The 115,343-nt window shown below is 73.7% G+C and carries 94 protein-coding genes (1 of these 94 running past the window's edge); 66 read left to right on the top strand and 28 right to left on the bottom strand.

The window, feature by feature from the left end; all coding sequences use genetic code 11:
• Positions 1-1,626, top strand: partial view of a diguanylate cyclase domain-containing protein gene (locus ACIQI7_RS31615; protein ID WP_401116727.1) — the 3' portion only. 159 nt of this gene lie to the left of the window's left edge; only the last 1,626 of its 1,785 coding nucleotides appear in the window; its start codon lies off the left edge, out of view; its stop codon occupies positions 1,624-1,626.
• A gap of 180 nt (positions 1,627-1,806) precedes the next feature.
• A complete protein-coding gene (locus ACIQI7_RS31610) occupies positions 1,807-2,814 on the top strand; it encodes a hypothetical protein (RefSeq protein ID WP_401116725.1) in 1,008 nt (335 codons plus the stop codon).
• A gap of 67 nt (positions 2,815-2,881) precedes the next feature.
• On the opposite strand, the gene nagA is transcribed toward ACIQI7_RS31610, so the two are convergent.
• Together nagA and ACIQI7_RS31600 are read right to left on the bottom strand one after the other, a co-directional pair.
• Entirely contained in the window at positions 2,882-4,063 is a 1,182-nt protein-coding gene (gene nagA / locus ACIQI7_RS31605) for an N-acetylglucosamine-6-phosphate deacetylase (protein WP_401116723.1), read from the bottom strand.
• The gene (locus tag ACIQI7_RS31600) at positions 4,060-5,007 is read right to left on the bottom strand and encodes an ROK family protein (protein ID WP_387760511.1); all 948 of its coding nucleotides are present in this window, start codon (positions 5,005-5,007) and stop codon (positions 4,060-4,062) included. Before ACIQI7_RS31600 ends, nagA begins: the two co-directional genes overlap by 4 nt.
• 304 nt (positions 5,008-5,311) lie before the next feature.
• On the opposite strand from ACIQI7_RS31600, the gene ACIQI7_RS31595 reads away from it, so the two are divergent.
• Entirely contained in the window at positions 5,312-6,592 is a 1,281-nt protein-coding gene (locus ACIQI7_RS31595; RefSeq protein ID WP_401116720.1) for an extracellular solute-binding protein, read from the top strand.
• A 50-nt stretch (positions 6,593-6,642) separates the two neighbouring features.
• Here ACIQI7_RS31595 and ACIQI7_RS31590 read toward each other — a convergent pair whose 3' ends face one another.
• On the bottom strand, positions 6,643-6,993 hold the full coding sequence (locus ACIQI7_RS31590; RefSeq protein WP_387760513.1) for a cupin domain-containing protein: 351 nt from the start codon (positions 6,991-6,993) through the stop codon (positions 6,643-6,645).
• A gap of 101 nt (positions 6,994-7,094) precedes the next feature.
• On the opposite strand from ACIQI7_RS31590, the gene ACIQI7_RS31585 reads away from it, so the two are divergent.
• The 6 genes from ACIQI7_RS31585 (at position 7,095) to recX (ending at position 12,055) form a co-directional block, all read left to right on the top strand.
• The gene (locus ACIQI7_RS31585; protein WP_401116717.1) at positions 7,095-7,322 is read left to right on the top strand and encodes a DUF3263 domain-containing protein; all 228 of its coding nucleotides are present in this window, start codon (positions 7,095-7,097) and stop codon (positions 7,320-7,322) included.
• Between the two features lie 356 nt (positions 7,323-7,678).
• Positions 7,679-8,263 carry a GNAT family N-acetyltransferase gene (locus tag ACIQI7_RS31580; protein WP_401116715.1) on the top strand — a complete coding sequence of 195 codons (585 nt, stop codon included), beginning with the start codon at positions 7,679-7,681 and terminating at the stop codon, positions 8,261-8,263.
• Positions 8,260-8,454 carry a DUF3046 domain-containing protein gene (locus ACIQI7_RS31575; protein ID WP_387759440.1) on the top strand — a complete coding sequence of 65 codons (195 nt, stop codon included), beginning with the start codon at positions 8,260-8,262 and terminating at the stop codon, positions 8,452-8,454. The genes ACIQI7_RS31580 and ACIQI7_RS31575 overlap by 4 nt, the downstream gene beginning before the upstream one ends.
• Positions 8,455-8,490: 36 nt before the next feature.
• Positions 8,491-9,720 carry an AI-2E family transporter gene (locus tag ACIQI7_RS31570; protein WP_401116713.1) on the top strand — a complete coding sequence of 410 codons (1,230 nt, stop codon included), beginning with the start codon at positions 8,491-8,493 and terminating at the stop codon, positions 9,718-9,720.
• Positions 9,721-9,918: 198 nt separating this feature from the next.
• Complete coding sequence (gene recA / locus ACIQI7_RS31565) at positions 9,919-11,043, top strand: recombinase RecA (protein ID WP_387759444.1); 1,125 nt, start codon at positions 9,919-9,921, stop codon at positions 11,041-11,043.
• A 322-nt stretch (positions 11,044-11,365) separates the two neighbouring features.
• The gene (recX, locus tag ACIQI7_RS31560; RefSeq protein WP_401116830.1) at positions 11,366-12,055 is read left to right on the top strand and encodes a recombination regulator RecX; all 690 of its coding nucleotides are present in this window, start codon (positions 11,366-11,368) and stop codon (positions 12,053-12,055) included.
• 57 nt (positions 12,056-12,112) lie between these two features.
• On the opposite strand, the gene ACIQI7_RS31555 is transcribed toward recX, so the two are convergent.
• From ACIQI7_RS31555 to ACIQI7_RS31535, 5 genes are all read right to left on the bottom strand, one after another.
• The gene (locus tag ACIQI7_RS31555; protein ID WP_401116710.1) at positions 12,113-13,840 is read right to left on the bottom strand and encodes an FAD-dependent monooxygenase; all 1,728 of its coding nucleotides are present in this window, start codon (positions 13,838-13,840) and stop codon (positions 12,113-12,115) included.
• A 122-nt stretch (positions 13,841-13,962) separates the two neighbouring features.
• On the bottom strand, positions 13,963-14,811 hold the full coding sequence (locus tag ACIQI7_RS31550; RefSeq protein ID WP_401116708.1) for an amino acid ABC transporter permease: 849 nt from the start codon (positions 14,809-14,811) through the stop codon (positions 13,963-13,965).
• Positions 14,808-15,458 (bottom strand): amino acid ABC transporter permease, encoded by a 651-nt coding sequence (locus ACIQI7_RS31545; protein WP_401116706.1) that lies wholly within the window; start codon positions 15,456-15,458, stop codon positions 14,808-14,810. Before ACIQI7_RS31545 ends, ACIQI7_RS31550 begins: the two co-directional genes overlap by 4 nt.
• Before the next feature lie 53 nt (positions 15,459-15,511).
• A complete protein-coding gene (locus ACIQI7_RS31540; RefSeq protein WP_401116704.1) occupies positions 15,512-16,417 on the bottom strand; it encodes a glutamate ABC transporter substrate-binding protein in 906 nt (301 codons plus the stop codon).
• Between the two features lie 115 nt (positions 16,418-16,532).
• Positions 16,533-17,306, bottom strand: coding sequence for an amino acid ABC transporter ATP-binding protein (locus ACIQI7_RS31535; RefSeq protein ID WP_401116702.1), 774 nt, complete (start codon positions 17,304-17,306; stop codon positions 16,533-16,535).
• A gap of 392 nt (positions 17,307-17,698) precedes the next feature.
• Between ACIQI7_RS31535 and ACIQI7_RS31530 the strand changes: the two genes are divergently transcribed.
• Together ACIQI7_RS31530 and ACIQI7_RS31525 are read left to right on the top strand one after the other, a co-directional pair.
• Positions 17,699-18,457, top strand: a complete 759-nt coding sequence (locus ACIQI7_RS31530) for a response regulator transcription factor (RefSeq protein WP_387759456.1) — start codon at positions 17,699-17,701, stop codon at positions 18,455-18,457.
• A 6-nt stretch (positions 18,458-18,463) separates the two neighbouring features.
• The gene (locus ACIQI7_RS31525) at positions 18,464-19,888 is read left to right on the top strand and encodes a sensor histidine kinase (RefSeq protein ID WP_401116699.1); all 1,425 of its coding nucleotides are present in this window, start codon (positions 18,464-18,466) and stop codon (positions 19,886-19,888) included.
• A gap of 82 nt (positions 19,889-19,970) precedes the next feature.
• Here the strand turns inward: ACIQI7_RS31525 and ACIQI7_RS31520 are convergent, their stop codons facing one another.
• Positions 19,971-20,990: a TAXI family TRAP transporter solute-binding subunit gene (locus ACIQI7_RS31520; RefSeq protein ID WP_401116697.1), complete on the bottom strand. Its 1,020-nt coding sequence runs from the start codon at positions 20,988-20,990 to the stop codon at positions 19,971-19,973.
• Positions 20,991-21,086: 96 nt separating this feature from the next.
• On the opposite strand from ACIQI7_RS31520, the gene miaB reads away from it, so the two are divergent.
• A complete protein-coding gene (miaB, locus tag ACIQI7_RS31515) occupies positions 21,087-22,589 on the top strand; it encodes a tRNA (N6-isopentenyl adenosine(37)-C2)-methylthiotransferase MiaB (protein ID WP_401116695.1) in 1,503 nt (500 codons plus the stop codon).
• 108 nt (positions 22,590-22,697) lie between these two features.
• Positions 22,698-23,396 (top strand): class III extradiol dioxygenase subunit B-like domain-containing protein, encoded by a 699-nt coding sequence (locus ACIQI7_RS31510; protein ID WP_401116693.1) that lies wholly within the window; start codon positions 22,698-22,700, stop codon positions 23,394-23,396.
• A gap of 4 nt (positions 23,397-23,400) precedes the next feature.
• Here ACIQI7_RS31510 and ACIQI7_RS31505 read toward each other — a convergent pair whose 3' ends face one another.
• On the bottom strand, positions 23,401-23,649 hold the full coding sequence (locus tag ACIQI7_RS31505) for an antitoxin (RefSeq protein ID WP_401116691.1): 249 nt from the start codon (positions 23,647-23,649) through the stop codon (positions 23,401-23,403).
• A gap of 193 nt (positions 23,650-23,842) precedes the next feature.
• On the opposite strand from ACIQI7_RS31505, the gene miaA reads away from it, so the two are divergent.
• The 5 genes from miaA (at position 23,843) to hflX (ending at position 30,730) form a co-directional block, all read left to right on the top strand.
• On the top strand, positions 23,843-24,802 hold the full coding sequence (gene miaA / locus ACIQI7_RS31500) for a tRNA (adenosine(37)-N6)-dimethylallyltransferase MiaA (RefSeq protein ID WP_401116689.1): 960 nt from the start codon (positions 23,843-23,845) through the stop codon (positions 24,800-24,802).
• Between the two features lie 228 nt (positions 24,803-25,030).
• Positions 25,031-25,543, top strand: coding sequence for a hypothetical protein (locus ACIQI7_RS31495; RefSeq protein ID WP_387759469.1), 513 nt, complete (start codon positions 25,031-25,033; stop codon positions 25,541-25,543).
• 127 nt (positions 25,544-25,670) lie between these two features.
• Positions 25,671-26,576 (top strand): diaminopimelate epimerase, encoded by a 906-nt coding sequence (gene dapF, locus ACIQI7_RS31490; protein ID WP_401116687.1) that lies wholly within the window; start codon positions 25,671-25,673, stop codon positions 26,574-26,576.
• A gap of 211 nt (positions 26,577-26,787) precedes the next feature.
• Positions 26,788-29,019, top strand: coding sequence for a RelA/SpoT family protein (locus ACIQI7_RS31485; protein ID WP_401116685.1), 2,232 nt, complete (start codon positions 26,788-26,790; stop codon positions 29,017-29,019).
• Positions 29,020-29,227: 208 nt separating this feature from the next.
• On the top strand, positions 29,228-30,730 hold the full coding sequence (hflX, locus tag ACIQI7_RS31480) for a GTPase HflX (protein WP_401116683.1): 1,503 nt from the start codon (positions 29,228-29,230) through the stop codon (positions 30,728-30,730).
• Positions 30,731-30,800: 70 nt separating this feature from the next.
• Here hflX and ACIQI7_RS31475 read toward each other — a convergent pair whose 3' ends face one another.
• Both ACIQI7_RS31475 and ACIQI7_RS31470 read right to left on the bottom strand, forming a co-directional pair.
• A complete protein-coding gene (locus tag ACIQI7_RS31475; protein ID WP_401116681.1) occupies positions 30,801-31,919 on the bottom strand; it encodes a trypsin-like serine peptidase in 1,119 nt (372 codons plus the stop codon).
• A gap of 93 nt (positions 31,920-32,012) precedes the next feature.
• Positions 32,013-33,227, bottom strand: a complete 1,215-nt coding sequence (locus tag ACIQI7_RS31470; protein ID WP_401116679.1) for a trypsin-like serine peptidase — start codon at positions 33,225-33,227, stop codon at positions 32,013-32,015.
• A 364-nt stretch (positions 33,228-33,591) separates the two neighbouring features.
• On the opposite strand from ACIQI7_RS31470, the gene ACIQI7_RS31465 reads away from it, so the two are divergent.
• From ACIQI7_RS31465 to ACIQI7_RS31445, 5 genes are read left to right on the top strand one after another with little or no spacing between them, the layout of a single operon-like run.
• Complete coding sequence (locus ACIQI7_RS31465; RefSeq protein ID WP_401116677.1) at positions 33,592-35,505, top strand: IucA/IucC family protein; 1,914 nt, start codon at positions 33,592-33,594, stop codon at positions 35,503-35,505.
• Positions 35,454-36,128 (top strand): GNAT family N-acetyltransferase, encoded by a 675-nt coding sequence (locus ACIQI7_RS31460; RefSeq protein WP_401116675.1) that lies wholly within the window; start codon positions 35,454-35,456, stop codon positions 36,126-36,128. Before ACIQI7_RS31465 ends, ACIQI7_RS31460 begins: the two co-directional genes overlap by 52 nt.
• Positions 36,129-36,139: 11 nt before the next feature.
• Positions 36,140-37,597: a lysine N(6)-hydroxylase/L-ornithine N(5)-oxygenase family protein gene (locus ACIQI7_RS31455; protein WP_401116673.1), complete on the top strand. Its 1,458-nt coding sequence runs from the start codon at positions 36,140-36,142 to the stop codon at positions 37,595-37,597.
• Positions 37,575-39,398, top strand: a complete 1,824-nt coding sequence (locus ACIQI7_RS31450) for an IucA/IucC family protein (protein ID WP_401116671.1) — start codon at positions 37,575-37,577, stop codon at positions 39,396-39,398. The genes ACIQI7_RS31455 and ACIQI7_RS31450 overlap by 23 nt, the downstream gene beginning before the upstream one ends.
• Positions 39,399-39,410: 12 nt before the next feature.
• Complete coding sequence (locus ACIQI7_RS31445) at positions 39,411-41,534, top strand: ATP-dependent DNA helicase (RefSeq protein ID WP_401116669.1); 2,124 nt, start codon at positions 39,411-39,413, stop codon at positions 41,532-41,534.
• A gap of 85 nt (positions 41,535-41,619) precedes the next feature.
• On the opposite strand, the gene lexA is transcribed toward ACIQI7_RS31445, so the two are convergent.
• Positions 41,620-42,501, bottom strand: a complete 882-nt coding sequence (gene lexA, locus ACIQI7_RS31440; RefSeq protein WP_387759486.1) for a transcriptional repressor LexA — start codon at positions 42,499-42,501, stop codon at positions 41,620-41,622.
• Between the two features lie 343 nt (positions 42,502-42,844).
• Here lexA and nrdR point away from each other — a divergent pair, with 343 nt between their 5' ends.
• The 15 genes from nrdR (at position 42,845) to ACIQI7_RS31365 (ending at position 60,342) form a co-directional block, all read left to right on the top strand.
• Positions 42,845-43,345 (top strand): transcriptional regulator NrdR, encoded by a 501-nt coding sequence (nrdR, locus tag ACIQI7_RS31435; RefSeq protein WP_387759488.1) that lies wholly within the window; start codon positions 42,845-42,847, stop codon positions 43,343-43,345.
• A 206-nt stretch (positions 43,346-43,551) separates the two neighbouring features.
• Positions 43,552-46,443, top strand: coding sequence for a vitamin B12-dependent ribonucleotide reductase (locus ACIQI7_RS31430; RefSeq protein WP_401116666.1), 2,892 nt, complete (start codon positions 43,552-43,554; stop codon positions 46,441-46,443).
• Between the two features lie 170 nt (positions 46,444-46,613).
• Positions 46,614-47,372, top strand: coding sequence for an SDR family oxidoreductase (locus tag ACIQI7_RS31425; protein ID WP_401116828.1), 759 nt, complete (start codon positions 46,614-46,616; stop codon positions 47,370-47,372).
• Positions 47,373-47,430: 58 nt separating this feature from the next.
• Positions 47,431-47,667: an RNA polymerase subunit sigma-70 gene (locus tag ACIQI7_RS31420; RefSeq protein ID WP_387759491.1), complete on the top strand. Its 237-nt coding sequence runs from the start codon at positions 47,431-47,433 to the stop codon at positions 47,665-47,667.
• Between the two features lie 2 nt (positions 47,668-47,669).
• The gene (locus ACIQI7_RS31415; protein WP_401116663.1) at positions 47,670-48,236 is read left to right on the top strand and encodes a Clp protease N-terminal domain-containing protein; all 567 of its coding nucleotides are present in this window, start codon (positions 47,670-47,672) and stop codon (positions 48,234-48,236) included.
• Between the two features lie 274 nt (positions 48,237-48,510).
• A complete protein-coding gene (locus tag ACIQI7_RS31410; RefSeq protein WP_401116661.1) occupies positions 48,511-50,310 on the top strand; it encodes a sensor histidine kinase in 1,800 nt (599 codons plus the stop codon).
• A complete protein-coding gene (locus ACIQI7_RS31405; protein WP_401116659.1) occupies positions 50,310-50,744 on the top strand; it encodes a roadblock/LC7 domain-containing protein in 435 nt (144 codons plus the stop codon). Before ACIQI7_RS31410 ends, ACIQI7_RS31405 begins: the two co-directional genes overlap by 1 nt.
• Positions 50,741-51,109: a DUF742 domain-containing protein gene (locus ACIQI7_RS31400; RefSeq protein ID WP_401116657.1), complete on the top strand. Its 369-nt coding sequence runs from the start codon at positions 50,741-50,743 to the stop codon at positions 51,107-51,109. The genes ACIQI7_RS31405 and ACIQI7_RS31400 overlap by 4 nt, the downstream gene beginning before the upstream one ends.
• Positions 51,090-51,827, top strand: coding sequence for a GTP-binding protein (locus tag ACIQI7_RS31395; RefSeq protein ID WP_401116655.1), 738 nt, complete (start codon positions 51,090-51,092; stop codon positions 51,825-51,827). The genes ACIQI7_RS31400 and ACIQI7_RS31395 overlap by 20 nt, the downstream gene beginning before the upstream one ends.
• The gene (locus ACIQI7_RS31390) at positions 51,824-53,068 is read left to right on the top strand and encodes a cytochrome P450 (protein ID WP_401116653.1); all 1,245 of its coding nucleotides are present in this window, start codon (positions 51,824-51,826) and stop codon (positions 53,066-53,068) included. The genes ACIQI7_RS31395 and ACIQI7_RS31390 overlap by 4 nt, the downstream gene beginning before the upstream one ends.
• A gap of 55 nt (positions 53,069-53,123) precedes the next feature.
• Complete coding sequence (locus ACIQI7_RS31385) at positions 53,124-54,338, top strand: cytochrome P450 (RefSeq protein ID WP_401116651.1); 1,215 nt, start codon at positions 53,124-53,126, stop codon at positions 54,336-54,338.
• A gap of 285 nt (positions 54,339-54,623) precedes the next feature.
• Positions 54,624-56,009 (top strand): ABC transporter substrate-binding protein, encoded by a 1,386-nt coding sequence (locus tag ACIQI7_RS31380; protein WP_387759507.1) that lies wholly within the window; start codon positions 54,624-54,626, stop codon positions 56,007-56,009.
• A gap of 219 nt (positions 56,010-56,228) precedes the next feature.
• A complete protein-coding gene (locus tag ACIQI7_RS31375) occupies positions 56,229-57,326 on the top strand; it encodes a carbohydrate ABC transporter permease (protein WP_401116648.1) in 1,098 nt (365 codons plus the stop codon).
• 95 nt (positions 57,327-57,421) lie between these two features.
• A complete protein-coding gene (locus tag ACIQI7_RS31370) occupies positions 57,422-58,324 on the top strand; it encodes a carbohydrate ABC transporter permease (protein WP_401116646.1) in 903 nt (300 codons plus the stop codon).
• A 266-nt stretch (positions 58,325-58,590) separates the two neighbouring features.
• On the top strand, positions 58,591-60,342 hold the full coding sequence (locus ACIQI7_RS31365; RefSeq protein WP_401116644.1) for a DUF4153 domain-containing protein: 1,752 nt from the start codon (positions 58,591-58,593) through the stop codon (positions 60,340-60,342).
• 174 nt (positions 60,343-60,516) lie between these two features.
• On the opposite strand, the gene ACIQI7_RS31360 is transcribed toward ACIQI7_RS31365, so the two are convergent.
• Positions 60,517-62,064 (bottom strand): MFS transporter, encoded by a 1,548-nt coding sequence (locus tag ACIQI7_RS31360; RefSeq protein ID WP_401116642.1) that lies wholly within the window; start codon positions 62,062-62,064, stop codon positions 60,517-60,519.
• Between the two features lie 432 nt (positions 62,065-62,496).
• Between ACIQI7_RS31360 and ACIQI7_RS31355 the strand changes: the two genes are divergently transcribed.
• The 3 genes from ACIQI7_RS31355 (at position 62,497) to ACIQI7_RS31345 (ending at position 64,706) form a co-directional block, all read left to right on the top strand.
• The gene (locus ACIQI7_RS31355; protein WP_401116640.1) at positions 62,497-63,048 is read left to right on the top strand and encodes a TetR/AcrR family transcriptional regulator; all 552 of its coding nucleotides are present in this window, start codon (positions 62,497-62,499) and stop codon (positions 63,046-63,048) included.
• 204 nt (positions 63,049-63,252) lie between these two features.
• Positions 63,253-63,951 (top strand): ribonuclease HII, encoded by a 699-nt coding sequence (locus ACIQI7_RS31350; protein ID WP_401116638.1) that lies wholly within the window; start codon positions 63,253-63,255, stop codon positions 63,949-63,951.
• A gap of 101 nt (positions 63,952-64,052) precedes the next feature.
• Positions 64,053-64,706 (top strand): hypothetical protein, encoded by a 654-nt coding sequence (locus ACIQI7_RS31345; RefSeq protein WP_401116636.1) that lies wholly within the window; start codon positions 64,053-64,055, stop codon positions 64,704-64,706.
• Positions 64,707-64,931: 225 nt separating this feature from the next.
• On the opposite strand, the gene ACIQI7_RS31340 is transcribed toward ACIQI7_RS31345, so the two are convergent.
• Positions 64,932-65,588 carry a hypothetical protein gene (locus ACIQI7_RS31340; protein WP_401116634.1) on the bottom strand — a complete coding sequence of 219 codons (657 nt, stop codon included), beginning with the start codon at positions 65,586-65,588 and terminating at the stop codon, positions 64,932-64,934.
• 426 nt (positions 65,589-66,014) lie between these two features.
• On the bottom strand, positions 66,015-68,213 hold the full coding sequence (locus tag ACIQI7_RS31335; RefSeq protein ID WP_401116632.1) for a RecQ family ATP-dependent DNA helicase: 2,199 nt from the start codon (positions 68,211-68,213) through the stop codon (positions 66,015-66,017).
• 229 nt (positions 68,214-68,442) lie between these two features.
• Here ACIQI7_RS31335 and ACIQI7_RS31330 point away from each other — a divergent pair, with 229 nt between their 5' ends.
• Positions 68,443-70,008 (top strand): DUF4192 family protein, encoded by a 1,566-nt coding sequence (locus ACIQI7_RS31330; RefSeq protein ID WP_401116630.1) that lies wholly within the window; start codon positions 68,443-68,445, stop codon positions 70,006-70,008.
• Positions 70,009-70,042: 34 nt separating this feature from the next.
• Here ACIQI7_RS31330 and ACIQI7_RS31325 read toward each other — a convergent pair whose 3' ends face one another.
• Positions 70,043-71,356, bottom strand: coding sequence for an alpha/beta fold hydrolase (locus ACIQI7_RS31325; RefSeq protein WP_401116628.1), 1,314 nt, complete (start codon positions 71,354-71,356; stop codon positions 70,043-70,045).
• A 758-nt stretch (positions 71,357-72,114) separates the two neighbouring features.
• Here ACIQI7_RS31325 and ACIQI7_RS31320 point away from each other — a divergent pair.
• From ACIQI7_RS31320 to ACIQI7_RS31285, 8 genes are all read left to right on the top strand, one after another.
• Positions 72,115-74,241: a glycogen debranching N-terminal domain-containing protein gene (locus ACIQI7_RS31320; RefSeq protein WP_401116826.1), complete on the top strand. Its 2,127-nt coding sequence runs from the start codon at positions 72,115-72,117 to the stop codon at positions 74,239-74,241.
• Positions 74,242-74,480: 239 nt separating this feature from the next.
• Positions 74,481-75,239, top strand: a complete 759-nt coding sequence (locus ACIQI7_RS31315; RefSeq protein ID WP_401116626.1) for an NUDIX domain-containing protein — start codon at positions 74,481-74,483, stop codon at positions 75,237-75,239.
• Between the two features lie 171 nt (positions 75,240-75,410).
• A complete protein-coding gene (locus ACIQI7_RS31310; RefSeq protein WP_401116624.1) occupies positions 75,411-75,689 on the top strand; it encodes a hypothetical protein in 279 nt (92 codons plus the stop codon).
• Between the two features lie 369 nt (positions 75,690-76,058).
• Positions 76,059-77,885, top strand: a complete 1,827-nt coding sequence (locus tag ACIQI7_RS31305) for an ATP-binding cassette domain-containing protein (protein ID WP_401116622.1) — start codon at positions 76,059-76,061, stop codon at positions 77,883-77,885.
• Between the two features lie 3 nt (positions 77,886-77,888).
• The gene (locus ACIQI7_RS31300) at positions 77,889-78,797 is read left to right on the top strand and encodes a hypothetical protein (protein WP_401116620.1); all 909 of its coding nucleotides are present in this window, start codon (positions 77,889-77,891) and stop codon (positions 78,795-78,797) included.
• 198 nt (positions 78,798-78,995) lie between these two features.
• A complete protein-coding gene (locus ACIQI7_RS31295) occupies positions 78,996-79,928 on the top strand; it encodes a FadR/GntR family transcriptional regulator (RefSeq protein WP_401116618.1) in 933 nt (310 codons plus the stop codon).
• A gap of 606 nt (positions 79,929-80,534) precedes the next feature.
• Entirely contained in the window at positions 80,535-82,187 is a 1,653-nt protein-coding gene (locus tag ACIQI7_RS31290; protein WP_401116616.1) for an RNA polymerase sigma factor, read from the top strand.
• Between the two features lie 356 nt (positions 82,188-82,543).
• A complete protein-coding gene (locus ACIQI7_RS31285) occupies positions 82,544-83,344 on the top strand; it encodes a S1 family peptidase (RefSeq protein WP_401116824.1) in 801 nt (266 codons plus the stop codon).
• 251 nt (positions 83,345-83,595) lie between these two features.
• On the opposite strand, the gene ACIQI7_RS31280 is transcribed toward ACIQI7_RS31285, so the two are convergent.
• The gene (locus ACIQI7_RS31280; protein WP_387759535.1) at positions 83,596-83,829 is read right to left on the bottom strand and encodes a hypothetical protein; all 234 of its coding nucleotides are present in this window, start codon (positions 83,827-83,829) and stop codon (positions 83,596-83,598) included.
• Positions 83,830-84,366: 537 nt separating this feature from the next.
• Here ACIQI7_RS31280 and ACIQI7_RS31275 point away from each other — a divergent pair.
• The 6 genes from ACIQI7_RS31275 to ACIQI7_RS31250 all read left to right on the top strand — a co-directional run bounded on the left by ACIQI7_RS31275 (position 84,367) and on the right by ACIQI7_RS31250 (position 91,736).
• Positions 84,367-86,478, top strand: a complete 2,112-nt coding sequence (locus ACIQI7_RS31275; protein ID WP_387759537.1) for a type IIA DNA topoisomerase subunit B — start codon at positions 84,367-84,369, stop codon at positions 86,476-86,478.
• 157 nt (positions 86,479-86,635) lie between these two features.
• Positions 86,636-87,121 (top strand): DUF1453 domain-containing protein, encoded by a 486-nt coding sequence (locus ACIQI7_RS31270; protein ID WP_401116612.1) that lies wholly within the window; start codon positions 86,636-86,638, stop codon positions 87,119-87,121.
• A 182-nt stretch (positions 87,122-87,303) separates the two neighbouring features.
• A complete protein-coding gene (locus tag ACIQI7_RS31265; RefSeq protein WP_401116822.1) occupies positions 87,304-88,437 on the top strand; it encodes a sensor histidine kinase in 1,134 nt (377 codons plus the stop codon).
• 142 nt (positions 88,438-88,579) lie between these two features.
• Complete coding sequence (locus ACIQI7_RS31260) at positions 88,580-89,206, top strand: response regulator (protein ID WP_401116820.1); 627 nt, start codon at positions 88,580-88,582, stop codon at positions 89,204-89,206.
• 326 nt (positions 89,207-89,532) lie between these two features.
• Positions 89,533-89,958, top strand: coding sequence for a DUF485 domain-containing protein (locus ACIQI7_RS31255; protein WP_401116609.1), 426 nt, complete (start codon positions 89,533-89,535; stop codon positions 89,956-89,958).
• Positions 89,955-91,736 carry a cation acetate symporter gene (locus ACIQI7_RS31250; RefSeq protein WP_401116606.1) on the top strand — a complete coding sequence of 594 codons (1,782 nt, stop codon included), beginning with the start codon at positions 89,955-89,957 and terminating at the stop codon, positions 91,734-91,736. The genes ACIQI7_RS31255 and ACIQI7_RS31250 overlap by 4 nt, the downstream gene beginning before the upstream one ends.
• A gap of 93 nt (positions 91,737-91,829) precedes the next feature.
• On the opposite strand, the gene ACIQI7_RS31245 is transcribed toward ACIQI7_RS31250, so the two are convergent.
• Entirely contained in the window at positions 91,830-92,516 is a 687-nt protein-coding gene (locus ACIQI7_RS31245) for a response regulator (RefSeq protein WP_401116603.1), read from the bottom strand.
• Positions 92,516-94,111 (bottom strand): ATP-binding protein, encoded by a 1,596-nt coding sequence (locus ACIQI7_RS31240; RefSeq protein ID WP_401116600.1) that lies wholly within the window; start codon positions 94,109-94,111, stop codon positions 92,516-92,518. The genes ACIQI7_RS31245 and ACIQI7_RS31240 overlap by 1 nt, the downstream gene beginning before the upstream one ends.
• A 314-nt stretch (positions 94,112-94,425) precedes the next feature.
• Between ACIQI7_RS31240 and ACIQI7_RS31235 the strand changes: the two genes are divergently transcribed.
• From ACIQI7_RS31235 to ACIQI7_RS31225, 3 genes are all read left to right on the top strand, one after another.
• A complete protein-coding gene (locus ACIQI7_RS31235; protein WP_359817474.1) occupies positions 94,426-95,235 on the top strand; it encodes an ABC transporter ATP-binding protein in 810 nt (269 codons plus the stop codon).
• A complete protein-coding gene (locus ACIQI7_RS31230; RefSeq protein WP_387759546.1) occupies positions 95,225-96,130 on the top strand; it encodes an ABC transporter permease in 906 nt (301 codons plus the stop codon). Before ACIQI7_RS31235 ends, ACIQI7_RS31230 begins: the two co-directional genes overlap by 11 nt.
• 121 nt (positions 96,131-96,251) lie before the next feature.
• Positions 96,252-97,328: an ABC transporter substrate-binding protein gene (locus ACIQI7_RS31225; protein ID WP_401116595.1), complete on the top strand. Its 1,077-nt coding sequence runs from the start codon at positions 96,252-96,254 to the stop codon at positions 97,326-97,328.
• Positions 97,329-97,393: 65 nt separating this feature from the next.
• Here the strand turns inward: ACIQI7_RS31225 and ACIQI7_RS31220 are convergent, their stop codons facing one another.
• From ACIQI7_RS31220 to ACIQI7_RS31195, 6 genes are all read right to left on the bottom strand, one after another.
• On the bottom strand, positions 97,394-98,296 hold the full coding sequence (locus ACIQI7_RS31220) for a sucrase ferredoxin (protein WP_401116592.1): 903 nt from the start codon (positions 98,294-98,296) through the stop codon (positions 97,394-97,396).
• Between the two features lie 38 nt (positions 98,297-98,334).
• A complete protein-coding gene (locus ACIQI7_RS31215; RefSeq protein ID WP_401116589.1) occupies positions 98,335-99,042 on the bottom strand; it encodes a hypothetical protein in 708 nt (235 codons plus the stop codon).
• A gap of 32 nt (positions 99,043-99,074) precedes the next feature.
• Positions 99,075-100,097 (bottom strand): hypothetical protein, encoded by a 1,023-nt coding sequence (locus tag ACIQI7_RS31210; protein ID WP_401116586.1) that lies wholly within the window; start codon positions 100,095-100,097, stop codon positions 99,075-99,077.
• Between the two features lie 12 nt (positions 100,098-100,109).
• On the bottom strand, positions 100,110-101,378 hold the full coding sequence (locus tag ACIQI7_RS31205) for a hypothetical protein (protein WP_401116583.1): 1,269 nt from the start codon (positions 101,376-101,378) through the stop codon (positions 100,110-100,112).
• Between the two features lie 33 nt (positions 101,379-101,411).
• Positions 101,412-101,705, bottom strand: a complete 294-nt coding sequence (locus ACIQI7_RS31200; protein WP_401116580.1) for a hypothetical protein — start codon at positions 101,703-101,705, stop codon at positions 101,412-101,414.
• A 187-nt stretch (positions 101,706-101,892) separates the two neighbouring features.
• Complete coding sequence (locus ACIQI7_RS31195) at positions 101,893-104,343, bottom strand: DNA topoisomerase (ATP-hydrolyzing) subunit A (protein WP_401116577.1); 2,451 nt, start codon at positions 104,341-104,343, stop codon at positions 101,893-101,895.
• A 307-nt stretch (positions 104,344-104,650) separates the two neighbouring features.
• Here ACIQI7_RS31195 and ACIQI7_RS31190 point away from each other — a divergent pair, with 307 nt between their 5' ends.
• The 3 genes from ACIQI7_RS31190 (at position 104,651) to ACIQI7_RS31180 (ending at position 108,894) form a co-directional block, all read left to right on the top strand.
• Positions 104,651-105,997: a M16 family metallopeptidase gene (locus ACIQI7_RS31190; RefSeq protein ID WP_401116574.1), complete on the top strand. Its 1,347-nt coding sequence runs from the start codon at positions 104,651-104,653 to the stop codon at positions 105,995-105,997.
• 20 nt (positions 105,998-106,017) lie between these two features.
• Positions 106,018-107,382 carry a M16 family metallopeptidase gene (locus tag ACIQI7_RS31185; RefSeq protein ID WP_401116818.1) on the top strand — a complete coding sequence of 455 codons (1,365 nt, stop codon included), beginning with the start codon at positions 106,018-106,020 and terminating at the stop codon, positions 107,380-107,382.
• Positions 107,383-107,700: 318 nt separating this feature from the next.
• Positions 107,701-108,894, top strand: coding sequence for an RtcB family protein (locus tag ACIQI7_RS31180; RefSeq protein WP_401116571.1), 1,194 nt, complete (start codon positions 107,701-107,703; stop codon positions 108,892-108,894).
• An 85-nt stretch (positions 108,895-108,979) separates the two neighbouring features.
• Here ACIQI7_RS31180 and ACIQI7_RS31175 read toward each other — a convergent pair whose 3' ends face one another.
• The gene (locus tag ACIQI7_RS31175) at positions 108,980-109,261 is read right to left on the bottom strand and encodes an HPr family phosphocarrier protein (RefSeq protein ID WP_359817494.1); all 282 of its coding nucleotides are present in this window, start codon (positions 109,259-109,261) and stop codon (positions 108,980-108,982) included.
• Positions 109,262-109,418: 157 nt separating this feature from the next.
• On the opposite strand from ACIQI7_RS31175, the gene ACIQI7_RS31170 reads away from it, so the two are divergent.
• The 4 genes from ACIQI7_RS31170 to ACIQI7_RS31155 all read left to right on the top strand — a co-directional run bounded on the left by ACIQI7_RS31170 (position 109,419) and on the right by ACIQI7_RS31155 (position 114,957).
• Positions 109,419-112,307: a GNAT family N-acetyltransferase gene (locus ACIQI7_RS31170; RefSeq protein ID WP_401116568.1), complete on the top strand. Its 2,889-nt coding sequence runs from the start codon at positions 109,419-109,421 to the stop codon at positions 112,305-112,307.
• 91 nt (positions 112,308-112,398) lie between these two features.
• Positions 112,399-112,998 carry a DUF5998 family protein gene (locus ACIQI7_RS31165; RefSeq protein ID WP_355254021.1) on the top strand — a complete coding sequence of 200 codons (600 nt, stop codon included), beginning with the start codon at positions 112,399-112,401 and terminating at the stop codon, positions 112,996-112,998.
• Positions 112,999-113,042: 44 nt separating this feature from the next.
• Positions 113,043-114,230 (top strand): alkaline phosphatase family protein, encoded by a 1,188-nt coding sequence (locus ACIQI7_RS31160; RefSeq protein WP_401116564.1) that lies wholly within the window; start codon positions 113,043-113,045, stop codon positions 114,228-114,230.
• A 70-nt stretch (positions 114,231-114,300) separates the two neighbouring features.
• Complete coding sequence (locus tag ACIQI7_RS31155) at positions 114,301-114,957, top strand: thymidine kinase (protein ID WP_387760802.1); 657 nt, start codon at positions 114,301-114,303, stop codon at positions 114,955-114,957.
• A 50-nt stretch (positions 114,958-115,007) separates the two neighbouring features.
• On the opposite strand, the gene ACIQI7_RS31150 is transcribed toward ACIQI7_RS31155, so the two are convergent.
• The coding region (locus ACIQI7_RS31150; RefSeq protein WP_401115667.1) for a transposase at positions 115,008-115,343 on the bottom strand (336 nt) is incomplete at its 5' end.

Below are 115,343 nucleotides of genomic sequence, written 5' to 3'. Positions count from 1 at the left end.
CTGGTCAGGCCGGACGGCGACCTCGTGGTGGCGGCCGTCTGGGAGCTGGAGGAGAGCCCGATGGGCGGCCCCTCCGTGCTGCTCGGCCAGGTCGGCTCCCGGGAGTCCTGGGACCGGCTGCTCGGCGTCAGCGACCACTGGGGCACCCTGCGCTTCCTGCCGTACGACCGCGGCTGGGCCGTCGCCAGCGACATCCCGCGCTGGATCGGGGACGGACCGCTGCCGGTGTACGCCAACGACTGGCACCCCGCCGACGGGCTGCTCGCCCCGATGTACAGCGCCGGCGGCGACCTCCTGGGCGTCCTCTCGGTGGACCGCCCGCGCAGCGGCAAGCGGCCCGGCGCCTGGACCCGCGAGGCGCTGGAGATGTTCTCGCTGCAGGCCTCCATCGCGATCGGCAACGCCCGGCTCCGGGCCGAGATGCAGCGCGCGCTGGCCCGGCTGGAGAAGGAGCAGCAGGCGCTGCGGGCCAGCGAGGAGAGCTTCCGCCAGGCCTTCGAGTACGCGCCCAGCGGGATGGCGATCACCGAGCTGCACGGCGTCGGGCGCGGCCAGCTGACCAGGGTCAACGACGCGCTCTGCCGGCTGCTCGGCCGGCCCCGGGCGGTGCTGCGCCAGCAGAGCTTCGCCGACCTCGTGCACCCGGAGGACCGGGCGCTGCTGGAGCGCACCAGCGCCGAGAGCGGCCGTGCGGAACTGCGGCTGTCCCGGCGGGACGGCGGCTACCAGTGGGTCTGCCTGCGCAACTCGATCGTCGCGGACGCGGCCGAGGGCCCGAGCTTCCTGCTCACCCACGTCGAGGACATCGAGGACCGCAAGCGGCACGAGTTCCAGCTCGCCCACCGGGCCAGCCACGACGCGCTCACCGGGCTGCCGAACGGCGCCGAGCTCAAGGCCCGGCTGGCCCGCCGGCTCTGCGCCCAGCCGCAGCCGGTCGGCGCCACCGCCGGCCAGGTCGAGCCGGCCCACCCGCAGCCGTACGGCTACCCGGCCGACTCCTACGGCGCCCACGCGGCGCCCGAGGGACTGGACGGCGCGGACCCGTACGCCGGGCCGGTGCACGGCTACGGCCTGCCCGAGGGCCTGCCGGGCGGGCTCGGCCCGGGCTACGGGGAGCACGTGCACGCGGTGGTCCCGGCCGAGTACGGGCCCGGCGGCGACGCCTGGTCGGCGCCGTTCCGCTCCGGCGGCGCGGCGGTGGACAAGGGGCTCGCGGTGCTCTTCTGCGACCTGGACGGCTTCAAGTCGATCAACGACCGGTTCGGCCACAACGCGGGCGACGCGGTGCTGGTCGAGGTCGCCCGGCGGCTGAGCCAGGCCGTCCGGGACGGCGACACGGTGGCCCGGCTCGGCGGTGACGAGTTCGTGGTGCTGGCCGACGGGATCGGCCGCGAGGAGGCCAAGGACCTCGCCCACCGGCTGCGCGGCGCGATCATCCCGCCGATGCGGATCGACGGACGGGCGATGCGGGTGGGGGTGAGCCTCGGCGTCGGCTGGGCCGGCTGCGGGATGAGCATCGAGGAGGTGCTGCAGACCGCGGACGAACGGATGTACGACGAGAAGCGCGCCCGGGGCGGGGCGGTGCGCGGGGCGCGCGGCGAGCGTTCGCACCGGCGCGCGGGCTGAGCGGCCCGGGGCGGACCGGCGCGGGCGGACGGCGGGGCGCCGGGGCGCGGGACGGCCCTGGTCGGCCCCGGTTACCCGCGAGTTGTCAAGGGTTCTTTTCCCGCTGTCAGGTACGGCAGGTAGGGTTCCCGGTACGACAGCGTCCATGATCCGCGCCGCCCGCAGCAGGTGGCGCACCGGATGGGGGAGCAGACCACCGTGACGACCGCCGGCAGCAACGGAGTGCCCGAGGGCCAGGGGGGCGGTGCCCCGCAGGACGACGACCCGTTCGGCTACCTCTACCGCCCGGCCGACGGCTCCACCGGGCAGCCGGCCGAGCCGCAGCAGGGGGTCCCCCGCACGCCGTACAGCCGCCCGATGGAGGTCGGGCGCGCCCAGTACGGCTATCCGCAGCGGGCACCGCAGCAGCCGTACGGCCAGCAGGGCATGCCGCCGCAGGGGTACCAGGGCGGCCAGCCGCAGGCCCCGTACGGCGGGCAGCCCGGCGTGCCGCCGCAGGCCGAGTACGGGGCCGCGCCCACCCAGCAGGCCCGCTACGCGGAGCGCTCCCGGCCGCAGCCGGGGGAGGAGCCCCGCAGCAGCGGCCGGAGCAAGGGCGCGGTGATCGGCGCGGTCGCCGTGGTCGCGGCGATAGCGATCGGCGCGGGCATAGCGCTCTCCACCGGGGACCCGGACGACAAGAACGCCAAGGGCGGCACCGCGACCACCGCCCCGCCGGCCCCCAACTCCCCGGTTCCGACGGCCTCGGCCGCGAGCACCGGCCCGTCGGCGACCGCCACCCCGATCTCCGGTCCGTCGACCGTGGACGCGGGCCAGCTCCAGGCGCAGAACGCGCCCTCCGGCAACAGCGTCAAGGGCGCCAAGTCGGCCGACGGCAGCTACCTGACGCTCCAGCCGGGCGGCTCGGTGACCTGGACCGGTGACGTCGCCGCCGCCGGGACGTACAAGCTGACCCTGCACTACAACTACTCGGGCGCCGAGTTCAAGGGCGCGGCCGTGGTGAACGGCAAGGACTGGCCGAGCGGGGTGACGTACAAGGTCTACGGGGCGCCGCCCAAGGACCAGACGGCCGCCTGGTTCTCGACCTGGATACTCCCGCAGTTCCAGGCCGGGTCGAACTCGGTGACCTTCACGGTGCCCTCCGGGCCGGTCCTGATCGACCAGGTCACCGTCGAGCCGAACAGCTGATCCGGCCCGCCCCCCGACGCACCACGGCCGCCCGTCCCCGCAGGGGGATGGCGGCCGTCGGCGTCGCTCAGGCGGACTTGACGGTGGGGAACCTCTCGCCGCCGAGGACCCAGCGGCCGCGGCGCATCACCGCGACCAGGTCGTAGCCGTCGGAGTCGACCACGACCAGGTCGGCGAGCTTGCCGGTCTCCAGCGAGCCGATCGAGTCGCTCAGGCCGAGCAGCCGGGCCGGGGTGGCGGACAGCGACTCGACGGTCTGGTTCAGGCTCAGCCCGTTGACGGTGACCGACCGCTTGAACGCCACGTCCAGGGTGAGGGTGGAGCCGGCGATCGCGCCGCCCTCGACCAGCCGGGCCACCCCGGACCTGACCTCGACCTGGAGCGGGCCGAGCGGGTAGAGGCCGTCGCCCATGCCGGCCGCGCCCATCGCGTCGGTGATCAGGGCGACCCGGTTCGCGCCGGCGGTGCCGTAGGCGAGGTCCAGCACCGAGGGGTGCAGGTGCACGCCGTCGTTGATCAGCTCGACGGTGACCCGCTCGTCCTCCAGCAGCGCCACGATCGGGCCGGGGGCGCGGTGGGCGATGCCGGGCATGGCGTTGAACAGGTGGGTGGCGACGGTGGCGCCGGCCTCGATCGCCTCCAGGGTGGTGGCGTAGTCGGAGTCGGTGTGGCCGACGGCGGCGATCACGCCGAGGTCGGCGAGCATCCGCACCGAGTCCAGGCCGCCGGGCAGCTCGGGGGCCAGGGTGACCATCCTGGCGTGGCCGCGGGCGGCGTCGACCAGCTTGCGCACCAGCGCCGGGTCGGGCTCGCGCAGCAGGTCGGGACGGTGGGCGCCGCAGCGGCCCGGCGAGATGAACGGGCCCTCGAAGTGGATGCCGGCCAGGACGCCGTCCTCGACGAGTTCGGAGAGGACGTGCGCCTGGCGGGCGACCTCGTCGATCTCGCCGGTGACGGTGGAGGCCACCGTGGTGGTGGTGCCGTGCTCCAGGTGGGTGCGGGCGGCCAGCAGCGCCTCCTCGGCGATGCCGGAGGCGTAGGAGGCGCCGCCGCCGCCGTGGACGTGCAGGTCGACGAAGCCGGGAACGACGGTGTACCCGGTCAGGTCGAGGTCGCCGGGCTCGGTGTCGCCGCCGAGACCGGCGATGCGCTCGCCCTCGACGGTCAGGCGGTCGCCCTCGACGACGCCGCCGGGCAGGACCAGTCGGGCACCGGCCAGGGCAGTACGGTCACGGTCCGCGGTGGTCACGCGGTCACCTCCATGGAGAGCAGATCCCAGGCGAGCAGGCCCGCGCCCAGGGACGCGGCGGTGTCTTTGAGCATGGCGGGTACGACCTTCGGGGGCATCTGGAAGGTCAGGCGCTCGGTGACCGCCGCGCGCAGCGGCGTGAAGAGCGTGTCGCCGGCCTCGGCCAGCCCGCCGCCGACGATCACCGTGGACGGGTCGAGCAGGCTCTGGGCCAGGACGATGCCGTCCGCCAGGGCGTCGACGGCCCGCTGCCAGACCGCGAGGGCGCGGTCGTCCCCGGCGTCCACCGCGGCGGCGCAGGATGCCGCGTCGGCGTCGGGGTCGCCACTGGCCTCGGCCCAGGCTCGGGAGACGGCGGAGGCGGAGGCCAGCGTCTCCAGGCAGCCGCGGGCGCCGCAGCCGCACCGTGGCCCGCCGGGGCGGACCACGACGTGGCCGATCTCCCCGCCGTAGCCGTGCGCGCCGGCCTCGATCCGGCCCTCGATGCCGATGGCGCCGGCGATGCCGGTGCCGAGGGCGACGAACAGGAAGCGGTCGACGCCGCGGCCGGCTCCGAGCCGGCCCTCGGCCAGGCCGCCGGAGCGCACGTCGTGGCCGAGGGCCACCGGCATCGCGCCGCCGTCCGGTGCGGCCAGGCGCTCGCCGAGGAGCTTGCGCAGCGGGAGGTCCCGCCAGCCGAGGTTGGCGGAGAAGACCGCGACGCCGTTCCTCTCGTCGATCGTTCCCGGGACGGCGACACCGGCCGCGAGCGGGGCGGCGCCGAAACGGCTGCGGCCCTCGCCCGCCAGGTCGGTGGCGAAGTCGAGGATGGCGGCGACGACGGCGTCCGTGCCGTGCTCCCGCCCGGTCGGTCGGCGTGCCTCGAACAGCACGGAGCCGTCCTGGGCGAGCAGCGCGGCCTTCATGCCGGTGCCGCCTACATCGAGTGCGATGACGTGCTTCACGGAGGACAGTTTCCCTTGGGCGGGTCGAAGAGGTCTAGTCCAGTTGTCGGATTGGTCTGGTCCATACTGGGTGAGCTTTGTCGCAGCTGCGCCGGTGTGCGGGCCTTTGCGCCGGGGTCCGTGAAGGGTGGGGACGGGGATTCTGTTGCGCATCGTGCAATGACTCCGGGCACTTCGATAACTCCTGGGGCGGCGCGGGCCGGTGGGTTGGACCGGTGGTCGGCGGGTTTGGCAGTGTTGCGCGTCCCCCTGCCGGAATCCCCCGTTCCGGTCGAAGTTCATCCCCCCGAAGGCGGTACCCGCGTTGAACAGGCGCGTCCACGTTCCCACCCGTGTGCTCGGCGGTGCGCTGGCCGGAGCACTGGTGCTCACCGCGGTCAGCGCCTGCGGCGGGCAGGACGGCGGACCGGTCACCCTCAGGCTGGTCGCGGCCGACTACGGGGAGAGCCCCGAGACCAACTCCAAGCGCTACTGGGACGCGCTCGCCAGGGACTTCGAGGCGGCCAACCCCGGGATCAAGGTCAGCGTCGAGGTGGACAGCTGGACCGAGATCGGCAAGAAGGTCGAGGACATGATCGCGGCCGGGAAGTCGCCGGACCTGCTCCAGACCGGCGGCTTCGCCGACCAGGTCGCGGCGGACCGGCTGTACCCGGCCTCCGACGTGCTCTCGGTGGACACCCAGGCCAGGTTCCTGGACACCTTCGCGCACGCCGGGCAGGTGCTCGGGACGCAGTACGGGATCCCGTTCGTGTCCTCGTCGCGGGTGCTCTTCTACAACAAGGCGGTGTTCCGGCAGGCCGGGATCGCCCAGCCGCCGGCCACCTGGAGCGAACTGCGGCAGGACGCGGAGAAGATCAAGGCCAAGGTGCCGGGGGTGACCCCGTACGGGCTGCCGCTGGGGCCGGAGGAGGCGCCGGCCGAGTCGATGCTCTGGACGCTGAGCGGCGGCGGCAGCATCTCCGACGACGTCGGCAACTACACCATCGACAGCCCCCAGAACCAGGCCACCTTCAACTGGCTGAAGAGCAACCTGGTGGGCACCGGGCTGACGTACCCGGAACCGGGCAAGATGAACCGCACCCCGGTGTTCCAGGACTTCGCCGCCGGGAAGGTCGCGATGCTGAACGGGCATCCGACGCTGCTGCGGATGGCGACCGCCGGGAAGATCGACTTCGGGACGGCGCCGATCCCGAAGAAGGACGGCGTCGGGCGGACCGGGAGCCTCGGGGTCGCCGACTGGATGATGGCGTTCAAGGCGAACGGGCACAAGAACGAGATCAAGAGGTTCCTGTCGTTCGTCTACGACAAGGACAACCAGCTGAAGTTCGACGAGCAGTACAACCTCCTGCCGGTCACCCAGGACGCGTTCGGGCAGATGTCGTCGGACCCCAAGCACGAGGACCTCAAGCAGTTCGCGGTCGGGCTGACCAACGCGAGCTTCTACCCGTTCGGGGACCCGGCCTGGGGCGAGGTCAGCAACCAGATCAAGGCCGGGATCGGGCAGGCGGTGACGGGGGACCCGAAGCAGGTGCTCGGCGGGCTGCAGGACGCGGCGGTGAAGGAGGCGGCGAAGGTCCGCAAGTAGGACCGGGGCCCGGACCGGGGCGGGGAGGGAGTCCGGTCCGGGCGGAGGGGTCAGGGGAGGGTGATGGCGTAGGCCTTGCGGAGGGTCTCGTGGACCGTCCAGGTGGTGCGGTCGCCCTCACGCAGGACCCCGCAGTCGCCGGGGCCGACCTCCAGGGTCGGGCCGCCCTCGATCGCGATGGTGGCCCGGCCGCTGAGCACCACGAACATCTCGTCGGCCTCGACGTCGGTGACCACGCCGGGGGTGATCTGCCACAGACCGCGCAGGTGGCGGCCGTCGGCCGACTCGGACAGCACCCTGCCGGAGACCTCGGGGGTGCCGGAGACGATCTGGGACGGGTCGAGCGGGTCGGGGTCGAGGTCGGCGGTGGGGATGTGCAGGGCGAAGCCGGGCGTGGTCATGGGGGTGACGGTAGCCCGGGACGGGGGACGGTGGGGCGAGCAGTGTGTGTCGGGGTCGCGCGGGAGAATGACACTCCGTAGTGGTGGACGGAGGGTTTCCGGTGGGCGAGCTGACCGAGCGGGACCGGGCGGTGCTGGCGCTGGAGGGGCGGCAGTGGCGGACGGCGGGGGCCAAGGAGCGGGCGATCCGGGAGGAGCTGGGGCTCTCCTCGACGCGGTACTACCAGGTGCTGAACGCTCTGCTGGACCGGGAGGAGGCGTTGGCGCAGGCGCCGGTGCTGGTGAATCGGTTGCGGCGGGTTCGGGAGGCGCGGCGGGAGGCGCGTTGAGTTCGGGTTGGGGTGCGGGCTTTCGGGAGGGTGGGGGGCCGGGGGCGGCTCCGGGGGTGGGTGCTGCGGGGGCTGGATGATTTTCAGACTGCCGGTTCTGCGGGTGGGGGGCTGGGGAGCGTTGGCAGTCTGAAAATCACCCGTCACGCCCCTCTCCGCACCCACCCCCTGCGCCGCCCCCTTCCGCAGCGCGTCCCTCTCGCTGGGGAGGGGGAGGGGTGCGTGGGTGGGGGAGGTGGGGGCTGTCCTGCTGGGGGTGCGGGGCGCGCGGGCTTTCGCCGTGCGCGCCCGCTGGGGGCTGGTGGGGTGGGGAAATGGGGGTGACGGGGTGGCGGCGGCGGGGTGAGGATCGTGGGATGAGTGATGGGGGCGTGTTCCTGGTGACCGGGCGGTTGGTGTTGCGGCGTTTCACGATGGGGGACGTGGAGCGGCTCGTGGAGTTGGACGGGGACCCGGAGGTGATGCGGTTCCTGACCGGGGGGAGGCCGAGTGCGCGGGAGTGGGTCGAGGGGGAGCTGTTGCCGCAGTACCTGGAGCACTACCGGCGGTACGGGGACCTGGGCTGGTGGGCGGCGGAGGAGCGGGTGGGCGGGGCGTTCCTGGGGTGGTTCGAGTTCCGGCCCACGCGGGAGGGGGAGCGTGGGGAGGTCGAGCTCGGGTACCGGTTGCGGCGGGCCGGGTGGGGGCGCGGGTACGCGACGGAGGGGGCGCGGGCGCTGGTGCGGCGGGGGTTCGTGGAGGCGGGGGTGGAGCGGGTGGTGGCGTACACGATGGCGGTGAACGCGGGCTCGCGGCGGGTGATGGAGAAGAGCGGGTTGTCGTACGTCCGGACGTTCCACGAGGACTACCCGGAGATGATCGCCGGGAGCGAGCACGGGGAGGTCGAGTACGCGGTGACGGCGGGGGAGTGGCGGGCCCGGTCCGGGATACTTGGGGCATGAGGCTGACGGAGTTCTGGCGACGGATGTACGCGCACTTCGGCGAGGCGTACGCGGAGTCGTTCGCGACCGACCACGTGATGAGCGAGCTGGGCGGGCGGACGGTGCGGCAGGCGCTGGAGTCGGGCTGGGAGGCCAAGGACGTCTGGCGCGTGGTCTGTGACACCCAGGGGATCTCCGGCGTGCTGCGCTGAGTGCCGGCTCGCGGGGGCATGGGACAGACTGTTCGGGTGACAAGTAGCGCAGAACAGAAGGATTCGGACGAGCGGGGTGCGGACGGTGCTCCGGCGGGCGGGGGGCTGTGGGGCGGCGGGATGCCGCGCTGGCTGCCGCGGGCGATGGTGCTGTTCCTGGTGCTGGTGGGGGCGTTCCAACTCGCCGACTGGGCGTTCCGGCAGCTGATCGACCTGTTCGTGATGCTGCTGGTGTCGTTCTTCCTGTCGTTGGCGCTGGAGCCGGCCGTGGACCGGATGGCGGCGCGGGGGGTGCGCCGGGGGGTCGGGACCTTCCTGGTGTTCGTGGCGGTCCTGGTCGCGCTGGTGGGCTTCCTCGCCGCGCTGGGCACGCTGCTGGTCGACCAGGTGGCGAAGATCGCCGGCGACCTGCCCCACCTGGTCGACAACCTGATCGGCTGGATCAACCGGACCTTCCACCAGGACCTGTCGCTGGGCGAGTTGCAGAATCGGTTGCTCAAGGATTCCGGCACCATCGAGAACTACGTCCAGCAGGCCGCCGACAACGTCTGGGGCGTCTCCTCCACCCTGATCGGCGGGCTCTTCCAGGCCTTCACGGTCGGGCTGTTCACCTTCTACTTCACCGCCGAGGGCCCACGGGTGCGCCGGACGGTCTGTTCGATGCTGCCGCCGGCCAAGCAGGGCGAGGTGCTGCGGGCCTGGGAGATCGCGATCGCCAAGACCGGCGGGTACCTCTACTCGCGGGCGCTGCTCGCGGTGGTGTCGTCCGTCGGGCACTGGGTGATGTTCCAGCTGCTGGGCCTGCCGTACGCGGCGGCGCTGGCGGTCTGGGTGGGCGTCATGTCGCAGTTCGTGCCGACCATCGGGACCTACCTGGCCGGGGCGCTGCCGGTGCTGGTGGCGCTGACGGTGCGGCCGGTGGACGCGCTCTGGGTGCTGGGCTTCGTGGTGGTGTACCAGCAGATCGAGAACTACCTGCTGCAGCCGCGGATCACCGCGCGGACCGTGGACGTGCACCCGGCGCTGGCCTTCGGCTCGGTGATCGCGGGCGCGGCGCTGCTCGGCGCGGTGGGCGCGGTGATCGCGATCCCGGCGGCGGCGACGCTCCAGGGCTTCGTGGGGACGTACGTGCGGCGGTACGAGGTGGCCACCGACCCGCGGATCGACCGGGGCGAGCAGCGGCGGGCCCGCCGGGAGCTGCGCCGGGAGGCGGCCCGGCGGCTGCGCCGGATGGTCGGCGGGGACGGGGGAAGGCGCGGGGAGTGACCCGGGGCGGCCGCCCCCGAGGGGAGTCCTCGGGGGCGGCACCGTGCGGACGTGCGACGCTTGAATCGAACAGATGTTCTTTGTACTCTCCGGCCAAGAGTTTTCCACAGGCTGAGCCCGGTCGGGCTCGTTTGTCAGTGGGACGCGCTAGCGTCGAGGACGATGAAGCGCACAGCACAGAACCCGAGGGAAAAAGCCATGGCAGGTACGGACCGCGAGAAGGCACTAGAGACCGCTCTCGCCCAGATCGAGCGGCAGTTCGGCAAGGGCTCGGTGATGCGCCTCGGCGAGAAGGCCAACGAGCCGGTCGAGGTGATCTCCACCGGGTCCACCGCCCTGGACGTCGCCCTCGGGGTCGGCGGCATCCCGCGCGGCCGGGTGATCGAGATCTACGGCCCCGAGTCCTCCGGCAAGACGACCCTGACCCTGCACCTGGCCGCCAACGCCCAGAAGGCCGGCGGCACGGTCGCGTTCGTCGACGCGGAGCACGCGCTCGACCCGGAGTACGCCAAGAAGCTCGGCGTGGACACCGACGCCCTGCTGGTCAGCCAGCCGGACACCGGTGAGCAGGCCCTGGAGATCACCGACATGCTGATCCGCTCCGGCGCGATCGACCTGGTGATCATCGACTCGGTCGCGGCGCTCGTCCCGCGCGCCGAGATCGAGGGCGAGATGGGCGACTCGCACGTCGGTCTGCAGGCCCGACTGATGAGCCAGGCGCTGCGCAAGATCGCCGGTGCGCTGAACCAGTCGAACACCACCGCGATCTTCATCAACCAGCTGCGCGAGAAGATCGGCGTGATGTTCGGTTCGCCGGAGACCACGACCGGTGGCCGGGCGCTGAAGTTCTACGCCTCGGTCCGGCTCGACATCCGCCGGATCGAGACCCTGAAGGACGGCACCGAGGCGGTCGGCAACCGCACCCGCGTCAAGGTGGTCAAGAACAAGGTCGCCGCGCCGTTCAAGCAGGCCGAGTTCGACATCCTCTACGGCGTGGGCATCAGCCGCGAGGGCGGCCTGATCGACATGGGCGTGGAGCACGGCTTCATCCGCAAGTCGGGCGCCTGGTACACCTACGAGGGCGACCAGCTGGGCCAGGGCAAGGAGAACGCCCGCAACTTCCTGCGGGACAACCCGCAGCTCGCCGACGAGATCGAGCGGAAGATCAAGGGCAAGCTGGGCATCGGCCCGAAGGTGGAGGAGCCGGCCGAGGGCGGCGCCGAGGCCGCGGTCGCCGCTACCGACGGTGCCGCCGCCAAGCCGATCACCGCGACCGCCACCAAGACGGCCGCGGCGAAGAAGACGGCGGCGGCCAAGGCCTGAGCCGTTGACGCAGCACGACACGGTGGGCGGCCCGGCGGGCCCGGAGGACGACGACTACGGGCCGCCGGACTGGTTCGCCGCGGTCGCGGAGGAGCCCGAACCGGAACCGGTGGCCGAGCGGTCCCGGGGAACGCGCTCCCGACGCGGCCGCCGGTCCACCACGCAATGGGCATCCGGCCCCGAGCCGGAGTTCGACCTGGCTCCGGCCCGGGCGGTGCGCGGCGCGGCGCCCGGGCCGGGGCCGGCGGAGGCCTCGATCGAGGAACTCGGTCTGGTCGCCGCCTCCGAACTGCCCACCGGCCGTCGCCGGCGCCGCTCGGCCGTGGCGGCCGAGGACTTCGAGGCCGCCGGGCCCGCTCCGGCAGCGACGGAGGCGGAGCGCGGCCGAGCCGGGGGCGGCGCGGCCGGTCACGGGAGTGGGGCCGCCTCGGAATCCCGTCGGGGCACGCGCCGGGGCCGTTCCGCCGGGCCGTCCGGGGAGGAGGGCTCCGCCCGTACCTCCCGGAGGCAGGCCGAGGAGTCGGTCGATCCGGAGACCCGCGCCCGGGACATCTGCCTGCGGCTGCTGACCGGTGCCGCCAAGTCCCGCAAGCAGCTCGCCGACGCCCTGCGCAAGCGGGAGATCCCGGACGAGGTCGCCGACGAGGTGCTCACCCGGCTCGAAGAGGTCGGGCTGATCGACGACGCGGCCTTCGCCGCGGCCTGGGTGGAGTCCCGGCACGCCGTCCGCGGCCTGTCCCGGCGGGCGCTGGCCCAGGAGCTGCGGACCAAGGGCATCGCCGCCGACCTGGTCGAGCAGGCCGTCGCCCGACTCGACCACGACGACGAGACGGACGCGGCCCGCGCACTGGTCGAGCGCAAGCTGCGGTCCACCCGGGGGCTGGACACCCAGGTGCGCACCCGGCGGCTGGTCGGGATGCTGGCCCGGCGCGGCTACTCCGAGGGGCTGGCGTTCCGGGTGGTGCGCAGCGCGCTGGAGGAGGAGCGGAGTGAACCGTCGGGTCGGGAGTAGTGGCCGTTCTGTAGGCGTCCTGGGCTGAGCCCCGCACCAGACCTTCTGGAACAAGCTTTAGGAGACGCCCTGGCTGGGGGTGTCCACCTGCTGGGGCGCGGGCTGCTCGGCCGGGTCGGGTGCCGGGGTGAGCGTGGCCGGGCCGCCGCGGGCGCGGTCGGCGAGGGCGAGCAGGTCCTCGGCGACGGCGCCCTGGGTGACGCCGACCAGGTGGCCGTCCGGGCGGATCAGCAGGACGGTGTGCGGCCCGGCGCCCGGGTAGTCCTCGGTGACCAGCACCTCGGCCGGGACGGGCAGTGCGGCGGCGACCTCGGCGAGGCGGGGCATCAGCCCGGCGCCGAGCCAGTGCTCGGAGGACCAGACGGCGGTGCCGGGGGCGACCAGCAGCAGCAGGAAGGCGGTGCCGAGCCGGGCGTGCAGGTGGTCGGGGGTGCCGTCGTCCGCGAGCACCGGGAGGTCCGGGACGAGCACGCCGGGGGCGGTGGCGGGCAGCAGTTCGCTGAGCGAGGTGGTGCCGCGCGCGCCGCGCTGCACCGGGACCCGGCCGGGCACGCCGGAGGGCGCCGCCGGGTAGGCGGGGGCGCCGCCGAACCGGCCGGTGCCGAGCTGGCCGTCGGCGAGCAGCGGGGCGTGCTTGCGGAAGCCGCCGACCAGCAGGGAGCGCCGGGTCTGCTGCCAGCCGCGCAGCGGGCGCAGCAGCGGCATGGACTGGTCGACCGCGCGCAGCCGGGCGCCGACCGCCCCGCGCCGCTCGGCCTCGTAGCCGTCCAGCAGCGAGCCGCCGGGCTGCGGTCCGCCGGAGTGGAGGTGCCAGGCGAGGGCCAGCCGCCAGGCGAGGTTGTCGGCGTCGCGCAGCCCGTCCGTGAGGTTCTGCATGCCGAGCGCGCCGTGTAGGTGGGCGGCGTCGCCGGCCAGGAAGCAGCGGCCGACCCGGAAGCGGGCGGCGAGCCGCTGCTGCGCAGTGTGGTCGGCGGCGGCCAGCAGTTCGAAGCGGGGCAGCTCGCCGCACCAGCCGGTGAGGGTGGCGGTGACCCGGGTGAGCAGGGTGTCGCCGGTGACGATGCCGGGCCAGGTGGCGTGCGGGTCGACGGTCTCGGTGGCGGCGGGCCGGCCGGGTGGCAGCCGCCAGTCGAGCCGCCAGACGCCGTCCGGCAGCGGACGGGCGGAGGCCTCGCGGTCGCCCCGCCACGGGGGCTCGCGGTGCAGCCGGGCGCCGTCGAAGGGCAGGTCGACCCGGACGGTGGCGATGGCGTTGCGGTCGACCGCCGGGCGGCCGGGGAAACGGATCTTCAGGAGCCTGCGGACCATGGATCTGGCGCCGTCGCAGCCGACCAGGTGGCTGCCGCGCCACCAGGTGGTGGAGCCGTCCTGGGTGCCGGTGGTGCGGACGCTGACGCCGTCCCGGTCCTGTTCGAGCTCGACGACCCGGCTGAGCGGGACGAGCCTGATCAGCGGGGTCCCGGTCAGGGCGTCCCGCAGCCCGCGCTGGAGGCGGTGCTGGGGCAGGTGGAAGGTGGGCGAGTCGGTGAGGTCGATCCGCAGCACCTCCTGGCGGCGGCGCCAGATGGCGAAGGAGTCCCACAGCGCGGAGTCCGAGACGGCCCGCGGGTAGCCGATCCGGGTCAGGAAGGCGGCGGTGTCGGCGCCGAGCACCAGACTGCGCGGGCCCTCGGGGCAGAGCCCGGAGCCCTCGTCCAGGACGATGGTGGGCACCTCGTGCCGGGCGAGGGTGAGGGCCAGGGCCAGACCGACCGGTCCGGCCCCGACCACGATCACCGGGTCCATGACGGAACCTCCGGACACGAACCGGCCGATCGGCCGGCGTCAGTTACCGCTGCCGCATATGCCGCGTGGATGCTCCCGGGAGGTGTCACGAAGAGCAATGCAACAGTTCGCCTGCGTGTCCGTCAAGCAGAAGCTGAAGTGCGCCGGTTCGCGCCGCGACGGCCGCGTGCTTCGATCCAGCGTGCGAGCGCGGTCAGCAGCAGGCACATCGCGATGTAGATCGGGCCGATCACCAGCACCACGGGGATGTAGGGGAAGCCCGCGGCGTTGAGCGGCTGGCTGGCGATCTTCTTTCCGACGAACAGCAGCTCGTGGTAGGTGATGATGAAGCCGAGCGAGGTGTCCTTGAGGGTGACGACCAGCTGGCCGATCATCGAGGGCAGCATCGAGCGGACGGCCTGCGGCACCAGGATCGACGTCATCACCTGGGTCTTGCGCATGCCGAGCCCGTAGGCCGCCTCGCCCTGGCCGCGCGGGACGGCGTTGACGCCGCTGCGGATGATCTCGGCCTGGACCGCCCCGTTGTAGAGGGTGAGGCCGAGCACCAGCGCCCACATCGGCTGCTGGGCGAAGAACGCGTAGTAGAGCCCGACGATCAGGATCAGCAGCGGCATCGCCCGGAAGAACTGGGTGAAGGCCGTGCAGGCCCAGCGGACCGGTCGGTGGTCGGAGAGCTGACCGGCCGCCAGAAGCGATCCCAGGGCGAGCGAGAACAGCGCGGCCAGGCCGAAGGCCTCCAGGGTGGAGACCAGGCCGTCCACGATCTGCTGCTGGACGAAGGTGTACTGGAAGGCGTCCCAGAGGCCGGCGTCGAACTGGCCGTTGTCGTTCAGCGCGCTGAAGACATACCAGAGGAGGCCGCCGATGGCGAGCACCGAGAGGACGCCGAACGCGCGGTACCGGGTGCGGGCCCGCGGGCCGGGGGTGTCGTAGAGGACGCTGGCCGACGCCTGGCGCTGGAAAATGCTCATCGGGCCACCGCCAGTCGGGATTCCAGGAAGCGGAAGAACGTGGCGACCGTCGCGCTGATCAGCAGGTAGGCGCAGGCCACCCAGAAGAAGATGGCGAAGATCGAGTAACCGCGCTCGGAGAAGGTCTGCTGGGCGCTGTACAGCTCGGAGACGCTGAACGCGCCGGCGATCGCGGAGTTCCTGGGCAGGGCGATGAACACGCTGCTCATCGGGCCCAGGACGGTCCGGGCGGCCTGCGGCAGGACGACCAGGGTGAGGGTCTGGCCGAACGTCATGCCGAGGCTGCGGGCGGCCTCCGCCTGGCCGAGCGGCACGGTGTTGATGCCGGAACGGATCACCTCGCAGACGAACGAGGCGGTGTACCCGCCGAGCGCCAGCACGGCGAACACCAGGTGGCTGAAGTGCACGCCCAGCGGCGGCAGGCCGAAGGTGACGGCGAAGAACAGCAGGGTCAGCGGGGTGTTGCGGAAGAGCGTCACCCAGGTGGTGCCGAAGGCGCGCAGGACCGGCACCGGGGAGACCCGGAAGGCCGCCAGCAGGGTGCCCAGCAGCAGGGCGAGCAGAGCGCTGAGCGCGCTCACTTCGATCGTCTGTAGGAAGCCGTCGCGGAACAACGCGAAGTTGTCCTCCTCGAACAGGAACCCCATCCGGCGGCCCTCCTCTCAGTTCATGGTCGGGAAACCGACGTACGGCGGGTGGATCAGTAGCGCTCGAGGGCCGGGACGTCCGGCGCGGGGGAGCCGGAGGCGCCCAGGGTCGCGTCGTAGGCCTTCTTCCAGTCGCCGTTGTCCTCGTGGGCCTTGAGGGCGTCGCTGATCGCGTCGCGCAGCGCCTTGTCGTCCTTGTTGAGGCCGACGCCGTAGTTCTCCTTGGTGAACGGCTTGCCGACCACCTTGAGCTTGGGGGCGTACTTGGAGGCGTAGCCCTTGAGGATGGCGTCGTCGGTGGTGACCGCGTCGACCTCGCCGGACATCAGCTTCTCGACGCAGGCCGAGTAGGTGTCGAACTGCGTGACCTTCGGGTTGTACTGCTGGATGTTCTTGATCGAGGTCGAGCCGGTGGCGGTGCAGACGTTCTTGCCGCTGGTGCTCTCCGCGCCGGTGATCGAGCTGTTGTCGGCCTTCACCAGCAGGTCCTGGCCGGCGATGTAGTACGGGCCGGCGAACGAGACGGACTTCTTGCGCTCGTCGTTGATGCTGTAGGTGCCGACGTAGAAGTCGATCTGGCCCTTGGCGATGGCCGGCTCGCGCTGCGAGGAGACCAGGGTCTGCCACTTGATCTGCTGCGGGGTGAAGCCGAGGTCGGCGGCGATCATCTTGGCGATCTCGATGTCGAAGCCGCTGCGGTCGCCGCTGGCGACGTCCTCCCAGCCCAGGTTCGGCTGGTCGGCCTTGGCGCCGATGATCAGCTGGCCGCGCTTCTTGGCCTCGGCGAGGACCGGGGAGTCGACCTTGACGTCGGTCTTGACCGTGTAGGTCGGCAGCGCGGGGGCGTTGGCGCCGCTGCTGGCGGCGGCGGAGCCGGGGGTGCCGTCCTTGCCGCAGGCGGCGGTGGCGGTGAGCGCGACGGCACAGAGCGCGACGGCGAGGGTGCGGGACGTCCTCATGAGGGTTCTCCTGGGGGTGGGCCGCGGTGTCAACCGGGCTCTGGAGTCTGGAAGGCGTGCACGGACGGGGCCGGCCGGCGCCGTTGCCGGCGGCGGCCCCGCTGGTCTCGAAGCGTCAGTGGTGGAGGATCTTCGAGAGGAAGTCCTTGGCGCGGTCGGAGCGCGGCGCGGTGAAGAAGGCGTCCGGGGTGTTCTGCTCGACGATCTTCCCGTCGGCCATGAACAGCACCCGGTTGGCGGCGGAGCGGGCGAAGCCCATCTCGTGGGTGACCACGACCATCGTCATGCCGTCCGCGGCCAGCTGGCGCATGACCTCCAGCACCTCGTTGACCATCTCCGGGTCCAGCGCCGAGGTGGGCTCGTCGAAGAGCATCACCTTGGGCTTCATCGCCAGCGCCCGGGCGATCGCCACGCGCTGCTGCTGGCCGCCGGAGAGCTGGGCCGGGAACTTGTCCGCCTGCGCGCCGACGCCGACCCGCTCCAGCAGCTCCCGGGCGGTCTTCTCGGCCTGCGGGCGGGGCACCTTGCGCACCTTCACCTGGCCGATGACCACGTTCTCCAGCACGGTCTTGTGCGCGAACAGGTTGAAGCTCTGGAACACCATGCCGACCTCGGCGCGCAGCCGGGCCAGCTCCTTGCCCTCGTCGGGCAGCGGCCGGCCGTCGATGGTGATCGTGCCGGAGTCGATCGCCTCCAGCCGGTTGATCGTCCGGCAGAGCGTCGACTTGCCCGACCCGGACGGGCCGATCAGCACGACCACCTCGCCCTGGGCGATCTGGAGGTCGATGTCCTGCAGCACGTGCAGCGCGCCGTAGTGCTTGTTGACGTTGCTCAGCACGACCAGTGGGGCGGCTGCGGGGGTGGAGTCCTCGACCGGGCTCTCGGTCATCGCGCCTGCTCCCTGCTGTCGTCGAATCAAGCCTGCCCGAGAAGTCTCAACTCCCTTGGGAGGCAATGGTGGTACGAATCCGGGAGCCGCGGCCGGCGGAGCCGCAGCCCCCGGTGGGCCGACCTTAGGAGCCGCGACCGCGCGCCGTCAGCCGATCTGAGCGGAACTTGAGGATCACGAAACGGCCACACGGTGCCTACGTGCTGTTCGCGAGGGCGCCGGCGGGGCATGTCACAGCGGGAATCCGCGCCGGTGCTCCCCGTCCCCCAGGAGCCCGGAGCGCGGTCGAGCCTGGCGCCGGGCCGTTCCCTGGCCCATACTGCGCAGGACCGGGACCTGACCGATCGGCCCGGTGATCACCGGTGATCAGGTGGGGGAAGGAGGAGAACAGGATGCGACTGCTACTCGTCGAGGACGACGAACGCGTGGCCGCCGCGCTGGTCGCGGTGCTGGGCCGGCACGGCTTCCAGGTCCGGCACGCCCGCAGCGGGCACGAGGCGCTGGACGCCCTGGTGCCGGACGGCAACGAGCCCTACCGCGTGGTGCTGCTCGACCTCGGGCTGCCCGACCGCGACGGCTTCGAGGTGTGCAGCCGGATCAGGGCCGGCAGCGGCGTTCCGGTGATCATGGTCACCGCCCGCGCCGACGTCCGCTCCCGGATCCACGGCCTCAACCTGGGCGCCGACGACTACGTCACCAAGCCGTACGACATGGGCGAACTGCTCGCCCGCATCCACGCCGTGGCCCGCCGCGGCGCCGCCCCCTCCGCGGTGGCGGTACCCGCGCCCGACACCGTCCCGCAGCAGCGCGGCCCGCTGGAGTCCCGCGGCATCCGGATCGACCGGGAGCGCCGCCGGGTCAGCGTGGACGGCCGCGACGTGCCGCTCACCCGCAAGGAGTTCGACCTGCTCGCGCTGCTCGCCCAGAGCCCGGGCGTGGTCTACCGGCGCGAGCAGATCTTCAGCGAGGTCTGGCGCAGCGGCTGGGAGGGCAACGGGCGCACCCTGGAGGTGCACATCGGCTCGCTGCGCAACAAGCTGGCGCTGCCCGGCCTGGTCGAGGCCGTGCGCGGGGTCGGCTACCGGCTGATCCCCGACCGTCCGGCCCCCGCCGCGACCGAACCGGCCCCGCCCGCCCCCGCGGAGCACTGACCGCACGTGCGCACCCGCCTGCTCGGCATCCTGATCGCCCTCATGCTCTGCGTCCTGGCCGCCCTGGGGCTGCCGCTCGCGGCGGCGGTCGCGGCGGCCGAGCAGACCAAGGTGGTCGTCGACCGGCTCGACGACGCCGCCCGCCTCGCCCAGGACCTGCCCACCTCCGGCGCCGCCGACTCGGCCCGCAAGGGCGACCCGGAACCCGCCCCGGGCGACCTCAGCCGGCAGCGCGCGATCAACGCCGAGGTCCGCCGCTACCACGACCTGTACGGCGTGCGCCTGGGCATCTTCCAGCGCGACGGCCAGGCGATCGCCGCCGCCCCGGCCGACTGGCGGGTGCCCTCCGGCGGCTGGGGCGCCCAGGCCTTCCAGGAGGCGCTGGACGGGCGGCGCAGCCACAACCCGCCGCAGGTCTGGCCGTGGACGCCGGACCGGACGATCACCGTCGCCGCCCCGGTGGTGCGCGACGGCGACGTGGTCGCGGTGGTGCTGAGCGAGTCCCCGACCGAGGCGCTGCGCGCCCGGATGCTGCGCAAGTGGCTGGTGATCGGCGCGGGCGAGGCCGCCGCGATGATCGTCGCCGTGCTGCTCGCCGTCCGGCTCACCGAGTGGGTGCTGCGCCCGGTGCGCACCCTGGACCGGGCCACCCACGACATCGCCACCGGCCGGATGGCCGCCCGGGTCGCCCCCGGCGGCGGGCCGCCCGAACTCCAGCGGCTGGCCCGCTCGTTCAACGAGATGGCGGACCACGTGGTGCTCGCCATGGACCAGCAGAAGGCGTTCGTCGCGGACGCCTCGCACCAGCTGCGCAACCCGCTGTCGGCGCTGCTGCTGCGGGTCGAGGTGCTCGGCCTGGAACTGCCCGAGGGCCACGAGGAGGAGCTCAGCGGCGTCCGGGAGGAGGGCGTCCGGCTGGCCCGGGTGCTGGACGACCTGCTCGGGCTGGCCACCGCCGAGCACGCCCGCCCCGAACCCGAGCGCACCGACCTCGCCGAGCTCACCCTGGCCCGGGTGGACGCCTGGCGGCCGGTGGCCGAGCAGCGCGGCATCGCGCTGCGCTGGGAGGGCCCGGCCCTGGCGATCGGGATGGCCGACCCGATCGGCTTCGGCTCGGCCCTGGACGCCGTGCTGGACAACGCCCTCAAGTTCGGCCCGTCCGGCAGCGAGGTGCGGCTGAGGGTCGCGGTGCGCCGGGACGAGGTCGCGGTGACCGTCACCGACGCCGGGCCCGGCCTCACCGAGGACGAGCTGACCCGGGCCGGGGACCGGTTCTGGCGCAGCCCTCGGCACCAGAACGTGGACGGGTCCGGGCTGGGGCTGTCCATCGCCCGCACCCTGTTGGCGGCCGGCGGCGGCTCGCTCGGCTTCGCGCCGGTCAAGCCGACCGGGCTCGCGGTGACGCTGGCGGTGCCGCGGCCGGAGAAGTAGCCGCCGGGGGCCGTACACCGGCGTCCGCCCGCGGACGCGCGGGCCGGCGCCGACCCGCGGTCGCGGGTCCGAGGACCGGCCGCTACGGCTTCACGGAGCGGTAGTAGCGCGCCGCGCCGGTGTGCAGCGGCAGCGGGTCGGTGTAGACGGCGGTGCGCAGGTCGACCAGCTGAGCGGCGTGCACCTGGGCGCCGATCTGGTCCCGGCTGTCGATCACCGCGCGGGTCATCCCCTCGACCAGGCGCGGGTCCGCGTCGTCCCGGGTGATCAGCAGGTTGGGCACGGCCACCGTGGCGACGGCGTCCTTCGGCTCGGCGTTGGGATAGGTGCCCTTGGGCATGGTGGCCGCGCGGTAGGCGTCGGTGCCGCCGCCCTCGGCCAGGTGCAGGGCCTCGGAGAGGTCGCTCAGCGGCACGATCCGGATCCGGACGTGCTCGGAGAGGTCGGTGAGCGCGCTGGTGGGCAGGCCGCCGGACCAGAAGAACGCGTCCAGCCTGCCCGCGCGCAGGTCGTCGGCGGCCTCGCCGATCCCCTTCGGCACCGGGACGATGTCGTGGTCGGGGTCCAGCCCGGCGGCGGACAGCAGCCGCTTGGTCACCAGGTTCACCCCGGACTGCGGCAGCCCGACGCCGACCTTCAGGCCCTTGAGGTCGGCGGTGCGGCGCACCGGAGAGGCGGCCGGGACGACCAGCTGCAGGTAGTCGTCGTACAGCCGGGCGATCGCCCGCAGCTTCTCCTTGCCGGCGCCGTGGTATTCGGCCACCGCGTCGGCGGTCGCTATCGCGAAGGTGTCCCGGCCGTCGATCACCCGGGCGAGGTTGTCGATCGAGCCCTCGGAGTTGTCCAGGGCCAGCCGCACGCCCGGCATCGCCCGGGAGACGTGGCCCTGGAGCAGCTGCCCGTACCGGTCGTAGACGCCGCGCTGCACCCCGGTGGCGAAGCGGACCTCGCCGCGCGGGTACCCGGGCGAGCGGCCCGCCGACAGCCACCAGCCGCCGAAACCGGCCACCAGCAGCACCACCACCAGCACCGTCCGCCACAACGGGCTGCGGGCCGCGGTGCGGACGGCGGCGCCGAGACGGGACGGGGTGGTGGGGGCCATGGCAGGGATACTGCCAGGCGCTCCGGCGGAACGGGAGTGGAACGGGGGGTGGAAGCTCCGGGAAAAGCGCTTCGCCACTGCCCGTACCCTGGTCTGGTGAGCGGTGAGAGCGGATTGAAGAGCTACAAGGTCGTCACGCACGGCTGCCAGATGAACGTCCACGACTCCGAGCGGCTGTCCGGCCTGCTGGAGGACGCGGGGTACGTCAAGGCCGGGCCCGAGGGCGACCCGGACCTGGTGGTGTTCAACACCTGCGCGGTGCGCGAGAACGCCGACAACAAGCTGTACGGCAACCTCGGCCAGCTCGCGCCGGTCAAGACCCGCCACAAGGGCATGCAGATCGCCGTCGGCGGCTGCCTGGCCCAGAAGGACCGGGAGACCATCGTCAAGCGCGCCCCCTGGGTCGACGTGGTCTTCGGCACCCACAACATCGGCCACCTGCCGGCGCTGCTGGAGCGGGCCGCGGTCGAGCGCGAGGCCCAGGTCGAGATCCTGGAGTCGCTGGAGACCTTCCCCTCCACCCTGCCGACCCGCCGCGAGTCCGCCTACGCCGCCTGGGTCGCCATCTCGGTCGGCTGCAACAACACCTGCACCTTCTGCATCGTCCCCGCGCTGCGCGGCAAGGAGGAGGACCGCCGCCCCGGCGACGTCCTCGCCGAGATCGAGGCGCTGGTGGACGAGGGCGTCATCGAGGTGACCCTGCTCGGCCAGAACGTCAACGCCTACGGCTCCGACCTGGGCGACCGCGAGGCCTTCTCCAAGCTGCTGCGCGCGGCCGGCCAGGTCGAGGGCCTGGAGCGGATCCGCTTCACCTCCCCGCATCCGCGCGACTTCACCGACGACGTGATCGCCGCGATGGCCGAGACCCCGAGCGTGATGCACCAGCTGCACATGCCGCTGCAGTCCGGCTCGGACCGGGTGCTCAAGGCGATGCGCCGCTCCTACCGGCAGGAGCGTTTCCTCGGGATCATCCGCAAGGTCCGCGAGGCGATGCCGGACGCGGCCATCTCCACCGACATCATCGTCGGCTTCCCCGGCGAGACCGAGGAGGACTTCGAGGAGACGATGCACGTCGTCCGCGAGGCCCGCTTCACCAACGCCTTCACCTTCCAGTACTCCAAGCGCCCCGGCACCCCCGCCGCGGAGATGGCCGACCAGGTGCCGAAGGCGGTCGTGCAGGCCCGCTACGACCGGCTGATCGCCCTCCAGGAGGAGATCTCCTGGGAGGAGAACAAGAAGCAGGTCGGCCGGACCCTGGAGGTCCTGGTCGCCGAGGGCGAGGGCAAGAAGGACGACCGGACCCAGCGCCTCTCGGGCCGGGCGCCCGACAACCGGCTGGTGCACTTCGGCAAGCCCGAGGAGCCGGTGCGGCCGGGCGACATGGTGACCGTCGAGATCACCTACGCCGCCCCGCACCACCTGCTCGCCGAGGGGCCGGCGCTCGCGGTGCGCCGCACCCGGGCCGGCGACGCCTGGGAGAAGCGCCAGGCCGCGGCCGCCGCCAAGCCGGCCGGCGTGATGCTCGGCCTGCCGAAGATCGGCGCCCCGGCGGAGCTGCCGCAGGCCGTGCCGGCGGGCGGGGCCTGCTGCGGCGACTGACCCACCGCCCGTGACGGCGGCCCGGGCGGTCCGGGCCGTGCTGCTTCGGTTCGGGGGCGAGCGGGCGACCAGCGGGCCGGGCCGCCGTCGTTGGCTAGAGTGATCCACATGCTGGTAGCCGCCGCCGTGTGCCCCTGTCCGCCGCTGCTCGTCCCCGAGGTCGCCGCCGGGGCCGCGCCCGAGCTGGACGACCTGCGCGCGGCCTGCGACGACGCCCTGGCGGCGCTGGTCGCGGCCGGACCGCAGCTGGTCGTGGTGGTCGGCACCGGGCCGGCGGCCGAGGTGTGGACCGAGGGCGGGGCCGGCTCCTTCCACCGCTACGGGGTGCCGCTGGTCGCCAAGCTGCCCGGTGGCCGGGTCGAGGGGCCGGAGCTGGCCCCCTCGCTGACCGTCGGCGCCTGGCTGCTGGAGCGCGCCGGGGTGACCCTGCCCACGCACGCCTGTGCGGTGCCCGCCGACGCCCCCGCCGACCGGATGCTCGGCCTCGGCCAGGGCCTGGCCGGTCTGGCCGACCGGGTCGCGCTGCTGGTGCTCGGCGACGGCAGCGCCTGCCGCACGGTGAAGTCGCCCGGCTACCTGGACGAGCGGGCCGAGGGCTACGACACCGCCCTGGCCGCCGCCCTGGGCACGGCCGACCTGTCCGCCCTGGCCGCGCTGGACCCGGGCCTGGCCGCCGAGCTCAAGGCCGACGGCCGGGCGCCCTGGCAGGTGCTGGCCGGCGCCGCGGAGGGCGCCGGCCTCACCGGACGGCTGGGCTACCAGGACGCCCCGTACGGGGTCGGGTACTTCGTGGCGTCCTGGTCCTAGGGACTCAGGAACGCGGGGGCGGCTGACCCTCGTCGCCCGGCTTCGGCTTGTGGGCGAAGTCGTCGACCGCGTCCTTGGCCTTGCCGGTGCCGTGCTCGATCTTGTCGCTGTACTTGCCCTTGGTCGCCTTGTCGATCGCGCCGCCGGCCTTGTCCACGACCTTGTCGATCTGGTCGCTGTGCTTGCCGGCGAACTCGCTGGCCTTGTCCTTGAGCTCCTCGGCCTTGCCCTTGAGGTTGTCCATCAGACCCATGGCGATCTCCTTCATCCGCTGTCCCCCGGACAACGACCGTGCCCGGCGAAGCGTTCGCAAACCGGACCCGATCGGAGAAATGTCCGGAGAACATCCAGGAAACAGTCATATCGTCGCGCAGTGGCGGGCCGGTGGCAGCCCGGTCCGCACCGGCCCGGGCGTTCCCGGACCGGGCCGGTGCGAGACTGGAGCGGTGAGCAGCTCCAGTACCCCGCGTGTCGCCCCGCCCCGTGTGATCTGCGTCGTCGGCGCGACCGCCGCGGGCAAGTCCGACCTGGCCGTCGCCATCGCCCGCAGCCTCGACGGCGAGGTGATCAACACCGACTCGATGCAGCTGTACCGGGGCATGGACATCGGCACCGCCAAGCTCACCATGGCCGAGCGCGGGGGAGTGCCGCACCACCTGCTGGACATCTGGGACGTCACCGAGGCCGCCAGCGTCGCCGAGTACCAGCGGCTGGCCAGGGCCGAGATCGACCGGCTGCTCGCCGCCGGCCGCCCGCCCGTCCTGGTCGGCGGCTCCGGGCTGTACGTCCGGGCGGCGATCGACGAGATGGAGTTCCCGGGCACCGACCCGGCGGTGCGGGCCCGGCTGGAGGCCGAGCTGGAGCAGGCCGGCCCCTACGCGCTGCACCGGCGGCTGGCCGAGCTGGACCCGGCCGCCGCCGAGGCGATCCTCACCACCAACGGCCGGCGGATCGTCCGCGCCCTGGAGGTCATCGAGATCACCGGGCAGCCGTTCACCGCCAACCTGCCGGGCAACACCGCCGTCTACGAGGCGGTGCAGATCGGCGTCGCCGTGCCGCGCCCCGAACTGGACGAGCGGATCGCGCTGCGGGTCGACCGGATGTGGGAGGCCGGACTGCCGGACGAGGTGCGGGAACTGGAACGGGCCGGGCTGCGGGAGGGACGGACCGCCTCCCGGGCGCTCGGCTACCAGCAACTGCTCGACCACTTCGCCGGCGGGTGCACCGAGGAGGAGGCGCGGGCCGAGACCGTCCGGGCCACCAAGCGCTTCGCCCGCCGTCAGGAGTCCTGGTTCCGCCGCGACGACCGGATCAACTGGCTCTCCCGACCTGCCGGAACCGACCCCGTCGAGCTGCTGGAACGGTCCCTCGAACTGATCGGCCGTCAGGGAGTTCCGGCCGCGTAGGAAGGGTTTCCGGCCAATCCGGCGGTGCACCTGCGCGCGCAGGCGACCGTGCAGGACGAACCGACGGTCACGGCCCGATCACGTGATGGCCACGGATCACCCGTCGACCCCGGTCAGGCCCGGAACGCCTCCCTGGACATGCCATCATCGATGCCGTAGGGGTCGGCCGGACGGGCCGACCGTGCCCGGCCGCGAGTCCGCTCGTGTCGAACTGTCAGGGGAGGCCGTGTGTCGACGGGTACCGGCCCCGAATCCGGCCAGAGCGGAAGCGTCACCGCCCCGGCCGAGGAGTTCGACGAGTCGACGATGGGCGACCTCCCCGTGCTGACCGGCCTGGAGGCGCCGACCTCCTACGCGGTCGCGGTGCCCGCCCTGGACACCCGCACCCCGCCCGACGCCGCGGTGCACGAGCGGGAGATCCGCCCGCTGCGCCGGCTGCGCTGGTGGCAGACGCTGCCGATCGCCCTGCTGGGCACCCTCGGCTCGCTGATGTTCGCCTTCCCGCTCGCCTTCGGCTCGGCCGGGGCGCGCGCCACCATGGTCGGGATGCTCGGGCTGCTGTTCACCGCCGCCTCGGTCGGCTGGGGCGCGATGGCCGCCCGGCACGCCGGCTACAAGTGGCCGGGGCTGCCGCGCCGGGGCTCGGGGAAGCGGGCCGGCTGGAAGGCGATCGTGGTCTACACCCTGATCGCGGTGGCCGCCTGTGCGCTCGCGGTCTGGCGGGTCGCCTACCTGCGCTGAGCGGGCGCTGAGCGCCTCCCCGGCCGGAGGCTTTTCTGCGCTGAGCGCCTCCCCGGCCGGAGGCTTCCCGGCGGTGAGCGCCTCCCTGCGCTGAGCGGGCGGATCGCCGCTCAGTACCATCGGAGGGGTGAGCGCATCCTCTCCCCGGCAGGGCGGCATCGCCTTCTTCAAGGGGCACGGCACCCAGAACGACTTCGTCATCGTCCCCGACCCGGACGGCGAGCTGGAGATCGGTCCCGAGACCGTCGCCGCGCTGTGCGACCGGCGGGCCGGCGTCGGCGGGGACGGGCTGCTGCGCGTGGTGCGCGCCGCCGCCGACCCGGCCGCCGCGGGGATGGCCGACCGGGCCGAGTGGTTCATGGACTACCGCAACTCGGACGGCAGCGTCGCCGAGATGTGCGGCAACGGCCTGCGGGTCTTCGCCCGCTTCCTGGTCGACGCCGGTCTGGCCGAGCCCGGCGAACTGGCCGTCGCCACCCGCTCCGGGGTGCTCACGGCGAAGGTCGCCGAGGCCGCCGCGGACGGCACGCCCGGCGACGTCACCATCGACATGGGCCGGGCCCGGCTGCCCGGGCCGGACGGCATCGAGGTCGCGGTCGGCGAGCGGCGCTGGCCGGCCCTGAACGTCAACATGGGCAACCCGCACGCGGTGGCCTTCGTGGAGAGCCTGGACCACGCCGGCGACCTGTACGCCGCGCCGCTCACCAGCCCCGCGAGCGCCTACCCGGAGGGCGTCAACGTCGAGTTCGTGGTGGACCGCGGGCCGCGGCACGTCGCGATGCGGGTGCACGAGCGCGGCTCGGGCGAGACCCGCTCCTGCGGCACCGGCGCCTGCGCGGTGGCGGTGGCGGCCATCCGCCGGGACGGCGCCGACCCGGCGGTCACCGGCGAGGCGGCCTCGTACACCGTGGACGTGCTGGGCGGCCGACTGGTCATCACCGAGCACCCGGACGGCCGGGTGGAGATGACCGGTCCGGCGGTGATCGTCGCCGAGGGACGGCTGGACGGGCGCTGGTGGGAGTCGGTGCGCTGAGGCCCGACGGGGACGGGCGGCCCGGTTTGCCCAATTCGTGCGGTGACGAATCCCCCCGATCGGGTGATACCGGTCGCGGACGGGAATCAGGGCGTCGCGGAACGTGCTCTGCTCGGTAGCATGGACCACCGGGTCGATCACCCCTGGGGAGGGGTAGCAAGATCACCCCCTCAGGAGGGGCGGCGCCCGGTGACCGTTGCCGGAGGTGCCGATGACCATCGAAGCCGGGCAGTCCCTCACGGGGCAGCCGACGACCGTACGGCAGGCCGGGGCCAGGAGGCCCCTCGGGGAGCTCGGCCGGGCCGCCCTCGGCCGGGCCGGGCGGGCCGCGCTGCTGGCCACCGGCCGGCCGCCGGTGCCGGACGCCCTGGAACCGCTCGTCCGGGTCCACCGGCAGCACCATCCGCAGGCCGACCTCGGCCTGCTCGCCCGGGCGTACCGGCTCGCCGAGGCCAGCCACCGCGGCCAGAAGCGCAAGAGCGGCGAGCCGTACATCACCCACCCGCTGGCCGTCACCATGATCCTGGCCCAACTCGGCGCCGGGACGACCACCCTGGTCGCCTCGCTGCTCCACGACACGGTCGAGGACACCGAGTTGACGCTGGACCAGGTGGGCGCCGGGTTCGGTCCCGAAGTCGCCTACCTGGTCGACGGGGTGACGAAACTGGAGAAGGTCGACTTCGGCGCCGCCGCCGAGGCCGAGACCTTCCGCAAGATGCTGGTCGCCACCGGGGACGACGTCCGGGTGATGGTGATCAAGCTGGCCGACCGGCTGCACAACATGCGCACCATCCGGCACATGAAGCCGGCCAGCCAGGTGCGGATCGCCAAGGTCACCCGGGACGTGCTGATCCCGCTGGCCGAACGGCTCGGCATCCAGGTGCTCAAGGCGGAGCTGGAGGACATCGTCTTCGCCACCCTGCACCCCGAGGAGCACGCCCGCACCCGCGCCCTGATGGCCGGTCACGAGGACCGGCCGGACGCCCTGCTGGAGCCCTTCGCCCGGCAGCTGGCCCGCCAGCTGGCCGAGGCCGGGGTGGCCGCCGAGGTGACCGTCCGGCCGCGGCACTGCGTCTCGCTGCACCGGGTGCTGCTCCGGCGGGCCGCCGTGCCCGGGCCGGACGGCCGGCCGCAGGGGCCGCGGCCGGCCGACTTCGGGCGGCTGCTGGTGGTGGTCGAGGAGAACGCCGACTGCTACGCCGTGCTCGGCGAGCTGCACACCTGCTGGACGCCGCTGCCCGGGGAGTTCAAGGACTTCGTGGCCGCGCCCAAGTTCAACCTCTACCAGTCGCTGCACACCGCCGTGGCGCTCAGCGGCGGCGCGGTGGTCGAGGTGCTGGTCCGCACCCGGCGGATGCACGAGGTGGCCGAGACCGGGGTGGTCGCGCTCGGCGACCCGTCCCCGGCCGGCGCCGTGCAGGACGCCGACGAGCTGGACCGCACCGACCCGGCCCGCCCGGGCTGGCTCAGCCGGCTGCTGGAGTGGCAGCAGGAGACGCCCGACCCGGACGCCTTCTGGTCCGCGCTCACCGCCGACCTGGCCGGCGACCGCGAGATCACCGTGGTGACGGAGGGCGGCGAAACGCTTCAGCTGAGGGCCGGCGCCACCTGCGTGGACGCGGCCTACCTGCTCGGCGAGGAGACCGGCCACCGCTGCATCGGCGCGCGGGTCAACGGGCGGCTCACCGCGCTGTCCACGGTGCTGGAGGACGGCGACCAGATCGCCGTGCTCACCGAGACCCTCCCGGTCGGCGGCGGGCAGCCCTCCGGCCCCGCCCCCGAGTGGCTGGCGCACGCCCGCACCCCGGCCGCCCGGCTGGCCATCGAGCGCTGGCTGGCCGACCACCCCGCCCGGCAGCCGGTGGTCCGCACCGGCCCGGCCGGCGGCCAGCCCGCCCCGCCCGGGCGCCCGGCCGCCGAGCGGCGGGTGGCCCCGGTCGCGGTGGCCGGTCGACCCGGGGCGCCGGTCCGGCTGGCGCGCTGCTGCACCCCGGTGCCGCCGGACGAGGTGACCGGCTACCCCATCCGCGGCGGCGCGGTCGCGGTGCACCGCACCGGCTGTCCGGCGGGGGAGCGGATGCGCGCGGACGGGCGGGCCGAGCTGGAGGTCCGCTGGCAGGCGGAGGGCGCGCCGGCGGCCGGGCACCGGGCCACCCTGCGGGCCGAGGCGTTGAACCGGCCCCGGCTGCTCGCCGACCTCACCGCGGCGATCTCCGGCGCGGGCGTCGGCATCGTCTCGGCCGAGGTCGAGCCGCCGCAGGAGTCCAGGGTCCGGCACACCTACACCGTGGAACTGCCCGAGCCGGCCGCGCTGCCGGGGCTGATGCGGGCGATGCTCAAGGTCTCCGGGGTGTACGACGTGAGCCGCCCGCACGCCCCGGAGGCGGGCCGGGAGCCGGGGGAGCGGCCGCTCGGCCCGGCGGCGCGGGGGAAATGGGGATGACCGGCCCGCACACGGCGTGCGACCATCATGGGGAATTCACGGCCGGTCCACGGCGTTCTCCGGGCACAGGAGCCCGGGGTGGAACCCGGGGGCCTGAGGGGTAGCTCACCCCGCCCGGACGGTAGCCGGGGCGGCAGCTGGGCAGACTCCGTACGGGACCGCCCCGCGGTCCCCGAAGCCAATCCGTACCAGCGAGCCAAAGGACAGAATGACCTCCACGTTCGACACCCGCGACCACGCCGACGCTCCGCGCCGCCTCGACGGTCTGCGGGCGGAAGCCCTCATGGACGAGGACCTCGCGGCCATCGACGAGGACCTCGGCCACCACTACGACGGCGACCAGTACGACCGCAGCGAGCGAGCCGCCCTGCGCCGGGTCGCCGGCCTCTCCACCGAACTCGAAGACGTCACCGAGGTCGAGTACCGCCAGCTCCGCCTGGAGCGCGTGGTCCTCGTCGGCGTCTGGACCGACGGCACGCTGGAGGAGGCGGAGAACTCGATGGCCGAGCTCGCCGCGCTCGCCGAGACGGCCGGTTCCCAGGTGCTGGACGGCGTCATCCAGCGCCGTGACAAGCCCGACGCGGCCACCTACATCGGCTCCGGCAAGGCCAAGGAGCTGCGCGACATCGTCTCCGCCACCGGCGCCGACACCGTGGTCTGCGACGGTGAGCTCACCCCCGGCCAGCTGATCCACCTGGAGGACGTGGTCAAGGTCAAGGTCGTCGACCGGACGGCCCTGATCCTGGACATCTTCGCCCAGCACGCCAAGTCCCGGGAGGGCAAGGCGCAGGTCTCGCTGGCGCAGATGCAGTACATGCTGCCGCGCCTGCGCGGCTGGGGTCAGTCGCTGTCCCGGCAGATGGGTGGCGGTGGCTCCGGCTCCTCGGGCGGCGGCATGGCCACCCGTGGTCCCGGTGAGACCAAGATCGAGACGGACCGGCGCCGGATCCGCGAGAAGATGGCGAAGCTCCGCAAGGAGATCGCCGACATGAAGAAGGGCCGCGACACCAAGCGCCAGGAGCGCAAGCGCCACCAGGTGCCGTCCGTGGCCATCGCCGGGTACACCAACGCCGGCAAGTCCTCCCTGCTCAACCGGCTCACCGGCGCGGGCGTGCTGGTGGAGAACGCCCTGTTCGCCACCCTGGACCCGACGGTCCGCCGGGCCGAGACCCCGAGCGGGCGGCTCTACACCCTGGCCGACACCGTCGGCTTCGTCCGGCACCTGCCGCACCACCTGGTCGAGGCCTTCCGCTCGACCATGGAGGAGGTCGCCGACGCCGACCTCATCCTGCACGTGGTGGACGGCTCGCACCCCGAGCCGGAGACGCAGCTGGCCGCCGTCCGAGAGGTCATCGTCTCGGTCGACGCGCAGAACGTGCCGGAGATCGTGGTGATCAACAAGGCGGACGCCGCCGATCCGCACGTCCTCCAGCGCCTGCTGCGCCGCGAGCCGCACGCCATCGTGGTGTCGGCCCGCAGCGGCGCGGGCATCGAGGAGCTGCTGCAGCTCATCGACGACGAACTGCCGCGTCCGGCGGTCGAGGTGCGGGCCCTGGTGCCCTACACCCAGGGCGCGCTGGTCTCCCGGGTGCACGCCGAGGGCGAGCTGCTCTCCACCGAGCACACCGGCGAGGGCACCCTGCTGCACGCCAAGGTGCCGGCCGAACTGGCCGCCGAGCTGGAGTACTTCGCGGTGGCCCTGCAGAGCTGAGCCGTGGCGCGCCGAAGGGCCCCGGGACGAAACGTCGTCCCGGGGCCCTTCGCCGTCCTCCCGGTGGCGGCTACCTGACGTTCTTGGCGAAGTAGTCGAAGGCCTGCTTCGCCTGGTCCTGCAGGGCGGGGCCGGCCTGGTAGCCGGCCGGGTTGCGGTCGCCGAGGGCTCCGACGCTGATCAGGTTGGGCTTGCCGTCCCTGGTGACGAACCAGCCGCCGCCGCTGGAGCCGGCCGTCATGGTGCAGCCGATCACGTACAGCGGCGGGCGGTTCCGGTCGAAGGAGAGCCGCCCGGGCGCGACCGGGGAGTCGCAGTGGGCGAGCCGCAGGCCGTCGAACGGCCGCTCGGCCGGGTAGCCGTAGGCGGCGACCGCGGTGATCAGGTCGCGCGGGGCGTTGAACCAGATCGGCACCGAGCCGCCGACCGTCTCCTCCAGGGACTTCCCGGAGCCGTCCTCCCCGCGCACCCGCAGGATGCCGTAGTCGTACTGGTGGTGGGCGCCGACGCCGCTCTCCTGGAGCCAGGTCGGCGAGACCAGCGCGCGCACCACCGTCCACCGGCCGTACGGGGCGGCGCGCTGGTCGGGGTTCGGCTTGCCGTGGACCATCCGGCCGTCCCGGTTGAAGCCGGGAACGAAGACCAGGTTCCTCAACCAGCCGCCGCCCTTGCCCTCGTGCAGGCAGTGGGCGGCGGTGAGGACGAGGTCGCTGCGGCCCGGGTTGACCGGGTCGGAGACCACGGTGGCGGAGCAGGCGGCGTCGCCCTGCGGCGTGGCCGCGAAGAGCCGGCCGACCACCGAGCCGACCGGGCCGTACGGGTGCGGCTGCGGCTCGGCCGGTACGGCGGCGGGCGGGGCGTCCCGTTCGACGCCGTCCGCCGCGGGGGCGGTCAGGGAGTACTCCGGGGTGGGCCGGCCCCGGGCGGCGTCCATCCGGGCCGCCGGCCAGGAGCCGGGCGGCGCGTCGTTGGCGAAGGCGCTGCCGGCGACGTGGCGCGCCCAGTCCTCGACCTTCCAGCCGGTCAGGTCGCCCGGGCTGGTGGGCGCGGACCGGGGCAGGGCGAGGGGCGTGGTGGCGGGCCGGGCGGGGCCGTCCGGCCCGCACCCGGCCGCCCCCAGCGCGAGCGCGGCGAGCAGCGCGGCGCCGGCCGTCGCGGCCCGGCGCCCCCGGCTGGTGGTTGTCGGCATGCGGGCTCGTCCCCCCGTGCTGTGCTGGTGGTTCCGTACCGCCCCCCGGTGGCGGCTGCTTCCTCGGAGCGGCTGCCGGCCGCGGAGGTCCGGCTACTTCTTGGAGATCCAGTCCAGCGCCTGCCGGGCGACCGCCTCCAGGTACGGGCCGCTCAGCGAGGTGTGCTCCGGGGTGCCGATCGAGGTGTTGCTGACCAGGGCCGTCCTGCCGTCGGGCATCTTGGCGAACCAGCCGCCGCCGCTGGCGCCCTGGGTCATGTCGCAGCCGATGGTCAGCATCGTCGGACGCTTGGCGTCGAAGGAGAGCCGGGTCGGCTTGCCGCCGTCGCACCGGTACAGCTCCTGGCCGTCGAACGGCTTGACCAGCGGGTAGCCGACGGCCGACACGTCGAGCCGGTCGCGCGGCGCGTCGAACCAGACCGGGACGGCCGAACCGACCGTCTCCTCCAGGGACTTGCCGGTGTCGTTCTGGTTGTGCACGCGCATGACCGCGAAGTCGTACTGGTTGGCGGCGTCGCCGCTGCCGCCGCCCTCGACCATCCACTGCGGCGAGGTGGTGACCTGGTCGGCCCACCAGGTGCCGAGCGGGGCCAGCTCGGACAGCGGGGCCCGCTTGCCGCCGCTGGAGGCGCCCGAGTTGTTGTAGGCGGGCACGAAGACCAGGTCCTTGAAGAAGCCGCCGCCCTTGCCCTCGTGCACGCAGTGGCCGGCCGTCCAGACCAGGTTGCTGCGGCCCGGGTGCCGCGGGTCGCCGATCACCGTCGCCGAGCAGTTGCCGCGGCCGCCCTTGGCGGAGAAGAACACCTTGCCGGAGGGCTGCCCGGTGTACGGGCGGGGCATCGCCGTGGCCTTGACCACCGGGGGATCGGCATCGGTCACGCCGGCGTCGGTGGACGATCCGGGGGTGGACGGCCCGGGAGTGGACGGCCCGGGGGTGGCGGGGGCGGGCTTGGCGGCGGGCGGCGCCGGGTCGGCGGGCTTGGAGTCGCCCATTTTGTCCGGGTCCCAGAAGTCCTTCACCACCGGGTTGTCGAAGACGTGCTTGGACGCCCACTTGTCCCAGTCCTCGAACTTCCACTTCTTCAGGTCGTCCCAGCTCCTGGGCAGCCCCTCCAGCAGGCTGGTCGGCAGCCCGGACGGGAGGGTGATCCCGCCGATCGCGCCGCCCGAGCCCGCGGCCGCCGCGGAGGAGGGCGGCGGCGCGGGGCTGGTCCCGCCGCCCGTCGGGCCGTCCGGCCCGCAGGCGCTCACGGCGAGCAGGGCGCCCGCGGCCAGGGCGGCCAGGGCTGACCGGTGGATCGATGGCATCTGTGCGCTTCCCCCTGTGCTCGGTCGGTCGATGCTGGGCGGTGCTGGGCGGTGCTCGGCGGTGCCGGCCCGCCGGGCGGCGCCGGGGCCGGTGGCCCTGCGCCCGGGCGGCGCGTGCCCGGCCGGTGCGCGGCGCGGCGCTCCCCCGCCCTGGAGTCTTCCATCGCGGACGACGACGGCGGTGCCCGCCCCCCCGGTTGCGGTGCGGGCCGGAGGTCACCGATCCGTGATCCCGGCCCGCCCGGTCCACCGGCTCAGCAGGGCAATCGGTCCCAGATGTGGACAATCGCCGATTCTCACCCGGACGAGTGAGCCGTCCTTGTGATCACCCGTCATGGATAGGTAACCCTTACCTGACGCGACGGTGCGAGCGCCCGCCGATCCCCTCCACCACAGAGCGCGTCCGCACCCCCACGCGCCCCAAGGAGCAGCCTTGAGCACCGCCGCCCTCACCGGAGCCCCGCCCGTACCGCCGCCCACCGCGGAACCGGCCCACGGCCACGACCTGCTGCTGCACCCCGACCCGGCCGTCGCCGCCGAACAGGCCGGGCTGGAGGCCCTGTTGCGCTGCTGGACGCGGGAGACCGGAGCCCGGCCCGGCCCGGACGGCCGGCTGCGGATCGCCGTCCTGGGCGGGGCCGCCCGGCTCACCGCCCCGGTCCGCTACTGGTCGCCCGGCGGCTGGCACCGCTTCGGGCCCGCCACCCTCGCGGCGGGCGAAGGCGCCGCCGAGGCCCCGGTGGACGCCGTCACCGCCGCCGCGCTGCTCGCCGCCGCGGCCGCCGAACGGCCCGACCCCGGACAGGTCGCCGACCTGGCCGGCCGGGTCGCCGACTCGGTCGTGCGCACCGCCGAGATCCTCGCCCACCGCCGCACCGCGGCCGTCCCCGGCGGGCCGGAGCGCTCGCACTTCCTCGCCGCTGAGCAGTCCCTGCTGCTCGGCCACCCGCTGCACCCCACGCCGAAGAGCCGCGACGGCCTCGGCCCGGCCCAGAGCGCCGCCTACTCGCCCGAACTGCACGGCTCCTTCCAACTGCACTGGTACGCCGTGGACCGCGAATTGCTCGCGGCCGGGTCCGCCGTCGCCGAGAGCGCCGAGCAGCTCACCGCCGGCCTGCTCGACGGCGGCACGACGCTGCCGCCCGGCACCGCCGCCCTCCCGCTGCACCCCTGGCAGGCCCGCGAACTCGCCCACCGCCCGGCCGTCGCCGCCCTGCTCGCCGACGGGCTGCTGCACGACCTCGGCCCGGCCGGCGAGCCCTGGTACCCCACCTCCTCGGTGCGCACCGTCTACCGGCCCGGCACCCCGTGGATGCTCAAGCTCTCGCTCGGCCTGCGGATCACCAACTCCCGCCGGGAGAACCTGCGCAAGGAACTGCACCGGGGCCTGGAGATGCACCGGCTGCTGGAGAGCGGGCTGGCCGCCGAGTGGCGGGCCGCCCACCCCGGCTTCGACATCGTCCGCGACCCGGCCTGGATCGGCGTCGACCACCCCGGCCTCGGCGACCCGGGCGGCCTGGACACCGTGCTGCGCGCCCAGCCCTTCGCGCCCACCGACCGCGCCCTGTGCGTCGCCGGGCTGGTCGCCGAACAGCCGCTGGGCACCGGCGACACCGTGCCCTCCCGGCTCGGCGACATCCTGCGGACGCTCGCCGCGCGCTGCGCCCGCCCGCTGCCGACCGTGGCCGCCGAATGGTTCCTGCGCTACCTGGACGCGGTCGTGCTGCCCATCCTCTGGCTGGACGGCCGGGGCGGCATCGCCCTGGAGGCGCACCAGCAGAACAGCCTCGTGCTGCTGGACGCCGAGGGCTGGCCGTGCGGCGGCCGCTACCGCGACAACCAGGGCTACTACTACCGGGAGAGCGCCACCGCGAGGCTCGCCGCCCGGCTGCCCGGGCTCGGCGCCGACAGCGACACCTTCCTGCCGGACGAGGTGATCGACCACCACTTCGCCTACTACCTCGGCATCAACCACGTGCTCGGCCTGATCGGCGCCTTCGGCTCCCAGCGGCTCGCCGACGAGACGGTGCTGCTCGCCGCGCTGCGCCGGTTCCTGGCCGGCCCGCGGGCCGCCGCCACCCGCTCGGCGCTGCCCGCGCTGCTGCTGGACGCGCCCACGCTGCCCTGCAAGGCCAACCTGCTCACCCGGATCAACGGCATGGACGAGCTGGTCGGTCCGGTCGCCAGCCAGTCCGTGTACGTGGACATCCCCAACCCGCTGGCCGGGTGCCCGGGCGAGCGGTGGGGGTTCCCCCGGCCGGAGGCTGGGGGAGCGTGAACCGGAAGGACGCGCGCCCGGGCGAACGCGGTGACGTGGCGCCGCCCGACCTGCCCGGGTGGGGCGCCGTCCCCACCCCGGCCGGCGGGTTCCGGCTCGCCCCGGTCCGGCTGCCCGCCGACCTCGCCCTGCTCGCCGGCTGGATGAACGACCCCGAGGTCGACGCCTTCTGGGAGCTGGCCGGGCCGCCGGAGGCCACCGAGCGGCACGTCCGGGCCCAACTGGACGGCGACGGCCGCAGCATCCCGTGCCTCGGCCTGCTCGACGGCGAGCCGATGAGCTACTGGGAGGTCTACCGCGCCGACCTCGACCCGCTCGCCGCGCACTACCCGGCCCGGCCGTACGACACCGGCGTGCACCTGCTGCTCGGGCCCGCCGCCAGCCGCGGCCGCGGGCTCGGCGCCGTCCTCCTGGCCGCTCTCGCAGAATTGATTCTCCGCCGGAACCCGCGCTGCGAACGGGTGGTGGCCGAACCGGACATCCGCAACCGGCGGTCCGTCCGGGCCTTCGAGCGGGCCGGATTCCGGGCCGCCGCCGAACTCGACCTGCCCGGCAAACGCGCCGCCCTGATGGTCCGCGACCGGGCCGACGGGCCCGCCGCGCAGACCCGACTCCCCGCCTAGGACACCCCCCTGTGGACACCTCGACACCCCCCGCGTACGACCTGCTCGGCGTCGGCATCGGCCCGTTCAACCTCTCGCTCGCCGCGCTCGCCGAGCCCGTCCCCGGCCTGCGCACGCTCTTCTGCGACCAGCGCCCGGAGTTCCGCTGGCACCACGGCATGCTGGTGGACGGGGCCCGGATGCAGGTGCCGTTCCTCGCCGACCTGGTCTCCCTGGTCGACCCGACCAGCCAGTGGTCCTTCCTCAACTACCTGCGCGAGCAGGACCGGCTGTTCCCGTTCTACTTCGCCGAGCGCTTCCAGCTGCCGCGCCGCGAGTACGACCACTACTGCCGCTGGGCCGCCGAACGGCTGGCCAACTGCCGCTTCGGCACCGAGGTCACCGCCCTGCGCTGGGACGCGCCCTGGTACCGCGTCGAGCTGACCGACACCGCGACCGGCCGGCGCTCCGAGGCCCGGGCCCGCAACCTCGCCCTCGGCGTCGGCACCCGGCCGGTGCTGCCGGAGGCCTTCGCCCCGCTGGCCGGCCACCCGCGGGCCTTCCACTCCGCCGAGTACCTGGACCGCCGCGCCGACCTGGCCGGCGCCCGGGACATCACCGTGGTCGGCAGCGGACAGTCCGGCGCCGAGGTCTTCCTCGACCTGCTCCGGCGCCACGAGGGCGACGGCGTCCGGCTGCGCTGGCTCACCCGGACCAGGGCGCTCGCCCCCATGGAGTACTCCAAGCTCGGCCTGGAGCACTTCACCCCCGACTACACCCGCTACTTCCACGGCCTGCCCGCCCCCGTCCGGGACGCGCTGGTCGCCGCCCAGTGGCAGCTGCACAAGGCCGCCAGCGCCGAGACCCTCGCCGAGATCCACGACCACCTCTACGAGCGCACCATCGGACGCCCGATCGACACCGCCCCGGTCGAGATCACCCCCGGCACCGCCGTCGACGCCGCCCGCCCCGGCCCCTGCGGCGGCCTCGAACTGCACTGCCGGCACACCGACTCCGGCACCGAGCACCTGCTGCGCACCGACGCCGTGGTGCTCGCCACCGGCTACCGGGCGGCCCGCCCGGCCGCGCTCGAACCGCTCGCCGGACTGATCGACTGGGACGGGGCCGGGCGCTACCGGGTCGACCTGGACCACCGGGTCGCCACCCGGCCCGAGCTCACCGGCGGGCTGTACGTCCAGAACGCCGAACTGCACACCCACGGCGTCGGCACCCCCGACCTCGGGCTCGGCGCCCACCGGGCCGCCGTGATCCTCAACGCCGTCACCGGGCGCACCGTCCACCGGCTGCCCGACCGCACCGCCTGGACCGGCTTCGCGCCGCCCGCCGCCTCCGCGTCCGCCCCGCCACCCGCCGGCTCCGCACCCGCCCGGGCCGCCGCCGCTCCCGCCCCCGCTCCCGCGACCCCCGACCGGACCCCCGTCGTCCCCCGCCCCCAGGAGTTGACCCGTGCCGCAACCGTCGGCCGCTGAACCGCCGCTCCACCTGCCCCCGCACCTCACCGCCGGGCACTGGCAGCGGGCCGGCCGCGCCCTGCTGGCCAAGATGCTGGGCGAGTTCGCCTACGAGGAGCTGCTCCGGCCCGTCCCCGGCGACGCGCCCGGCGAATACCGGCTGGAGCTGCCCGAGGCCGAGTACCGCTTCACCGCCCGGCGCGGCGCCTACGACAGCTGGCAGGTCGACCCGGACTCCGTCCGCTGCGACCGCCCCGACGGCCTGGACCCGCTGCGCTTCCTCCCGTACGCCCGGCAGACCCTCGGCATGCGCGGCGAGACCACCGGCCACCTGATCCGCGAGCTCTGCGCCACCCTGACCGCCGACGCCCGCCAGCTCGCCACCGCGCTGACCGCCGCCGAACTCGCCGACCTCGACCACACCGCCCTGGAGGGCCGGCAGACCGGCCACCCCTGGATCGTCCCCAACAAGGGCCGGATCGGCTTCTCCGCCGCCGACGCCGCCCGCTGGGCCCCGGAGGCCCGCAGCGCCCGCCCGCTGCCCTGGATCGCGGTGCACCGCCGGCTCGCCGAGTACCGCGGGGTGCCCGGCCTGGAACGGCCCGAGCAGCTCTACGCCCGCGAGCTGGACGACGTGGACGCGCTGCGCGCCGCGCTCGGCCCGGACGCCGAGGACTACCTGCTGCTGCCCGTCCACCCCTGGCAGTGGGAGGAGACGGTCCTGCCGCTGTTCGCCCCCTGGATCGCCTCCGGCGAGATCGTCCCGCTGCCCTCGGACGGGGACCCACGGCTGCCCCAGCAGTCGATCCGCTCCTTCTTCAACACCGCCCACCCCGAGCGCTGCACCGTCAAGCTGCCGCTGTCCATCCTCAACACCCTGGTCTGGCGCGGCCTGCCGGTCGAGCGCACGCTGGCCGCGCCCACCGTCACCGCCTGGCTGCTCGGGCTGCGCGACGCCGACCCGTACCTGCGCGACGAGTGCCGGGTCGTCCTGCTCGGCGAGATCGCCTCCGTCACCGTCGACCACCCGCTCTACCGCGAGCTGCCCGAGGCCCCCTACCAGTACAAGGAGCTGCTCGGCGCGATCTGGCGCCAGCCGCTCGGGCCCTTCCTGGACGGCGGCGAGCGGGCCCGCACGCTGGCCGCGCTGCTGCAGACCGGCTCCGACGGGCGGGCGCTCGCCGCCGAGCTGATCGACCGCTCCGGCCTGCGCCCCGGAGACTGGACCGCCCGGCTGTTCGCCGCGATGATGCCGCCGCTGCTGCACTTCCTCTACCGCTACGGCCTCGTCTTCTCCCCGCACGGCGAGAACGCCATCGTCGTCTTCGACCCGTCCGACGCTCCGGTCCGGCTCGCGGTCAAGGACTTCGTGGACGACGTCAACCTCAGCGCGCAGGGCCTGCCCGAACTGCACGGCCTGCCCCCCGAGGTGGCCGAGGTGCTGCTGCGGGAGAGCCCGCAGGGGCTCTGCCAGTTCATCCACTCCGGGCTGTTCATCGGCGTCTTCCGCTACCTCGCCCCGCTGCTGGAGGCGCAGACCGGGCTGCCCGAGACCGAGTTCTGGGCCCTGCTGCGCGCCGAGGTGCTCCGCTACCAGGACCGCTTCCCCGAGCTGCGCGAGCGCTTCGAGCTGTTCGACCTGTTCCGCCCCCGGATCGACCGGCTCTGCCTCAACCGCAACCGGCTGCTGCTGGACGGCTACCAGGACCGCCCGCACCGCCCGCACGCCGCCCGGTACGGCACCGTGCCGAACGCGCTGGTCGCCGTGGACGTGCGACAGCCCGGAGAACGGGACCGGATTGTCACCCCCGCCCCGTAGGCTGGGAGCGTCATGACGAACGACTCCGAATCCCACGACTCCGAATCCCAGCGGGCGGCGGACCTCGGCGACGAGGCCGAGGAAGCCGTCGCCGTCCCGCGCTCGCGGATCCCCGAGCTGCTGCACGCCGCGGTGGCGGCCGTCGGCGGCGTGGAGCGCCCCGGCCAGGCCCGGATGGCCGAGGCCGTCGCCGACGCCGTCGACCACGGTGAGCACCTGCTCGTCCAGGCCGGCACCGGCACCGGCAAGTCCCTGGCCTACCTGGTGCCCTCGCTGGCCCACGGCGACCGCGTGGTGGTCGCCACCGCCACCCTGGCCCTGCAACGCCAGCTGGTGGAGCGGGACTTGCCGCGCACCGTCGAGGCGCTGCACCCGGTGCTGCGCCGCCGCCCGCTGTTCGCGATGCTCAAGGGCCGCTCCAACTACCTGTGCCTGCACCGGGCCAACGAGGGAACCCCGAGCGACGAGGGCGAGGGCCTGTTCGACGCGGTGGACGCGCTCGGCGGGCCCACCGGGAAGCTCGGTAAGGACGTGCTGCGGCTGCGCGAGTGGGCCGACGAGACCGACACCGGGGACCGCGACGACCTCAGCCCCGGCGTCTCCGACAAGGCCTGGGCCCAGCTCTCGGTCACCTCCAAGGAGTGCCTGGGCGCCACCCGCTGCCCGTACGGCCAGGAGTGCTTCGCGGAGAAGGCCCGGGAGCGGGCCAAGCTGGCGGACGTCGTGGTCACCAACCACGCGATGCTCGCGATCGACGCGATCGAGGGCGCGCCGGTGCTGCCCGAGCACGGGCTGCTGATCGTCGACGAGGCGCACGAGCTGGTCAACCGGGTCACCGGAGCGGCCACCGCGGAGCTGACCGTCGGGGCGGTCAACCGGGCCGTGAAGCGGGCCGCGCGGCTGGCCAACGAGAAGGCGGTGGACGCGCTCCAGGCCGCCGCCGAGAACTACCACGGCCTGATGGAGACGGCCCAGCCCGGCCGGGTCGAGGAACTGCCCGAGTACCTGGCGTACGCGGTCACCGCGATCCGGGACGCCTCCCGCCAGGTGATCACCTCGCTGGGCGAGACCAGGGACAAGGGGCTCAGCGACGAGGACGCCGTCCGCAAGCAGGCGATGGCCTCGGCCGAGGCGCTGCACGAGACGGCCGACCGGCTGCTGGAGGACTCCGAGTACGACGTGGTCTGGATCGAGCGCAGCGACCGCTACGGGCTGGGCACCGCCTCGCTGCGGGTCGCCCCGCTGAGCGTCTCCGGGCTGCTGCGCGAGGGGCTGTACAAGGAGCGCTCGGTCGTCCTCACCTCGGCCACGCTCAAGCTCGGCGGGGACTTCAACGGCGTCGCCGCCTCGGTCGGCCTGCCCTCCGAGGCACGGCTGCCGGACGTCCGCACCGCCGGGGACAACCCCGAACCGGGGTTCGGGGAGGACGCCGTCCCGCACTGGCGCGGGATCGACGTCGGCTCGCCGTTCAAGTACCCCAAGCAGGGCATCCTGTACGTCGCCAAGCACCTGGCCGACCCCGGGCGGGACCCGGAACGGCCGGACATGCTGGACGAGTTGGCCGAGCTGATCGGCGCGGCCGGCGGGCGGACGCTGGGCCTGTTCTCCTCGATGCGCGGCGCCCAGACGGCCGCCGAGGCGATGCGCGAGCGGCTGGACCACCGCGTCCTGCTCCAGGGCGAGGACACCCTGGGCGAGCTGATCCGGGAGTTCGCCTCGGACGCGACCACCTGCCTGTTCGGCACGCTCTCGCTCTGGCAGGGCGTGGACGTGCCCGGCTCGGCCTGCCAGCTGGTCGTGATGGACCGGATCCCGTTCCCCCGGCCGGACGACCCGCTGATGAGCGCCCGCCAGAAGGACGTCGAACAGCGCGGCGGGAACGGCTTCATGGCCGTCGCGGCGACGCACGCGGCGCTGCTGATGGCCCAGGGCGCGGGCCGGCTGGTGCGCGCGGCCGACGACCGGGGCGTGGTCGCGGTGCTGGACCCGCGGGTGGAGACCAAGCGGTACGGGGGCTTCTTCCGGTCCTCGATGCCGGAGTTCTGGTACACCACGGACCGCAACCAGGTGCGCCGCTCGCTGGCGGCGATCGATGCCTCGGCGGCGCCGGTGCGACCGGTGGTGAAGCGGGGCTGAGCGGCCCCCGGAAACGCCGGAGGGGCTCCTCGCGGATCGCGATGAGCCCCTCCCCGGTGTGTGCGGCGGCCGGCCGCCGGGGCGCTCAGAGCCGGCGCAGGACCGCGACGACCTTGCCCAGGATGGTCGCGTTGTCGCCGTTGATCGGCTCGTACGCCGGGTTGTGCGGCAGCAGCCAGATCCGGCCGTCCTCGCGCTTGAGCCGCTTGACGGTGGCCTCGCCGTCGATCATCGCGGCCACGATGTCGCCGTTCTCGGCGACCGGCTGGCGGCGCACGGTGACCCAGTCGCCGTCGCAGATGGCCGCCTCGATCATCGAGTCGCCGCGCACGGTGAGCGCGAACAGCTCGCCCTCGCCGACCAGCTGGCGGGGCAGCGGGAAGACGTCCTCGACCGTCTGCTCGGCCAGGATCGGCCCGCCGGCGGCGATCCGGCCGACCAGCGGGACGTAGGAGGTGGACGGGCGGCCGGCCGTCTCGGCGGTGTTCGGACGGGCCACCTCGACGCCGCGGACCTCGTAGGCGCGCGGGCGGTGCGGGTCCCGGCGCAGGAAGCCCTTGCGCTCCAGGGCCATCAGCTGGTGGGCGACCGAGGAGGTGCTGGACAGGCCGACGGCCTGGCCGATCTCGCGCATGGACGGCGGGTAGCCGCGCCGCTGGACGGAATCCCGGATGACCTCGATCACCCGGCGCTGGCGCTCGGTGAGACCCGCCTCGTCGGTGCGGATGCCGGGGGGGCGGCCGGGCATGGCGCGGGCGGGGGAGGGGTGGGCGTCGTCCACGGCGGCGGAGTGTTCGATCGGCTGGTCGGGAACGCGGGGCGCCCCGGAAAGGGCCGCGCCGGGGAGACGGTGGTCTTCGCTACGGTCCATGCTGATGTCCAGACCCTGCTGATTCGTGGTGCGCTGCCCCACCTTGAACTGGGAGTGTTCCTGCACCGGGATGGTGTTGCTTTCGATCGTGTTCACGGCGGCCCCTCTCGACGGCTGTCCTCTCCCCTTTTCCAGCCCAACGCGCCTCCTATCGAAAGGTTGCGCCAAACACACGTTCGAGTGAATTATTCGGGAGTTGACTGACTCGATCAAGGCTTTGTTGTACATCGAGTAAATGTTCGAGCGGAACTCGACCACGGCAGTCTAATCGGCACCGACACGCCAAGGCGCTCACCTCCCCCCGAGGCCTACATGTAGTGGCTACAGTCCTCTCCGTGCCCAGTACTAGTGGTCGCCCCGCATGATCAGCTTGCCGAGGCCGGGGGCGCATCGCATAGACTCAACCGGTCCGAACGTTCTGCCAGGGAGGGATCCCGAGGTGCACTGCCCCTTCTGCCGGCACTCCGACAGCCGCGTTGTCGACAGCCGGACCACCGAGGACGGCAGCTGCATCCGCCGTCGTCGGCAGTGCCCGGACTGCGGCCGCCGCTTCACCACGGTGGAGACGGCCGCGCTGATGGTCATCAAGCGCAGCGGCGTCACCGAGCCGTTCTCCCGGCAGAAGGTCATCACCGGCGTCCGCAAGGCCTGCCAGGGCCGCCCGGTCACCGAGGACGCGCTGGCCCAGCTCGGCCAGCGGGTCGAGGAGTGCGTGCGCGCCAGCGGCAACGCCGAGCTGACCACCCACGACGTGGGGCTGGCCATACTCGGTCCGCTCAAGGAGCTCGACGTGGTCGCGTACCTGCGCTTCGCCTCCGTGTACCAGGCGTACGACGGACTGGAAGACTTCGAGGCCGCCATCGCGGAGCTCCGCGCCGAGCGGCCCCACACCCCCGAGGCGGACGACACCCGCGTGTCCGTCTCCACCGCCGCGCCCTAGGAGGCGCCGGCGCCGGGCCCCGACGGGCCCCTCCGCACCACCACGGCCCCACGGGGCCCACGCGTGCCCGAAAAATGGGCACAGAACACTACAAACCGTGCGTAGGCAGGCGAGGTCTCCGCCTGCCCGCACACCGGAAGAACGAACCAGCAGTGCCCGGACTTTTCGGGGCACTTCGGGCGTTTGCCCAGGAGGAGGAGCGAGAAGTGACAGACACCACGAGCGGTTCCGCACGCGGGTCGAAGTCCGAGAAGGCCGCGGCCAAGGGCGCCAAGGCCCCGAAGGGCGGTCTCCGGATGGAGCGCATCTACACCACTCCTGGCGTGCACCCGTACGACGAGGTCCGCTGGGAGCGGCGTGACGTCGTGATGACCAACTGGCGCGACGGCTCGATCAACTTCGAGCAGCGCGGCGTGGAGTTCCCCGACTTCTGGTCGGTCAACGCCGTCAACATCGTCACGTCCAAGTACTTCCGCGGCGCCGTCGGCACCCCGCAGCGCGAGTGGAGCCTCAAGCAGATCATCGACCGCGTGGTGCTCACCTACCGCGCGGCCGGCGAGAAGCACGGCTACTTCGCCACCAAGGACGACGCCGAGATCTTCGAGCACGAGCTGACCCACGCCCTCCTCCACCAGGTGTTCAGCTTCAACTCGCCGGTCTGGTTCAACGTCGGCACCAAGCAGCCCCAGCAGGTCAGCGCCTGCTTCATCCTGTCCGTCGACGACTCCATGGAGTCGATCCTCGACTGGTACAAGGAAGAGGGCATGATCTTCAAGGGCGGCTCCGGCGCCGGCCTCAACCTCTCCCGGATCCGCTCCTCCAAGGAACTGCTCTCCTCCGGCGGCAACGCCTCCGGCCCGGTCTCCTTCATGCGCGGCGCCGACGCCTCGGCCGGCACCATCAAGTCCGGTGGCGCCACCCGCCGCGCGGCCAAGATGGTCGTGCTCGACGTGGACCACCCGGACGTCGAGGCCTTCATCGAGACCAAGGTGAAGGAGGAGGAGAAGATCCGCGCCCTGCGCGACGCGGGCTTCGACATGGACCTCGGCGGCGACGACATCGCCTCCGTCCAGTACCAGAACGCCAACAACTCGGTCCGCGTCAACGACGAATTCATGACCGCCGTCGAGAACGGCACCGAATTCGGCCTGCGCGCCCGGATGACCGGCGAGGTCATCGAGACCGTCGACGCGAAGAAGCTGTTCCGCAAGATGGCCGAGGCCGCCTGGGCCTGCGCCGACCCGGGTATCCAGTACGACACCACGATCAACCACTGGCACACCTGCCCGGAGTCAGGCCGCATCAACGCGTCCAACCCCTGCTCCGAGTACATGCACCTGGACAACTCCAGCTGCAACCTCGCCTCGCTGAACCTGATGAAGTTCCTGCGCGACGACGACTCGTTCGACGCCGCCACCTTCGCCAAGGTCGTCGAGCTGGTCATCACCGCGATGGACATCTCCATCTGCTTCGCGGACTTCCCCACCGAGAAGATCGGCGAGACCACCCGCGCCTACCGCCAGCTCGGCATCGGCTACGCCAACCTCGGCGCCCTGCTGATGGCCACCGGCCACGCCTACGACAGCGAGGGCGGCCGCGCCCTGGCCGGCGCCATCACCTCGCTGATGACCGGCACCGCCTACCGCCGCGGCGCCGAACTCGCCGGCGTGGTCGGCCCGTACGACGGCTACGCCCGCAACGCGACCGCCCACCGGCAGGTCATGAAGCAGCACGCGGACGCCTCGCTGGACGCCGTCTCGGTCGACGACCTGGACTCCCCGGTCTGGCTGGCCGCCAACAGGACCTGGCAGGACGTGCTGCGCATCGGCGCGGAGAACGGGTTCCGCAACGCCCAGGCCTCGGTGCTCGCCCCGACCGGCACCATCGGCCTGATGATGGACTGCGACACCACCGGTGTCGAGCCCGACCTGGCCCTGGTCAAGTTCAAGAAGCTGGTCGGCGGCGGCTCGATGCAGATCGTCAACGGCACCGTCCCGCGCGCCCTCAAGCGCCTGGGCTACCAGGACGAGCAGATCGAGGCGGTCGTCGCCCACATCGCCGAGCACGGCAACGTGGTGGACGCCCCGGGCCTGAAGTCCGAGCACTACGAGGTGTTCGACTGCGCGATGGGCGAGCGCGTCATCTCGGCCATGGGCCACGTCCGGATGATGGCCGCGATCCAGCCCTGGATCTCCGGCGCCATCTCCAAGACCGTGAACATGCCCGAGTCCGCCACTGTGGAGGAGATCGAGGAGATCTACTTCGAGGCGTGGAAGATGGGCGTCAAGGCGCTCGCCATCTACCGCGACAACTGCAAGGTGGGCCAGCCGCTCTCGGCCAAGAAGAAGGACTCCGAGACCGCCGGGGCCAAGGCCGAGGAGGCCCCGGCCGCCGTGGTCGAGAAGGTCGTCGAGTACCGCCCGGTCCGCAAGCGCCTGCCCAAGGGCCGCCCGGGCATCACCACCTCCTTCACGGTCGGTGGCGCCGAGGGCTACATGACCGCCAACTCCTACCCGGACGACGGTCTGGGCGAGGTCTTCCTGAAGATGTCCAAGCAGGGCTCGACCCTCGCGGGCATGATGGACGCCTTCTCCATCGCCGTCTCCGTCGGCCTCCAGTACGGCGTGCCGCTGGAGACGTACGTCTCGAAGTTCACCAACATGCGCTTCGAGCCGGCCGGTCTGACCGACGACCCGGACGTGCGGATGGCGCAGTCGATCGTCGACTACATCTTCCGCCGCCTGGCGCTCGACTTCCTGCCGTTCGAGACCCGCTCGGCGCTCGGCATCCACTCCGTCGAGGAGCGCCAGCGCCACCTGGAGACGGGCTCGTACGAGCCGTTGGAGGCCGAGGAGGAGCTGGACACCGAGTCGCTCGCCCAGTCCGCCCCCGTCGCGGCCAAGCCCGTCCAGCCGGCCCCGGCCGTGGAGGCGCCCAAGCCGGCCGCGAAGCAGGCCCACAACTCCACGGAGCTGATGGAGATCCAGCTCGGCCTCAACGCCGACGCCCCGCTCTGCTTCTCCTGCGGCACCAAGATGCGCCGCGCCGGCAGCTGCTACCTCTGCGAGGGCTGCGGCTCCACCAGCGGCTGCAGCTGACCGCGCCCGACCCCGGTGGTCGCCTTCTGAGGTGACCCCCTGAAGCGGGGCGAGGACCTTCACGGTCCTCGCCCCGCTTCTTCGTGTTCCCGGGGGTGCCGATGTCACGTCCGGGGGCGGTGTCCGGTCCGTAGGGGGTGACGGGTTCTGCCGAGAAGGAGTGGTGCGTGATGGGGACGGTGCTGGTGACCGGGGCGACGGGGACGCTCGGGCGGGAGGTGGTGCGGCTGCTGGCGGCGCGCGGGGTGGCGGTGCGGGGGCTGAGCCGGCGGGCGCGGGACGCGGGCGACGGGGTCGAGTGGGTGGTCGGGGACCTGGTGAGCGGGGCCGGGATCGCGGAGGCGGTGGCCGGGGTCGACGTGGTGCTGGACTGCGCGACCACGCAGCGGAAGGCGGACCTGGCGGGGGTGCGGACGCTGGTGGCGCGGGCGCGGGAGGCGGGGGTCCGGCACCTGGTGTACGTGTCGATCGTCGGGATCGACCGGGTGCCGCTCGCGTACTACCGGACGAAGCTCGCCTGCGAGCGGGTGGTGCGGGAGTCGGGGCTCGGCTGGACGGTGCTGCGGGCGACGCAGTTCCACGACCTGGTGCTGAAGGTCTTCGACGCCTCGGTGAAGCTGCCGGTCTTCCCGGTGTTCGGCGGGGTGCGGTTCCAGCCGGTGGACGTCCGGGAGGTGGCGGCGGCGGTCGCGGACCTGGTGGGGGAGGAGCCGGCCGGGTTCGCGCCGGAGGTGGGCGGCCCGCGGGTGTGGACGTACCGGGAGCTGGCCGAGGCGTACTTGCGGGCGGCGGGCAGGCGGCGGGTGCTGCTGCCGCTGCGGCTGCCGGGGGCGGTCGGCCGGGGGCTTCGCGCGGGCGGGAACCTGACGCCGGAGCGGGCGGTGGGCACCGGGACCTTCGAGGAGGCGCTGGAGCGGCGGGTCGGCTGAGCCCCGCGACTGTCAACCAGGGTTGACATTCGCCCGGGTGTCAACGAAAGTTGACGGCATGAGCGAGAGCGGAGAACTCGCGGCCGCCGCGAGCAGTCGTGACCCCGCCGTGGGGCTCCGGGCGGTCCGCGCCCTGCGCGATCTGGCCGATCGCCTGGAGTCCCTGCAGGTGGGCAACGCCCGGTCGCAGGGCTGGTCCTGGCAGGACATCGCGGTCTGCCTCGGGGTGACCAGGCAGGCGGTCCACAAGAAGTACGCGAAGCGCGGTACCCGCGGCGACCAGGACGGAGGCTGAGGATGTTCGAGCGTTTCACCCACGCGGCACGGCAGGTGGTGGTCGCGGCGCAGCAGGAGGCGAGGGAGCTGCGGCACGGCCACGTCGGGACGGAGCACCTGCTGCTCGCGGTCCTGGCCCGGACGGACGACCCGGCCGCCGCCGTGCTGACCGGGGCCGGGCTCGACCGGGAGACGGCGCGGCAGGCGGTGCGCCGCCTGTCCGGGGAGGGGGACCGGACCCAGGCACTGGCCTCGATCGGGGTCGACCTGGACGCGGTGCGGGAGGCGGTCGAGTCGGTCTTCGGCGAGGGCGCGCTGGACGCCCCGCCGGAGGAGGAGTCGAAGCGCCGGGGCTGGTTCCGCTCCGGCGGCGGCAAGGGCGGGCGCGTCCCGTTCACGGCCCGGGCGAAGAAGGTGCTGGAGCTGTCCCTGCGCGAGTCGCTGCGGCTGAAGTCCGGGGAGATCGCGGTGGGCCACCTGCTGCTCGGGGTGCTCCGCGAGGGGGAGGGCCTCGGGGCCCGGGTGATCGCCGACCACGGGCTGGACTTCCGGGCCGTACGGCGGGCGGTGGAGGTGGAACTGGCCTGAGTCCCGGCGCCCGTCGGGCCCGCGGTGGGGCGTCGTCGTCGGCGCCGAGCGGTGCGGATGGAGCGAAAGCAGGAGATTGGCCGTCAACTGGCCGCTTGAGGCCTATGTCTGAATCGATATGATCGGCCGAAAGCGTGAACCGATCAGACGCCCGGAGACGTTTCGTCACGTCTCCGGGCGGTCTGGTATGCGCCCGACCAGCTGTCGGCGGCCGCTACCGTCGCCGACCCGCCGCCCGCGCCGCCGCCCGCCGACGTTGCCGAGGACCGCACCGATGAGAGAAGCCACCAGCCCCGACGGCCGATCGCGCCGACGGCCCGCGCCGCGCACCGTCGCCCTGACCGCGGCCGCCGTGCTGCTGGCGCTGGTCGCCGCGCCGGTCGGCATCGTCCGGGCGTTCGGCGCGCACCAGCCGCTCACCGCCCTCGCGGTGGGCGCCGTCACGGTGCTCTGGCTGATCGCCGTCGGCCTCGCGGCGACCGGCGTCGAGCGCACCCGCGCACTGACCGAGGACCTGGCCGCGCAGCACGAGGAGACCCGGGCCGCGCTGGTCGCCGCGGGCACGGCCCGGCAGGCCGAGACGGCCGCCGCCGACCGCACCGGTGCCGCGCTCGCCGAGCGGGACGCCGCCCGGGCCGAGCGGGCCCGCGCCGAGGCGGACGTCACCGCCGCGCACGCCGAACTGGCCCGGCTGCGGGCCGAACTCGACGCCGAGCGGGCCGGGGCGGAGAGCGAGCGGACCCGGGCCGAGGCCGAGCGCGCCGAGCTGGCCGGGATCGCCGAGGGCGTGCTGCCCGCGGTGGTGGCGAAGCTGCGGGCCGGCGCGGCCGTGGACAGCGCGCTGGCCGCCCACCGCAAGCACCCCCAGTACGCGCTGCTGCGGGCCGTCGGCGAGGAGATCGGCCGCGGCGAGCGGCTGCGGGCCGCCGCGCTCGCGGTCTGCGCGACCGCCGCCGGCCGGGTCCAGGCGCTGGCCACGAGCATGCACGCCGAACTGCGCGAGATGCAGCACCGGCACGACGAGGAGGTCCTCGGCGACCTGCTGAGCCTGGACCACTCGACCGCCCAGGCGGGCCGGATGGCCGACAGCATCGCGGTGCTCACCGGCGCCCGCTCGGGCCGCCGCTGGGCCAAGCCGATCGCGGTGGAGTCGGTGCTGCGCGGCGCGCTCGGCCGGATCGGCGCCTACCAGCGGGTGCGGCTGCACAACGCCAGCACCGCCGCGGTCGCCGGGTACGCGGCCGAGGGCGTGATGCACGCGCTGGCCGAACTGCTGGACAACGCCACCAACTTCTCCGCTCCGCCGGCCGAGGTGCACGTCTACGTCGAGGAGGTGCCGGCCGGCCTGGCGGTCACCGTCGAGGACAGCGGGCTGGGCCTGAGCGAGAGCTGGCTGCGCCGGGCCGAGCGGGCCGTCTCCGCCGAGCCGCTGGACCTCACCACGCTCTCCGCCGGTACCCGGCTGGGGCTGGCGGTGGTCGGCGTGCTGGCGCGCAAGCACGGGCTGCAGATCTCCTTCCGGCCGTCGGCGCGCGGTGGCACCGGGGTGGTGATGCTGATCCCGCAGCAGCTGGTCACCCACGCACCGGCCGCCACCTCGGCGCCCGTCCAGGCGTCCGTCCCGGCGCAGGCGCCGCCGCCGGAGGCCGCGCGCCCCGCGCTCACCTCGGCGCGTCCCGCGCCCGCCTCGCTGCCTCCGGCGCTCGCCGCGCCGCGGACCCCCGTCGGGCAGCGGACCTCCGAGGATCAGCGGACCGCCGCGGGGACGCAGACCGTCACCGGGACGCCGTCCGCGCCCGCGCCCGCCCGGATGACCGACAGCGGCCTGCCGCAGCGCCGCCGGGGGCAGACGCTGACCGCCAACGCGCCCGCGGCGGACCGGACCGCGAAGCCCGTCCGTGGCGACGCGGCGAGCGCGGCCGCCCGCTTCGGCGCGTTCCGCCGGGCCGCCGCCCTGCCCGCGGCGGCCGCGCAGCCCCCCGCCGGGGCACCGACCACGGACCCCGCCGGGGCGCCGGCCGCGGATCCCGACACCATGCCCGACGCTTCCCCCGTCACCGAGAAGGACACCTGATGAGCAGTGCCACCGACCGTGACCTCGACTGGCTGTTGGAGAACCTGCTGGCGGCGACCCCCGGCACCCGGCACGCCCTGGTCCTCTCCGCCGACGGCCTCAAGCTCTGCCACACCGCCGGACTGAGCACCGACCAGGCCGACCAGCTGGCCGCCATCGCCTCCGGCCTCCAGAGCCTGGCGCACGGCGCCTCGATCGAGTTCGGCGACGGCAGCGGCGGCGTGCGGCAGTCGATGACCGAGTTCCACGGCGGCATCCTGTGCATCGTGGCGGCCGGCGAGGGCGCGCACCTGGCGGTCGTCACGGACGACGAGGCGGACGTCGGCGTGGTCGGCCACAACATGCACGGCCTGATCGAGCAGATCGGGGTCCACCTCAGCGCGCCCGCCCGGGACGCGGAAGGCGAGGCCGCTCAAGAGAGCGCGACCACATGAGCGGGACGCCGCCGCTGCCGGGCCGTGACGACGACCCGGACCGCCTCTACACCATCACCCGGGGCCGCAGCCGTGCTCCGGAGAACGCCTTCGACCTGGTCACCCTGATCGTCGCCGAGCGGGAGCCGGCGCCCGGGATGCAGTCGGAGCACGCCCGGATCCTGCGGATGTGCGAGGCCCCGACTGCCGTCGTGGAGGTGGCGGCGGAGCTGGCACTGCCCGTCTCGGTGGTGAAGATCCTGCTCGGCGACCTGCTGGAGTCCGGGGCGGTCACCGCCCGCCACCCCCGGTTCGCGCCGAACAAGGCCAGGCTGCCCGACCTCGACACGCTGAAGCAGGTGCTGCATGGCCTCCAACAGCTCTGACCTCCGGCCCGCCGGCGCGCGCACCCCGCTGCGGGCGACCGCCGACAACGCGCTGAAGATCGTCGTGGTCGGCGGCTTCGGCGTGGGCAAGACCACCCTGGTCGGCTCGGTCAGCGAGATCCGCCCGCTGAACACCGAAGAGGTGATGACCAGGGCGGGCGAGGGCATCGACCCGGCCGGCACCTGGGGCAAGCGCTCCACCACGGTCGCCTTCGACTTCGGCCGGATCACCCTCTCCGCGCGCCAGGTGCTGTACCTGTTCGGCGCGCCCGGGCAGGAGCGCTTCTGGTTCCTCTGGGACCGGCTGTTCAGCGGCGCCCTGGGCGCGGTCGTCCTGGTCGACACCCGGCGGCTGGAGGAGTCCTGGTACGCGATCGACCGGCTGGAGCACCACGGCACGCCGTTCATCGTGGCCCGCAACAACTTCGGCGAGCCCAACCACACCCTGGAGCAGGTCCGCGAGGCGCTGGACCTGCCGGCCGAGGTGCCGCTGGTGGACTGCGACGCGCGTGACCGGGAGTCCGGCAAGCGGGTGCTGATCGCCCTGGTCCACCACCTGGCCGCCCTGGCCGGGGCCGACGAGGCCGCCCTGAGCGACGGGCTCGTTCCGACCGACGGGCTCGTCCCGACCGACGGCGGTGTCCTGGCCGGAGCGGCCGCCCCGGCCGAGGAGCCCGCCCCGGCCCGCACCGCGACCTACGAGGAGAGCACTCCGTGACCGAGCCCGCCGCCACCCCGCCCCCGGGCTGCCCGGCGCACGCCGGCGCCACGCCGCTGTACGGGCCGCGCTTCCAGACCGACCCGTCCCAGCTCTACCGGGAGCTGCGCGCCGCGCACGGCCCGGTCGCCCCGGTCGAGCTGGCCGGCGGCGTGCCCGCCTGGCTGGTCATCGGCTACCGCGAGCTCCAGCAGGTGACCGGCCAGCCGCAGCTGTTCGGCCGCGACTCCAGCCGCTGGCACGCCTGGGCGACGCTGCCCGCGGACTGGCCGCTGAAGCCGATGATGGCGCCCGTCCCCTCGATCCTCTACGCCGAGGGCGAGGAGCACGTCCGGCGCTCGCGCGCGGTCACCGACGCGCTGGCCGGGATCGACCCGTACGAGCTGCGCAAGCACGCCGAGGAGATCGCCGACCGGCTGATCGACGGGTTCGCCGGGCGCGGCGAGGCCGACCTGGTCGCCGAGTACGCGCACCGGATGCCGCTGCTGGTGCTGTGCCGGGTGCTCGGCCTGGACGAGGAACAGGCGCCGCAGCTGATCGCGGCGCTGCTGGCGATGCTGGACGGTGGTCCGGACGCGCCGGCCGGTGCCCAGCGGCTGCTGGAGCTGATGCTCGCGCTGGTCGAGGAGAAGGCCGAGTACCCGGGCGCCGACGTCGCCTCGCGGATGCTGGCGCACCCGGCCGGGCTGACCCACGACGAGGTGATGCGCGACCTGCGGGTGCTGCTGATCGCCGGTCACCAGCCGAGCTCGTACTGGATCTCCAACGCGCTGCGGCTGATGCTCACCGACGAGCGGTTCGCCGCTTCGCTGGCCGGCGGTCGGCGCAGCATCAGCCAGGCGCTGAACGAGGCGCTCTGGGAGGACACCCCGACCCAGATCTTCGCCGGCCGCTGGGCGGTCCGCGACACCCAGCTGGGCGGCCAGCGGATCGGCGAGGGCGACCTGGTGCTGCTCGGCTTCGCCGGGGCCAACGCCGACCCAGCGGTCCGGCAGGCGGACGGCCGGCCGGCGGAGGGGAACCGGGCGCACATGAGCTACTCGTACGGCGAGCACGGCTGCCCGTTCCCGGCCCAGGAGGCGGCCGAGGTGATCGCCACCACCGCGATCGAGGTGCTGCTCGACCGGCTGCCGGACCTGCGGCTGGCGGTGGCCGAGCACGCGCTGGTGTGGCGGCCGTCGGCCTGGGTGCGCGGGCTGGTGGCGCTGCCGGTCTCGTTCACCCCGGGCCACCCGGCCTGATCCGCCGACGCCCGGCCCGACCCACCAACGCCCGTCGTTCGAAAGAGAGTTGTCGATGACCGCTGCCCCGGCCCGAATCGTCCTCGACCCGCTGGCCCGCGACAACGCGGCCGAGGGCGCGCTGCTGCGGGCCGCCGGTCCGGTGGTGCCGGTCGAGCTGCCCGGCGGGGTCGCCGCCTGGGCGGTGACCCGGCATGCCGCCGCACGCGACCTGTTGACGGACGCCCGGCTGGTGAAGGACGCCGCGCACTGGGCGGCCTACCAGCGCGGCGAGGTGTCGAGGACCTGGCCGCTGATCGGCCTGGCGGTGCCCGGCCCGAGCATGGTGACCACCGACGGCGCCGAGCACCGCCGGCTGCGGGCGCTGGTCGCGCAGGCCTTCACCCCGCGCCGGGTGGAGCTGATGCGTCCGCGCGTCGAGGAGATCACCCACGCGCTGCTGGACGGCCTGGCGGCGGGCGAGCCGGTGGTCGACCTCAAGACCGCCTTCGCCTTCCCGCTGCCGATGACGGTGATCTGCTCGCTGCTGGGCGTGCCGGAGTCGGACCACGGCCTGCTGCGCGACCTGTACGAGCGGTTCTTCGGGACCAAGCCGAACCCGGAGGGCATCCAGGCGACCGTCGCCGGACTGAACGCCTTCGTCAACGGCCTGGTCGCGCAGCGCCGTTCGGCGCCCGGCGAGGACCTGGCGAGCGTGCTGCTGGCGGCCGAGGCCGAGGGCGGGGCGCTGACCGACGCGGAGGCGGCGGCCACCCTGCGGGTGATCATCGCGGCCGGCCACGAGACCACGGTGAACCTGATCGGCAACGCGGTGCGGGCCCTGCTTGCCCACCCGGACCAGCTGGAGCTGGTGCGCTCGGGCCAGGTGTCCTGGGACGCGGTGGTGGAGGAGTCGCTCCGCTGGACGCCGCCGACCAGCAACTTCCTGTTCCGCTTCACCGCCGAGCCGGTCCCGGTCGGCGAGGTGGTGGTCCCGGCCGGCGAGGCGGTGCTGGTGTCGTACAACGCGATCGGCCGCGACCCGCTCCAGCACGGGGTGACGGCCGAGGTCTTCGACATCACCCGGGACCCGACCCGCCACCTGTCCTTCGGCCACGGCCCGCACGTCTGCCCGGGCTCCCCGCTGGCCCGGCTGGAGGCGGGGATCGCGCTGCCCGCGCTGTTCGAGCGCTTCCCGGGGCTGTCGCTCGCGGTGCCGGACGGCGAGCTGCGGCCGAGCCCCTCGCTGGTGGTTAACAGTCTGCTGGAGCTGCCGATCCGGCTGTACTGACGACCCGTCATACCACTGGGCCCCGGCCGGGTTTCCGGTCGGGGCCTTCGACTTCTGGCGATGGCGTTCCGGGAAGTGCCTGGTCGCGGGTCACGGTCAGGACACCGGCTTGTGAAGGTCGAACATGGACCTTGGCGAGGGGCGGCGGCTGCGTTAACGTCTTCGATCAGTCCGGCCGCCGTTCGTTCGTGATCCCGTCCGCGATCCCCCTGCAGGCCCATCTCCGGTACAGCGCAATGTCGTTCAGCCCAACGTCGGCAGCACGCCTTGGCGAGGAGAACCGCATTGACCCTCAACCCGACCGCGCCGCACCAGAGGTCCCGCCGCCGTCTGGCCGCCGTGCCCGCCCTGCTGGCGGCGCTGGCCCTGACCGCGGCCTGCTCCAACAGCTCCGGCGGATCGGGCGGCGGAGGCGGATCGGCCGCGTCGCTGTCCGGTGAATGCGCCGGGTTCCAGCCGTACGCCGGGCATTCCGGTACCACCGTGACGATGTTCGCCTCGATCCTGAACCCGGAGTCGGACAACCTGGAGAAGTCCTGGGCCGAGTTCAGCAAGTGCACCGGGATCAGGATCAGCTACGAGGGGTCGAACGACTTCGAGTCGCAGCTGCCGGTCCGGGTCTCCGGCGGCAACGCCCCGGACTTCGCGATCATCCCGCAGCCGGGCCTGCTGGCGCAGATGGTGAAGAGCGGCAAGGTGGTGAAACCGCCCGCCCAGACCGTCGCCAACCAGGACCGGTGGAGCCCGATCTGGAAGACCTACGGGTCGGTCAACGGCACCTTCTACGCGGCCCCGATGAGCGCCAACATGAAGTCCCTGGTGTGGTACTCGCCGAAGGCCTTCAAGGCGGCCGGCTACGAGGTGCCCAAGACCTGGGCGGACCTGATGGCGCTCAGCGACAGGATCGCCAAGGCGGGCGGCGCCAAGCCGTGGTGCGGCGGAATCGCCTCCGGGACGGCCACCGGCTGGCCGGCCACCGACTGGCTGGAGGAGGTGGTGCTGGGATCGTACGGCGGCGAGGTGTACGACCAGTGGGTCGGCCACCAGGTGAAGTTCTCCGACCAGAGGATCACCACCGCGATGAAGACGGTCGCCGACTGGATGCAGAACCCGGCCTGGGTCAACGCGGGCTTCGGCGACGTGAAGTCCATCGCCACCACCACCTTCCAGGAGGCGGGCACGCCGATCCTGAGCGGCAAGTGCCAGTTGCTCCAGCAGGCCTCGTTCTACGAGGCGCAGTGGCCCAAGGGCACCAAGGTCGGCCCGGACGGGGACGTCTTCGCCTTCCGCCTGCCCGCCGTCAACCCGTCGATCGCCAACCCGGTCGAGGGCGGCGGCGAGTTCCTGGCGGCCTTCTCCAGCCGGCCCGAGGTGCAGGCGGTGCAGAACTACCTGTCCAGCTCGGACTGGGCGAGCAGCCGGGTGAGGACCGCGAGCGGCTGGGTCTCGGCCAACCAGGGCGTGGACAAGAGCCTCTACACCGACCCGATCGACAAGCTGTCGGCCGAGGCCCTGACCGACCCGGCGGCGACCTTCCGCTTCGACGGCTCCGACCTGATGCCCGCCGCCGTGGGCGCCGGGCAGGAGTGGAAGTCGCTGACCGCCTGGTTCGCGGAGGGGCAGTCGATCCAGAAGACCGCCGCCGACATCGACGCCGCCTGGCCGCAGTAGCCGACGCGCCGGGCGCGGACCGGTCGAGGCGCCGGGCCGCTTCCGAGGCGTCGGGCCGAACCGGTCGAGACCCCGGGCCGGACCAGCCGAGGCGTCGGGCCGTCTCGGACCCGCCGGGCCGCTTCCGGTGCGTCACAGGACCACCTGTCGAGGGCGGTGCGGGGCCACCCACCCGCACCGCCCACCCCCTTCCCACCACGACCGAAGGGACGCGCAGCCGTGCCCGTACCCGGATTCCCTTCACCCGCCCTCCCCCCGCTCACCCTGCCCTCGCCCGCCCTTCCCGCCCCCGTCGTCGAGTCGGCCGCCGACGGGCTGGCCACCGAGCGGCTCGCGGCCGGCGCCTGGACCGACGCGGCGGTCAAGTTCGGCAACACCTTCGGGGCCGTCGCGGGCTTCCTGGGCATCCTGCTGGTGGTCCTCCTGGTCGCCGGCCGGGCCCGGGGCCGGCTGGCCCGCCCGCTGGCGGTCGCGGTCTTCCTCGGCCCGGCGGTGCTGCTGCTGGCCGTCGGCCTGGTCGTACCGCTGATCCGCACGGTCTACCTCAGCCTCCAGAACGACGACGGCACCCGGTTCGTCGGCGGGGAGAACTTCGGCTGGGCCTTCACCTCCGACTCGGTCCAGAAGGTCCTGGTCAACACGCTGCTCTGGCTGGTGGTCGCGCCGCTGGTGGCGACCGGGCTGGGGCTGGTGCTGGCGCTGCTGGTGGACCGGATGCGCGGCCAGTCGGTGTTCAAGTCGCTGATCTTCATGCCGATGGCGATCTCGCTGGTCGGCGCGTCGATCATCTTCAAGTTCGTCTACGAGTCGCGCGGGCCCGGCCAGCCGCAGATCGGCCTGCTCAGCCAGCTCGCCGTCGCGGTGGGCTGGGACGATCCGCCGAACTGGCTGCTCTCGCAGCCGCTGAACACCTTCCTGCTGATGGCGGTGATGGTCTGGGTGCAGACCGGCTTCGCGATGGTGGTGCTGTCGGCGGCGATCAAGGCGATCCCGGACGAGGTCGTGGAGGCGGCCCGGCTGGACGGCGCGAGCGGGGTGCGGCTGTTCTGGTACGTCACCGTGCCGATGATCCGCTCCACGGTGATGGTCGTGCTGACCACCGTCATGATCATCACCCTGAAGGCCTTCGACATCGTCCGCACCATGACCGGCGGCAACTTCGGCACCCAGGTGCTGGCCAACGAGATGTACTCGCAGTCCTTCGTGCAGTTCAACTCCGGCCGGGGCAGCGCCCTCGCGGTGCTGCTCTTCCTCGCGGTGCTGCCGCTGGTGGCCTACAACATCGTCCAGCTGCGGAAGGAGCGTGAGGTCCGGTGACCGGGACGGGGGGCCGGGAGCGGCCGGTGGAGCCGACGGGGCCGGCGGGGCCGGCGCGGGTGCGGCGCGTGCGGTCGGCTCGGCAGGTGCAGTCGGTGCGGCAGCCGGTGCGGAAGGCCTTCAGCAGCCCGCTGGCCTCGGTGTTCGTGGTCGCGATGACGGTGCTCTGGACGATCCCGACGCTGGGCCTGTTGGTGACCTCGCTGCGGCCCAAGCGGGACGTGAGCGCCAGCGGCTGGTGGACCGCGTTCCTCCACCCGGACCTCGGCCTCGGCAACTACCACTCGGTGCTGTTCGAGGGCGGGTCCGGCGTCTCCACCGGCCTGATGCCCTTCCTGGTCAACTCGCTGGCGATCAGCGTCCCGGCGACGGTCTTCCCGCTGGCACTGGCGGCGATGGCGGCGTACGCGCTGGCCTGGGTGCGGTTCCGGGGCAGCGACGCGGTCTTCTTCACGGTGTTCGCGCTCCAGGTGGTGCCGCTCCAGATGGCGCTGATCCCGCTGCTGCGGCTGTTCGCCGGCGGCGCGCACCTGGGCCCGCTGACGCTGATCCCGGCGGTGGACCTGAAGGGCAGCTACGCGCCGGTCTGGCTGGCGCACACCATGTTCGCGCTGCCGCTGGCGGTGTTCCTGCTGCACAACTTCATCGCCCAGCTGCCGCGCGACCTGATGGAGGCCGCGGTGGTGGACGGCGCCTCGCACTTCAAGATCTTCCGGTCGATCGTGCTGCCGCTGTGCACGCCCGCCCTGGCCTCGTTCGCGATCTTCCAGTTCCTGTGGGTCTGGAACGACCTGTTGGTGGCGCTGACCTTCGCGGGCGGCACACCGGAAGTGGCGCCGATGACGGTACGGCTGGCGCAGCTGTCCGGCTCGCTGGGCGGGCGCTGGGAACTGCTCACGGCCGGGGCGTTCCTGTCCACGATCGTGCCGTTGGTCGTCTTCTTCAGCCTCCAGCGGTACTTCGTCCGGGGGCTGCTGGCCGGGTCGGTGAAGGGGTAGCCGGGAGCCCAGGGTGGTGAGGGTGTTCTGAACGCGTTCAGAGTCAACTTTTGAACCTGTTCAGAATGGTCTACAGTCGGCAGCGGCCGCGGCGCCGAGCGCGCCCGCCGGCGGATCGCCCGATGGGTGGCTTCCGCATGCCTGCCGACCACTGAGGGGGACTCATGTCAGGCCCGTCCATGCCTGCCTCGTCCGATTCGCCGGATGCGAACGCGTCGCCGGAGTCGAAGGAGTCGAAGGGGTCGCCGGAGTCGACCGTGGCGAAGGTGTCGAACCCGTTGCCGGAGTCGCACGAGTCGCCGGAGCCGACCGTGCCGAACGAGTCGCCGAAGTCGAACGAGTCGGCCGAGGGGACCGGAGCGCCCGGCCCGGCCGCGCCGCGCGATCCGTATGACGCGTACGACCCGTACGACCCCTACCGCCGTCCCGCGGGCCCCGGCCCGCAGGGCGCCGGTCGGGGCCCGGGCCGGGCGCCCGGCGCCCCTGGCACGGCCGTGCCCCCAACCGCCGCGTGGCTGCGCCGCAGCGACCCCGGGCGCCGGGCGGCGGCCACGCCCCGGGTCCTCCTGGCGGCCCTGCTCACCGGCGCGCTGACGGCCTGGCTGCTCTACGACGGCCTGGGGCCCAACCTGCTGCTGCTCGGTGGCGCCACCGCCGTCGGGGCCGGAATCGCCGCCCGGGCGGCCGACCGCCGGATCCGCCCGTGGACGGCGGTGTGGAGCCTGCTCGCCCTGGCGCTCCTGGTGGTCCCGGCCTGGTGGGACGCCGACTGGCCCGCGGCGCTGGCCGCCGTCGGCGCGCTCGCACTGGCCTCGCTGGCCCTGCACGGCGGCCGCCGGTGGCCGGGCGTGCTGTTCCCGCTGCCCGGCATCCTCTGGCAGCTGGTGCCCTCGACGGTCTGGGCCTGGGAGAGCACGGACGGCCGGCGGCTGCCCGGCCGCGGCCGGATCGTCCCGGTGCTCAAGGCGCTCGTGGTCGCCGCCGTCCTGCTGACCGTCTTCGGCCTGCTGTTCGCCAGCGCCGACGCCGCCATGGCGGACCTGCTGGGCAACCTCAGCCCGGACCTCGACCTCGACCAGCTCCCGGGGCGCGGTGCGCTGTTCGCGCTCGGGACGGTGGTCGCGCTGGGCTTCGCGCACATGGCCGCCGGACCGCGCCGCTGGGACCGCACGGTGATCCGGCCGGGCCGGGAGCGGCGCCGGCTGGAGTGGGCGCTGCCGCTGGTCGCGCTCAACCTGATGTTCGGCGCCTTCGCGGTGGTCCAGGCCGTGGTGGTGCTCGGCGGCGCGGACGCCGTGCTGCGCAACACCGGGATGAGCCGCTCCGAGTACGCCCGGCAGGGCTTCTGGCAGCTGAGCGTGATCACCGTGCTGACCCTCGTCGTGGTGACCTTCGCCAAGCGCTGGGCCCCGCGCACCACCCCCGCCGACCACCGGGTGGCGCGGATCCTGCTCGGCCTGCTCTGCGTGCTGGCACTGGCCGTGGTCGCCTCGGCGCTCGGCCGGATGTGGTTCTACGTGGACGCCTCCGGGCTCACCCGGCTGCGGCTCTGGGTGCTGGTGGTCGAGGTCTGGCTGGGCGCCGTCTTCCTGCTGCTGATCGCCGCCGGACTGACCCGCCGCACCGGCTGGCTGCCGCGCGTCGTCGTCCTCAGCGGGGTGCTCACCCTCGGGGTCTACGGCCTGATGGGCCCGGACGCGATCGTCGCCGAACAGAACGTCAGCCGGTACGAGCGGGCCCTGCGGACCGACCCGCCCACCGCGGACATCGACCTGCGCAACGTCCGCCGGCTCTCGGCGGACGCGGTGCCCGCCCTGGACCGGCTCCCCGAGCCGCAGCGGAGCTGCGCGCTGCAGCTGATCGGGCGGGGCCTGGCCGAGGAGTCGAAGCCCTGGTACGCGACCAACCGCGCGGCCGCCCGGGCCCGGGAGATCCTGGCGGAACGGCCGCTGGTGGACTCGAAGGGGTCCGACCGCACGGCCTGCGACTGGGCCCGACTGCCGTACGACGCCCGGTAGGCCGCCCGTCCTCGGGCTCGCGGAACCACCGGGCCCGGAACCACCGGGCCTGAGGATCGACGGGCTTGTGGACGGACGGGCCTGAGGATGGACGGGCCTGCGGACAGCGGTAGGGCCGGTCGGGAGCGTGCTGCTCCCCACCGGCCCTGCCGCTGTCGGTTCGCCGTGGCGGCGTCAGTGCATCGCGACGGCGGAGGCGTCACTCGGCAGGTCGCTGGCCTTGGCCTTGATCGCGAAGACCGCGACCAGCAGGGCGACCGCCGCGAGCGCCGCGCCCACGATGAATCCGTGCGAAATGCCCTGGGTGAGCACGGTGTTGGCGGCGTCCGTGCCCTGCGGGAACTCGTGGTGCTGCTGGAGGTAGGCCAGCTGCTCCGGAGTCGCGCTGGCCATGAACTTCGGCAGCTGGACGGCCGACTCGGCCGTGGCGTAGTGCGCGAAGACCGTGGTCAGGATCGACAGGCCGAGCGAACCGCCGATCTGCTGCATCGAGTTGAGCAGGCCGGAGGCGGCGCCGGTCTCCTCGCCCGGGACGCCCGCGACGGAGATCAGCATCACCGGGACGAAGATCAGACCCATTCCGAAGCCGAACACCACCGTGGGGCCGAGCACCCCGTCCAGGTAGCCGCTGTCCTTGCTCATCTGGGTCAGCCAGGTGAGGCCGACCGTGACCAGCAGCGCGCCGCCCGCCATGAAGGGCTTCGGGCCGTACTTGGCCTGGAGGGTGGACGCGATCTGCGCGGCGATGATGATCGCGACGCTGATCGGGAGGAAGGAGACGCCGGCCTTCAACGGGCTGTAGCCGAGCGGGCCCTGCACGAACAGCACGACGTAGAAGAAGATGCCGAACATGGCCGCGGCCAGGCAGAGCATCATCACCAGGCCGCCGGTGCGGTTGCGGTCGGCGAACAGGTGCATCGGGGTGATCGGCTGGTCGGTGCGGCTCTCCACCACGAGGAAGGCGGCGAGCAGGATCGCGCCGGCCGCGAAGGAACCGAGCGTGATGCTGTCCGACCAGCCGTCCGAGGCGGCCCGGATGAACCCGTAGACCAGGCCGACCAGGCCGAGCGTCGAGGTGAGCGCGCCGGGCAGGTCGAAACGGCCCGGGTGGCGCTGGGACTCGGCGATGTAGCGCGGCGCGGCGATCGCGATCAGGATCGCGATCGGCACGTTGACGAAGAACACCCACCGCCAGTTGAGGTACTCGGTGAGCAGACCGCCGGCCAGCAGGCCGATCGCGGCGCCCGAACCGGCCACCGCCGAGAACACGCCGAACGCCCGGTTGCGTTCCGGTCCCTCGTCGAAGTTGGTGGCGATCAGTGCGAAGGCGGTCGGGGAGCAGATCGCGCCACCTATGCCCTGCAGCGCGCGGGCGGCCAGCAGCAGGGTGCTGTCCTGCGCGAAACCGCCGAGCAGGGAGGCCAGGCCGAACAGCAGGGTGCCGAAGATGAACACCCGCCGGCGGCCGAGGATGTCACCCGCGCGACCGCCGAGCAGCAGCAGCCCGCCGAAGGTCAGGGTGTAGGCGTTGATGACCCACGACAGGTCGGTGGTGGAGAAGCTCAGGGCGTCCTTGATGTGCGGCAGCGCGATGTTCACGATGGTCGCGTCGAGGACCACCATGAGCTGGGTGGCCGCGATGACGGTCAGGGTGATGCCCTTGCCCCGCCCCTGGCTCGTGCGCGGTGGTGAGGTCTTGCTGAGCGTGTCGGAGATAGCCACGAATGTGCCCCCTGCTGGCTATGTGCTCGGTGGTGCGGGGTCCGGCGGAGTCGCCGGTCCGGGCATGGCGCTGCGCCCTTGCGCAGGCCGGGAAGGAACGGGATCGTTCACTAATCGGGACGATATCCTGGCCGTGATTGTGAACGCAAGCGTTCCTTAAGGATGGTGGCGATGGAGCGGTTGGTGCGGCGCCTGGTGGCGGACCGGTCCGGGGCCGAGCGGCCTGGGGCTGTCCAGTCCGGGGCTGTCCGGTCCGGGGCTGTCCGGTTCGTGGAGCCGGGTGCCGGGACGGTGGCCGCGGGGTCGGGCGCCGGCGCCGGCGCGGAGCCGGATGCCGGGGCAGGCGCGGAGCGGGGCGCCGAACAGGGCTTCTGTCCGGTGCGGGCCGCCCACCAGGCCCTGAGGCGGCCGGTGCGACGCCGGGGGAAGGAATTGGAGAACGCGATCTTCGAGGCCGCGCTCGACCAGCTCACCTCCGGCGGATACGCGCGGCTGACCATGGAAGGGGTCGCCAGTGCGGCGCGGACCGGGAAGGCCGCGCTCTACCGGCGCTGGACGTCCAAGGACGAACTCGTCATCGACGCCCTGGACGCCACTCTCCCACGGCCTTACGACACCCCCGACCTCGGGTCCGCCTGTGATGAACTCCGCCAGCTCATCGAGGGTTTCACGCAGGCGATGACCTCCCGGGTGGGCTCCGCGCTCAACGCGCTGATGGGCGAGATCGACCACGAGCGGGCCGAGGTCTTCAAGGCGTTCATCACCGACCGGGTCATCGAACCGACCGCGCGGACCATCCTGGAGATCCTGCGCCGCGGCGCTGAGCGCGGCGACGTCCGGCCCGGCGCGGCCACTCCGCTGGTGGCGGACGTCATCCCGGCGGTGCTGCTGTACCACGTCAAGATCCGCGGACTGGAGAGCATGGGGCAGGGCTTCGCCGACCGGCTGGTGGACGAGGTGCTGGAGCCGATGATCCGGGCTTGAGTCGGCCGTCGCCGGGGCGGGAGTGTCGGGCCCGGGGAGCGCCGGGTCGGGGGTGTGCCTGGCCTGGGTTCGTCGCAGCGGGCCCGGGCACGCGCCTCCGCGCCGTCCCCGGACTGCCGGAGGCCCCCTCCCTTCCGGGAGGCGGATCCGGCAGTCGTGGGGCGGGCTTAGGCTGGAGGCTGCCCCCGCTGAACGGAAGCCGCCATGCCCATCGTCCCCCCGACGCACTCCGTCGAACGCTCGCTCCGCCGGGCCGGCGCCAAGATCGTCGTCGGTCTCGACGAGGTCGGGCGCGGCGCCTGGGCCGGGCCGGTCACCGTGGGCGCGGCCGTCACCGGTCTGCGCAAGGCGCCGGAGGGGCTGACCGACTCCAAGCTGCTCACCGAACTGCGCCGCCGCGCGCTCGCCCCCGTCCTCGCCGACTGGGTCACCGCGTACGCGCTCGGGCAGGCCTCCCCACAGGAGTGCGACGAGCTCGGCATGACGGCGGCGCTGCGACTGGCCGCCGTCCGCGCGTTGGAGGCGCTGCCGGTGGAACCCGACGCGGTGATCCTGGACGGCAAGCACGACTACCTCGGCGGCCCCTGGCGGGTACGCACGGTGATCAAGGGTGACCAGTCCTGCGTCTGTGTCTCCGCCGCCTCGGTGCTCGCCAAGGTCCACCGCGACGGCCTGATGGCCGAACTGGGCGAGGGGCTCCCGGAGTACGGATTCGCCGACAATGCCGGATACCCGTCCCCGGTGCACCGTGCCGCGCTGGAGGAGCTCGGCCCCACCGAGCACCACCGGCTCTCCTGGGCGTACTTGGACGCACTGCCGAGGTGGCGTCATCTCAAGCGGGTCCGGGAGGTCGCGGGGATCGGCCAGGGGGCCGCCGACGAACAGCTGACGCTCGGTTTCTGACGGTCCGTCTGGAATTGTCCCGAGAGGGGGAGGCGGGAGGCCTGTGCCCAATGGGTGGGGCGCCCGTGCGCGTCCGACCGGCATTTGATAGATATCCGGGTATGCCTGTCTTCCCCGAGGAGCCGGAGATTCACGAGAGCATCCCGGGCCCCGGCGTTCCCTTCCCCCGCGAGTCGGACGCACAAGCCCCCGCCACCGCACCCACCACCGTCGCCGCCCCGGCGCCGGGGCCCGGCCCCCGCCCGGCGCCCCCGCGCCCGGCCCCGCCGCGCGCCGCCCGTCCGGGCCCGCCGCGACTGATCCCCAAGCCGGGGCCGGCACCGCGCCGCCCGGCCCCCGCCGCACCGCAGGTGGAGGTCCAGCGGATCGCCGCCACCCCGGCGCAGGCGGTGGAGCGCGCCGACGACGCGGTCGACCGGCTGCTGGAGTCCGGCCGCAACCCGGGCGACATCCTGGTGCTGACGGTCGGCGAGGCGCACCCCTGGCAGCAGCACGAACTCTCCTTCGGCGAGGAGCGCTACTGGGCGCAGCTCGCCGAGGGCGGGGACGTGTTCTACGCGGACGCCGCGCTGACCCGTCCGGTCCGCCGGGAGGCGGTCGTCCTGGTGGTCAACGGCGGACCGTCCGCCAAGGCCGCCGAGGCGTACACCAAGGCGCTCGACCACGCGACCGCGCTGCTGGTGGTCTGCGGCGACGCCGGTGCCGCCGGCGCGGGCGCGGCCGGCACCGCGCCGGGCCGCCCGGTCAAGGCCTGACCGCAGCCGTCCACTTCGGGCCCGGTGCCGCCGTACGGTGCCGGGCCCGAGGTCCGTCCCGACGTTCGGCCCCGAGACCTGGCCCAGAGGCCTGTCCCAGAGGCCTGTCCCAGAGGCCTGGCCCGAGGTCGGTTCGCCCGCGGTCCGGCCCGAGGGCCGTCGCACGGTCCTCGACGAGCGGCGCCCGACGGCCGGCGGCCCGGTGGGCCGATGGCCGCCGCCGGGTCAGCGTGTGCCGGTGCGGCGGTTCGGCTCGGCCGCCGTGACCCGGGCCTGGGCCCACGGAGGCTCGGACTGCCCGGAGCGTGCCGCGCCCTCGCCGTGCGTGGTCTGGTCGGCCGTCAGTTGGCGGGTGCGCTGGCCGCGCGGGGCGTCCAGCGCCGAGCGCGGCGGCAGCTCCGTCACGGTGTGCACCGGTCCGTCGGCCCACGAGCCCGCGTGCGGATTGCGTCCGCTGCGCCCGTCCCCGAGGACCTGCCAGCCAGCCGGGGTGAGCCCGATGTACGAGCCGCAGCGCAGTCCGTGGAGCGCGGACGCGTCCTTCAGCGCCCACATCCAGGCGCCGTCCTGTTCCGTCCAGCCGGGCGCGCCGTCGCGGCAGCGCAGCAGCACGGCCGTCCGGACCGGCTCGGGCAGGCGCAGGTCGTGCGGGATGATCCGGCGCAGGTGCGTCAGCAGCGCGTTGCGGTGCTGCCAGCCGTCGGTGTCGTGCGGCCAGGGGGTGAACGAGGCCGAGGCGACGAGGCGGTGGAGCGCGTCCAGGACGGCGACCACGACGGTGCCCGGCTGGGGCAGGTGGCGCTGGTGCAGTTCCAGGACGAACTCGCGGGGGTCGCGCAGCAACGGGATCCCCGAGGCGGTCCAGGTCTCCAGGTCCAGCACCCGTCTGGGTTCCGGACTCCCGGAGAAGAGATTCTGACCTCGGTCGATACCGTTGATCACGATCCTCCTTCCTGACCCGTGGGCAGGCGGGTGCCTGGGTGCGCCGAAGGACGGGTCCAGCGGACCGGGTTCCGGGTACCTCCCAATTCTCGGGGCATCGGGGGCGGAGCGGCAATGATGGAATGATGAACGCCATCCGATAGCCCATGGTCTGCCGGATATGTTCCACCGTGGACCGAGCGCCGCGGACGCGCCTCCAGGCCTTGATCCACAAAGCCCGCAGGGCAGGGTGAACCGCCATCGACACGGTGACCACTCCTTTCCCGGGTCGCTCGACCGGTGTGATCGAAATCGCCTCGCCTGATCCTTTCTGTTAGGCCGTTCGGGTGAGCTGGAGGATGTGTCCGGCGGCTGTCCGCCGTCCTGTCACCCCTGCACGGCCAGCACCAGCGGCAGCACCGCGCCCGCCCCCGCCCGACGCAGCAGCCGGGCGGCCACGGTGACCGTCCACCCCGAGTCGACGAGGTCGTCCACCAGCAGCACCGGCCCGCCGGCGGCCGCCACCGCCTGCTCCACCTCCGGCGGCAGGACGAGCGCGCCGGCCAGCGAGTGCAGCCGTTGGGCACTGTTGCTGCGCGCGCCGCGCGGGGCCAGACCGCCGGCGTACTCGATCCGGCCGAGCAGCGGCATCCGCCCGATCTCGGCGATCCGCGCGCCCAGGCTGCCGACCAGTTGGGGCCTGGTCGAGGAGGCCATCGTCACCACGCCGACCGGCCGCTCCAGCCGGGTGCCCTCCGCCGTCGCGGGCCCGGCCCAGCCGCCCGGACCGCGGGCCCAGTCGGCGAGCACCGCCACCAGGGCGTCTACCGCCTCACCGGGCACCGGCACGTCCGGCGCCTGCTCGGCGAGCAGGGCGCGCAGCCGGTTGCCCCAGCCGATGTCGGACAGCCGGCCCAGCGCCCGGCCGGTCTCCGCCTGCTCGCCCGCCGGGATCCGGCCCTTGAGCGGCACGCCGAGCGCGTCCATCCCGGTCGGCCAGAGCCGGCGCGGCTCGAAGGTCACGCCCGGGCGGCCGAGCGCGGCCCGGGCGGCCGCCAGCGTCTCGGCGGAGACGTCCGGGGTGTGCAGCGGCCCGGCGCAGTTGTCGCACCGCCCGCACGGGGCGGCCTGCTCGTCGTCCAGCTGGCGGCGCAGGAACTCCATCCGGCAGCCGGTGCCCGCCGCATAGTCGCGCATCGCCCGCTGCTCCGCCTCCCGGGAGGCGGCGACCTTGGCGTAGCGGGCGGTGTCGTACGCCCAGCTCTGGCCGGTGGCCGTCCAGCCGCCCTTGACCCGGCGGACGGCGCCGTCCACGTCGAGCACCTTGAGCATGGTCTCCAGCCGGGCCCGGCGCAGGTCCACCCGGGGCTCCAGGGCGGCGGTGGAGAGCGGCCGGCCGGCCTCGGCCAGTGCGTCGATGGTGCGGCGCACCTGTTCCTCCGGCGGGAAGGCCAGCGAGGCGAAGTAGCGCCAGATCGCCTCGTCCTCGCGCCCGGGCAGCAGCAGCACCTCGGCCCGGTCCACCCCGCGCCCGGCCCGGCCGACCTGCTGGTAGTAGGCGATCGGGGAGCTGGGCGAGCCGAGGTGCACCACGAAGCCGAGGTCGGGCTTGTCGAAGCCCATGCCGAGCGCGGAGGTGGCGACCAGCGCCTTGACCCGGTTGGCCAGCAGGTCGGCCTCGGCGGTGCGGCGCTCGGCGTCCTCGGTGCGGCCGGAGTAGGAGGCCACCGGGAAGCCGCGCTCGCGCAGGAAGGCCGTCACCTCTTCGGCGGCGGCCACCGTCAGGGTGTAGACGATGCCCGAGCCGGGGAGCCGGTCGAGGTGGTCGGCCAGCCAGGCGAGGCGGTGCGCCGGGTCGGGCAGGGAGAGCACGCCCAGGGTGAGGCTCTCCCGGTCGAGCGGCCCGCGCAGCACCAGGGCGTGCTCGTCGGTGGCGCCGGTGCCGAGCTGCTCGGCGACGTCCGCGGTGACCCGGGCGTTGGCCGTCGCTGTGGTGGCCAGCACCGGGACGCCGGGCGGCAGGTCCGCGAGCATGGTGCGCAGCCGGCGGTAGTCGGGGCGGAAGTCGTGCCCCCAGTCCGAGATGCAGTGGGCCTCGTCGACCACCAGCAGGCCGGTGGAGGCCGCGAGTTCGGGCAGCACCTGGTCCCGGAAGTCCGGGTTGTTCAGCCGCTCGGGGCTGACCAGCAGGATGTCGACCTTCCCGGCGGCGACCTCCTCCTGGATCGCGGCCCACTCGTCGGTGTTGGCCGAGTTGATGGTGCGGGCGTGGATGCCGGCCCGGCCGGCCGACTCGACCTGGTTGCGCATCAGGGCGAGCAGCGGCGAGACGATCACCGTCGGCCCGGCGCCGCGGGCCCGGAGCAGGGCGGTGGCGATGAAGTAGACCGCGGACTTCCCCCAGCCGGTGCGCTGGACGACCAGGGCGCGGCGGCGGTCGACCACGAGGGCCTCGATGGCCGTCCACTGGTCCTCGCGCAGGGTGGCCGCGGGGCCTGCGAGCTCGCGCAGGACGGCCTCGGCCCGCGCCCGGACCTCGGCGCGGTCGGCGGCGGTGGCGGTGGTGTGGGTGTCGGGCTGCTGCATGGCGTCCATGTAACCCCGTACCGCCGACAAGCGACGAATGCGGGGGAGGGGAAGCGGGGGAAGGCGGGGTGTATTTCATCCGTTGGTCCGCTGAACGGCGGTGGAAATCCACTCGCCGGAGGGAGTGTCGCCTGCTCCGAATGAGCGAAGGGAAATTCGTGGGCGGAGTTATCCACAGGAAAGAAGTCGGTTCCGGCATCATCCGCGGATTGCGTCCACTCTTGCGGCCATGAACGCGATGAACAACGAACACGTCATTCTGTCCCTCGGCCCGGCCTCCGAGCTCCGGCCGGTCGTCATGCGCGGCCCGGCCGACATGGCCGAGCTGCTTCCGTACTTCCTGGGCTTCTACCCCGACGACAGCATCGTCGCGGTCGGGCTCCACGGCCCCGGGCTGCACCAGGGCGGGGTGATCCGGGCGGACCTGCCGCGGTCGCCCGCGCAGTGGCCGGCCGCCGCGGAGGAGACGGCCGCCCTGCTGGTCGCCCTCTCCGAGCGGCACGGCGCCCGGCCGCTCCAGGTGCTCCTCTACCTCTGCCAGGATCCCGGCGCGGCCCACGCCCCGCCGGTGGTCGACGGGCTGCGGCCGCTGGCGGAGGCCCTCCGGGCGGCCTTCGGGCGCCGGAGCGTGGCCGTCAAGGAGTCGCTGTGCGTCTCGGACGGCCGCTGGTGGTCCTTCCTCTGCCGCGGTGACGGGTGCTGCGACGCGGCGGGCAATCCGGTGCGGCGCAGCCCCGGCCCCGGCCCGGCGGCCGCCGCCGCGACGGTCGCCGGCCTGGCGCCGCGCGGCAGCCGGAAGGCGATCATCGGCGGACTGGATCCGGTCGGCCCGCCGGAGGCCGCCGTCCAGCGCGAGGCGCTCGCCCGGGCCGAAGCCGTGGACGCGCTCGCCCGGGAGCAGCGGATCGCCCTGCTCGACCAGGCCGTCGCCGAGTTCCAGGCCGGCGCCAGGGAACTCGACGCGGACCGGACGGCGCAGCTGCTGCTCGCCCTGCGGGACCGCCTGGTGCGGGACCGCGGCGTCGAGTACGCCCGGGCGGCCGAGCTGGCCCCGGCCGAGCGGCTCTGGCGCTTCCTCGCCCGGCGGGCCGTGCCGCCGTACGAGGGCTGTGCGGTGGCCCCGCTGACGTTGCTGGCCTGGACGTCCTGGGTCGCGGGAGACACGGCGACGGCCCGGGTCGTGCTCGGCCACGTGCTGCGGCTCGCCCCGGGCTACCTGCTGGCCGAGCTGCTCTACGAGTCGCTCAACGACGGCATGACGCCCCAGGGTCTGCTGGCCGCCGTCGAGGCCCAGCGGCGGCGGCGCGAGGGGCCGGAGGCCGAGGTGGCCCCGGCCGGTGGACCGCGGCCCCCGGCGGGCCGAGCGCCGAACGCCGAGGCGCCTGCCGACGGCGCACCGCCCCGTGGCGACGCGGGCCCCGGCCCCGCCGTACCGGGTGCGGGCGGGGCCACCGGCGACCGCCCCGGGCGGCCGGGCAGCGCCCGGCGGCACCGGCGGGGCGGCCGCCGGAAGGGCGCGTCCCCGGCCCCGGCACCGGCCGATCCGGCTCCGGGAGCCGTGGACGGCTGCGAAGGCCGCCCGGAGCCGGACGGCGGCGGTGCCGGGGCGGTCGCCCTGCTGGCGGCGCCCGGACGGGCCGCGACACCGGGGCACACCCGGGCGCCCGGGGAGCGGTCCGTCCGGGGCCTGCGGTTCGGCCGGGCCGCGGCGTGCACGTCTGCCGCGGCCCGCACCGGCCTCCACCGCTGCCGGGGCGTGCGGCGGGCGACGAGAGGAGGTCACCGTGCGCGCTGAGCCGGTCCGCGCGGACGGGCCGGCCCGCGGGCCGCTACGCCTCGCCGTGGGCCATCTTGATCAGGCGGTCCAGCACCTTGCCGCCGCTCAGCCGGAGGCCGTCGTGCTCCCACTCGTCGGTGACCCAGGTCCGCAGGCCGCGCACCGCGCGGGCGGTCTCGAGCGAGTCGGCGGTGTCCACGTACATGTCGTCGTGGTACACCGCCGCCACGACCGGCACGGTGTTGGCGGCCAGCCGCGCCCGGTCGTACAGGTCGGGCCAGTCGGTCCGCGCGGCGAGCAGGTCCGCGGTCTCCTTCAGCGGGCGCAGCGCCGGATCGGTGTCGAACATCCAGGGGTAGATCATCTCCCCGGTGAACAGCACCGGGGCGTCGGACTCCAGCGCGGCCCGGGCGTCGAACTGCGGGAACTCCTTGCGGACCCGCTCGGCCGCCCAGGCGGTGCCACCCTGGTCCACGGACCGCTGGCCGTAGATCGACTCGTGCAGCACCGCGTACAGCGGGCCGCCCGCGAAGGAGAGCTGGGCCTGGGCACCGGCCAGGAAGGTGTCGGAGAGCTCGGGCCCGGCCGGGCCCTCCACCCAGGCCTCCTCCAGCAGGTAGTGGAGCGTGCCGGAGCCGTTGCCGCCGCCGAGCAGCAGGCCGAGCATCTGGAACGCCTCGACGGTGAGCCGCCCGCCGTCCGGCAGGGTCGCGGGGGAGTCGGCGAGGTGGGCCGCGATCCGGCGCACCGCCTGGACGTCCTGGGGGAACCGGGCGTAGTGGTCCTCGTTCTTGCGGACCACCCGCGGGTAGGCGGCGCGGTAGACGTCGTCCGCCGAGCTGCCGAGGCCGGCGAGGCCACCGGTGATGAAGGCCTCGGTCAGGCCCTCGGGGGCGATGGAGAGGTAGGTGAGGGTGCAGAAGCCGCCGAAGCTCTGGCCGAGCACGCTCCAGCGCCGGTCGGCGCCGAGCAGCCGCGCACGGATCAGCTCGGCGTCCCGGACGATCGAGTCCGCGCGGAAGTGGGCCAGGTAGTCCGCCTGCTCCTGCGGTCCGCCGCGCCGGGCGAGGGTCTGCCGGGTCGCGGGGGTGGACCGCCCGGTGCCGCGCTGGTCGAGCAGCAGCACCCGGTAGTCGTCCAGGGCGCGCTCCAGCCAGGAGTCCCGGCCGAGCGGGCGGGCGGCCTTGCCGCCGGGCCCGCCCTGGAGGAAGAGCAGCCAGGGCAGGTCGTCCCGCTCGCGGCGTGCGGCCACCACCTCGCGGGCGTACACCTCGATCTGCTCGCCCTGCGGGGCGGCGTGGTCGAGCGGCAGCTGGAACACGTGGTCGGTCGTGACAATCCCGGGCAGCCGGCTGATGGTGGACATGCAACTCCTCGGTCTCTGCTGGTCACAGCGGTGGCGTCGCGGTTCACGGGGTCACCGGGTGCGGGGGCCGCGACCCCCGCACCGTATCCTGGCGGCGGTCGAGCACCGGTTCGACCGCCCCCGTCCGCCCGACCGGACGGCCGACCCCGGCCGACGCCCGGTCCGAGCGGGTCCGACGGCGGCCCGAGAAGCGGAGCGCCGCCCCAGGACCGCGGACGGCGTGGCGTCGGCGGCGAGGCCCCGATGACGTTCCGGTGGGCGCGGTGCGACCACCGAGCGGGGCCGCCCGACCAGCGGCGCAGCGGCGGTGCGTGACCTGGCGGCGGTGCGCGGCGTTCACTCCGGGGGCCTGCGCCCGATTCGGACGGGCCGATCGCCGCGCGGTGCGGACCCGGCCGCCCGGGTGCCGGCAGCGGTCGCGGCCGCGTGCGGCACCACGACCGGCCGCCACCGCGGGGCCGCACGGCCGGGCGGGCGCGGGCCGCGGGGGAAGGGCGTCACCGACGGGCCGGGGCGCCGGACCTGACGCCGTGCCGGGCGCGGTGAAGGGCCCCGGAACGAAGGCGCGGAGCGCCGGTACCGGCCCGGTACCGAGCACCGCATGGCACGACCCGCCACCGGGTACGGCCAGACACGGCACACCGCCGGCGGGACGGCCCCGCCGGCCCGGCACCATCAGCACGCGATCGAGCATGCTCGCGGCCCACCGGCCTGACCGGCCACCGGACCGCCGAGGGGAGGAGAGTCCGGTGACCGCCATGAGGCCACCACAGGCCATGCCGGCCGAGAGCGTGGTCGGCGCGCCGCCCAGGCCGGTGGGCCGCCCCGACCAGGCCCCCGGGGCCGGGCCCGCGGGCGCACCACTCGGCCCGGGCCGCCCCGCGGCCCCACCGCGACCGCAACCGCCCGCCGTCCACCAGGCGGTGATCTGTGTCAACGCCCCGGCGATGGCCGCCTCCGGCCCCGACGGCCAGCTGCGCGGCCACGGCCTGCACGGCTTCTACCGCAACGGCGTCCGGGTGCTCGCCCGGATGGAGCTGCGGCTCGGCGGGATGGAGCCGCTGCCGCTCCAGGGCAACCTGACCAGCATCGCCCAGGCCCGCTTCCTCGGTGCCGTCCGCCTCCCCGGCGACCTCGACCCGGACCCGGCGCTCACCGTCGAGCGGCTGCGCCACGCGGACGGCGTGGAGACCGTGGTCGTGCGCAACACCGGTCCGCGGCCCGCCCGGCTGCCGCTGGAGATAGCCCTCGGCACCGACCTCGGCCCGGTCGCCGAGATCGCCGCCGGGCACCGCCAGCCCGACCTGCCGGGCCAGGTGCAGTCCGCCGGGCTGCGCTGGACGGGCCCGGTGCACAACGCCGTGGTCAGCGCCCAGCCCTCCCCGCACGCCGTCCTGGCCGGCGCCGGCGTGCTCCGCTGGGACCTGGAGGTCCAGCCCGGCGCCCGCTGGTCCGTCGAGCTGCACACCGAGCTGGAGAGCGCCGCCGGCGGCCCGCGCCCGCCGGGCGGCCGCGGCACCGGTGTCCCGCTGCCCTGGTCCGAGCCGGAGGTCCGCAGCGACGACACCCGGGCCGCCCCGCTGGTCTCCCGCTCGCTGGACGCCCTCGGCGGGCTGCTGTTCGCCGACCCGGACCGCCCGACCGACCTCTACCCGGCCTCCGGAGCGCCCTGGCGGTTCGGCCTCGCGCCGGCCGACGCGCTCTGGGCCGCCCGGCTGACCCTGCCGCTCGGCACCCGGCTGGCGGCCGGCACCCTCCGGGCGCTGGCCCGCCGTCAGCAGCTCGTCCCCGCCCCGGGCCGCACCGAGGGCCTGCTGCCCGGCGCCCTGCGCCACGGCGGTCCCGAGCTGCCGCCCACCTGCACCGCCACCGAGGCCACCCTGCTGTTCGTCACCGTGCTGGCGGAGGCCTGGCGCTGGGGCCTGCCCCCGGCGGAGGTCGCCGAGCTGCTCCCGGCCGCCGAGCGGGCCCTGGCCGCCCTGCGCGAGGGCCTGTCCGACGGCTTCGTCACCGATCTGAGCCGCCCCGCCGAGGAGCGCTCCGCCCACCCGGTCGCCGCCCGCGCCGAGGTCCAGGCACAGGCCCACCGCGCCGCCCTGCACGGGGCCGAGCTGCTGGAGGCCTTCGGCCGACCGGGCGCCGAGGACTGGCGCGGCTGGGCCGCCGCGCTGCGCGGGCGCTTCCGCGAGCGGTTCTGGATCGACGACCTGTCCGGCGGTCGCCCTGCGGCCGGGCTGGCCCCGGGCGGCCAGCCGCTGCCCGCCGTCACCTCCTCCCTGGTGCACCTGCTGGACACCGGGCTCGCCGTCGACGGCGGTCGGCACGAGAGCCTGCTGGACCGCGAGCAGACCCGGCTGCTCGCCCAGCGCCTGGTTGCGCCCGAGCTGGACAGCGGCTGGGGGCTGCGCACCCTGAGCGCCAAGTCCCCCCGCTTCAACCCGCTGGGCCACCGGGGCGGTGCGGTGCGGGTCCACGAGACGGCGCTGGCGATCGCCGGACTGGCCGAGGCCGGTCACGAGAACGAGGCGGGCACCCTGCTGGAGGGCCTGCTCGCCGCGAGCGCCCACTTCGAGGGGCGGCTCCCGGAGATGTACGCGGGGGAGCAGCGCACCCCCGGCTGCCCACCGGTGCCGCACCCGGCGGCCTGCCGCCCGGCGGCGGTCTCCGCGGCCGGCGCCGCGCACGCGGTGTTCGCCCTCGCCGGGGTCCGGCCCGACGTCCCGGGCGGCCGGGTGCTGGTCCGCCCGGCCAGCACCGCACCGCTCGGCGAGCTGGAGCTGACCGGCCTGCGGGTGGCGGGCGAGCCCTTCTCCGTCCGGGTGAGCCGGATCGGCGTGGCGATGGTGGAGGAGGCGTCCACGGACCTGCAACTCGTCGCCCACTGAGCCCGGTGCCGCGCGTCGGTGCTGCGGTGTCCGTGAGCGGGCGTGCACGCTCCGGCGTCCGTCCGTCCGGTACCGGTGACCCGGTGCCGGTGACTCCCGGTCACCGACACCGAGCTTGCCCGCTCCGGCCTCGGCGGGCCGTGCGTGGGGTGAGCCGGGCCGGGGCGGGCGGTAAGGGCCCCTGAGCGTTCCACGCACGGCCTGTGCTTATCGTCAGAGAGACGACTATGATCGTGCCCATGTCGCGTTACGATCCGTCGGCCTTCCCCCCGTTCGCTGTCACGGTTGACCTGGTGGTGCTGACGGTGCGCGACCACTCGCTCTGCGCCCTGCTGGTCAGACGAGGCGAGCCGCCCTTCCAGGGGTACTGGGCGCTGCCCGGCGGCTTCGTCCGCCCGGACGAGGGCCTGGCCGAGGCCGCCTCCCGCGAGCTGGCCGAGGAGACCGGCCTGCGCGCCCACACCGCCCCCGGCCACGACGCGGTCGGCCCCGGCGCGGCCGGCGCCCACCTGGAGCAGCTCGCCACCTACGGCCACCCGCAGCGCGACCCCCGGATGCGCGTGGTCAGCGTCGCCTACCTGGTGCTCGCCCCCGACCTGCCCACGCCCCGGGCCGGCGGCGACGCCAGCAGCGCCCGCTGGGCCCCGGTCGGCGAACTCCTCGGCGGTAACCCGGCCGATGGCGTCCCGCTCGCCTTCGACCACGGTCTGATCCTCGCCGACGGCGTGGAACGCGCCCGCTCCAAGATCGAGTACTCCTCCCTCGCCACCGCCTTCTGCCCGACCGAGTTCACCGTCGGCGAGCTGCGCCGGGTCTACGAGGCGGTCTGGGGCGTGGTGCTGGACCCGCGGAACTTCCACCGCAAGGTCACCGGCACCCCCGGCTTCCTGCTGCCCTCGGGCGGCACCACGACCCGTCAGGGCGGCCGCCCCGCCCAGCTGTTCACCGCCGGCGGCGCGACCGTCCTCAACCCGCCCATGCTCCGTCCGGAGTCCTGAGCCCCCCGCGCCCATTGCCCGGCCCGCCCGGACGGGGTGCCGTCCCGCCACGGCGCGGCCCTGAACGACCGAATGGCCTGGCCTGGCTGCGGTTCCGGCGATGGCGGCGCAGAGTGTCGATGGACGCTCCGGCCGCCGGGCCGGAGGCCTTCCGGCACAGGGAGCCCAGCGATGGCCACCAAGGACTGCGCCAACCGGCGAGCCCTCATCGAGCGGCTGGCGGCGGACTACCGGAGCCTGGACGCGACCACCACCGCCACGGAGCGGGAGCTGGCCGCGCTGGAGGCCGAGCACGCGGGGCCCGAGTCGATCGCCGCCGTGCAGGAACGGCTGGCCGCGGAGCGGGAGCGGCTTGGCGAGATCACGGTCGAGGGTCGGGCGGCGGTCGACGGGTTCCACGCGGTGTGCGCCGGGGAGCAGCTCCCGCCGCCGCCCTGGCCGTCCCGGTAGCGACCGAACCCTGCGCGGGGCACCACGCTCCGCCCGGCCTAAGCCCCCGCCGCAGAGCCCCCGAGCCCCGGATCCCGCCGATCCCGCCGATCCCGCCGAGCCCGCAGAAGTGGCCGCAGCCGCCGACGACACCGATGCCACCGAAGCCGTCGACGCCCCGGAACGGACCGGCCGCCCGTGAATCGCAGGATCGGATTGTCCCCTGATCGGGTGAGGTGGGCAGTCGGCTGGCCCGCGCCGTTCCCGTAATGCCCGGAATGGCCGTCGCCGCCCCCTAATGTGCTGGCGCGGAGCCGCGCGGGTGCATGCCCGCCCGTCAGGGGTGCTCCGCGTCGAGCAGGTCGGCCGAGGGCATGGGAGCAGCCAGCGATGATCCAGATCACCGGACTGACCAAGGTCTATCGCAGGGGCGCTCCACCCGCGGTGCTCGATCTGACCTTCGACGCCAAGCCCGGCACGGTGACCGCGCTGCTCGGTGCCGAGGGTGCCGGCAAGTCCACCGCGCTGCGGCTGATGCTCGAACTCGAACGCGGCCAGGGCGTCACGCTCTTCGGGGGCCGTTCCTACCGCCGGTTGCGCCACCCCGAGCGTGAGGTCGGGGTGCTGCTGCCCGGCACCGGGGAGGCCGCGGCGGCCGGGCACCCGGGCCGCAGGGCGCGCGGTCATCTGCGGATGCTCGCCGCGGCCGTCGGCGTTCCAGCCCGGCGGGCCGACGAGCTGCTGGAGCAGACCCGGCTGGCCGCTGTCGCCGGTCAGCGGCTGCGCACCTTCTCGCCCGGCATGCACCGTCGGCTGGCCCTGGCCGCCGCCCTGCTCGGCGACCCCGGCGCGCTGCTGCTGGACGGGCCCGCCGACGGCCTGTCGCCGCGCAACGTCGAGTGGTTCCACTCCTTCCTGCGCTCCTTCGGCGCCGCCGGTGGAACGGTCCTGGTGACCACCCGCAGCCCGCAGGAGGCCTCGCAGCTCGCGGACCGGGTGGTCACCCTGGACCGCGGCCAGTTGGTGGTCGACCAGCCGGTCGCGGAGTTCCGGCGGACCAGGCTCACCCCCGAAGTGGCCGTCCGAGGGCCGCAGATGGCACGGCTGGCGGACCTGCTGACCAGTCAGGGCGCGGACGTGCGGCGGGAGAGCAGTGTGAGCCTCGCGGTGGCCGGCATCGACCGCACCGAGATCGGTGAACTCGCTTACCGCCACGGGATCCTGCTGCACGAGCTGGCCGACCGGGTGGTCGAGCAACCGGCGCCCGGGATCGTCCTGCCGGTCGGCTCGGGCCGCTCCGGCCACCTCCGCCTCCAGCCGGAAGCCGGGAGCGCCCCGCGCCCGGAGCCGGCCCGGGAGTCGAGTCCGGCGCCGACCCTCCATCAGGTCCCCGAGCCGGCCGCTGAACCGGCCGTGGAACCGGCCGCCGAGCCCGCCCCGGTCGGAGCCGTGGCACCCCCGGCCGAGCCCGCGACAGCCCCGGCCCTGCCCGAACCGGCCCTGCCCGAACCGGCCCTGTCCGAACCGGCCCTGTCCGAACCGGCCATCGCCACCACCTCCGGCTCCGCCTGCGTCACTGAAGGCGGCTCCGTCGCCGAAGCCGCCACCGAGGCCGCCGCCGCCCCCAAGCGCAGCCTCCTCCGCCGCCCCCGGCAGGACGGCTCCCTGCCCGCCCGCGCCCTGCCCGCCGTGTCCGTGGCCGCCGCCCTCCCCGCCGCCGCGCTCCCCGTCCTCGGCTCGGCCGGCCGCCGCCCCGAGCCGACCGCGGAGACCGGGAGCGACACCACCCACTCGTACGGCACTCCCGACGCCACCGCCGAACCCGCCCCGAACGTCGTCGTCGAGCAGCTCTTCCGTGCCAACCCGGCCCCGGTGCCCGCCCCCGCGCCTGCCCCGACCCCGACCCCGGCCTCGACCCCGGCCCCGAGCCCGAGCGCGACCTCGGCATCGGCCCTGACACCCGCCTGGTTCCGGCGCATCGGCCGTCGGATGGGCGCCGACGACCTGCTCACCGACGACACCGTCCGCCTCCGCCTCCCCGCCTCGGGCGCGACCGCCGTCCGGGCCGCCGCCGCTCGGAGGCCCGCGCCCAGCGCCCCCAACACCACCACCCCTGCCACCCCCACCACCCCTGCCACCCCCACCACCCCCGCCAACCCCACCAACCCCGCAGTCCCCACCACCCCCGCCACCCCCGACGACCCCCGGAGCGAGTGAACCGTGCGTGTCCTGGCCTACGAGCTGCGCCGCCTGCGCGGCCTGCGTTCCACCTGGCTGCTGCTCGCCGCCGTGCTGCTCGGCGACGCCGCCGTGGCCGCCGTCCTGGCGAGCCAGACCACGGACGCCCCGCTGGTGGCCCCCGTCGGGGCGCGGCTGCTGACCGCCGCCGTCCCGCTGATCCCGCTGCCCTTCGCGGCGCTCGGTGCCGCGGTGCTGGGTGCGCTGTCGTACGGGCACGAGGTGCGCTACCCGGGGCTGCCGGCCTCGCAGGTGTCGTACCCGCGCCGGGTGCGGCTGCTGCTGGCCAAGCTGCTGGTGATCGGCCCGGTGGCGGCCGCGCTGGCGCTGGCGACCCTGTTGCTCGACGCGGTGGCCGTGCACCTCGCGCTGCCGGACGGCGTCACCGTCGAGGCCTGGACGGATCCGGACGCGCTGTCGGACGGGGTGTCCGGGGTGCTGGCCGGCGTCGGGGTGTCCGGGCTGTCCGACCTGCCGGGCGCGTTCGCCCCGCTGGGGCCGGCGGCCGGCCACGGGGTGCCCGCCGCGCTGCTGGCCTTCGTCCTGCTCACCGTGGCGGCGGGCTGGGCCGGGGTGCTGACCGCCTCGCTGACCCGCGGCGCCGCCGCCGGGGTGCTGCTGCTGTGCGCGCTGCCGCCGCTGCTGGAGTCCGGCGCCGCCCTGCTGCTGCGCCACACCGGCAGGCCGTGGCCGACCCGGCTGACCGACCTGCTGCCGTTCCAGTCCGGGATCGAGTGGGCCTACGGCCAGGTGTACGGCGGTGGTGCGTACGAGGAGACGGTCGACGGCGCGGCACTGAGCGATCCGGCCCTGTTCGCCGCGGTCGCCGCTCCCGCGGCGCTCCTGCTGCTCGTCGCTCTGCTGGTCCAGGCCCGCCGCCGCGCCCTGTAGGCCGCCCCGCGCCGGAACTGCCCGCAGGACCTGGCCGCGCGGAAGCCGCGCTCCGGCCGGACCGCGTCCCCCGCCCCCAGTACTGCCCCTCGGGTGCGGTCCTGTCCGGGAATTCCAAGATCGACCAGCAGTGACCGTATTGCGCGTTTCTTCCTGATAAGAAGTCAATTATCCAGTCACGGCCGATCACCCTTTCGTGTGCTTTTCACGAGAATTCTCAAGCCACGCCTGCGGATCGCCGACAAAGGAGGCGTGAGTACCCTTGCGCACCCCACCATGACCCCCGCCCGTTCCGCCGATGGGCCCATCCACGGTCCCGGCGACCTGGACCGCTTCTCGTACGCCGACCGGCCGACCCCGCCGGCGCCCCGCTGGGAGGGCGCCGAGTCCGACATCGCCAGGGTCGGCCGCAAGACCACCAGCAGCCGCGGCCGCGGCCTGCACGGTCAGCTGGTCCAGCAGCTCGGCCAGATGATCGTCTCCGGCGACCTCGGTGCCGACCGCCCGCTGGTGCCCGAGGAGATCGGCCAGCGGTTCGAGGTCTCCCGCACCGTCGTCCGCGAGTCGCTGCGCGTCCTGGAGGCCAAGGGCCTGGTCAGTGCCCGGCCGAACGTCGGCACCCGGGTCCGCCCGGTGAGCGACTGGAACCTGCTGGACCCGGACATCATCGAGTGGCGCGCCTTCGGCCCGCAGCGCGACGAGCAGCGCCGGGAGCTGTTCGAGCTCCGCTGGGCGATCGAGCCGCTGGCCGCCCGGCTCGCCGCCGGCCACGGCCGGGAGGACGTCCAGCAGCGCCTGGTCGAGCTGGTCGAGATCATGGGCCACGCCGCCTCCCAGGCCGACCTGTCCACCTACACCCGGGCCGACGCCGAGCTGCACGGCCTGATCCTGCAGATGGCCGGCAACCGGATGCTGGAGCACCTGTCCGGGATCGTCGCCTGCTCGCTGCAGGTGTCGGGCGGCCCGGCGATCTCCTGTGAGCGGCCCTCCGAGTCCTCGGTCAGCCTGCACGCCCGGCTGGTGGACGCGCTGGGCGCCGGCGACGGCACCGCGGGCGAGGCCGCGATGCGGGCGCTGCTCACCGTCCACCCCGAGATCGAGCCGTCCGTTCCCGCGCCCAGGGAGCACTGAACGGGCCCAGGAAGCGCTGAACGGGCTGTCCACGAGCGGAGGCGCCGGACGGCGGCGGTCCGCTCCGCCAGGCCCTCCGGCCGCACCGCGCGGCGCAGCCGGAGGGCCTCCGCATGCCGTCGGCACGGGCCCGACCCCGGGAAGGTCGCGAGCTGCGGGCGGCCGGGCCGTGGGGAGACCGCGAGCCGGGGAGACCGAAGGCCGGGAGGGCCGCGGGCCGGGGAGGCGAACCGGTGAGACGTCGGCCCGGAAAACGGGCCGCGGAAAGCCGGGCCCATTCGAGGGCTTGTCCATGACAATGGTTTGCCGCGCGAGTGCGCGATGATGGAAGCGGCCCCGGTTGCGGACGCCGGGTGGTGTGACCCGCGACACGAAGGCCATGCGTAACACTTGACGAGTAGCAGCGATGTGTCCTGAGCGGAAGCAGCTCCGGAATACTCCAACATGTCAGAATGCTGTGTTGGTCCGCGGCGCTGCTGCCGTCCTGCAAACCCAGTCCTCAAGCCCGAGTCGGTCGGAATCGACACCGCGCGCCCGGCGCGCGATCTCCTTCCCCGCCCGCTCGGGCGGCCGGTACGGGTTCGAGTCCACTCATCGTCCGAGAGGTTGTTCGTGTCGGCCAGCACATCCCGTTCGCTTCCCCCCGAGATCGCGGAGTCCGCAGCTCTGCTGGCGCTCATCGAGCGGGGCAAGGCCCAGGGGCAGATCGCCGGTGACGACGTGCGCCAGGCGTTCGAGGCGGACCAGATCCCGGTCACCAAGTGGAAGAACGTCATGCGCAGCCTCAACCAGGTGCTGATTGAGGAGGGGGTGGACCTCATGGTCAGCGCGGCCGAACCGGCCGGCGCCAAGCGCAAGAGCGTTGCTGCCAAGAGCCCCACCAAGCGCACCGCCACGAAGGCTGTCACCACCCGGACCCCGGCCGCCCCGTCGGCCCCGACCAAGCCGCCCGTGCGGATCGCCCCCGGCGCTCCCGTCGCGGCTCCGGCCGTCGCCGCCGCCGCGGCCCCGGCTCCCACCGTCTCCGCCGACATCACCGTCGAGGAGACGACCGGCCTCGTCACCGAGGTGAAGGCGGCCCCCGCGAAGAAGGCCGCCCCGGCCAAGAAGGCCGCGGCCAAGAAGACCGCCGCGCCGGCCAAGAAGACCGCCGCCAAGAAGACCGCCGCCGGCAAGGCCGCCAAGGGCGACGAGGAGCTGCTCGGCGAGGAGGAGCTGCTCGAGGACGTCGCGCTGCCCGGTGACAAGGCCGAGGCCGAGGGCACCGGTCCGGAGGAGGAGTCGGAGGGCTTCGTCCTCTCCGACGACGACGAGGACGACGCGCCGGCCCAGCAGGTCGCCGTCGCCGGCGCCACCGCCGACCCGGTCAAGGACTACCTGAAGCAGATCGGCAAGGTCCCGCTGCTCAACGCCGAGCAGGAGGTCGAGCTCGCCAAGCGCATCGAGGCCGGTCTGTTCGCCGAGGACAAGCTCTCGGCCGCCGACAAGCTCGCCCCGAAGCTCAAGCGCGAGCTGGAGATCATCGCCGAGGACGGCCGCCGCGCCAAGAACCACCTGCTGGAGGCCAACCTCCGCCTGGTGGTCTCGCTGGCCAAGCGCTACACCGGTCGCGGCATGCTCTTCCTGGACCTGATCCAGGAGGGCAACCTCGGTCTGATCCGTGCGGTCGAGAAGTTCGACTACACCAAGGGCTACAAGTTCTCGACCTACGCCACCTGGTGGATCCGCCAGGCGATCACCCGCGCCATGGCCGACCAGGCCCGCACCATCCGCATCCCGGTGCACATGGTCGAGGTCATCAACAAGCTGGCCCGCGTCCAGCGCCAGATGCTCCAGGACCTGGGCCGCGAGCCCACCCCGGAGGAGCTGGCCAAGGAACTCGACATGACCCCCGAGAAGGTCATCGAGGTCCAGAAGTACGGCCGTGAGCCGATCTCGCTGCACACCCCGCTGGGCGAGGACGGCGACAGCGAGTTCGGTGACCTGATCGAGGACTCCGAGGCGGTCGTCCCGGCCGACGCGGTCTCCTTCACCCTGCTCCAGGAGCAGCTGCACTCGGTGCTGGACACCCTGTCCGAGCGCGAGGCGGGCGTGGTCTCGATGCGCTTCGGCCTGACCGACGGCCAGCCGAAGACGCTGGACGAGATCGGCAAGGTCTACGGGGTCACCCGTGAGCGCATCCGCCAGATCGAGTCGAAGACCATGTCGAAGCTGCGCCACCCGTCGCGCTCCCAGGTGCTGCGCGACTACCTGGACTGATCGACGGCAGTCGTTCCACGCGAAGGCCCGGAGCCGCACGGCTCCGGGCCTTCGCGGCTGTCCGGGCGCGGCCCGTCGGTCTCCCGGCCTGTCCCGGTTCCGGACGTGCCGGTGTGCGGCCCGTCAGCGTCCGGGTGGTGGTTGTCCCTCGTCCGGGTGGCGGCGCGGCGGGAAGCGGTCGCACCGTGTAGCCGGTCACCTACGCTGTGTCGGTTGCCTGCTACCGAGCCCCTGGAGTCACGGTGCCGACCGAGCCGGACCGCACTGACCTGCCGACGACCACCCCGTTCCCGGCGGGCCCCGCCGACCCGACCGATCCGGCCGAGGTCCGGGCGGGCCGTCGCCGCAGGGCCGCCGTGCTGGCGCTGCTCGCCGCCGTGCCCGTCCCGCTGGTCGCCCTCGGCACTGCGGCACCGGCCGAGGCGCAGCGCCGGGTGGTCGGCGGCACCGCGGCGAGCACCGCGGACCACCCGTGGATCGTGGCGCTGTCCAGCCGCCAGCAGTTCGGCAGCGGCCGGTCCGGCCAGTTCTGCGGGGGTGCGCTGGTCACCCCGACCAAGGTGGTCACGGCCGCGCACTGCTTCTACGACGAGTCCAAGGGCCGGGTGGATCGGCCGGGACTCAAGGTGATCGTCGGCCGGGACGACATGCGCGGGACGGTCGGTCGGGAGGTGGCGGTGCGGTCGGTCTGGATCCACCCCGACTACTCCTTCGCCGCCAACATGAACGACGTCGCGGTGCTCACCCTCGCGGAGTCCCAGGGCGCCCGCCCGGTGGTCGAGGTGGTCGGCCAGGGCGAGACCGCGCCGTACGCGGCCGGGACGACGGCGCAGGTGTACGGCTGGGGGGACACCACCGGGCGGGGCGACTACTCGCCCACCCTGCGCGGGGTGGCCGTGCCGATCGTGCCGGACCACGCCTGCGCGCAGGCCTATCCGGGCGGGCAGGACGGGAAGTTCGACGCCCGGGGCATGGTCTGCGCGGGCGAGGAGCGGGGCGGCAAGGACGCCTGCCAGGGCGACAGCGGCGGCCCAATGGTCGTCGACGGCCGGCTGGTCGGCCTGGTGTCCTGGGGGACGGGCTGCGCCGAGGCGGGCCACCCGGGCGTCTACACCAGGGTGTCGTCGGTCGCGGACGCGGTGCGCTCGGTCCTGTGAACGCCCGCCCACGCGCTGTGCCCGGGATCGCCCGGATCGCGGTGGGTGAGCGGCTGGTCACGTGCTGCGGCCGGGTCCTGACGGAGCGTCGGCCGTGAGGGCCCGGGCCCTCACGGGGGCGGGGAGCACGTGCCGGGTACAGCAGAGCCGGGCGGCCGGCCCCCGAGGGGGTCAGCCGCCCGGCCCACCGGTCGCGCGCGGTGCGCGACCGGACACAGCTCGACGCCGGCTGCTGGTTTTGGCGCCCGGTATCAGCGCTCTTCGTCCGCGGCCGTGGCCGCGTCCGTCGTGGTGAGACGGCCGCTCTCGTCCTGTATCTCCACGGCGATCTTCTTGAGCTCGGGCTCGAACTTCCGGCCGTGGTGGGCGCAGAAGAGCAGCTCTCCGCCGCTGGCGAGTACGACGCGCAGGTAGGCCTGGGCGCCGCAGCGGTCGCAGCGGTCAGCCGCGGTGAGCGGGCTCGCAGGGGTCAGAACAGTAGTCACGTCGCCTCTTCTCTAGCTCGACGAGCTGTCGTACCAGGGTCAACATCCAACCAGGCCGAAAACGTTCCCGCTCGTGGCTTTTCTTCTCTGAGGATTCTGCTGTGTTGATGAGGACGTGCCCCGGGCGCCGGTGGTTCATGCGTGCCGAATCCCGGGATCCGCCCCTCGCTCGAACGCCCGATCGGGATCGGGTACGAGGTCCGCGTAGCATAATCCTCTGCCGGGTTGGAGCATAAGCCCCGTCCCGGGCCCCGGTAGCCTGCATAACGGCAGTTCCGGAGCCTGCGCCGGCCCCACGATCCGCCAGGACCGGTGGTACCGGGAGGAGATGGCGCCCCCGGGGTCCGCACCCGGGTGCGGTGCTTGTTCGCGCAGCGCGTACAAGCTGCGCGGGGCCGACCCGTCGTGCTGCGCACCCGGAGCAGGGGGTCGGGCACGCAGGGCGACGGATGTCGGTGCCGCGTGCTGCACTGGCGTTTGGTCCGGATGCGTCCGGATGTGACCGATGAGACAGAACTTCACCGAGGAGAGTGCCGCGTGAGTGCCGAAACGACCGTGCCGTCCGCGCTGCTGGCCGGCGACGACGGTTCCAACTACACCGCGCGGCACCTGCTCGTCCTGGAGGGGCTGGAGGCGGTCCGCAAGCGCCCCGGCATGTACATCGGCTCGACCGACAGCCGCGGTCTGATGCACTGCCTCTGGGAGATCATCGACAACTCCGTCGACGAGGCGCTGGGCGGCTACTGCGACCGCATCGACGTCGTGCTGCACCCCGACTCCTCGGTCGAGGTCCGGGACAACGGGCGCGGCATCCCGGTCGACGTCGAGCCCAAGACCGGGCTGTCCGGCGTCGAGGTCGTGATGACCAAGCTGCACGCCGGCGGCAAGTTCGGCGGCGGCTCCTACGCGGCCTCCGGCGGTCTGCACGGCGTCGGCGCCTCGGTGGTCAACGCGCTCTCCGCCCGCCTCGACGTCGAGGTCGACCGCGGCGGGCACACCCACGCGATCAGCTTCCGCCGCGGCACCCCCGGCATCTTCACCGAGACCAGCCCGGACGCGCCCTTCGAGCCCGGCAACGGCCTGACCAAGGCCCGCAAGGTGCCGAAGACCCGCACCGGCACCCGGATCCGCTACTGGGCCGACCGGCAGATCTTCCTCAAGGACGCCCGGCTCTCCCTGGAGACGCTGCACAGCCGCGCCCGGCAGACCGCCTTCCTGGTCCCCGGCCTGACCATCGTGGTGCGTGACGAGCGGCTCACCGAGAGCGAGCAGATCGAGGAGTCGGTCTTCCGCTACGACGGCGGCATCGCCGAGTTCTGCGAGTTCCTGGCCCCCGACAAGCCGGTCTGCGACGTGCTGCGGCTGCGCGGCGAGGGCACCTTCAAGGAGACCGTGCCGGTCCTGGACGACCTCGGCCACATGACCCCCACCGAGGTCACCCGCCACCTCGGGGTGGACATCGCGCTGCGCTGGGGCGCCGGCTACGACACCACGCTGCGCTCCTTCGTCAACATCATCGCCACCCCCAAGGGCGGCACCCACGTCACCGGCTTCGAGCGCTCGCTGGCCAAGACGGTCAACGAGGCGCTGCGCGCGGCCAAGCTGCTGCGCGTCGCCGAGGACGACATCACCAAGGACGACGCCACCGAGGGGCTCACCGCCGTGGTCACCGTCCGGCTCGCCGAGCCGCAGTTCGAGGGCCAGACCAAGGAGGTGCTCGGCACCTCGGCGGCCAACCGGATCGTCGCCGCCGTCGTCGCCAAGGAGCTCAAGGCCTTCCTCACCTCGGCCAAGAAGGACGAGAAGCTCCAGGCCCGGGCCGTGCTGGAGAAGGTCGTCGCGGCGGCCCGCACCCGGGTCGCCGCCCGGCAGCACAAGGAGGCCCAGCGCCGGAAGACGGCGCTGGAGACCAGCTCGCTGCCGGCCAAGCTGGCCGACTGCCGCAGCGACGACGTCGACCGCAGCGAACTGTTCATCGTCGAGGGGGACTCCGCGCTCGGCACCGCCAAGCTCGCCCGCAACTCCGAGTTCCAGGCGCTGCTGCCGATCCGCGGCAAGATCCTGAACGTGCAGAAGGCCTCGGTGAGCGACATGCTCAAGAACGCCGAGTGCGCCGCGATCATCCAGGTGATAGGGGCCGGCTCCGGCCGCACCTTCGACATCGACCAGGCCCGCTACGGCCGGGTCATCTTCATGGCCGACGCCGACGTCGACGGCTCGCACATCCGCACCCTGCTGCTGACCCTCTTCCACCGCTACATGCGGCCGATGGTCGAGCAGGGCCGGGTCTTCGCCGCCGTGCCGCCGCTGCACCGGATCGAGCTCACCAACCCCAAGCGCGGCCAGGAGAAGTACCACTACACCTACTCCGACGCCGAACTGCGCTCCACGCTGCTGGAGTTCCAGCGCAAGAACCTGCGCTGGAAGGAGCCGGTGCAGCGCTACAAGGGGCTGGGCGAGATGGACGCCGACCAGCTGGCCGAGACCACCATGGACCCGCGCCACCGCACGCTGCGCCGGATCAACCTGGGCGACCTGGAGCAGGCCGAGAAGATCTTCGACCTGCTGATGGGCAACGACGTCGCCCCGCGCAAGGAGTTCATCGTGGACTCCGCGGCCACCCTGGACCGCTCCCGCATCGACGCCTGACGCGCACTCCGTCCGCGCGGGGCCTCCACCCACGGGTGGAGGCCCCGCGCGTCCGCGTTCCACCCGGGGTCCACCCCGGCTCCGATCAGCGGGAACCGGCGCGTCCGTAGCGTCGGAGAGGTCAGTGACCAGCCCTCTCCCCGGACGGAGAAGTCCGATGACCGCCCTCGCCAACCTGCTCGTGATCGCCGTCGTGGCGGTCCTGGTGGTCCGGCGCCAGATGCGCGCCCAGCGCCTGGACACCGACCGCCGCTTCTGGGTGCTGCCGCTCGTCCTGGGCGCGCTCGCGCTGCGGGACCCGCAGATCGTCGACCACCGGCACGCCGCGCTGTCGGCGGTCCTGCTGGCCGCCGGGCTGGTCGCGGTGCTCGGGACGGGAACGGCCTGGGGCTGGACGGTCCGGCTCTGGAGGGCCGAGGACGGCTCGGTCATGGCCAAGGGCACCAGGGCCACGGTGGCCGCCTGGATCGGGATGATCGTGGTCCGGACCGGCCTGTACGGGATCGGCGCCGCGTCGCACGTCCACCAGTCCGGCAGCTCCCTGATGCTCGGCATGGCGGTCCTGCTGCTGGTCCGCTCGTTCGTGGTCAACTGGAGGGCCCGGGCGCTGGAGCCCGCACCGCCCGTCGCCGCCGTGCACTGAACCGCGTGGATCCGCGGCCGTACGGATCCCGATCCGAGCCCCCGACCCGAGCCCCTGGCCCGAACCGCTGGCCCGCGGCCCCGGTCCGCACCCCTCGACCGCTGACCCGACCCACCGCCGTGAACACCGAGGAGGCACCCGTGGCCGGGTGGTACTGGACCCGCTGGCCCTCCCGCGAGGGGATGGACCGCGAGGCCGAGAGCCGGCCGCGGCGGGTGCTCACCGTGCTCGGCCGGGGCGTGCTGCTGGTCACCGTCGTCTGGGGGACCTTCGCCGACGGCGGGTTCGCCGGCTGGGCGGCGGTGGCCGCGGCGGCTGGACTGGCCACCGCCGTCGGGCTCTGCGCGGCCTTCCTGCGGGCCACCCGGGAGCAGCGCCCGCTGCCCGCGTACCTGCTGGCCGGCGCGGTGCTCGGCGCCGCCTGGCTGGCCGACAGCGGCCGGGCGACCCTGCTCGCCGACGTGCTCTGGTACGGCCTGGCGGTGATGTCCCTGGTCCGGATGCCGCCCGTGCCGGGCCTGGTCACGTCGGCGGCCTCGCTGGCCTCGTACGCGGCGGTCACCACGGCGAGCTGGCTCAGCGTCGCGGCCACCGTCGGCGGGATCATCCTGCTCGGCTACCTGCTGCGGCTGGACGTCGAGGCCCGGGGCACCTCCCGCCGGCTGCTCGCCCAGGAGCGGGCCGCCCGGGCCGCCGAGGCGGAGAGCGCGGCGCTCGCCGAACGGGCCAGGATCGCCCGGGAGATCCACGACGTGCTCGCCCACAGCCTCTCCGCGCAGCTCGTCCACCTGGAGGCGGCCCGGCTGATGCTGGACGCCGGGACGGACCGCGAACAGATCCGCGAACGGGTCGTCGCCGCCCGGCGGATGGCGCAGGACGGGCTGGTCGAGACCCGGCAGGCGCTGTCCGCGCTGCGCGGGGAACTCACCCCGGTCGGGGAGTTCCTGGTCGAGCTGACCGGCCGGGAACGGGCCGCCCTCGTCGTGACCGGCACGCCCCGGCCGCTCGCCGCCGAGGCCTCCCTCGCGGTGCGGCGCACCGCGCAGGAGGCGGTGACCAACGTCCGCAAGCACGCGGCCGGCGCCCGCTGCTCCGTCGAACTGCGCTACCTGGACGGCGCGGTGGAGCTGGAGGTGCGCAACACCCGGCCGCCGCGCGGCTGGTCCGAGGGCGAGGGTGCGCCGGCGGAGCTGGCCGCCAGCGGCAGCGGGTACGGTCTGCTGGGAATGCGCGAACGCGCGGAACTGCTCGGCGGCTCGCTGGTGGCCGGCCCGGAGGACGGAGGGTGGCGCGTGCTGCTGCGGGTGCCGGAGTGAGTGGGAGCGGCGAGGCCGTCGTCGGAGGGCGCGCGTTCCGCGGAGCGACCGCCGGGCGCGGCGAGGTGGGCGCGTGAGCGATCCGGAGGTGACCAGGGTGCTGGTCGCGGACGACCAGACGGTGGTGCGCGAGGGAATCGTGATGCTGCTGGGGCTGCTGCCCGGCATCGAGGTGGTCGGGGCCGCGGGGGACGGGGAGGAGGCCGTCGCCCTGGTGGAGCGTCATCACCCGGACGTGGTGCTGATGGATCTGCGGATGCCGCGCTGCGACGGCGTCGAGGCGACCCGGCGGATCCGCGCGGCGCACCCGGGGACCGAGGTCGTGGTGCTGACCACCTACGCGGACGACGACTCGCTGTTCCCGGCGCTCCAGGCCGGGGCGCGCGGCTACCTCACCAAGGACGCTGGCGCCGAGGAGATCGCCCGGGCCGTCGCGGACGTCCGCTCGGGCGCGGCGGGGCTCTCCCCGCAGGTCCAACTCCGGTTGCTGGAGCGGCTTTCGGAGCAGCGCGGCGGCGCCGGACCGGGCGCCGAGCGGCCCGGGACCCGGCCGGAGGAGCTGCCCGACGGGCTGACCGCCCGGGAGGCCGAGGTGCTGGCGCTGATCGCCGAGGGGCTGTCCAACGCCGAGATCGCCCAACGGCTGTTCGTCAGCCAGGCCACCGTGAAGACCCACATCAACAATCTGTTCGCCAAGACCGCGGTACGGGACCGGGCGCAGGCGGTCGCGTACGCGTTCCGACACGGAATCACCAGGAAGCAGCAGTAGTCGGATGAGCGTCTGTCGGATGATCGATCACCTCATCGAGTGAACGTATCTGCGATGGTCAGGGGCGCTCTCCAAGGGCCGCCATCATGGTTCGGGTCAGAACATCCGGCCGTCCAGGAGCAGCAGTGCCACAGCAGCAGACGAGCAGTCCCGGCCCGGGACAGCAATTCGACTGGTGGGCCGCTCCGGCCGCCGGCATCCCCGTTGAGTCCGCCGAGCCATCGGCTGCGCACCTCCGAACGGCGGTACCGGCGCAGTCCGGCCCCGCCCGTACGGACCACGCCCGCACGGCCCAGTCGGCAGAGGCCGTCGCCGGGTCAGCGGCCGTGGGCGCGCCCGTCCACGGGGCCGCCGTCGAGCCGTTCGCCCAGACCACTCCCGCCGATCCCGAGGACCAGGCCCGCCCGGGCGAGCCGCTCGCCGAGGAGCCGGTCGCCGACCGCACCGAGGTGTACCGGGCGGTCCAGGCCAGCACCGCCTTCCGGGAGATCCGCCGCAGCTACCGGACGTTCGTCTTCCCGATCACCGGTGCCTTCCTCGCCTGGTACCTGCTGTTCGTCGCCGCCCAGGCCGGCGCCCCCGACCTGATGCGCAGGACGGTGGCCGGCCCGCTCAACGTGGCCTGGCTGCTGGGGCTGCTGCAGTTCGCCACGACCTTCCTGCTCACCTGGCTCTACGCCCGCAACTCCCGGACCAAGCGCGACCGCGCCGCCCTGGGCCTGCGCTGGGACACCCAGGACCAACTGCGATGACGACCGGAATGCTCACCGTGCCCACCGACGCGGCCAAGGCCGCCGTACAGACCGCGGTCCAGACCGTGTCGACCGCCACCCCGCCGCCCGTCGCCCCCACCGGCGACCACCACTCGCTCGCCATCGCGCTGTTCGCCGTGGTCGTCCTGGTCACCCTGGGCGTCACCCTCTGGGTCGGCCGCCAGGGCAACGCCGCCGAGGACTTCTTCGCCGGCGGCCGCGACTTCACGCCGCTGCAGAACGGCTTCGCGCTCTCCGGGGACTACCTCTCCGCCGCCTCCTTCCTGGGCGTCGCCGGGCTGATCGCGCTGTACGGCTACGACGGCGTGCTCTACAGCGTCGGCTTCCTGGTCGCCTGGCTGGTCGTGCTGATGCTGGTCGCCGAACTCGTCCGCAACGCCGGCCGGTACACCCTCGCCGACGTGCTCGCGCTGCGGCTGCGCCGCCGCAAGGTGCGCGCCGCGGCCGGCGGCGCCAGCGTCGTCGTCACCCTGCTCTACCTGGTGGCCCAGATGGTCGGCGCCGGCTCGCTGGTCGCCCTGCTGCTCGGCACCGGCAGCCCGCACGCCCGCACCTGGACCATCATCGCGGTCGGCGCCCTGATGATCGTCTACGTCACCATCGGCGGGATGCGGGCCACCACCTGGATCCAGATCATCAAGGCCTTCCTGCTGACCGGCGGTTCGGTGCTGCTCACCGTGCTGCTGGTGGTCCGCTTCCACGGGGACCTCGGCGAGCTGATGAGCCAGGCCGCCCAGCACAGCGGCGCCGGGCACCACTACCTGGAGCCCGGGCTCAAGTACGGCGGCAGCATCACCAACCGGCTGGACTTCGTCAGCCTCGGCCTGGGCCTGGTGCTCGGCACCGCCGGCCTCCCGCACATCCTGTCCCGCTTCTACACCGTGCCCACCGCGCGGGCCGCCCGCCGCTCCACGATGTGGGCGATCGGCCTGGTCGGCAGCTTCTACCTGATGGCCATCGTGCTCGGCCTCGGCGCCACCGCGCTGATCGGCTCGGCCGAGGTGCGGCACGCCAACTCGGCCGGCAACACCGCCGTCCCGCTGCTCGCCCTGTCGCTCGGTGGCGGCAACGGGAGCACCGGCGGGGTGGTGCTGTTCGCCCTGATCTCGGCGATCGCCTTCGCCACCATCCTCGCCGTGGTCGCCGGGCTGACCCTGGCCTCCTCGGCGGCCTTCGCCCACGACATCTGGGCCGGCGCCTGGCGCGCCCGGCCGGCGCGCGAGCAGGTGAAGGGCAGCCGCGGTCGGCGCCGTCGGGGCGAGACCGTCCCGGCCTCCCGGTCGGGGAAGGAGTCGACCTCCCAGGTCAGCGAGCAGCAGGAGGTGGTGGTCGCCCGGATCGCCGCCGCCGGGATCGGGGCGACGGCGATCGTGATCAGCCTGTTCGCCCAGCACCTGAACGTCGCCTTCCTGGTCGGCCTGGCCTTCGCCGTCGCCGCCTCCTCCAACCTGCCGGTGCTGCTGTTCAGCCTGTTCTGGTCGCGGTTCACCGCCCGGGGCGCGGTCTGGGCGGTGTACGGCGGGCTGGTCCCGGCGATCGTGCTGGTGTGCTTCTCGCCGGTGGTGTCCGGCTCCGCCGAGGCGCTCTTCCCCGGCCTCGACTTCCACTGGTTCCCGCTGGAGAACCCGGGCATCGTCTCCATCCCGCTCGGCTTCCTGGCCGGCTGGATCGGGACGGTCACCTCGTCCGAGCCCGCCGACCCGGACCGGTTCGCCGAGCTGGAGGTCCGTGCCCTCACCGGTGCGGGCGCGGCCTGAGCCGTCGCGCCCGGGGAACCCCGGCGGGCCTGGGGCCGCCGGGGTTCCCCCCTGTCCGGCCCCGGGCCGGCGGCGCGGCCGGGGCGGGGGGCGTCAGGCCCGGGCCGCCAGCCCGTAGCGGTGCTCAGGGCGGCCGGTGTCGCCGTACCGCAGGGTCAGCCGCAGCCGGCTGTCCCGCTCCAGCTGCTTGAGGTAGCGCTGCGCGGTGGAGCGGCTCAGCCCGGTGGCGTCGGCGACCTCCTGGGCGGACAGCGGCCGGCCGGCCCGGCGCAGTACGCCCATCACCAGGTCGGTGGTGGGCGCCGAGTGGCCCTTGGGGAGCGTCCCGGCCGGGGCGGCGGCGCTGCGCAGGGTCGCGAACAGCCGGTCCACCTCGTCCTGGCCGGCCTCCCGGGCCGGGGCGGCGAGCGCGTGCCGCAGCTGCGCGTACGCCACCAGCTTCTCCCGCAGTCCGGCGAAGGTGAACGGCTTGACCAGGTACTGGAGCGCGCCGTGCTGCATCGCGGCGTGCACCGTCGACACGTCCCGGGCAGCCGTCACCATCATCACGTCGCAGGACACCTGGCGTTCCCGCAGCCGGCGCACCAGGGCCAGGCCGGTCTCGTCGGGCAGGTGGTGGTCGAGCAGCAGCAGGTCCACCGGGCGGCGTTCCAGGGCGGCCAGCGCCTCCCCGGCCGAGTGGGCGGTGCCGGTGACCCGGAAGCCCGGGACCTTGGCCACGTAGGCGGCGTGCACGTCCGCGACCCGGAAGTCGTCGTCCACCACGAGTACGTCGATCATCACGCCTCCGCGAGCTGAGTGGTGAGCAGGGCCTCGGGCAGCTCGACGGTGAACCGGGCGCCGCCGAGCGGCCCGGTGTCGAGCACGATCCGGCCGCCGGTCCGCTCGACCAGCCGCCGCACCATCGCCAGCCCCAGCCCGCGCGGACGGTGCGCGGGCGCGTCCTTGCTGGTCCACCCCTCCTCGAAGACCTGCTCGCGCAGCGCCTCCGGCACCCCCGGGCCGCTGTCCGCGACCTGCAGCAGCAGGGTCGGGCCGGCCGCGGCCAGGCTCACCTCCACCCGGCCCCCGCCGCCCGCGGCCAGCGCGTCCACCGCGTTGTCGACCAGGTTGCCGAGCACTGTCACCAGCGCCCGGGCGTCCACCACGGTGTCCGGCAGGTGCGCCGCCGGGGCCAGCGTCAGCCGCACCCCGCGCTCGGCCGCCACCGAGGTCTTGCCCGCCAGCAGCGCCGCCACGTGCGGGTCCCGCACCTGCTCGGCGATCCGCGCGGCGACCACGGCGTGCGAGCCGGACTGCTCCGAGATGAACGCCACCGCCTGCTCGTGACGGCCCAGCTCCAGCAGGCCCAGCAGGGTGTGCATCCGGTTGGCGTGCTCGTGGTCCTGGGCGCGCAGCGCCTCGGTCAGGCTGCGGGTGGTGTCCAGCTCGCGGACCAGCGACTCCAGCTCGGTGCGGTCGCGCAGGGTCACCACCGCGCCGCCCTCGGGCGTGGCCGTCCGGTTCACCACCAGCACCCGGTCGTCCCGTACGGCCGGCAGGTCGGCGCCGGCGATCCGCCCGGCGAGGACGTCCGCCAGCCGGCCCGGTGGCAGCACCGCGCCGATCGGGCGGCCGGTGCAGTCCTCCGGCAGGCCGAGCAGCCGGACGGCCTCGTCGTTGGCCAGCCGGACCCGGCCGCGCTCGTCCAGTGCCACCATGCCCTCGCGGATGCCGTGCAGCATCGCCTCCCGCTCCACCAGCAGGGCGGAGATGTCGGCCAGCGCGATGTTGTGGGTGCGGCGCTTGAGGCGGCGGGCCAGCAGGAGGGTGGCGAGCGTCCCGGCGGCCAGGCCGGCGCCCGCGCACAGCAGGATGCCGGTGAGCATCTTCAGCAGCCGGCGGCGGATCGAGTCGTCGCTGATGCCGACCGAGACCTCGCCGACGATCCGGCCGTCCGCCGTCCGCAGCGGCACCTTGCCGCGGGCGGTGCGGCCCAGGGTGCCCTGCTGGATGGCGGTGACGCTGCGGCCGCTGAGGGCGGGCTCCGGGTCGGTGCTGACCCGCTGGCCGATCCGGCCCGGGTCGGTGTGCGAGAGCCGGATGCCGTCCAGGTCGGTGACCACCACGAAGCTGGCGCCGGTGGCCAACCGGATCTGCTCGGCGTTGCGCTGCGCGGCCACCACGTCGCGGCCGGCGGCGGCCCGGGCGATGCTCTCGTCGGTGGCGGTGGCCTGGGCGATCGACAGCGCCCGCTGCATCGCGTCGTGGTCCAGCTCGCTGCTGACCGGGGCCAGGAACAGTCCGGCGGTCACGGCGGTGACACCGACGGTCACGACGGTCTGGCTCAGCAGCAGCTGGGCGAAGACCCGACGGGGTCCGCGGGGGAGCTTCATCCGGGCCTCCTCTCGGCGGCTTCGGGCGGTTCTGCGCAGATGGGCGGGCTGGGACGGGGCGGGACTCAGCGGGACGGGGCCGGTCGGGGAGGGCCGACGGGGGACGGGCCGGTGGGTGGGGGACCGGCGGGACGGGGTCGGGACACCCTACGTTTCGGGCGTGTTTCTGTCAGCCGCGTCCCCGCAGTTGTAGCGCAAGCAAAACGAGCAGAACACCCCTCTATGCGGAGAAGTCGCACTACGCGGAGAAGGCTCCCGCCGGGGCCGGGCCCGCTCCTACCTTTCCGGGGCAAGCACAGACCCGGGAGGATCGAATGAGCACAACCCCGGCGATCGAGCTGACCGGCGCGACCAAACGGTTCCGCACCCCCTCCGGGGCGCTGCACACCGCCGTCCGCGACCTCGATCTGACCGTCGCCCAGGGCGAGTTCGTCGCCGTCGTCGGCCCCACCGGCTGCGGCAAGTCCACCACGCTGACCCTGGTCAGCGGCCTGGAGGAGCCCACCGAGGGCGAGGTCCTGGTGTACGGCGAGCCCGTGCGCGGGATCGACCCCAAGGTCGGGTTCGTCTTCCAGCAGGACGCCGTCTTCCCCTGGCGCACCGTCCTGTCCAACGTGATGGCCGGCCCGCGCTTCCGCGGCGTGCCCGCCGCCGAGGCCCGGGAGCGGGCCCGGGACTGGCTCGGCCGGGTCGGCCTGGCCGCCTTCGAGGACCGCTACCCGCACCAGCTGTCCGGCGGCATGCGCAAGCGCGTCGCGCTCGCCCAGACCTTCGTCAACGACCCGGCGATCCTGCTGATGGACGAACCGTTCTCGGCGCTGGACGTGCAGACCAGGGCGCTGATGTCGGACCAGCTGCTGGAGCTGTGGGCCGGTACGGGCTCCTCGGTCGTCTTCGTCACCCACGACCTGGACGAGGCCATCGCGCTCGCCGACCGGGTCGTCGTCATGACGGCCGGACCGGCCACCGTCAAGGAGGTCTTCACCGTCGACCTGCCGCGCCCGCGCACCGTGGAGGCCGTCCGCCTGGAGCCGAGGTTCGTCGAGCTGTACCGCGAGATCTGGGCCTCGCTCGGCGAAGAGGTGCGCATCACCCGGGAGAGAGGAGCGGGTCGTGCCGCTTGAGACCGCGTCCGAGTCCGTACCCGAGTCCGCGCCCGCGTCCGGGCCGGCCGCCGGCGGGAAGCCCCCGGCCGCCACGACGAGGACCGAGGCCCGCGAACGGGCCGCCCGCAACCGGAGGCTGGGCGTCTACGCGGCCCGGGTCGCGGTGCTGCTGGCCTTCCTCGGGCTGTGGGAGGTGTGCGCCCGCACCGACGTCATAGACCCGTTCAACTTCTCCCAGCCGTCGAGGATCTGGGACCAGATCTGGCAGTGGACCACCCACGGAACCGCGCAGGGATCGCTCGGCGAGCAGATCGGCTACACCCTCTACGAGGCCCTCACCGGCTGGGTGATCGGCGTCATCGGCGGCGTGCTGCTGGGCATCGCGCTCGGCCGGATCCGCTTCCTGGCCGACGTGTTCGGGCCGTACATCAAGGTGCTCAACGCCATCCCGAGGATCGTGCTCGCGCCGATCTTCCTGATCTGGTTCGGCCTGGGCCCGGCCTCCAAGGTCGCCTCCGCGGTGGTGCTGGTGTTCTTCCCGGTGTTCTTCAACGCCTTCCAGGGCGCCCGCGAGGTGGACCGCAACCTCGTCGCCAACGCCCGCATCCTGGGCGCCGACAACCGCCGGGTCACCCTCCAGGTGGTCATCCCCGCGGCCACCACCTGGATCTTCACCAGCCTGCACGTCAGCTTCGGCTTCGCGCTGATCGGCGCCATCGTCGGCGAGTACATCGGCGCCACCAAGGGCCTCGGCCTGCTCGTCGCGGCCGCCCAGGGCACCTTCAACGCGGCCGGCGTGTACGCGGCCATGACCATCCTCGCCGTCGTCGCGCTGCTCACCGAGGGGCTGCTGACCTTCGCCGAGAAGAAGCTGTTCCGCTGGAAGCCCGCCGACGCGGGCGACGGGCGCTGAACTCCCGCCGACGCGGGCGACGGGCGCCGAACCTCCGCCGCCACGGGCGACGGCCGCCGAACCCCCGCCGCGGCCGGAGCCGCTGACTCCCCTGCCAGTACCCCGAGAGAGGCCCCCACCCATGCGCCCCGTTCCGACCGGCAGAGCGGCTGCTGCCGCCCTCGCCGCCGCCCTGCTCCTCCCGCTCTCCGCCTGCGCCAACGACGCCGCGACCGCCGGCCACGGCGCGGTCGCCGCCCCCGCCGGCCAGCAGGTCGACGGGCCCAAGGTCAAGATCATGGTCGGCGGCCTGGACAAGGTCATCTACCTGCCCGCGATGCTCACCCAGCGGCTCGGCCACTTCGCCGAGGCCGGCGTCAACGTCGAGCTGATGACCGAGCCGGCCGGCGTCAACGCCACCACCGCGCTGCTCGCCGGGGACGTCCAGGGCGCCGTCGGCTTCTACGACCACACCATCGACCTCCAGGCCAAGGGCAAGAAGGTCGAGTCCGTGGTGCAGTTCGCCCAGGCGCCCGGCGAGGTCGAGGTGGTCTCCACCCGGCAGGCCGACGCCATCAGGTCCGGCGCCGACTTCAAGGGGAGGAAGCTGGGCGTCACCAGCATCGGCTCCTCCACCGACTTCCTCACCAAGTACCTCGCGGTCAAGAACGGCACCGCCGTCAGCGAGTTCAGCCCGATCGCGGTCGGCGCCGGCCAGACCTTCATCGCCGCGCTCCAGCAGGGCAGCATCGACGCCGGAATGACCACCGACCCGACCGTCGCCAACATCCTGGACAAGGGCCTCGGCAAGGTGCTGTACGACATGCGCACCCCCGAGGGCTCGCGCGAGGCGCTCGGCGGGCTGTACCCGTCCTCGTCGCTGTACATGAACACCGACTGGGTGGAGAAGAACAAGGACACCACCCAGAAGCTCGCCAACGCCTTCGTGAAGACCCTCAAGTGGATGTCCACCCACAGCCCCGAGGAGATCGCCGCGAAGATGCCCGCCGACTACGCGCAGGGCGGCGCCGAGCAGTACGCGGCGGCGATCAAGGCGACGCTGCCGATGTTCACCACGGACGGCGTGATGCCGGCCGACGGCCCGAAGACGGTGCTCTCGGTGCTCGCCGCGTTCCACCCGGACGTCAAGGGCAAGGAGGGGTCGATCGACCTGGCGAAGACGTACACCACGGAGTTCGTCGCCAGGGCCGGCGGCTGAGCCCGGACGGCAGCGGCCCCACAGGTGGCGGTCCCGCGCTCACCCCCACGGGCGCGGGGCCGCTCTCACGCGCCCCGGACCGACAGCACGTCCATCCGCGAAGGCGTCCCCGCCGCCTTGCCGCAGCTCTCCGGACGCGCCGGCTCGCTGACCGCCTCGACCACGTCCACCTCCCAGGACCGGCCGTCCCGGTGCAGCACCGTCACCAGCCAGCGGCCCTCGCCGTCCGGCCGCTGGGTGAGCGTCAGCACGTCTGCCCGGGTCTCGCCGGTGGCCAGCCGCACCGCGTGCTCGGCCGCCTGGCCCGGACGCTCCCAGCCCGAGCAGCCGCGCGACCACTCCGGCACCACGTGCCCGGCCGCCGTCGCCGCCAGCACCTCCTTGGCGCCCTCCGGCGTCAGCCGCCCGTACGCGTAGCCGAACGGCAGCACCAGCATCGTGGGGGAGAAGCGGTGCCCGCCCAGATGGGTGACCTCCCACACCTCGCTGTGCCCGGCCGCCGCCAGCTCCGCCGCGAGCGGACGGCCCAGCAGCGCGCAGCAGCGGTCCCGCCGCCCGTTGGTGCACACCAGCGCCACCGGGCCGCCGACGTGGTCCGCCCCGAAACCGGTGTGGTCGCCGGCGCCCAGCGCCGCGAAGTCCAGCCCCAGCAGCTCCGCCGGATCCGCCACCTGCGCCCGGCGCACCCAGCCGCGGCCCGGCACCGTGTGCGCGACGAACACCTCGTGGCGTGCGGTCGGCAGGCAGTCGGCGTGCCGACCCGGCCGCCGGATCAGTGCCACCCGTACGCCCGTCCCGGCCGCGGCCGCCTCCAGCGCCCGCCCGACCGCCGCGTCCAGATGGCTCTCGCCCAGCGCCTTCGCGCCCCACGGCCCGGCCTGCTCCACCAGCAGCCAGGTGGTCGCCACCGCCGCGGTCGCGGCCAGCGGCTCCGAAAGTTCACGCGACACGGTCGCACAGGTGCTCACGTCGGCAAGGCTACCCTCACCTGATCATCCTCACGCGGTCACCCGAACGCGGCCTTCACCCGCTCCGCCACGTCCTCGTCCACCGTGTCGTACAGCGGTTCGGAGAGGGTGGGCAGGTCGGCGAACTCCAGGTGGATGCTGCGGACGACGTCCGCGAACAGCTCCGAGTAGAGCTCCCAGTCCTCGGCGCACGGGGTGCTCAGCTCCAGCATGAGCAGCTGGGACTCGTTCGGCAGCGGCAGGTGCACCTGGACCACCGAAGTGGTCAACACCCCGTCGACCAGCGGGACCGCCACGGCGTCCAGCGGTGTCGCCCCGTCGTCGACCCTGGTCGCCACGGCATCGATCACCGCCGCCGCGCGCCCGGCCGGCAGCTCTATCGCCGTCACCTCCGCCTCCGGACGGGCCCGGGCGAGGCGGGTGAGCAGGAAGTCCACGGCGTTCGGGTAGTCGGTGCCGACCAGGGGGCACACCGAGGCCGTGATGGTGGCCGTGCTCGGACGGCCGTCCACGTCCACCAGGCACATCCCGGCGTGGATCACCCCGGCCTCGGCCATCGACGGGATCAGCTCGGCCAGCGCCACGGCCCAGCGCACCCGCAGCTCGTCGGGATGGGAGGCCAGCACCTCGCAGACCAGCTCCCAGAGCTCCTCGGCCACCTGGTCGTCGGTGCCCAACACCGGGATCTCGTGGAAGGCGGGCGGGACGACGAAGCGGATCTGGAGCCGGGTGGCTGTGTGGTCCATCGGGGTTCCGGGCATCGGGCCTTCCACGGAGGTCATGAGGGCTTGCGGATCCGGTTGCGGACGTCCAGCCAGGCCGGTGGGACGGGGACCGGGACGCCGTACGCGCGGGCCTCGACGAGCAGGTCGAGGTAGGCGTTGCTGTGGTCGCGCAGCCCGGAGCGGCGCCACGTCCAGAGTTCCTTCAGGGCGGGGACAGCGGTGATCACGCCGATGGCGATCAGCCCCATGCCGAGGGACGTGAGCTGTCGGCGGTGCTCGGCACCGGCGGGGTCCATGCCCAGGGGGGCGATGATCATGCCGGCGACCACCGTGAGGATGAAGATCCTTCCCCATGTGCTGATCCACCGGCGGGATCGCTTCACAGCGGTGAGCAGTCCCCGGACGGCCTGTTCGTCCAGGAAGTCGAGGCCGTGCGGAGCGCCGATCTCCCGGGCCCGGCCGGCCAGCGCCGGGTGCTGCGCGAGCGCGGCGACCGGCAGCACCGGGAACTTCGGGTCGATCACGGCCTCAGCCGGCCACCAGGAGCCGGGCTGTGCGGCGACAGCGGGCAGGGCAGCGGCGGAGGGGTTGGCAGCCGGGGACGCCTGCGGCTGGGGCAGTGGATCGGCCGCAGGGCCTTCCTCCCACGAGGCCCGATCGGCATCGGCTCCCCACTCGGAGGGAAGCTGGAACGTCATTCCCGCGCGCCTGGCCCGGTTCAGCAGACCGATGTACGCGGTGAAGTGCACCGAGGCGGTGTCCTTCTCCGACGCGCGGTGCGCGCCCCACGCCCAGAGCGCGATTCCCGCCGGAACTCCCAGGATCACTGCTGCCCAGTTGCCAGTGACCGAGGTGGCGACGATCGCCATGATGATGAGCAGCCACGCCGGCTCGGCGTAGGAGCCCACCCGGTTCCGCAGCCTCAGGTGCTTGGTGACCACCGCGCGTGCCTCATGGTCATCCAACAGGTTGATCCCGTAGAGGGTTTCGGCCCGACGCGCGGCCTCGACCACCTCGGGTACTGCGGCGATCCGCCCGCCTTCGACGGGGAGCGTCGCATGGAGGTACTCGGCCATGGGTCTCTCCTCTCAGCCGACGGCGTTCAGGAACGGTGCGGACGGCAGGCGATAGGCGGGCTTGGGTGCTCCGGGGGCGACGACGTGTGACTCCCTCTCCTTCCGTTCCCGGTCCTTCTCGTAGTTCTGGTAGAGGCTGTGGGAGAGCCCGGTCGCCTTGTTCGAGATCGTGATCGTGCGGGGATCCGCCTCGACGCCCGCCTTCTTGAGCCCGCCGACGATGGCCTTGGTCGACAGCGGGTTGCGGGTCATCTCGTACAGGGATGCGCCGGCGCCACGGGTCCGCGCGGCGACGCCGGATCCCTTCGCGAGCTGCATCGACTCCCTGAGGCCGCCGATCTGGGCCTTGACCTTGTTGACGACGCCCGGGACCTTGGCCGCCCTGGCCGCCTTCCCGGCGGTGGCGAAGCCCTTGACGGCGCCGAAGCCGGGGATCACCCCGAGCCCGTCCAGCCCGATCTTCAGCCAGGAGACGTCCTGGCCGCGGGACTTGGCGATGCCGTGCCCGGACATCGCGGCCGCGCTGGTCAGCACGGCCGCGGCACCCAGGATCGGGCCCGCGACGGGGATCGCCAGCGCCGCGATCGCCAGCCCGGCGGAGATCTGGGAAAGGAGGTCCGCGTGGTCGGCCAGGAAGTCCAGCGACTTCTGCCAGGCGTGCTCCACCTTGTCCAGCATCCGCTTGAGCAGGTTCGGGTCCGGCGGATGGTGCCGGGACGCCTCCATGATCGCCCTGGCGGCCGCCTCGGCCTTGAGCTTGTGGTCCTTCAACTGCGTCTCGGCGCTCGCGATCAGCTCGTCGAGCTGGTGCACGAGCTGCTGCTGGGCCTGGAGCTTGGCCTCGAAGTCGGCCTTGGCCTTCGCCTGGGCCGCCGCGTCGGTGGTCTGCGCGGAGGCGTCCAGGGCCTTCCCCGCGGCACTGCACTGGACGTTCATGTCACCCAGCCGGGAGCGCAGTTCGACGGCCTGGCCCTCCAGGGTCTTCCCGGAGGCGAGCAGGGCGGTGAGCTGGGTGTGCCAGGTCTTGAGGGCCCGCGAGCAGGCGGCCATCGATTCGTGGCCCTGGGTGAGGTACTTGGGCAGTTCGCCGAGCCTGCCGGCGAAGTTGCGGGCCGCCTCGCCCTGCCAGGCGCTGCCGTCGGAGCCGAGGTCCGCGAGCGCGTGCCGCAGTTCCTCCAGTTCGCGGGCTACCGCGTCGACGTCCGTGTACATCTTGGCGATGGCCGGTAAGTCCCCCGGGGCCGGGCAGAATCCGAGGCCGGGCCAGTTCTTGTCACTCATGGTGGAAAGTCAGTCCCCTGCTGGCTGGTCGGCTCAGGTCGCGCCGAGGCCCTTGGCGGTGCCCTGCTCGTTGTCCCCGTAGTTCTTGAGCGAGGCGTCCAGGCCCTCGCGCAGGCCCTGGGCGAGCTTGGCCATCCGGCCGATGCCGCCGTGCCAGTGGTCCTCGAATCCCCTGCACGCCGAGTCGAGCCGCTCGGTGCCCAACTGCTTGCCCTTACCGAGGTTCTCCAGGCTCTTGGCGACCGTCCCCATGCGGGTGCCGCATTCGCCGAGTTGTTTGGACACCGTTCTCATCCTGCCCATGTCGATCTTGAATTCCTCGGCCAACTCCCCGTCCCCCCAGGCTTTGTGGCGCTCAATGGAGCACCTGTTCGGTGAACCTAACCCATGGATGGGCAAAGATCCGGCCAGGGAAGGGAATTGGGGACCGCCGTTCCGGATTTCAGGTCGGACGGGCACGAAAAAGCGGAAGGGCACCGGACGGTTCCGGTGCCCTTCCGCTCGTGCGAGGCCGTTACGCCGGCCCGGCGACCACCGCGACCGGGGTGGTGACCGGGGTGCCGGAGCCGTCGCGGCGCGGGTCGCGCTCCGGCAGGTCGACCGGGGCGCCCTTGGCGGTGGCGGCGCGGGCCGGGGCGGCACCGGCCCAGGCGAAGGCCAGGGCGTCCTCGCCGCGCAGGAAGCGCTGGCAGCGCACGCCGCCGGTGGCGCGGCCCTTGCGCGGGTACTGCTCGAACGGGGTGACCTTCCAGCTCGTCTGCTCGCCGCCGGACAGCGTGCCCGTGGCCGTGGCCACCGAGACCACCACCGCGTCCGCCGCCGGGTCCACCGCCGTGAAGGACAGCACCCGCGCGCCGTCCGACAGCTTGATGCCCGCCATGCCGCCCGCCGGGCGGCCCTGCGGACGCACCTGGCCCGCCGGGTAGCGCAGCAGCTGGGCGTCCGAGGCGATGAAGACCAGGTCCTCCTCGCCGGTGCGCAGTTCGACCGCGCCCACCAGCTCGTCACCCTCCTTGAGGGCGATCACCTCGAACTCGTCCTTGTTCGCCGGCCACTCCGGCACCACCCGCTTCACCACGCCCTGCGCCGTGCCCAGCGCCAGGCCCGGCGAGGACTCGTCCAGCGTGGTCAGCGCCAGCACCCGCTCCCCGGCCTCCAGCCGCAGGAACTCGCCCACCGCGGCCCCGCCCGCCAGCGTCGGCGAGGGCGTCGGCGGCAGCGCCGGCAGGTCGATCACCGGCAGCCGCAGTACCCGGCCCGCGGACGTCACCACGCCCACGTCCGCCCGCGCCGTCGCGTGCACCGCGGACACGATCACGTCGTGCTTCGCCCGCTTCTCCGACACCTCGAACGGCTCGCCGTCCGCCGTCCGCGCCAGCAGGCCCGTCGACGACAGCAGCACCCGGCACGGGTCGTCCGCGACCTCCAGCGGCACCGCCAGCGCCGCCGACGGCACCGCCCCCGCCTCCAGCAGCACGGTGCGCCGCTCGGTGCCGAACTGCTTCGCCACCGCGCCCAGTTCGGACGACACCACGCTGCGCAGCTTTGTGTCCGACTCCAGGATCTCGGTCAGGTCCGCGATCTCCGAGGTCAGCTTCGCCTTCTCCTGCTCCAGCTCCACCCGGTCGAAGCGGGTCAGCCGCCGCAGCGGGGTGTCCAGGATGTACGCCGTCTGCGTCTCCGACAGCGAGAAGCGCTCCATCAGGCGCTCCTTGGCCTGCTGGGCGTTGTCGCTCGACCGGATGATCGCGATGACCTCGTCGATGTCGAGCAGCGCCACCAGGAGGCCCTCGACCAGGTGCAGCCGCTCCTCGCGCTTGCGGCGGCGGAAGTCGCTGCGCCGGCGCACCACGGTGAAGCGGTGGTCGACGTAGACCTCCAGCAGCTCCTTCAGGCCCAGCGTCAGCGGCTGCCCGTCCACCAGCGCCACGTTGTTGATGCCGAAGGTCTCCTCCATCGGCGTCAGCTTGTACAGCTGCTCCAGCAGCGCCTCCGGCACGAAGCCGTTCTTCACCTCGATGACCAGCCGCAGCCCGTGCTCGCGGTCGGTCAGGTCCTTGACGTCCGCGATGCCCTGGAGCTTCTTCGCGTTGACCAGGTCCTTGATCTTCGAGATGACCTTCTCCGGGCCGACGTTGTACGGCAGCTCGGTGACCACGATGCCCTTGCGGCGGGCCGTCACCGCCTCCACCGTCGCCGTCGCCCGGATCTTGAACGTGCCGCGGCCCGACTCGTACGCGTCCCGGATGCCCGACAGGCCGACGATCCGCCCGCCGGTCGGCAGGTCCGGACCGGGCACGAACCGCATCAGCGTGTCCAGGTCCGCGTTCGGGTGCTTGATCAGGTGCCGGGCCGCGGCCACCACCTCGGACAGGTTGTGCGGCGGCATGTTCGTCGCCATGCCGACCGCGATGCCCGTCGCGCCGTTCACCAGCAGGTTCGGGAACGCGGCCGGCAGCGCCAGCGGCTCCTGCTCGCTGCCGTCGTAGTTCGGGCCGAAGTCGACGGTGTCCTCGTGGATCGACTCCACCATCGCCATCGAGGCGGCCGTCAGCCGCGACTCGGTGTAGCGCATCGCCGCCGGCGGGTCGTCGTTGCCCAGCGAACCGAAGTTGCCGTGCCCGTCGATGAGCGGCAGCCGCATCGAGAACGGCTGCGCCATGCGGACCACGGAGTCGTAGATCGACGCGTCGCCGTGCGGGTGCAGCCGGCCCATCACCTCGCCCACCACGCGGGCGCACTTCACGTGCGCGCGCTCCGGGCGCAGGCCCATCTCGTTGGCCTGGTACAGGATCCGGCGGTGCACCGGCTTCAGACCGTCCCGCGCGTCGGGCAGCGCACGCGAGTAGATCACCGAGTAGGCGTACTCCAGGAAGGAGCCCTGCATCTCGTCCACGACGTCGACGTCGAGGATCCGCTCCTCGAAGTCTCCGGGCGGCGGGGTCTGCGAACTGCGGCGGGCCATCGCGGCGGGGCTCCCTTACGTGTCGCTGGCTGTGTCTCGGTGGTTCGTCGGTCGGCCGCCGAACGCCGGGGGCGGTCGTCGGCCGTCTCCGGCACCGTCCTGCCGTCGGACCCGTCAACCGGGCGCCGTCGACAGGGCGCGGCGCCCCCATTGTGGACCCTCCCGCCGACACTCCCGGTCAGCGGCCCTCTTCCGCCCCTGGCGAACGCCCCCGTCCGCGCGGACACGAACGCGGCTCCCGCGCGTTGCACCACAATGGGGGACGCCACACGAACCCCGACATCGACGACGGGAAGGACCCGAGCGCATGGCCAACCCGGCCCCCGCCTCCAGCCGAGGCATCGCCATCACCGAGCACCGCCTGGCCAACGGCCTGCGCGTCGTCCTCTCCGAGGACCACCTCACCCCGGTCGCCGCCGTCTGCCTCTGGTACGACGTGGGCTCCCGCCACGAGGTCGAGGGCCGGACCGGCCTCGCCCACCTCTTCGAGCACCTGATGTTCCAGGGCTCGGCCAACGTCTCCAACAACGGGCACTTCGAGCTCGTCCAGGGAGCCGGCGGCTCGCTCAACGGCACCACCAGCTTCGAGCGCACCAACTACTTCGAGACCATGCCCGCCCACCAGCTGGAGCTCGCCCTCTGGCTGGAGGCCGACCGGATGGGCTCGCTGCTCGCCGCGCTCGACGAGACGTCCATGGAGAACCAGCGCGACGTCGTGAAGAACGAGCGCCGCCAGCGCTACGACAACGTCCCGTACGGCACCGCCTTCGAGAAGCTCACCGCGCTCTCCTTCCCCGACGGCCACCCGTACCACCACACCCCGATCGGCTCCATGGCCGACCTCGACGCGGCCACCCTGGAGGACGCCCGCACGTTCTTCCGGACGTACTACGCGCCCAACAACGCCGTCCTGTCCATCGTCGGCGACATCGACCCCGAGCAGACCGTCGCCTGGGTCGAGAAGTACTTCGGCTCCATCCCGGCGCACGACGGCAAGCAGCCCCCGCGCTCCGGCGAACTCCCCGAGACCATCGGCCGGGAGATCCGCGAGGAGATCCACGAGGACGTCCCCTCCCGCGCGCTGATGGCCGCCTACCGCCTCCCGCACGACGGCACCCGCGAGGCCGACGCCGCCGACCTCGCCCTCACCATCCTCGGCAGCGGCGAGTCCAGCCGCCTCTACAACCGGCTGGTCCGCCGCGACCGCACCGCCGTCGCCGCCGGCTTCGGCCTGCTGCGGCTGGCCGGCGCCCCCAGCCTCGGCTGGCTCGACGTCAAGACCTCCGGCGACGCCACCATCGAGCAGATCGGCACCGCCGTCGACGAGGAGCTCGCCCGCTTCGCCGCCGAGGGCCCCACCGCCGAGGAACTGGAGCGCGCCCAGGCCCAGATCGAGCGCGAGTGGCTCGACCGGCTCACCACCGTCGCCGGCCGCGCCGACGAACTGTGCCGCTACGCCGTCCTGTTCGGCGACCCCAAGCTGCTCAACGACGCCCTCCCCAAGGTCCTCGACGTCACCGCCGAGGAGGTCCAGGCCGTCGCCAAGGCCCGGCTCCACCCCGACAACCGGGCCGTCCTCGCCTACGAGCCGACCGCCGCCGAGACCGACGCCGACTCCGACGCCGCTTCCGAAGAGGAGGGTGCCGCCGTATGAGCACCGACTACGTCCCCGCCATGACCTTCCACCCGCAGCCCCAGCCGGGCACGCCCAGCCCCTGGGACTTCCCCGCCCCCGAGCGGGCCGCCCTCGGCAACGGCATCACCGTGCTGCACTGCCACCGGCCCGGCCAGCAGCTGGTCGCCGTCGAGGTCCTGCTCGACGCCCCGCTCGCCGCCGAGCCCGAGGGCCTCGACGGCATCGCCGGCATCCTCGCCCGCGCCTTCAGCGAGGGCACCGACACCCTCAGCGCCGAGGAGTTCGCCGCCGAGCTGGAGCGCGCCGGCGCCACCCTCGACGCGCACGCCGACCACCCGTGCATCCGGATCTCCCTGGAGGTCCCCGCCTCCCGGCTCCAGCGCGGCCTGTCCCTGCTCGCCGACGCGCTGCGCGCCCCCGCGCTGCCCGAGGAGGAGATCGAGCGGCTGGTCGCCAACCGGCTGGACGAGATCGTCCACGAGCAGGCCAACCCGGCCCGGCGCGCCGCCAAGGCCCTGTACGCCGAGCTGTTCGACGGCGCCGACCGGCTCTCCCGGCCGCGCGCCGGCACCGCCGACACCGTCAAGTCGATCGACCGCGCGGCCGTCAAGGCCTTCTACGACGCCCACGTGCGCCCCGCGACCAGCACCGTCGTGGTGGTCGGCGACCTCACCGGCGTCGAGCTGCCCGCGCTGCTGGAGAACACCCTCGGCACCTGGACCGGCACGCCCGCCGAGCCGTCCACCCACGCCCCGGTCACCGGCGACGACCGCGGCCGCGTCGTCATCGTGGACCGCCCGGGTTCCGTCCAGACCCAGCTGCTCATCGGCCGGATCGGGCCCGACCGCCACGACCCGGTCTGGGCCGCCCAGACCCTCGGCACCTACTGCCTCGGCGGCACCCTCACCTCCCGCCTCGACCGCGTCCTGCGCGAGGAGAAGGGCTACACCTACGGCGTGCGGGCCTTCGCCCAGCCGCTGCGCTCGGCCGCCGACGGCAGCGGACGCGCGATGCTCGCCATCAGCGGCTCGGTGGACACCGCCTCCACCGCCCCCGCGCTGGCCGACACCTGGACGATCCTGCGCACCCTCGCCGCCGAGGGCCTCACCGACGCCGAGCGCGACGAGGCCGTGCAGTTCCTGGTCGGCGTCGCCCCGCTGAAGTACGAGACCGCGGGCTCGGTCGCCGGCACCCTGGCCGACCAGGTCGAGCAGTACCTGCCGGACGACTACCAGGCCGAGGTCTACCGGCAGCTCGTCGAACTGCCCACCGCCGCCGCCACCGAGGCGGTCGTCGCGGCCTTCCCGCCGGACCGCCTGGTGACCGTCCTGGTCGGCGACGCCTCGGTGATCGCCGACGACGTGCGGGCGCTCGGCATCGGCGAGGTCACCGTCATCAGCTGACCCGATCGTCGGATCACCGTCCGGCCCGGTGGAGCACCCGCTCCGCCGGGCCGGACGCGTTTGTAAATCCGTTGCGGGCCGGGTCCGTTCCGTGGATAGATGTTCCCCGACGCACAGCACGTGCGAACGGCGACGAGGGAAGGGAGGCGGCACCATGCGGGTCGAGCACGCGATACGACGACGCTCCCCGAGGCCGTATTCCCCCTGTTCCGTCGCCCCGGGCGTCTGAGCCCCCTGAACTTCCCCGAGCCGCGCCGGGATCGCTGTCGCGCGGCAATCCTCTTCCCGAACCACCCGACCCCTGGAGGTCGTTCACCCATGTCGTACACCGAAGTCCCCGGCGTCCGGGTCCCGATCCGGATGTGGACCGACCCGGCCACCGTCGAGGGCCAGGCGATGCAGCAGCTGCGCAACATCAGCTCCCTGCCGTGGCTGCACGGCCTCGCCGTGATGCCCGACGTCCACCTGGGCAAGGGCGCCACCGTCGGCTCCGTCATCGCCATGGACGGCGCGGTCTGCCCGGCGGCGGTCGGTGTGGACATCGGCTGCGGGATGAGCGCGGTGAAGACCTCGCTCACCGCGAAGGACCTCCCGGACGACCTCTCCGGCCTGCGCCGCGAGATCGAGCGGGCCATCCCGGTCGGCCGCGGCCTGCACTCCGAGCCGGTCGACCCGGCCAAGCTGCACGGCTTCCGCACGGCGGGCTGGGACGACTTCTGGCAGCGCTTCGACGGTATCGCGGAGGACGTGAAGTGGCGCCGTGAGCGGGCGATGCAGCAGATGGCCACGCTCGGCGGTGGAAATCACTTCATAGAACTGTGCATTGATACGACCGATGCGGTCTGGCTGATGCTGCATTCCGGTTCCCGCAACATCGGCAAGGAGCTGGCCGAGCACCACATGGGTGTCGCCCGTTCCCTGCCGCACAACCAGGGCCTGATAGACCGGGACCTCGCGGTCTTCCTCGCGAAGACCCCGGAGATGGCCGCCTACCGCCAGGACCTGTTCTGGGCACAGGAGTACGCCAAGAACAACCGGGCGGTGATGATGGCGCTCTTCCAGGACGTCGTCCGGCGCGAGTTCGCCAAGGCGAACGTCGCCTTCGACGAGGTGATCAGCTGCCACCACAACTACGTGGCGGAGGAGCGGTACGACGACGTCGACCTGCTGGTGACGCGCAAGGGCGCGATCCGGGCCGGCTCCGGGGACCTCGGGATCATCCCCGGTTCGATGGGGACGGGCTCCTACATCGTCCGCGGTCTGGGCAACGCGGCGTCGTTCAACTCCGCCTCGCACGGCGCCGGCCGCAAGATGAGCCGCAGCGCCGCGAAGAAGCGGTTCACCGCCCAGGACCTGGTCGAGCAGACCGAGGGCGTGGAGTGCCGCAAGGACGGCGGCGTGGTGGACGAGATCCCCGGCGCCTACAAGAACATCGAGAAGGTCATAGCCCAGCAGAAGGACCTGGTCGAGGTGGTCGCGCACCTCAAGCAGGTCGTCTGCGTCAAGGGCTGACCAGGCCGGCCGCGGAAGCGGCCGGAAAGGCCGATGGGGGTGCCGCCGGAATCCGGCGGCACCCCCATCGGGCGGCTGCGGGGCCTCAGACTGCGGCGGGGAGCTCGTCGAGGCCCTCGGAGACGAGCTTGGCGAGGCGGTCGAGCGCGTCGTCGGCGTTCTCGGCGTCGGAGGCGAGGATGACCTCGTCGCCGCCCTGGGCGCCCAGGCCGAGGAGGCCGAGCATGGAGGCGGCGTTGACCGGGTTGCCGCCCGGCTTGGCGATGGTGATCGGCACGCCGGTGGCCGTGACGGCCCGGACGAAGACGGAGGCGGGACGGGCGTGCAGGCCCTCGGCCCAACCGATGGTGACGCGGCGCTCAGCCATGAGACGTGCCTTTCCGGTGAAGCTGGTCACGGCCGTGCTCAGGGGGAGCGGGGGAAGCGGCCATGTTGTCTAGACCAGTGTTGCACGCAGGCGACCCCTGGGAACCGCCGCGTTCAGGACTTGTGATTGTTTCTTTTCGGGGCATAAACCCCGGTCGATGGTCCCGGTCCACCCTGCCGCGAGCACGCGACCGGCGCCATTCGGCTCGCCGCCGGATAACCTGACGAACGTGGAAGACCCCGCGGTGGCGAACCCCGAGCAACCCGACTATCCGCAGCACTGGGAAGCGGACATCCTGCTGCGCGACGGAGGCACGGCCCGGATCCGGCCGATCACGCCCGAAGACGCCGGACGGCTCGTGGAGTTCTACGAGCAGGTGTCGGACCAGTCGAAGTACTTCCGGTTCTTCGCCCCCTACCCGCGGCTCTCCGACAAGGACGTCCGCCGTTTCACCCACCACGACTTCGTGAACCGGGTCGGCCTCGCGGTGGTGGTCCGGGACCACTTCATCGCCACCGTCCGGTACGACCGGATCGACGCCGAGGGCCGCCCCTCCGAGACCGGCACCGACGCCGAGGTCGCCTTCCTGGTGCAGGACGCCCACCAGGGCCGCGGCGTGGCCTCCGCCCTGCTGGAGCACATCGCGGCGGTCGCGCAGGAGCGCGGCATCCGCCGCTTCCAGGCCGAGGTGCTGCCGGAGAACCGCAAGATGGTGAAGGTCTTCACCGACGCCGGCTACACCCAGCACCGCAGCTTCGCCGACGGCGTGGTGCACCTGGAGTTCGACCTCGAACAGACCGAGCGCTCGCTCGCCGTGATGCGCGCCCGCGAGCACCGCGCCGAGGCGCGCTCGGTGCAGCGGCTGCTCACCCCGCGCTCGGTGGCGGTGATCGGGGTCTCCCGCACCCCGCAGACCGTCGGCCGCGCCATCCTGCGCGACCTGCTGGGGGACGACGCCCCGGCCGACCGCCCGGTGTACGCGGTGAACCGCAACGCCGCGCCCGGCACCGAGTTGGACGGCGTCCCGCTCCACCGTTCGGTTCTGGACATTCCCGGACCGGTGGACCTCGCGGTGATCGCCGTCCCCGAGGGCGCCGTCCCGACCGCCGTCGCCGAGTGCGGCGCCCACGGGGTGCAGGGCCTGGTGGTGGTCACCGCCGGCTACGCGGAGACCGGTCCGGAGGGCCGGGACCGCCAGCGCGCGCTGGTCCGCCAGGCCCGCGCGGCCGGCATGCGGGTGATCGGCCCGAACGCCTTCGGCCTGATCAACACCGACCCGCAGCACCCGCTGAACGCCTCGCTCGCCCCGCGCCTGCCCGGCCGCGGCGGCTTCGGGATCTTCTGCCAGTCCGGCGCGATCGGCGTGGCCCTGCTGGAGGCCGCCCACAAGCGCGGCCTCGGCGTCTCCTCCTTCGCCTCGGTCGGCAACCGGTCCGACGTCTCCGGCAACGACTTCCTCCAGTACTGGGCCGAGGACGAGGCCACCCGGGTGGTGCTGCTCTACCTGGAGTCCTTCGGCAACCCGCGCAAGTTCACCCGGATCGCCCGCCGGCTCGCCGCCGTCAAGCCGGTCGTGGTGGTCAAGGGCGCCCGGCACACCGGCAGCCTGCCGCCCGGCCACGCCGTCCCCGCCACCGCCACCGGACTGCGCGACGCCACCGTGGACGCGCTGTTCGAACAGGCGGGCGTCACCCGGGTGTCGACCATCACCGAGCTGTACGACACCGGCGAGCTGCTGGCCCAGCAGCCGCTGCCGCCGGGGGACCGGGTCGCGGTGGTCGGCAACTCCGACTCGCTCGGCCTGCTCACCTACGACGCCCTGCTGGGCGTCGGCCTGCGCCCCTGCACACCCGTCGACCTCACCACCGCCGCGACCGGCGAGAACTTCCGGATCGCCCTGGACGTCGCGCTCGCCGACCCGGCCGTGGACGCGGTGATCGCCGTCGCCATCCCGCCGATCGGCACCTCCGCCCACGCCTTCATGGGCGGTCGGCTGACCGGCGAGGACGACCCCGCGATGGGCTCGGACGACCCGGAGATCGCCGCCGCCCTGCTGGAGGCCGGGAGCCGCGCCCGGGAGCTGGGCAAGCCGCTGCTGCTCACCCACCTGGCGCTGACCGACCTCCCGGTCCGGCTGCGCCCCGGCGGCATCCCCGCCTACGCGGCGCCCGAGCGGGCCGTGCACGCCCTCGCCCACGCCGTGCACTACGCGCAGTGGCGCCGCCGCACGGCCCAGGCGGAGGAGACGGCGCGCGTCCCCGAGCTGGACCGGATCGACGAGCCCGGCGCCCGCCGGCTGGTGGAGGCGGTGCTGAGCACCCGGGCCGCGATCGCCGCCCGCACCCAGCCCGGCGGCGCCCGGATCACCCTGCCGGAGGCGCAGGCCCAGGAACTGCTGGCCCGCTACGGGATCGACGTCTCGCCGGTGCGGCCGGCCCCGGACGAGGAGAGCGCGGCGGCGGCCGCCGGGGCACTCGGCTACCCGGTGGCCCTCAAGGCGACGGCCCCGCACCTGCGCCACCGCCCCGACCTGGGCAGCGTCCGGCTGGATCTGACCGACGAGGCGGTCCTGCGCCGCGCCCACCGCGAGCTGGACGCGCTGCTCGGCGGCGCCGCGCAGGCCGAGCTGGTCGTCCAGCGGATGGCACCGCGCGGCGTGGACACCGTGATCGCCGCCACGGTGGACCCGGCGGTCGGCGCGATCCTGTCCTTCGGCTTGGCCGGCGCACCGGCCGAACTGCTGGGCGACACGGCGCACCGGCTGGTTCCGGCCACCGACCAGGACGTCGCTGGGCTGATCCGGGAGGTCCGGGCGGCGCCGCTGCTGTTCGGCTGGCGCGGTGCCGAGGCGGTGGACACCGACGCCCTGGAGGAACTGCTGCTCCGGGTGTCGCAGCTGGTGGACGACGTGCCGGAGATCGCCTCGGTGGACCTCGAACCGGTGGTCGTCGCCCCGCACGGACTGGCGATCCTGGGGGCGCGGGTGCGGGTCGCACCCCTGCCGGTCCGCAGCGATCTGGGCCCGCGCGCGATGAGCACGCTGTAACCTTCCTTGGTTGCGCCCTGCCCGGGCGCTGTTGTCCGAAGCTCGGCGCCGTGCCGCCCGCTTCGTCGGCGGACCATGCCAGGATGGAGATATGGCGAAGACCGGTACCACCACCACTCAGGACCTGCGCTCGGCTATCGAGCGCAGCGGCTACTACCCGGCCCTGGTGTCCGAGGCGGTCGAGTCCGCGGTGGGCCCGGAGCCGATCAGCTCCTACCTGGTGCACCAGGAGACGACCTTCGACGCCAACGAGGTGCGCCGGCACGTGACGGTGCTGGTGCTCACCCCGACCCGGTTCGTGGTGAGCCACACGGACGAGCAGTCGGGGGCCGAGGGCAGCCCGGCGGTGCCGTTCGCGACCACGTCGACGGAGAGCGTCCGGCTCGACCGGATCGGCTCGGTGGTGGTGAGCCGGATGGTGGCGAACCCGGAGACGTACACCCCGGGCACCCTGCCGCGCGAGGTCGTGCTGACGATCGGCTGGGGCGCGGTGCAGCGCCTGGACCTGGAGCCGGCCGGCTGCTCCGACCCGAACTGCGAGGCGGACCACGGATACACCGGCTCGGCCACGGCCGACGACCTCTCCCTGCGGGTGAGCGAGGCCGGTGACGGCCCGGAGACGGTGGCCCAGGCGCTGGTGTTCGCGCGGGCGCTGTCCGACGCGACGATCAGCAACGGCCCGCGGGTCTGAGTCCCACCGCTTCCGACCGCCCGCACCGCTACGAATCCGGTTCCATGTCCTTCGTTCCTGCCGACGGCTACGACGCCTTCGAGATCCTTGACCCGGCCACGGCCCCCGCGCCCCCGTACGGCAGCGGTTCGCTGTGCGACCTGCTGCCCTCGGTGGCGGCGGGGCTCGGCGTCCCCGGGTTCACCGCGACGCTCCCGATCGCCCCGGCGGACCGGGTGGTGGTCTTCCTGGTGGACGGCCTGGGCTGGGAGCTGCTGCTGCGCCACCCCGAGTACGCGCCGTTCCTGTCCTCGCTCGCCGGCAGCTCGCTGGGCGGCAGCGGCCGTCCGCTGACCGCGGGCTTCCCGTCGACCACGGCGACCTCGCTGGCCTCGGTCGGCACCGGCACGCCGCCGGGCCTGCACGGCCTGGCCGGGTACACGGTGGCGGTGCCGGGCGCCGGCTACCTGATGAACCAGCTGCGCTGGCAGCCGCCGACCGAGCCGCACGCCTGGCAGCCGTACCCGACGGTCTTCGAGCGCACCCACGAGGCCGGGGTGGCGACCGCGCAGGTCTCGTCCCCGCTGTTCGCCCAGACCCCGCTGACCAGGGTGGCGCTGTCCGGCGGCACCTTCCTTGGCCGCACCACGGGCGAGGAGCGGATGGACCAGGCGGCGGCCTGGCTGGCCGAGCACGACCGGGCGCTGGTGTACACCTACGTCAGCGAGCTGGACGGCGCGGGCCACCGCTTCGGGGTCGACTCGGACGAGTGGCGGATGACGCTGGACGCGGTGGACCGGCTGGCCCGCCGGCTGGCCGAGCAGCTGCCGCCGCGCTCGGCGATGTACGTGACGGCCGACCACGGCATGATCGACATCGCGCCGGAGGACCGGATCGACTTCGACGAGGACTGGGAGCTGGGCGCCGGCGTCGCCCTGCTCGGCGGCGAGGGCCGGGCCCGGCACGTGTACGCGGTGCCGGGCGCCGCCGCCGACGTGCACACGGTCTGGAGCGAGGTGCTGGGCGACCGGATGTGGGTGGCCACCCGGGACCAGGCGATCGCGGCGGGCTGGTTCGGCCCGGCCGTGGACGAGCGGGTGTACGCCCGGATCGGCGACGTGGTCGCCGCGGCGCGCGACGACATCGCGATCGTCGCCTCCCGCAACGAGCCCGGCGAGTCGACGATGATCGGTCTGCACGGTTCGATGACCCCGGTCGAGCAGTTCGTGCCGCTGCTCGAGGTCCGCGGCTGACCGGGCCGCACCGCCCAATTGACTTATCTGTGCCCGAACTCCCTTGATTTGAAAGGCCTTTGCTCCACCCATGGCTGAACTGGTGTTCTTCTCGGGCACGATGGACTGCGGCAAGTCGACGCTGGCGCTGCAGATGGACCACAACCACACCGCGCGCGGCCGGCAGGGCGTGATCCTCACCCGCAACGACCGGGCGGGCGAGGCGACGATCTCCAGCCGGCTGGGCCTGCGCGCCGACGCGGTCGAGGTGACGGACGACTTCGACTTCCACGCGCACGTGGTGCACCGGCTCTCGGCCGGCGGCCGGGTGGACTACCTGATCTGCGACGAGGCCCAGTTCTTCGCCGCCGAGCAGGTCGACCAGCTGGCCCGGGTGGTGGACGAGCTGGACATCGACGTCTACACCTTCGGCATCACCACCGACTTCCGCACCCGGCTGTTCCCGGGCTCGCAGCGGCTGATCGAGCTGGCCGACCGGGTGGAGGTGCTCCAGGTCGAGGCGCTGTGCTGGTGCGGCGCGCGGGCCACCCACAACGCCCGTACGGTCGGCGGGGTGATGGTGGTCGAGGGCGCCCAGGTGGTGGTCGGCGACATCTCGGTGGACCAGGACGAGGTCGGCTACGAGGTGCTGTGCCGCCGCCACCACCGCCGCCGGCTGACCGCCGCGACGGCGCGCGCCTCGGTGCTCTCGCCGGACGTGCTCCCGTTCGAGGAGCAGCAGGTCTGACGGCGGGCCCCGCGTCCTAGGCCGTGTCTCGTAATTGATCTTGTGCCGGGTCATTGTTCCTCGGCTCGTAGCCACAGGATCAGCGAGGCGAGGACGACGCCGGCTCGGTAGCGGTTCGCCAGCTTGTCGAACCTGGTTGCCACTGCCCGGAATTGCTTCAGCTTGGCGAAGCACCGCTCGACGACGTTCCGCCGCTTGTAGGCGGTCTTGTCAAAGGCCGGCGGTCGCCCGCCGCGGCTTGCGCGGCGGGCGCGGCCGGCAATCTGGTCCCGGCGTTCGGGGATGGTCGCCTTGATCCGTCGGCGCCGCAGCAGGTGGCGGATCTTCCGGGAGGAGTAGGCCTTGTCGGCCACGACCCGGTCGGGTCTGGTCCTTGGCCGCCCGCT

The organism is Kitasatospora sp. NPDC092039 (assembly GCF_044756065.1).
Taxonomy (GTDB): domain Bacteria; phylum Actinomycetota; class Actinomycetes; order Streptomycetales; family Streptomycetaceae; genus Kitasatospora.
Note: the sequence above shows the minus strand (reverse complement) of the source record. Positions and strands in the feature narration are given on the sequence as shown.

What these genes read in the sequence shown, in the direction of transcription:
- ACIQI7_RS31190 (WP_401116574.1), top strand. Translation starts at nt 104,651, where the DNA reads ATGGCCAACCCGGCCCCCGCCTCCAGCCGAGGCATCGCCATCACCGAG.
- ACIQI7_RS31215 (WP_401116589.1), bottom strand. Translation starts at nt 99,042, where the DNA reads ATGGACCACACAGCCACCCGGCTCCAGATCCGCTTCGTCGTCCCGCCC.
- ACIQI7_RS31505 (WP_401116691.1), bottom strand. Translation starts at nt 23,649, where the DNA reads ATGGGTCTGATGGACAACCTCAAGGGCAAGGCCGAGGAGCTCAAGGAC.
- ACIQI7_RS31170 (WP_401116568.1), top strand. Translation starts at nt 109,419, where the DNA reads ATGGTCCCGGTCCACCCTGCCGCGAGCACGCGACCGGCGCCATTCGGC.
- ACIQI7_RS31540 (WP_401116704.1), bottom strand. Translation starts at nt 16,417, where the DNA reads ATGAGGACGTCCCGCACCCTCGCCGTCGCGCTCTGTGCCGTCGCGCTC.
- ACIQI7_RS31265 (WP_401116822.1), top strand. Translation starts at nt 87,304, where the DNA reads ATGGACCGCGAGGCCGAGAGCCGGCCGCGGCGGGTGCTCACCGTGCTC.
- ACIQI7_RS31395 (WP_401116655.1), top strand. Translation starts at nt 51,090, where the DNA reads ATGGCCTCCAACAGCTCTGACCTCCGGCCCGCCGGCGCGCGCACCCCG.
- ACIQI7_RS31160 (WP_401116564.1), top strand. Translation starts at nt 113,043, where the DNA reads ATGTCCTTCGTTCCTGCCGACGGCTACGACGCCTTCGAGATCCTTGAC.
- ACIQI7_RS31590 (WP_387760513.1), bottom strand. Translation starts at nt 6,993, where the DNA reads ATGACCACGCCCGGCTTCGCCCTGCACATCCCCACCGCCGACCTCGAC.
- ACIQI7_RS31580 (WP_401116715.1), top strand. Translation starts at nt 7,679, where the DNA reads ATGAGTGATGGGGGCGTGTTCCTGGTGACCGGGCGGTTGGTGTTGCGG.
- ACIQI7_RS31520 (WP_401116697.1), bottom strand. Translation starts at nt 20,990, where the DNA reads ATGGCCCCCACCACCCCGTCCCGTCTCGGCGCCGCCGTCCGCACCGCG.
- ACIQI7_RS31610 (WP_401116725.1), top strand. Translation starts at nt 1,807, where the DNA reads ATGGGGGAGCAGACCACCGTGACGACCGCCGGCAGCAACGGAGTGCCC.
- ACIQI7_RS31210 (WP_401116586.1), bottom strand. Translation starts at nt 100,097, where the DNA reads ATGGCCGAGTACCTCCATGCGACGCTCCCCGTCGAAGGCGGGCGGATC.
- recA (WP_387759444.1), top strand. Translation starts at nt 9,919, where the DNA reads ATGGCAGGTACGGACCGCGAGAAGGCACTAGAGACCGCTCTCGCCCAG.
- ACIQI7_RS31510 (WP_401116693.1), top strand. Translation starts at nt 22,698, where the DNA reads ATGCTGGTAGCCGCCGCCGTGTGCCCCTGTCCGCCGCTGCTCGTCCCC.
- ACIQI7_RS31175 (WP_359817494.1), bottom strand. Translation starts at nt 109,261, where the DNA reads ATGGCTGAGCGCCGCGTCACCATCGGTTGGGCCGAGGGCCTGCACGCC.
- ACIQI7_RS31400 (WP_401116657.1), top strand. Translation starts at nt 50,741, where the DNA reads ATGAGCGGGACGCCGCCGCTGCCGGGCCGTGACGACGACCCGGACCGC.
- ACIQI7_RS31575 (WP_387759440.1), top strand. Translation starts at nt 8,260, where the DNA reads ATGAGGCTGACGGAGTTCTGGCGACGGATGTACGCGCACTTCGGCGAG.
- ACIQI7_RS31205 (WP_401116583.1), bottom strand. Translation starts at nt 101,378, where the DNA reads ATGAGTGACAAGAACTGGCCCGGCCTCGGATTCTGCCCGGCCCCGGGG.
- ACIQI7_RS31385 (WP_401116651.1), top strand. Translation starts at nt 53,124, where the DNA reads ATGACCGCTGCCCCGGCCCGAATCGTCCTCGACCCGCTGGCCCGCGAC.
- ACIQI7_RS31240 (WP_401116600.1), bottom strand. Translation starts at nt 94,111, where the DNA reads ATGAAGCTCCCCCGCGGACCCCGTCGGGTCTTCGCCCAGCTGCTGCTG.
- ACIQI7_RS31405 (WP_401116659.1), top strand. Translation starts at nt 50,310, where the DNA reads ATGAGCAGTGCCACCGACCGTGACCTCGACTGGCTGTTGGAGAACCTG.
- ACIQI7_RS31335 (WP_401116632.1), bottom strand. Translation starts at nt 68,213, where the DNA reads ATGCAGCAGCCCGACACCCACACCACCGCCACCGCCGCCGACCGCGCC.
- ACIQI7_RS31555 (WP_401116710.1), bottom strand. Translation starts at nt 13,840, where the DNA reads ATGGACCCGGTGATCGTGGTCGGGGCCGGACCGGTCGGTCTGGCCCTG.
- ACIQI7_RS31235 (WP_359817474.1), top strand. Translation starts at nt 94,426, where the DNA reads ATGAGCACAACCCCGGCGATCGAGCTGACCGGCGCGACCAAACGGTTC.
- ACIQI7_RS31550 (WP_401116708.1), bottom strand. Translation starts at nt 14,811, where the DNA reads ATGAGCATTTTCCAGCGCCAGGCGTCGGCCAGCGTCCTCTACGACACC.
- hflX (WP_401116683.1), top strand. Translation starts at nt 29,228, where the DNA reads ATGACCTCCACGTTCGACACCCGCGACCACGCCGACGCTCCGCGCCGC.
- ACIQI7_RS31350 (WP_401116638.1), top strand. Translation starts at nt 63,253, where the DNA reads ATGCCCATCGTCCCCCCGACGCACTCCGTCGAACGCTCGCTCCGCCGG.
- ACIQI7_RS31225 (WP_401116595.1), top strand. Translation starts at nt 96,252, where the DNA reads ATGCGCCCCGTTCCGACCGGCAGAGCGGCTGCTGCCGCCCTCGCCGCC.
- ACIQI7_RS31425 (WP_401116828.1), top strand. Translation starts at nt 46,614, where the DNA reads ATGGGGACGGTGCTGGTGACCGGGGCGACGGGGACGCTCGGGCGGGAG.
- ACIQI7_RS31545 (WP_401116706.1), bottom strand. Translation starts at nt 15,458, where the DNA reads ATGGGGTTCCTGTTCGAGGAGGACAACTTCGCGTTGTTCCGCGACGGC.
- ACIQI7_RS31530 (WP_387759456.1), top strand. Translation starts at nt 17,699, where the DNA reads ATGCGACTGCTACTCGTCGAGGACGACGAACGCGTGGCCGCCGCGCTG.
- ACIQI7_RS31415 (WP_401116663.1), top strand. Translation starts at nt 47,670, where the DNA reads ATGTTCGAGCGTTTCACCCACGCGGCACGGCAGGTGGTGGTCGCGGCG.
- ACIQI7_RS31165 (WP_355254021.1), top strand. Translation starts at nt 112,399, where the DNA reads ATGGCGAAGACCGGTACCACCACCACTCAGGACCTGCGCTCGGCTATC.
- ACIQI7_RS31195 (WP_401116577.1), bottom strand. Translation starts at nt 104,343, where the DNA reads ATGGCCCGCCGCAGTTCGCAGACCCCGCCGCCCGGAGACTTCGAGGAG.
- ACIQI7_RS31155 (WP_387760802.1), top strand. Translation starts at nt 114,301, where the DNA reads ATGGCTGAACTGGTGTTCTTCTCGGGCACGATGGACTGCGGCAAGTCG.
- ACIQI7_RS31535 (WP_401116702.1), bottom strand. Translation starts at nt 17,306, where the DNA reads ATGACCGAGAGCCCGGTCGAGGACTCCACCCCCGCAGCCGCCCCACTG.
- ACIQI7_RS31305 (WP_401116622.1), top strand. Translation starts at nt 76,059, where the DNA reads ATGATCCAGATCACCGGACTGACCAAGGTCTATCGCAGGGGCGCTCCA.
- ACIQI7_RS31270 (WP_401116612.1), top strand. Translation starts at nt 86,636, where the DNA reads ATGACCGCCCTCGCCAACCTGCTCGTGATCGCCGTCGTGGCGGTCCTG.
- ACIQI7_RS31420 (WP_387759491.1), top strand. Translation starts at nt 47,431, where the DNA reads ATGAGCGAGAGCGGAGAACTCGCGGCCGCCGCGAGCAGTCGTGACCCC.
- ACIQI7_RS31185 (WP_401116818.1), top strand. Translation starts at nt 106,018, where the DNA reads ATGACCTTCCACCCGCAGCCCCAGCCGGGCACGCCCAGCCCCTGGGAC.
- ACIQI7_RS31245 (WP_401116603.1), bottom strand. Translation starts at nt 92,516, where the DNA reads ATGATCGACGTACTCGTGGTGGACGACGACTTCCGGGTCGCGGACGTG.
- ACIQI7_RS31260 (WP_401116820.1), top strand. Translation starts at nt 88,580, where the DNA reads ATGCTGCTGGGGCTGCTGCCCGGCATCGAGGTGGTCGGGGCCGCGGGG.
- ACIQI7_RS31330 (WP_401116630.1), top strand. Translation starts at nt 68,443, where the DNA reads ATGAACGCGATGAACAACGAACACGTCATTCTGTCCCTCGGCCCGGCC.
- ACIQI7_RS31320 (WP_401116826.1), top strand. Translation starts at nt 72,115, where the DNA reads ATGAGGCCACCACAGGCCATGCCGGCCGAGAGCGTGGTCGGCGCGCCG.
- ACIQI7_RS31345 (WP_401116636.1), top strand. Translation starts at nt 64,053, where the DNA reads ATGCCTGTCTTCCCCGAGGAGCCGGAGATTCACGAGAGCATCCCGGGC.
- ACIQI7_RS31250 (WP_401116606.1), top strand. Translation starts at nt 89,955, where the DNA reads ATGACGACCGGAATGCTCACCGTGCCCACCGACGCGGCCAAGGCCGCC.
- ACIQI7_RS31315 (WP_401116626.1), top strand. Translation starts at nt 74,481, where the DNA reads ATGTCGCGTTACGATCCGTCGGCCTTCCCCCCGTTCGCTGTCACGGTT.
- ACIQI7_RS31475 (WP_401116681.1), bottom strand. Translation starts at nt 31,919, where the DNA reads ATGCCGACAACCACCAGCCGGGGGCGCCGGGCCGCGACGGCCGGCGCC.
- ACIQI7_RS31180 (WP_401116571.1), top strand. Translation starts at nt 107,701, where the DNA reads ATGTCGTACACCGAAGTCCCCGGCGTCCGGGTCCCGATCCGGATGTGG.
- ACIQI7_RS31445 (WP_401116669.1), top strand. Translation starts at nt 39,411, where the DNA reads ATGACGAACGACTCCGAATCCCACGACTCCGAATCCCAGCGGGCGGCG.
- ACIQI7_RS31470 (WP_401116679.1), bottom strand. Translation starts at nt 33,227, where the DNA reads ATGCCATCGATCCACCGGTCAGCCCTGGCCGCCCTGGCCGCGGGCGCC.
- ACIQI7_RS31325 (WP_401116628.1), bottom strand. Translation starts at nt 71,356, where the DNA reads ATGTCCACCATCAGCCGGCTGCCCGGGATTGTCACGACCGACCACGTG.
- ACIQI7_RS31410 (WP_401116661.1), top strand. Translation starts at nt 48,511, where the DNA reads ATGAGAGAAGCCACCAGCCCCGACGGCCGATCGCGCCGACGGCCCGCG.
- ACIQI7_RS31310 (WP_401116624.1), top strand. Translation starts at nt 75,411, where the DNA reads ATGGCCACCAAGGACTGCGCCAACCGGCGAGCCCTCATCGAGCGGCTG.
- ACIQI7_RS31485 (WP_401116685.1), top strand. Translation starts at nt 26,788, where the DNA reads ATGACCATCGAAGCCGGGCAGTCCCTCACGGGGCAGCCGACGACCGTA.